Source organism: Cryobacterium sp. Sr3 (assembly GCF_004402835.1).
In the GTDB taxonomy this organism is placed as follows: Bacteria; Actinomycetota; Actinomycetes; order Actinomycetales; family Microbacteriaceae; genus Cryobacterium; species Cryobacterium sandaracinum.
In genome coordinates, this window is the sequence record NZ_SOFA01000033.1 from 57,672 (window position 1) to 167,478 (window position 109,807).

Annotated in this window: 112 protein-coding genes, 3 tRNA genes and 7 pseudogenes (1 of these 122 running past the window's edge); 68 read left to right on the top strand and 54 right to left on the bottom strand. The window is 65.5% G+C overall.

Annotation, left to right across the window (positions count from 1 at the left end; all coding sequences use genetic code 11):
* Nucleotides 1-78, top strand: partial view of a Stk1 family PASTA domain-containing Ser/Thr kinase gene (gene pknB, locus E3N94_RS09250; protein WP_134401973.1) — the final stretch only. Its footprint begins 1,632 nt before the window's first position; 78 of the gene's 1,710 nt are visible here — the last part of the coding sequence; its start codon lies beyond the left edge, outside the window; it ends in the stop codon at nt 76-78.
* A gap of 24 nt (nt 79-102) precedes the next feature.
* On the opposite strand, the gene E3N94_RS09255 is transcribed toward pknB, so the two are convergent.
* Genes E3N94_RS09255 through E3N94_RS09260 form a run of 3 tightly spaced genes read right to left on the bottom strand, consistent with a single transcriptional unit; the run spans nt 103 to nt 1,748 of the window.
* Nucleotides 103-741, bottom strand: a complete 639-nt coding sequence (locus E3N94_RS09255; RefSeq protein WP_104100628.1) for a gamma-glutamyl-gamma-aminobutyrate hydrolase family protein — start codon at nt 739-741, stop codon at nt 103-105.
* The gene (locus tag E3N94_RS16560; protein ID WP_146067669.1) at nt 738-899 is read right to left on the bottom strand and encodes a DUF4175 domain-containing protein; all 162 of its coding nucleotides are present in this window, start codon (nt 897-899) and stop codon (nt 738-740) included. The genes E3N94_RS09255 and E3N94_RS16560 overlap by 4 nt, the downstream gene beginning before the upstream one ends.
* Before the next feature lie 9 nt (nt 900-908).
* On the bottom strand, nt 909-1,748 hold the full coding sequence (locus E3N94_RS09260) for a class E sortase (protein ID WP_134419609.1): 840 nt from the start codon (nt 1,746-1,748) through the stop codon (nt 909-911).
* A gap of 83 nt (nt 1,749-1,831) precedes the next feature.
* Between E3N94_RS09260 and E3N94_RS09265 the strand changes: the two genes are divergently transcribed.
* The 5 genes from E3N94_RS09265 (at nt 1,832) to E3N94_RS09285 (ending at nt 6,087) form a co-directional block, all read left to right on the top strand.
* A complete protein-coding gene (locus E3N94_RS09265) occupies nt 1,832-2,077 on the top strand; it encodes a cell division protein CrgA (RefSeq protein WP_104100630.1) in 246 nt (81 codons plus the stop codon).
* A gap of 267 nt (nt 2,078-2,344) precedes the next feature.
* Nucleotides 2,345-2,839, top strand: a complete 495-nt coding sequence (locus E3N94_RS09270) for a DNA starvation/stationary phase protection protein (protein ID WP_104100631.1) — start codon at nt 2,345-2,347, stop codon at nt 2,837-2,839.
* A gap of 76 nt (nt 2,840-2,915) precedes the next feature.
* Nucleotides 2,916-3,992, top strand: a complete 1,077-nt coding sequence (locus E3N94_RS09275) for an acyl-CoA dehydrogenase family protein (RefSeq protein WP_134570118.1) — start codon at nt 2,916-2,918, stop codon at nt 3,990-3,992.
* A complete protein-coding gene (locus E3N94_RS09280; protein WP_134570119.1) occupies nt 3,986-5,371 on the top strand; it encodes a bifunctional PIG-L family deacetylase/class I SAM-dependent methyltransferase in 1,386 nt (461 codons plus the stop codon). Before E3N94_RS09275 ends, E3N94_RS09280 begins: the two co-directional genes overlap by 7 nt.
* Nucleotides 5,368-6,087, top strand: coding sequence for a glycosyltransferase family A protein (locus E3N94_RS09285; protein WP_134512295.1), 720 nt, complete (start codon nt 5,368-5,370; stop codon nt 6,085-6,087). The genes E3N94_RS09280 and E3N94_RS09285 overlap by 4 nt, the downstream gene beginning before the upstream one ends.
* A gap of 355 nt (nt 6,088-6,442) precedes the next feature.
* Here the strand turns inward: E3N94_RS09285 and E3N94_RS09290 are convergent, their stop codons facing one another.
* Both E3N94_RS09290 and E3N94_RS09295 read right to left on the bottom strand, forming a co-directional pair.
* Complete coding sequence (locus tag E3N94_RS09290; RefSeq protein WP_104100635.1) at nt 6,443-7,273, bottom strand: rhomboid family intramembrane serine protease; 831 nt, start codon at nt 7,271-7,273, stop codon at nt 6,443-6,445.
* 12 nt (nt 7,274-7,285) lie between these two features.
* A complete protein-coding gene (locus tag E3N94_RS09295) occupies nt 7,286-7,825 on the bottom strand; it encodes a peptidylprolyl isomerase (protein WP_104100636.1) in 540 nt (179 codons plus the stop codon).
* Nucleotides 7,826-7,950: 125 nt separating this feature from the next.
* Here E3N94_RS09295 and E3N94_RS09300 point away from each other — a divergent pair, with 125 nt between their 5' ends.
* Complete coding sequence (locus E3N94_RS09300) at nt 7,951-8,490, top strand: hypothetical protein (protein WP_104100637.1); 540 nt, start codon at nt 7,951-7,953, stop codon at nt 8,488-8,490.
* A 77-nt stretch (nt 8,491-8,567) separates the two neighbouring features.
* Here E3N94_RS09300 and E3N94_RS09305 read toward each other — a convergent pair whose 3' ends face one another.
* The 11 genes from E3N94_RS09305 to dnaA form a co-directional block, all read right to left on the bottom strand.
* A complete protein-coding gene (locus E3N94_RS09305) occupies nt 8,568-8,897 on the bottom strand; it encodes a hypothetical protein (protein ID WP_134401969.1) in 330 nt (109 codons plus the stop codon).
* A gap of 106 nt (nt 8,898-9,003) precedes the next feature.
* Nucleotides 9,004-9,076 (bottom strand) — tRNA-Ala (locus E3N94_RS09310).
* A 47-nt stretch (nt 9,077-9,123) separates the two neighbouring features.
* Nucleotides 9,124-9,197, bottom strand: a tRNA-Ile gene (locus tag E3N94_RS09315).
* Between the two features lie 84 nt (nt 9,198-9,281).
* On the bottom strand, nt 9,282-9,689 hold the full coding sequence (locus tag E3N94_RS09320) for a DUF3566 domain-containing protein (protein ID WP_104100639.1): 408 nt from the start codon (nt 9,687-9,689) through the stop codon (nt 9,282-9,284).
* Complete coding sequence (gene gyrA / locus E3N94_RS09325) at nt 9,682-12,240, bottom strand: DNA gyrase subunit A (protein ID WP_134570146.1); 2,559 nt, start codon at nt 12,238-12,240, stop codon at nt 9,682-9,684. Before gyrA ends, E3N94_RS09320 begins: the two co-directional genes overlap by 8 nt.
* A gap of 49 nt (nt 12,241-12,289) precedes the next feature.
* The gene (gyrB, locus tag E3N94_RS09330) at nt 12,290-14,266 is read right to left on the bottom strand and encodes a DNA topoisomerase (ATP-hydrolyzing) subunit B (RefSeq protein WP_134570120.1); all 1,977 of its coding nucleotides are present in this window, start codon (nt 14,264-14,266) and stop codon (nt 12,290-12,292) included.
* A gap of 121 nt (nt 14,267-14,387) precedes the next feature.
* Nucleotides 14,388-14,876, bottom strand: a complete 489-nt coding sequence (locus E3N94_RS09335) for a DciA family protein (RefSeq protein ID WP_233194112.1) — start codon at nt 14,874-14,876, stop codon at nt 14,388-14,390.
* A complete protein-coding gene (recF, locus tag E3N94_RS09340) occupies nt 14,869-16,056 on the bottom strand; it encodes a DNA replication/repair protein RecF (RefSeq protein WP_134342737.1) in 1,188 nt (395 codons plus the stop codon). Before recF ends, E3N94_RS09335 begins: the two co-directional genes overlap by 8 nt.
* A 5-nt stretch (nt 16,057-16,061) precedes the next feature.
* Nucleotides 16,062-16,949 (bottom strand): phosphogluconate dehydrogenase (NAD(+)-dependent, decarboxylating), encoded by an 888-nt coding sequence (gene gnd / locus E3N94_RS09345; RefSeq protein WP_134570121.1) that lies wholly within the window; start codon nt 16,947-16,949, stop codon nt 16,062-16,064.
* 22 nt (nt 16,950-16,971) lie between these two features.
* Nucleotides 16,972-18,120: a DNA polymerase III subunit beta gene (dnaN, locus tag E3N94_RS09350; protein ID WP_104100644.1), complete on the bottom strand. Its 1,149-nt coding sequence runs from the start codon at nt 18,118-18,120 to the stop codon at nt 16,972-16,974.
* Between the two features lie 363 nt (nt 18,121-18,483).
* Nucleotides 18,484-19,902, bottom strand: a complete 1,419-nt coding sequence (gene dnaA / locus E3N94_RS09355; protein WP_104100645.1) for a chromosomal replication initiator protein DnaA — start codon at nt 19,900-19,902, stop codon at nt 18,484-18,486.
* Between the two features lie 400 nt (nt 19,903-20,302).
* Here dnaA and rpmH point away from each other — a divergent pair, with 400 nt between their 5' ends.
* The 8 genes from rpmH (at nt 20,303) to E3N94_RS09395 (ending at nt 25,281) form a co-directional block, all read left to right on the top strand.
* Nucleotides 20,303-20,440: a 50S ribosomal protein L34 gene (gene rpmH / locus E3N94_RS09360; protein WP_104100646.1), complete on the top strand. Its 138-nt coding sequence runs from the start codon at nt 20,303-20,305 to the stop codon at nt 20,438-20,440.
* An 8-nt stretch (nt 20,441-20,448) separates the two neighbouring features.
* Nucleotides 20,449-20,838 carry a ribonuclease P protein component gene (gene rnpA, locus E3N94_RS09365; RefSeq protein ID WP_104100647.1) on the top strand — a complete coding sequence of 130 codons (390 nt, stop codon included), beginning with the start codon at nt 20,449-20,451 and terminating at the stop codon, nt 20,836-20,838.
* 3 nt (nt 20,839-20,841) lie between these two features.
* Complete coding sequence (gene yidD / locus E3N94_RS09370) at nt 20,842-21,153, top strand: membrane protein insertion efficiency factor YidD (protein WP_104170913.1); 312 nt, start codon at nt 20,842-20,844, stop codon at nt 21,151-21,153.
* Nucleotides 21,154-21,160: 7 nt separating this feature from the next.
* Nucleotides 21,161-22,132 carry a membrane protein insertase YidC gene (gene yidC / locus E3N94_RS09375; protein WP_104100649.1) on the top strand — a complete coding sequence of 324 codons (972 nt, stop codon included), beginning with the start codon at nt 21,161-21,163 and terminating at the stop codon, nt 22,130-22,132.
* Nucleotides 22,133-22,163: 31 nt separating this feature from the next.
* A complete protein-coding gene (locus E3N94_RS09380; RefSeq protein WP_241987097.1) occupies nt 22,164-22,661 on the top strand; it encodes a R3H domain-containing nucleic acid-binding protein in 498 nt (165 codons plus the stop codon).
* A gap of 11 nt (nt 22,662-22,672) precedes the next feature.
* Entirely contained in the window at nt 22,673-23,305 is a 633-nt protein-coding gene (rsmG, locus tag E3N94_RS09385; RefSeq protein ID WP_104194723.1) for a 16S rRNA (guanine(527)-N(7))-methyltransferase RsmG, read from the top strand.
* 87 nt (nt 23,306-23,392) lie between these two features.
* Nucleotides 23,393-24,331: a ParA family protein gene (locus E3N94_RS09390; protein ID WP_134570123.1), complete on the top strand. Its 939-nt coding sequence runs from the start codon at nt 23,393-23,395 to the stop codon at nt 24,329-24,331.
* Nucleotides 24,331-25,281, top strand: coding sequence for a ParB/RepB/Spo0J family partition protein (locus E3N94_RS09395; protein ID WP_134342733.1), 951 nt, complete (start codon nt 24,331-24,333; stop codon nt 25,279-25,281). Before E3N94_RS09390 ends, E3N94_RS09395 begins: the two co-directional genes overlap by 1 nt.
* A gap of 2,057 nt (nt 25,282-27,338) precedes the next feature.
* Here E3N94_RS09395 and E3N94_RS09400 read toward each other — a convergent pair.
* The 6 genes from E3N94_RS09400 to E3N94_RS09425 all read right to left on the bottom strand — a co-directional run bounded on the left by E3N94_RS09400 (nt 27,339) and on the right by E3N94_RS09425 (nt 35,220).
* Nucleotides 27,339-28,295, bottom strand: a complete 957-nt coding sequence (locus E3N94_RS09400) for an ATP-grasp domain-containing protein (protein ID WP_134342732.1) — start codon at nt 28,293-28,295, stop codon at nt 27,339-27,341.
* A gap of 50 nt (nt 28,296-28,345) precedes the next feature.
* Nucleotides 28,346-29,665, bottom strand: a complete 1,320-nt coding sequence (locus tag E3N94_RS09405; RefSeq protein WP_134570124.1) for a PLP-dependent aminotransferase family protein — start codon at nt 29,663-29,665, stop codon at nt 28,346-28,348.
* Nucleotides 29,666-29,783: 118 nt separating this feature from the next.
* Complete coding sequence (trxA, locus tag E3N94_RS09410) at nt 29,784-30,107, bottom strand: thioredoxin (protein ID WP_104100656.1); 324 nt, start codon at nt 30,105-30,107, stop codon at nt 29,784-29,786.
* A gap of 43 nt (nt 30,108-30,150) precedes the next feature.
* Nucleotides 30,151-31,113, bottom strand: coding sequence for a thioredoxin-disulfide reductase (gene trxB / locus E3N94_RS09415; protein ID WP_104100657.1), 963 nt, complete (start codon nt 31,111-31,113; stop codon nt 30,151-30,153).
* 101 nt (nt 31,114-31,214) lie between these two features.
* Nucleotides 31,215-32,834 carry a lipid II flippase MurJ gene (locus E3N94_RS09420; RefSeq protein WP_347232697.1) on the bottom strand — a complete coding sequence of 540 codons (1,620 nt, stop codon included), beginning with the start codon at nt 32,832-32,834 and terminating at the stop codon, nt 31,215-31,217.
* Nucleotides 32,827-35,220 carry a DUF6049 family protein gene (locus tag E3N94_RS09425; protein ID WP_134570125.1) on the bottom strand — a complete coding sequence of 798 codons (2,394 nt, stop codon included), beginning with the start codon at nt 35,218-35,220 and terminating at the stop codon, nt 32,827-32,829. Before E3N94_RS09425 ends, E3N94_RS09420 begins: the two co-directional genes overlap by 8 nt.
* An 80-nt stretch (nt 35,221-35,300) precedes the next feature.
* On the opposite strand from E3N94_RS09425, the gene E3N94_RS09430 reads away from it, so the two are divergent.
* Nucleotides 35,301-36,731: a CCA tRNA nucleotidyltransferase gene (locus E3N94_RS09430; RefSeq protein WP_134401963.1), complete on the top strand. Its 1,431-nt coding sequence runs from the start codon at nt 35,301-35,303 to the stop codon at nt 36,729-36,731.
* A 343-nt stretch (nt 36,732-37,074) separates the two neighbouring features.
* Here the strand turns inward: E3N94_RS09430 and E3N94_RS09435 are convergent, their stop codons facing one another.
* A complete protein-coding gene (locus tag E3N94_RS09435; RefSeq protein ID WP_134570126.1) occupies nt 37,075-37,539 on the bottom strand; it encodes a hypothetical protein in 465 nt (154 codons plus the stop codon).
* Nucleotides 37,540-37,658: 119 nt separating this feature from the next.
* On the opposite strand from E3N94_RS09435, the gene E3N94_RS09440 reads away from it, so the two are divergent.
* The 9 genes and pseudogenes from E3N94_RS09440 to E3N94_RS09480 all read left to right on the top strand — a co-directional run bounded on the left by E3N94_RS09440 (nt 37,659) and on the right by E3N94_RS09480 (nt 45,234).
* On the top strand, nt 37,659-37,961 hold the full coding sequence (locus E3N94_RS09440; RefSeq protein WP_206750952.1) for a hypothetical protein: 303 nt from the start codon (nt 37,659-37,661) through the stop codon (nt 37,959-37,961).
* Nucleotides 37,962-38,229: 268 nt separating this feature from the next.
* A pseudogene (gene rpsF / locus E3N94_RS17585) lies at nt 38,230-38,577 on the top strand (30S ribosomal protein S6); the annotation flags it as partial.
* 216 nt (nt 38,578-38,793) lie between these two features.
* A complete protein-coding gene (locus tag E3N94_RS09450; protein ID WP_104100662.1) occupies nt 38,794-39,297 on the top strand; it encodes a single-stranded DNA-binding protein in 504 nt (167 codons plus the stop codon).
* 56 nt (nt 39,298-39,353) lie between these two features.
* The gene (gene rpsR, locus E3N94_RS09455; RefSeq protein ID WP_035835236.1) at nt 39,354-39,617 is read left to right on the top strand and encodes a 30S ribosomal protein S18; all 264 of its coding nucleotides are present in this window, start codon (nt 39,354-39,356) and stop codon (nt 39,615-39,617) included.
* An 8-nt stretch (nt 39,618-39,625) separates the two neighbouring features.
* A complete protein-coding gene (rplI, locus tag E3N94_RS09460) occupies nt 39,626-40,075 on the top strand; it encodes a 50S ribosomal protein L9 (protein WP_104100663.1) in 450 nt (149 codons plus the stop codon).
* A 443-nt stretch (nt 40,076-40,518) separates the two neighbouring features.
* A complete protein-coding gene (gene dnaB / locus E3N94_RS09465) occupies nt 40,519-41,910 on the top strand; it encodes a replicative DNA helicase (RefSeq protein ID WP_104100664.1) in 1,392 nt (463 codons plus the stop codon).
* A gap of 299 nt (nt 41,911-42,209) precedes the next feature.
* Nucleotides 42,210-42,581 carry a hypothetical protein gene (locus tag E3N94_RS09470; RefSeq protein WP_134375293.1) on the top strand — a complete coding sequence of 124 codons (372 nt, stop codon included), beginning with the start codon at nt 42,210-42,212 and terminating at the stop codon, nt 42,579-42,581.
* Nucleotides 42,574-42,900, top strand: coding sequence for an ATP-dependent DNA ligase (locus tag E3N94_RS09475; protein WP_104100666.1), 327 nt, complete (start codon nt 42,574-42,576; stop codon nt 42,898-42,900). Before E3N94_RS09470 ends, E3N94_RS09475 begins: the two co-directional genes overlap by 8 nt.
* Before the next feature lie 249 nt (nt 42,901-43,149).
* The gene (locus E3N94_RS09480) at nt 43,150-45,234 is read left to right on the top strand and encodes a fructose-specific PTS transporter subunit EIIC (protein ID WP_134342726.1); all 2,085 of its coding nucleotides are present in this window, start codon (nt 43,150-43,152) and stop codon (nt 45,232-45,234) included.
* 204 nt (nt 45,235-45,438) lie between these two features.
* Here E3N94_RS09480 and E3N94_RS09485 read toward each other — a convergent pair whose 3' ends face one another.
* The 5 genes and pseudogenes from E3N94_RS09485 to E3N94_RS09500 all read right to left on the bottom strand — a co-directional run bounded on the left by E3N94_RS09485 (nt 45,439) and on the right by E3N94_RS09500 (nt 49,687).
* Nucleotides 45,439-46,125: a hypothetical protein gene (locus E3N94_RS09485; protein ID WP_134342725.1), complete on the bottom strand. Its 687-nt coding sequence runs from the start codon at nt 46,123-46,125 to the stop codon at nt 45,439-45,441.
* A gap of 1,065 nt (nt 46,126-47,190) precedes the next feature.
* Entirely contained in the window at nt 47,191-47,379 is a 189-nt protein-coding gene (locus E3N94_RS17470) for a helix-turn-helix domain-containing protein (RefSeq protein ID WP_255453082.1), read from the bottom strand.
* Nucleotides 47,377-47,760, bottom strand: a pseudogene (locus E3N94_RS17475) (recombinase family protein); the annotation flags it as partial. The pseudogene E3N94_RS17475 and the gene E3N94_RS17470, both read right to left, overlap by 3 nt.
* 275 nt (nt 47,761-48,035) lie before the next feature.
* Complete coding sequence (locus E3N94_RS09495; protein ID WP_134342723.1) at nt 48,036-49,034, bottom strand: acyltransferase; 999 nt, start codon at nt 49,032-49,034, stop codon at nt 48,036-48,038.
* 218 nt (nt 49,035-49,252) lie between these two features.
* Entirely contained in the window at nt 49,253-49,687 is a 435-nt protein-coding gene (locus E3N94_RS09500) for a DUF1232 domain-containing protein (RefSeq protein WP_134570128.1), read from the bottom strand.
* Nucleotides 49,688-50,083: 396 nt separating this feature from the next.
* Here E3N94_RS09500 and E3N94_RS17590 point away from each other — a divergent pair, with 396 nt between their 5' ends.
* The 4 genes from E3N94_RS17590 to E3N94_RS09520 all read left to right on the top strand — a co-directional run bounded on the left by E3N94_RS17590 (nt 50,084) and on the right by E3N94_RS09520 (nt 51,780).
* Complete coding sequence (locus E3N94_RS17590) at nt 50,084-50,158, top strand: hypothetical protein (RefSeq protein ID WP_338145491.1); 75 nt, start codon at nt 50,084-50,086, stop codon at nt 50,156-50,158.
* A gap of 90 nt (nt 50,159-50,248) precedes the next feature.
* The gene (locus tag E3N94_RS09510) at nt 50,249-50,725 is read left to right on the top strand and encodes a glycosyltransferase (RefSeq protein WP_134570129.1); all 477 of its coding nucleotides are present in this window, start codon (nt 50,249-50,251) and stop codon (nt 50,723-50,725) included.
* Nucleotides 50,722-51,294 carry a GtrA family protein gene (locus E3N94_RS09515; RefSeq protein ID WP_134342721.1) on the top strand — a complete coding sequence of 191 codons (573 nt, stop codon included), beginning with the start codon at nt 50,722-50,724 and terminating at the stop codon, nt 51,292-51,294. The genes E3N94_RS09510 and E3N94_RS09515 overlap by 4 nt, the downstream gene beginning before the upstream one ends.
* A gap of 87 nt (nt 51,295-51,381) precedes the next feature.
* Nucleotides 51,382-51,780, top strand: a complete 399-nt coding sequence (locus tag E3N94_RS09520; protein WP_198411506.1) for an ester cyclase — start codon at nt 51,382-51,384, stop codon at nt 51,778-51,780.
* A gap of 271 nt (nt 51,781-52,051) precedes the next feature.
* Here the strand turns inward: E3N94_RS09520 and E3N94_RS09525 are convergent, their stop codons facing one another.
* Entirely contained in the window at nt 52,052-52,264 is a 213-nt protein-coding gene (locus E3N94_RS09525; protein ID WP_134401958.1) for a hypothetical protein, read from the bottom strand.
* Between the two features lie 465 nt (nt 52,265-52,729).
* On the opposite strand from E3N94_RS09525, the pseudogene E3N94_RS09530 reads away from it, so the two are divergent.
* The 11 genes and pseudogenes from E3N94_RS09530 to E3N94_RS09580 form a co-directional block, all read left to right on the top strand.
* Nucleotides 52,730-52,948 (top strand): annotated as a pseudogene (locus E3N94_RS09530) (recombinase family protein); the annotation flags it as partial.
* Between the two features lie 55 nt (nt 52,949-53,003).
* Nucleotides 53,004-53,381: pseudogene (locus E3N94_RS09535) on the top strand (transposase); the annotation flags it as partial.
* A 1,583-nt stretch (nt 53,382-54,964) separates the two neighbouring features.
* Nucleotides 54,965-56,122, top strand: a complete 1,158-nt coding sequence (locus tag E3N94_RS09540) for an NAD(P) transhydrogenase subunit alpha (protein ID WP_134570130.1) — start codon at nt 54,965-54,967, stop codon at nt 56,120-56,122.
* Nucleotides 56,122-56,445, top strand: a complete 324-nt coding sequence (locus tag E3N94_RS09545; protein ID WP_104099771.1) for an NAD(P) transhydrogenase subunit alpha — start codon at nt 56,122-56,124, stop codon at nt 56,443-56,445. The genes E3N94_RS09540 and E3N94_RS09545 overlap by 1 nt, the downstream gene beginning before the upstream one ends.
* A complete protein-coding gene (locus E3N94_RS09550; protein ID WP_104099770.1) occupies nt 56,442-57,815 on the top strand; it encodes an NAD(P)(+) transhydrogenase (Re/Si-specific) subunit beta in 1,374 nt (457 codons plus the stop codon). The genes E3N94_RS09545 and E3N94_RS09550 overlap by 4 nt, the downstream gene beginning before the upstream one ends.
* Before the next feature lie 103 nt (nt 57,816-57,918).
* Nucleotides 57,919-58,530: a hypothetical protein gene (locus E3N94_RS09555; RefSeq protein WP_134342720.1), complete on the top strand. Its 612-nt coding sequence runs from the start codon at nt 57,919-57,921 to the stop codon at nt 58,528-58,530.
* Nucleotides 58,531-58,745: 215 nt separating this feature from the next.
* Nucleotides 58,746-59,339 (top strand): copper resistance protein CopC, encoded by a 594-nt coding sequence (locus E3N94_RS09560; RefSeq protein WP_134342719.1) that lies wholly within the window; start codon nt 58,746-58,748, stop codon nt 59,337-59,339.
* A 97-nt stretch (nt 59,340-59,436) separates the two neighbouring features.
* Complete coding sequence (locus E3N94_RS09565; protein WP_104099767.1) at nt 59,437-59,982, top strand: copper chaperone PCu(A)C; 546 nt, start codon at nt 59,437-59,439, stop codon at nt 59,980-59,982.
* A complete protein-coding gene (locus E3N94_RS09570; protein WP_241987096.1) occupies nt 59,979-61,241 on the top strand; it encodes a Dyp-type peroxidase in 1,263 nt (420 codons plus the stop codon). Before E3N94_RS09565 ends, E3N94_RS09570 begins: the two co-directional genes overlap by 4 nt.
* Nucleotides 61,242-61,328: 87 nt before the next feature.
* The gene (locus E3N94_RS09575; protein WP_104099766.1) at nt 61,329-61,928 is read left to right on the top strand and encodes a DUF308 domain-containing protein; all 600 of its coding nucleotides are present in this window, start codon (nt 61,329-61,331) and stop codon (nt 61,926-61,928) included.
* Nucleotides 61,925-62,179, top strand: coding sequence for a hypothetical protein (locus tag E3N94_RS09580; protein WP_104099765.1), 255 nt, complete (start codon nt 61,925-61,927; stop codon nt 62,177-62,179). Before E3N94_RS09575 ends, E3N94_RS09580 begins: the two co-directional genes overlap by 4 nt.
* A gap of 112 nt (nt 62,180-62,291) precedes the next feature.
* Here the strand turns inward: E3N94_RS09580 and purB are convergent, their stop codons facing one another.
* Together purB and E3N94_RS09590 are read right to left on the bottom strand one after the other, a co-directional pair.
* On the bottom strand, nt 62,292-63,674 hold the full coding sequence (gene purB / locus E3N94_RS09585; protein ID WP_134342718.1) for an adenylosuccinate lyase: 1,383 nt from the start codon (nt 63,672-63,674) through the stop codon (nt 62,292-62,294).
* Nucleotides 63,671-64,198 carry a low molecular weight protein-tyrosine-phosphatase gene (locus tag E3N94_RS09590; RefSeq protein ID WP_104099783.1) on the bottom strand — a complete coding sequence of 176 codons (528 nt, stop codon included), beginning with the start codon at nt 64,196-64,198 and terminating at the stop codon, nt 63,671-63,673. The genes purB and E3N94_RS09590 overlap by 4 nt, the downstream gene beginning before the upstream one ends.
* 180 nt (nt 64,199-64,378) lie before the next feature.
* On the opposite strand from E3N94_RS09590, the gene E3N94_RS09595 reads away from it, so the two are divergent.
* Nucleotides 64,379-64,705 carry a hypothetical protein gene (locus tag E3N94_RS09595; RefSeq protein ID WP_134342717.1) on the top strand — a complete coding sequence of 109 codons (327 nt, stop codon included), beginning with the start codon at nt 64,379-64,381 and terminating at the stop codon, nt 64,703-64,705.
* Entirely contained in the window at nt 64,702-66,204 is a 1,503-nt protein-coding gene (locus E3N94_RS09600; RefSeq protein WP_104099762.1) for a hypothetical protein, read from the top strand. The genes E3N94_RS09595 and E3N94_RS09600 overlap by 4 nt, the downstream gene beginning before the upstream one ends.
* Nucleotides 66,205-66,246: 42 nt before the next feature.
* Here E3N94_RS09600 and E3N94_RS09605 read toward each other — a convergent pair whose 3' ends face one another.
* Complete coding sequence (locus E3N94_RS09605; protein WP_104099761.1) at nt 66,247-66,639, bottom strand: phage holin family protein; 393 nt, start codon at nt 66,637-66,639, stop codon at nt 66,247-66,249.
* Between the two features lie 99 nt (nt 66,640-66,738).
* Here E3N94_RS09605 and E3N94_RS09610 point away from each other — a divergent pair, with 99 nt between their 5' ends.
* From E3N94_RS09610 to E3N94_RS09675, 14 genes are all read left to right on the top strand, one after another.
* Complete coding sequence (locus E3N94_RS09610; protein ID WP_134570131.1) at nt 66,739-67,842, top strand: histidinol-phosphate transaminase; 1,104 nt, start codon at nt 66,739-66,741, stop codon at nt 67,840-67,842.
* Between the two features lie 40 nt (nt 67,843-67,882).
* Nucleotides 67,883-68,974 carry a thiamine pyrophosphate-dependent dehydrogenase E1 component subunit alpha gene (locus E3N94_RS09615; RefSeq protein ID WP_134570148.1) on the top strand — a complete coding sequence of 364 codons (1,092 nt, stop codon included), beginning with the start codon at nt 67,883-67,885 and terminating at the stop codon, nt 68,972-68,974.
* Nucleotides 68,975-69,093: 119 nt separating this feature from the next.
* Nucleotides 69,094-70,053, top strand: coding sequence for an alpha-ketoacid dehydrogenase subunit beta (locus E3N94_RS09620; RefSeq protein ID WP_233191201.1), 960 nt, complete (start codon nt 69,094-69,096; stop codon nt 70,051-70,053).
* Between the two features lie 51 nt (nt 70,054-70,104).
* Complete coding sequence (locus E3N94_RS09625; RefSeq protein WP_104099758.1) at nt 70,105-71,481, top strand: dihydrolipoamide acetyltransferase family protein; 1,377 nt, start codon at nt 70,105-70,107, stop codon at nt 71,479-71,481.
* Nucleotides 71,482-71,555: 74 nt separating this feature from the next.
* Nucleotides 71,556-72,575: a metal ABC transporter substrate-binding protein gene (locus E3N94_RS09630; protein WP_198416273.1), complete on the top strand. Its 1,020-nt coding sequence runs from the start codon at nt 71,556-71,558 to the stop codon at nt 72,573-72,575.
* Between the two features lie 7 nt (nt 72,576-72,582).
* Entirely contained in the window at nt 72,583-73,374 is a 792-nt protein-coding gene (locus tag E3N94_RS09635) for a metal ABC transporter ATP-binding protein (RefSeq protein ID WP_134570132.1), read from the top strand.
* Nucleotide 73,375: 1 nt separating this feature from the next.
* Nucleotides 73,376-74,320 carry a metal ABC transporter permease gene (locus E3N94_RS09640; RefSeq protein ID WP_134570133.1) on the top strand — a complete coding sequence of 315 codons (945 nt, stop codon included), beginning with the start codon at nt 73,376-73,378 and terminating at the stop codon, nt 74,318-74,320.
* The gene (locus tag E3N94_RS09645; protein WP_134570150.1) at nt 74,320-75,126 is read left to right on the top strand and encodes a metal ABC transporter permease; all 807 of its coding nucleotides are present in this window, start codon (nt 74,320-74,322) and stop codon (nt 75,124-75,126) included. The genes E3N94_RS09640 and E3N94_RS09645 overlap by 1 nt, the downstream gene beginning before the upstream one ends.
* Nucleotides 75,123-75,518, top strand: a complete 396-nt coding sequence (locus E3N94_RS09650) for a transcriptional repressor (protein ID WP_134375333.1) — start codon at nt 75,123-75,125, stop codon at nt 75,516-75,518. The genes E3N94_RS09645 and E3N94_RS09650 overlap by 4 nt, the downstream gene beginning before the upstream one ends.
* A gap of 309 nt (nt 75,519-75,827) precedes the next feature.
* Entirely contained in the window at nt 75,828-76,064 is a 237-nt protein-coding gene (gene rpmB, locus E3N94_RS09655; protein WP_104099753.1) for a 50S ribosomal protein L28, read from the top strand.
* Nucleotides 76,064-76,231: a 50S ribosomal protein L33 gene (gene rpmG, locus E3N94_RS09660; RefSeq protein ID WP_104099752.1), complete on the top strand. Its 168-nt coding sequence runs from the start codon at nt 76,064-76,066 to the stop codon at nt 76,229-76,231. The genes rpmB and rpmG overlap by 1 nt, the downstream gene beginning before the upstream one ends.
* A 2-nt stretch (nt 76,232-76,233) precedes the next feature.
* Nucleotides 76,234-76,539 carry a 30S ribosomal protein S14 gene (rpsN, locus tag E3N94_RS09665; protein WP_104099751.1) on the top strand — a complete coding sequence of 102 codons (306 nt, stop codon included), beginning with the start codon at nt 76,234-76,236 and terminating at the stop codon, nt 76,537-76,539.
* Between the two features lie 272 nt (nt 76,540-76,811).
* The gene (locus tag E3N94_RS09670) at nt 76,812-77,099 is read left to right on the top strand and encodes an HU family DNA-binding protein (RefSeq protein WP_104099750.1); all 288 of its coding nucleotides are present in this window, start codon (nt 76,812-76,814) and stop codon (nt 77,097-77,099) included.
* Nucleotides 77,100-77,217: 118 nt separating this feature from the next.
* Nucleotides 77,218-79,224, top strand: coding sequence for a cytochrome c oxidase assembly protein (locus tag E3N94_RS09675; protein WP_174721902.1), 2,007 nt, complete (start codon nt 77,218-77,220; stop codon nt 79,222-79,224).
* Between the two features lie 33 nt (nt 79,225-79,257).
* Here the strand turns inward: E3N94_RS09675 and E3N94_RS09680 are convergent, their stop codons facing one another.
* Nucleotides 79,258-80,301: a hypothetical protein gene (locus E3N94_RS09680; RefSeq protein WP_134570134.1), complete on the bottom strand. Its 1,044-nt coding sequence runs from the start codon at nt 80,299-80,301 to the stop codon at nt 79,258-79,260.
* A 111-nt stretch (nt 80,302-80,412) separates the two neighbouring features.
* Between E3N94_RS09680 and E3N94_RS09685 the strand changes: the two genes are divergently transcribed.
* Both E3N94_RS09685 and E3N94_RS09695 read left to right on the top strand, forming a co-directional pair.
* Nucleotides 80,413-81,726: an AAA family ATPase gene (locus E3N94_RS09685; RefSeq protein ID WP_104099748.1), complete on the top strand. Its 1,314-nt coding sequence runs from the start codon at nt 80,413-80,415 to the stop codon at nt 81,724-81,726.
* Between the two features lie 285 nt (nt 81,727-82,011).
* Nucleotides 82,012-83,361 (top strand): serine hydrolase domain-containing protein, encoded by a 1,350-nt coding sequence (locus E3N94_RS09695; RefSeq protein ID WP_166790087.1) that lies wholly within the window; start codon nt 82,012-82,014, stop codon nt 83,359-83,361.
* Between the two features lie 52 nt (nt 83,362-83,413).
* On the opposite strand, the gene E3N94_RS09700 is transcribed toward E3N94_RS09695, so the two are convergent.
* Entirely contained in the window at nt 83,414-83,995 is a 582-nt protein-coding gene (locus E3N94_RS09700; RefSeq protein WP_134570137.1) for a hypothetical protein, read from the bottom strand.
* A gap of 36 nt (nt 83,996-84,031) precedes the next feature.
* Complete coding sequence (locus E3N94_RS09705; protein ID WP_104099744.1) at nt 84,032-84,442, bottom strand: DUF4383 domain-containing protein; 411 nt, start codon at nt 84,440-84,442, stop codon at nt 84,032-84,034.
* 118 nt (nt 84,443-84,560) lie between these two features.
* On the opposite strand from E3N94_RS09705, the gene E3N94_RS09710 reads away from it, so the two are divergent.
* The gene (locus tag E3N94_RS09710) at nt 84,561-85,082 is read left to right on the top strand and encodes a DinB family protein (protein WP_134570138.1); all 522 of its coding nucleotides are present in this window, start codon (nt 84,561-84,563) and stop codon (nt 85,080-85,082) included.
* 129 nt (nt 85,083-85,211) lie between these two features.
* Here the strand turns inward: E3N94_RS09710 and E3N94_RS09715 are convergent, their stop codons facing one another.
* The 10 genes and pseudogenes from E3N94_RS09715 to E3N94_RS09755 form a co-directional block, all read right to left on the bottom strand.
* Nucleotides 85,212-85,478 (bottom strand): GlsB/YeaQ/YmgE family stress response membrane protein, encoded by a 267-nt coding sequence (locus tag E3N94_RS09715; protein WP_104099742.1) that lies wholly within the window; start codon nt 85,476-85,478, stop codon nt 85,212-85,214.
* 75 nt (nt 85,479-85,553) lie between these two features.
* Nucleotides 85,554-85,994: an Asp23/Gls24 family envelope stress response protein gene (locus tag E3N94_RS09720; RefSeq protein WP_134570139.1), complete on the bottom strand. Its 441-nt coding sequence runs from the start codon at nt 85,992-85,994 to the stop codon at nt 85,554-85,556.
* Between the two features lie 114 nt (nt 85,995-86,108).
* Nucleotides 86,109-87,002, bottom strand: coding sequence for a D-hexose-6-phosphate mutarotase (locus tag E3N94_RS09725; RefSeq protein ID WP_134570140.1), 894 nt, complete (start codon nt 87,000-87,002; stop codon nt 86,109-86,111).
* Nucleotides 87,003-87,198: 196 nt separating this feature from the next.
* On the bottom strand, nt 87,199-88,137 hold the full coding sequence (locus E3N94_RS16820; RefSeq protein WP_104194766.1) for a sigma-70 family RNA polymerase sigma factor: 939 nt from the start codon (nt 88,135-88,137) through the stop codon (nt 87,199-87,201).
* Between the two features lie 105 nt (nt 88,138-88,242).
* On the bottom strand, nt 88,243-88,494 hold the full coding sequence (locus E3N94_RS09735) for an acyl carrier protein (RefSeq protein ID WP_104099739.1): 252 nt from the start codon (nt 88,492-88,494) through the stop codon (nt 88,243-88,245).
* Nucleotides 88,491-89,657: an E3 binding domain-containing protein gene (locus E3N94_RS09740; protein WP_134570141.1), complete on the bottom strand. Its 1,167-nt coding sequence runs from the start codon at nt 89,655-89,657 to the stop codon at nt 88,491-88,493. Before E3N94_RS09740 ends, E3N94_RS09735 begins: the two co-directional genes overlap by 4 nt.
* Nucleotides 89,650-90,447: a transketolase C-terminal domain-containing protein gene (locus tag E3N94_RS09745; RefSeq protein ID WP_134342704.1), complete on the bottom strand. Its 798-nt coding sequence runs from the start codon at nt 90,445-90,447 to the stop codon at nt 89,650-89,652. Before E3N94_RS09745 ends, E3N94_RS09740 begins: the two co-directional genes overlap by 8 nt.
* Before the next feature lie 13 nt (nt 90,448-90,460).
* The gene (locus E3N94_RS09750; protein WP_134570142.1) at nt 90,461-91,144 is read right to left on the bottom strand and encodes a thiamine pyrophosphate-dependent enzyme; all 684 of its coding nucleotides are present in this window, start codon (nt 91,142-91,144) and stop codon (nt 90,461-90,463) included.
* Nucleotides 91,145-91,258: 114 nt separating this feature from the next.
* Nucleotides 91,259-91,372, bottom strand: coding sequence for a hypothetical protein (locus tag E3N94_RS17595; RefSeq protein WP_347232698.1), 114 nt, complete (start codon nt 91,370-91,372; stop codon nt 91,259-91,261).
* A gap of 108 nt (nt 91,373-91,480) precedes the next feature.
* Nucleotides 91,481-92,995, bottom strand: a pseudogene (locus E3N94_RS09755) (AMP-binding protein).
* On the opposite strand from E3N94_RS09755, the gene E3N94_RS09760 reads away from it, so the two are divergent.
* Nucleotides 92,913-93,461 carry a hypothetical protein gene (locus E3N94_RS09760; RefSeq protein ID WP_104099736.1) on the top strand — a complete coding sequence of 183 codons (549 nt, stop codon included), beginning with the start codon at nt 92,913-92,915 and terminating at the stop codon, nt 93,459-93,461. The pseudogene E3N94_RS09755 and the gene E3N94_RS09760 sit on opposite strands and share 83 nt — an antisense overlap.
* Before the next feature lie 8 nt (nt 93,462-93,469).
* Here the strand turns inward: E3N94_RS09760 and E3N94_RS09765 are convergent.
* The 3 genes and pseudogenes from E3N94_RS09765 to alsS form a co-directional block, all read right to left on the bottom strand.
* Nucleotides 93,470-93,631, bottom strand: a pseudogene (locus E3N94_RS09765) (PhnA domain-containing protein); the annotation flags it as partial.
* Nucleotides 93,632-94,035: 404 nt separating this feature from the next.
* On the bottom strand, nt 94,036-94,767 hold the full coding sequence (gene budA, locus E3N94_RS09770) for an acetolactate decarboxylase (RefSeq protein ID WP_104099735.1): 732 nt from the start codon (nt 94,765-94,767) through the stop codon (nt 94,036-94,038).
* Nucleotides 94,764-96,506: an acetolactate synthase AlsS gene (gene alsS, locus E3N94_RS09775; protein ID WP_104099778.1), complete on the bottom strand. Its 1,743-nt coding sequence runs from the start codon at nt 96,504-96,506 to the stop codon at nt 94,764-94,766. The genes budA and alsS overlap by 4 nt, the downstream gene beginning before the upstream one ends.
* A gap of 118 nt (nt 96,507-96,624) precedes the next feature.
* On the opposite strand from alsS, the gene E3N94_RS09780 reads away from it, so the two are divergent.
* Nucleotides 96,625-97,515 carry a LysR family transcriptional regulator gene (locus E3N94_RS09780; RefSeq protein WP_104099734.1) on the top strand — a complete coding sequence of 297 codons (891 nt, stop codon included), beginning with the start codon at nt 96,625-96,627 and terminating at the stop codon, nt 97,513-97,515.
* 25 nt (nt 97,516-97,540) lie between these two features.
* On the opposite strand, the gene E3N94_RS09785 is transcribed toward E3N94_RS09780, so the two are convergent.
* The 5 genes and pseudogenes from E3N94_RS09785 to E3N94_RS09805 all read right to left on the bottom strand — a co-directional run bounded on the left by E3N94_RS09785 (nt 97,541) and on the right by E3N94_RS09805 (nt 101,439).
* Nucleotides 97,541-98,851, bottom strand: coding sequence for an ABC transporter permease (locus E3N94_RS09785; RefSeq protein ID WP_134420792.1), 1,311 nt, complete (start codon nt 98,849-98,851; stop codon nt 97,541-97,543).
* Nucleotides 98,848-99,528: pseudogene (locus E3N94_RS09790) on the bottom strand (ATP-binding cassette domain-containing protein). Before E3N94_RS09790 ends, E3N94_RS09785 begins: the two are co-directional and overlap by 4 nt.
* On the bottom strand, nt 99,525-100,208 hold the full coding sequence (locus E3N94_RS09795; RefSeq protein ID WP_134420790.1) for a hypothetical protein: 684 nt from the start codon (nt 100,206-100,208) through the stop codon (nt 99,525-99,527). Before E3N94_RS09795 ends, E3N94_RS09790 begins: the two are co-directional and overlap by 4 nt.
* Nucleotides 100,209-100,514: 306 nt before the next feature.
* Entirely contained in the window at nt 100,515-101,279 is a 765-nt protein-coding gene (locus tag E3N94_RS09800; protein WP_134342701.1) for a hypothetical protein, read from the bottom strand.
* Nucleotides 101,280-101,368: 89 nt separating this feature from the next.
* A tRNA-Gly gene (locus E3N94_RS09805) sits at nt 101,369-101,439 on the bottom strand.
* A 72-nt stretch (nt 101,440-101,511) separates the two neighbouring features.
* Between E3N94_RS09805 and dcd the strand changes: the two genes are divergently transcribed.
* Complete coding sequence (gene dcd, locus E3N94_RS09810; protein WP_104099730.1) at nt 101,512-102,123, top strand: dCTP deaminase; 612 nt, start codon at nt 101,512-101,514, stop codon at nt 102,121-102,123.
* A gap of 43 nt (nt 102,124-102,166) precedes the next feature.
* Nucleotides 102,167-102,688 carry a hypothetical protein gene (locus E3N94_RS09815; protein WP_104169249.1) on the top strand — a complete coding sequence of 174 codons (522 nt, stop codon included), beginning with the start codon at nt 102,167-102,169 and terminating at the stop codon, nt 102,686-102,688.
* Here the strand turns inward: E3N94_RS09815 and E3N94_RS09820 are convergent.
* Nucleotides 102,685-104,013: an MFS transporter gene (locus E3N94_RS09820; protein ID WP_134342699.1), complete on the bottom strand. Its 1,329-nt coding sequence runs from the start codon at nt 104,011-104,013 to the stop codon at nt 102,685-102,687. The genes E3N94_RS09815 and E3N94_RS09820 overlap by 4 nt on opposite strands.
* Before the next feature lie 187 nt (nt 104,014-104,200).
* Between E3N94_RS09820 and dnaK the strand changes: the two genes are divergently transcribed.
* From dnaK to E3N94_RS09845, 5 genes are read left to right on the top strand one after another with little or no spacing between them, the layout of a single operon-like run.
* Nucleotides 104,201-106,069 carry a molecular chaperone DnaK gene (gene dnaK / locus E3N94_RS09825; RefSeq protein ID WP_104099727.1) on the top strand — a complete coding sequence of 623 codons (1,869 nt, stop codon included), beginning with the start codon at nt 104,201-104,203 and terminating at the stop codon, nt 106,067-106,069.
* Nucleotides 106,069-106,689, top strand: a complete 621-nt coding sequence (locus E3N94_RS09830; RefSeq protein WP_104099726.1) for a nucleotide exchange factor GrpE — start codon at nt 106,069-106,071, stop codon at nt 106,687-106,689. The genes dnaK and E3N94_RS09830 overlap by 1 nt, the downstream gene beginning before the upstream one ends.
* The gene (locus tag E3N94_RS09835) at nt 106,682-107,689 is read left to right on the top strand and encodes a DnaJ C-terminal domain-containing protein (RefSeq protein WP_104099725.1); all 1,008 of its coding nucleotides are present in this window, start codon (nt 106,682-106,684) and stop codon (nt 107,687-107,689) included. Before E3N94_RS09830 ends, E3N94_RS09835 begins: the two co-directional genes overlap by 8 nt.
* 2 nt (nt 107,690-107,691) lie before the next feature.
* A complete protein-coding gene (locus E3N94_RS09840; RefSeq protein WP_104099724.1) occupies nt 107,692-108,126 on the top strand; it encodes a MerR family transcriptional regulator in 435 nt (144 codons plus the stop codon).
* 26 nt (nt 108,127-108,152) lie between these two features.
* Nucleotides 108,153-109,289 (top strand): methyltransferase, encoded by a 1,137-nt coding sequence (locus E3N94_RS09845; protein ID WP_104099723.1) that lies wholly within the window; start codon nt 108,153-108,155, stop codon nt 109,287-109,289.
* Nucleotides 109,290-109,807: the final 518 nt, after the last annotated feature.

A 109,807-nucleotide genomic window follows, 5' to 3' on the forward strand; every position in this document is an offset into this window, starting at 1 on the left:
CAGTCCCTCGCTCCGGGCGACGTGCCCCAGAAGTCCGAGGTTACGCTGGTCTACTGCACTGGCCCGGCTGCCGACTGAGTCCCGGCCCGGCGGCTGACTGCCTCAGCTGAGCTTCAGCAGGGGAGTGAGCCCCTGGGCCGTCTTCCGGGCGCCGGGCAGTCCGGCCAGAGCCAGCCAGTTGGCCACCATCAGGTAGCCGCCCTCGGTCAGCACCGACTCGGGGTGGAACTGCACACCCAAAATGGGGGCGCTCACGTGCCGGAGCCCCATGATCACGCCGCCCTGCGTGCGTGAGGTGACGATCAGGTCGCTCGGCACGGTGCCGTCGACGACGGCGAGCGAGTGATACCGCGTCGCCGAGAACGGCTGCGGCACGCCGGCGTAGAAGTCGCTGCCGTCGTGCGTGATCAGGCTGGTCTTGCCGTGCATGAGTTCTTCGGCGTTGGTGACCGTGGCCCCGAAGGCCTCGGCAATCGCCTGGTGCCCCAGGCAGACGCCGAACAGGGGCTGCCCGGAACCGAGGGCGGCGCGCACGATCGGTACGGAGACGCCGGCGTCGGACGGCTTGCCGGGACCGGGTGAGATGAGCACGCCGTCAAATTCCGCGATGCGGGCCGCGGCCTCCTCCGGCTCGAAGGCATCGTTGCGCAGCACGACCGTTTCGGCTCCGAGCTCCATCAGGTAGCCGTTGAGCGTGTAGACGAAACTGTCGTAGTTATCGATGACGAGGATGCGGGTCATGGGCTTCCTACCGTGACTTCCTGATTGTTGACAATGGAATCCACCCATGGGAACGCCCAGGTGGCAAGCACGAACAACATGGCTGTGAGCAACACGAACACCAGCACGATCCGGAGCCAGACCGGTCCGGGCAGAACCCGCCAGAGAGCAGCGTACATCCGAGCCTCCTAGCCCTGGGCCTGGGCCTGGGCCTGGGCATTGATAACGGTCGCGACTTCGGCCGGCGGGCCGGCAGATGTCGGTTGCCACGCCTCGAGAACACCGTACGCGATGATGCGCTCGGCCGTGGAGAGCAGGGGATTGCAGCTCGTGAGCGTGATGAACCGGTCGACGGGCGCCACATCCGGATTGTGCGGCACCGGCGCGATCACATCGACCGCGGTCGGGGCGACGTACTCGAGGTCGCGGAACCGGTAGGTGTAATAGCCGTCGGCGGTCTGAACGTAGATCGCGTCGCCCAGCTGGAGTTCGTTGATCAGGTGCATGCCACCGCCGTTAGCGCTGCGGTGCGCCGCCAGGGCGAAGTTGCCGACCTCACCGGGCATCTGGGTGTCGGGGTAGTGGCCGATCCCCGACCGGGAGCTGTTGAGCACATTGTTACCGATCCCCTCGGCGATGGACCGGTGATAGTCCGCCCCGAATCGCGGCACGTAGAGCACGGCGAAGGATTGGGCGCTGGGGGGAGCCTCACGGACGACCGGGTCACCGAAGTCGGCCGGGGCCGACTCCCCCGGGTCGGTTGTCTGCGGGGTATCCGCGGCCTGATCGCGACTGGACCGCTCGTCGTCAATCCAGGTCTGGCTGATCTCGGCCGCCGCCTTCGACTGCTGACCGGCCATAATCATGTCATTCCACCAGAGTTGCCAGCCCAGGAATGCGAGCACGAGAACGCCGGCCGTGATGAGCACCTCGCCGATGATCCCCACGGCACTGAGTCGCGGGCGACTCTTGTGGCGGGGGGCGTGGCGGGTCGCCTCTGCGGGAGGCTGATCTGCTCGCTCGGACATGGTCTCAATTCTAATCGGGGAGGTGGGTCCTCTCTGCCGGGCGCCTGCCGGTCGATCCAGCCAAAGACGCTAGAATCGCAGGCATGTCACGCTCGAATCCCCGCAGCAAGCCCGCCCGCACCGAGGTCGCCCGCTCCGGCGAGGCCGGTCCGAACGCCGTGTGGTTCAAGCCGGTGATGTTCGGTTTCATGCTCATCGGGCTGGCCTGGATCATCGTCTTCTACGTGAGCCAGGGAACGCTGCCCGTCGCTGGTTTCGGGTCGTGGAACATTCTGGTCGGTTTCGGGATCGCCTTCGTCGGCTTCCTGATGACCACCCGCTGGCGCTGATCCCGCCCTTATCCGGCCCGGTTGTCACACCTGTCGAGACCCCGTCCCGCACCCCCGCGACGGGATAATGACAACGGTGTAATTATCCCCATGTGGACAAACCTGTGGATAACTTTTCCGGGAGGCGACCGCGGCCGAACCGCTCGCTGAATCCCGGCACTGTGTCTCACATTGTGCACCTGCTAAGGTGCTGTGTGAAACCAAGCGGGGGCACCGGCCGAGACGCGGTCGAGACGTGTTTCCGCTGTGTGAGAAGAGGCGTAACTCATGAAAGCATCAGCAGAACTCGGCTCCAACCTTCAGTCCGTTCTCGTCGACCTGATCGAGCTGCACGTGCAAGGCAAGCAGGCGCACTGGAGCGTCGTGGGCAAGAACTTCCGGGACCTGCACCTCCAGCTCGACGAGATCATCGACGATGCCCGACTATTCACCGACCAGCTGGCCGAGCGGATGCGCGCGCTCGACGCCCTGCCGGACGGCCGAAGCGAGACGGTCACGGCGACCACCCACCTGCCCAAGTTCCCCGCCGGAGAGGTGGACACCTCGGAGACCGTCGGCCTGGTCACCGAACGCCTCGACGCGGCGGTCGACAACATCCGTGCCGTTCACGACGCGGTCGACGAGGAAGACCCGACGAGCGCCGACATCCTGCACGGCTTTATCGAGAAGCTGGAACAGTACGCCTGGATGGTCAGCGCCGAGAACCGCACCCCGCGCAAGGCGCCGGCCAAGGCCCCGACCAGGCCAGCCGGCAGGGCCTGAGACGGAAGCTGCGCCTCCTGTTTCACGCACCTGCACACGGAGCCTGGTGTGGTCGGTACCAAACCAGGAGGTCGGTTTGACGAGGATAGAAAGTCCGGGACCGACCTGGCTGACCGTGCCCGGGAAACGCACGGCGGAGTCCAGCCTGCGCGACGCCGCAACGGCTGCCTTCGCAGTGAACGGAGACGCGGGGCGGGCCCTGGAGCTCTCCCGCGCGCTCGGCGGCTCCGTTCCCCGACCAGGGTCAGGGCGAACGCTGCGCCTGCTTGAAACCCTGGCTTCCCTGGCCGCCGCGGACCTCACGGCCGCGCGGGTAGCCGAGGCGCACCTGGACGCCCTCGCCATCCTCGACCAGGCCGCCCTGCATCCGGCCGGGCTCGTCGCGGGGGGCAGCCCGGAACCGAGCTGGGGCGTCTTCGCCGCCGAGGCCGCGGGGTCTCGTCTCGAGGCGAGACCGGTCGGCGGCGCACGGTGGCGTCTCGACGGCACGAAACCCTGGTGCTCGCTCGCCGGCTCGCTCAGCCACGCCCTGGTCACGGCGAACACCGCGGCCACCACCCAGCGGCTGTTCGTGGTCGACCTGGCCGACCCCGGTATTACCGTCCGCACGGACACCTGGGTGAGCCGAGGGCTCCCCGCCGTGCCGAGCGGACCGGTCGAGTTCCGAGGCACTATGGCCCGGCCGGTCGGCGACGACGGCTGGTACCTCCGCAGACCGGGCTTCGCCTGGGGTGGGATCGGCGTCGCGGCCTGCTGGTGGGGTGGCGCCGTGGGTCTGGCCAGGCGGGTCTGGGAGTCCGTACTCGAGCGAGAGCCCGATCAGATCGCGCTCGCGCACCTGGGCGCCCTCGACCTCGCACTGACCGCCGCCGGGACCTCCCTGGCTGCCGCCGCGGCGGCGATCGACGCCGGGGACGCCGTCGGCGACCAGGGCGCACTCCTGGCAGCGCGGGTGCGCGGCCAGGTCGCGCGAACGGTCGACGAGGTGATCACCCGCACGGGCCACGCGCTCGGCCCCGCGCCGCTCGCCTTCGACGCTCGGCACGCCGGGCGCATCGCCGATCTGCAGCTCTACGTTCGCCAGCACCACGCCGAACGGGACGACGCGGCGCTCGGCCGCCGACTACGGGACGCCGGGGTATCCCCGTGGTGAGCTTCAGTCACACGGATGCTGGCACGGCCGAAACCGTGTGGACGGCGGTGCACGGTGATGCGGCCGGCGTGCAGGCACTGCGCATCGACGGATTGCGCCGACTCGTCGTGGTCGCGTCGCATCCCGACGACGAAACGCTCGGTGCCGGCGGGCTGATCGCCCGGGCCGGGGGAGCCGGAGTTCCGGTGACGGTTGTGGTGCTCACCAATGGTGAGGCCTCCCATCCCCGGTCCCGTACGCACGACCCCGGGCGGCTTGCGGAATTGCGCCGGGTTGAGGTGACGGCTGCCGTCACCGCCCTGGCGCCCACGGCCCTGGTGCGCCTGGTCGAGCTCCCCGACGGATCCCTCGCCGAGCGCCCGGAGGAGGCGTCCCGGGCGATTTCCGTCGAACTCGGGGCCGGCGGGCCGGGAACCTGGTTGGTCGCCCCCTGGAGCCTGGACGGCCATCCTGACCATGCGGCGGCGGCCGAGGCCGCCCGCCACGCGGCCCGCGGCCGAGGTGTCAGCCTCTTCGAATACCCGATTTGGGCCTGGCACTGGTCCACCCCGGGGGACCCGATCTGGTCGGACGGCGTGCTGCGAACCCTTGACCTGGCGCCCGAAGACCGTCGGCGTAAATCTAGGGCAATGGCTCTGCACATCAGTCAGGTGCAGCCGCTGTCCGAGCTGCCCGGCGACGAAGCGATCATCCAGGCGGCCTTCGGTGCGCACTTCGAACGCGAGTATGAGATTTTCATCGAGATCGAAACTGAGAAAGAGTCGGGGAATAGAGCGAGTCTGGCCGGGGATTTCTTCGAGGAGTTCTACGCCGGGAACCGTGACCCGTGGAGTTTCGAAACTCGCTGGTACGAGGAGCGCAAGCGGTCACTGACCCTGTCGGCGCTGCCTCGGAAACGCTACCGAGCGGCGCTGGAACTGGGCTGCTCGATCGGCATGCTGACGGCTGGTCTTGCCGACCGGTGCGACACTGTCGCCGCGGTCGACATCGCCGAGCAGCCGCTCCAAGTCGCCCGCGCCCGGCTGGTATCACGCCCCAGCGTCACTTTCGCACGGCTCACCCTGCCCACCGAGTGGCCGGAGGGCTCCTTCGATCTCATCGTGTTCTCCGAGGTCGGGTACTACTTCTCGGCGGAGGAATTGCGAGCGGTTCTCGGGCGATGCCGCGATAGCCTTGCTGCCGGTGGTGTGCTCGTGGCCTGCCACTGGCGGCATCCGGTGCCGGAATATCCACTGGCCGGCGACCAGGTGCACGCAGAGCTCGGCAGGCTGGCCGGGTTCGAGCGCACGGTTGAGCATCGGGAACGCGACTTCCTGCTCGAGGTGTTCGAAGCCGCGCCGGCTCGCTCGGTCGCACAACATGAAGGCCTGGTTCCGTGAGCGGCCGCGGCGCGATCGACAGAATCATCGTCGTGGTACCGGCCCGCAATGAGGAGGAGCTCCTGCCGAGATGCCTGTCGGCATTGGCCGTGGCCGTCGGAGAGGTCGGCGGGGTGGCCGGTCAGGCGCCGCCGGTCATCGACGTCGTGGTCGTGCTCGACCGGTGCAGCGATGGTACAGCCGACGTCGCCTCGGAGTGGCCGATATTCGCGAGCATCCAGACGAACGGTGGCGCCGTCGGCGTTGCCCGCCGCGCCGGGGTGCGGCACCTTGTGCCGACCTCTGACCGGTTCACCTCGGCGACGTGGATCGCGACGACGGATGCCGACTCCGCTGTGCCGCCGAACTGGCTGACCGTTCAGCTCGCATTCGCCCGCAACTCCATCGATCTCGTCCTCGGAACCGTGGTTCCCGACGAGGGGTTGTCCGACGGAGGCAGGGAACGGTGGGACGCCCAGCACCGCCTGGTCGAGGGCCACACCTATGTGCACGGTGCGAACCTCGGAGTGCGCGCCGACCGGTATTTGCACGCCGGAGAATTCGCGCGCGTCGACGGGCATGAGGACGTGCGGCTGGTCTCCGCCCTGCGTGGTCTCCGGGTGAGCGAGATTCGCACCGAACTGATCCCCGTTGTTACCTCCGGTCGCCTCGCCGGGCGCACTCCAGAAGGATTCGCCGGCTATCTGCGTGATCAGGCGGCCGAAGCCACTTCCTAGGGGAGTGAGTCCTCATCGTTTGGTTGTGTCGCTCCCGGAAGGTCGCGGGCTGACCGCACTGCGGGCACGCGTTCATCCCCGGCGGAGCGCCGTGCCCGGCGTCGAACCAATTCGACGGAGATTCTGGGTCAAACACCTGTTTCTCAGCCCAAACGGGCTGTTTAGCGAAGAATCTCCGTCGAATTCGTTCGGGCAGAGTAGCTGCAGGCCTCGGGCTCGACAGACACGGCGGTTGGGCCGCACGTACCGCCCGTACCGCGGTCCCCTGCGCGCCTGCGTCGGTATCGGGAACAACCTTCTCCGCCACCCTCCGCGAACCCACATTGCCCCGGGCAATCGGGGCTCACTCGGCGAGCTAGGTCAGGAACATCGCACCGCTGACGACCACCAGAAACGCCCCGAAAGTCGTTATCAGCACGGTCTGCAGCCGCTGCTGCTTGATGCGGCGGGTCTGCACGAAGATCAGCCCGACCACCGCACCAGCGATCAGACCGCCCACGTGCGCCTGCCAGGCCACATTCAGCCCCGGTAGGAATCCGATCACCAGGTTGATGCCGACCAAGATCAAAAGCTGGGTCGCGTTGCCGCCCAGGCGTCGCTGGATGATCAGGAACGCGCCCATCAGGCCGAAGATGGCGCCGGAGGCGCCGACAACGGGAATCCGGGGGTCGGACAGGAACAGGACGCCCAGGGATCCGGCGAGGCCGCTCAGCACGTACAGGGCGAGGAAACGGCCACGACCGAGCATTCCCTCAAGGATCTGACCGAAGATCCAGAGCGTGTACATGTTCAGCAGTACGTGGAAGATGGAGCCGTGCACGAGCACGCTCGTCAGCATGCGCCAGGGCTCAAAGCTCCCGGGAGAGGAGTAAACGCCCGCGTACCAGAGGAGGCTGGTGAAACCAGCACCCAGGATGAACTGCAGCAGGTATATCGCCAGTGTGACGCCGATGATCACTGTGGTCACCGGGTGCGAGGTGCTCTTCAGCCGGGTCAGGATGGCCGGCTTGGTGCGCGGGGCATTCCTGCGCTGTTCGTTCATGCACTCGGGGCAGATCACGCCGACGGCGCCCTGAGTCTGGCAGTCAGGGCAGATTGTGCGGCCGCAGCGCTGGCAGAGGATGTAACTCTGCCTGCCCGGATGCCGGTAGCAGAAGTTAGCGGCGGTTCCGGGCAGGCCTGTCATCGTAGGCGGAGCCTAGACCTGCTCGACGGTGACGCTCTCGATGACGACTTCGGTCTGCGGACGGTCGCGGCCGTCGGTGGGCACGGTCGCGAGCTTGGCGACGATCGCACGGGACTCCTCGTCTTCGACGGCACCGAAGATGGTGTGCTTGCCCTGCAGCCAAGTCGTCGGCACGACGGTGATGAAGAACTGCGAACCGTTGGTTCCGCGTCCGCCCTGGATACCGGCGTTCGCCATTGCGAGCACGTACGGCTGTGTGAAGTCGAGGTCCGAGTTGATTTCATCGTCGAACTGGTAGCCCGGTCCACCGGTGCCCTGGCCGAGCGGGTCGCCGGCCTGGATCATGAAGTCCTTGATGATGCGGTGGAAGACCGTACCGTCGTAGAGAGGTGCGTTGGAGGTTTGACCGGTGGCGGGGTGCTTCCACTCGATCTCGCCGGTTGCGAGACCGACGAAGTTCTTGACGGTCTTCGGCGCGTGATTGCCGAAGAGGTTGACCTTGATCGGTCCGAGGGTGGTATTGAGCGTTGCGACGGCGGTGTGCTTAGACATGGAGTCAATTCTTGCACAGCCGGATTAGTGGATTCCGATCAACACCGGCTCCACCCAGAGCCCTCCCAGACGATTGCGTGGCAAGATGGACAGTGTTCGCCACATGACATCGATGGAGGGTCCAGATGAGCCTGTCACGCAAGCGCCGCAAGGAACTTACTCGGCTGCGTAAGAGCGCAGACGAATTATGGAACAACCAGCAGGAAGTGCTCGAGCGTGCCAACGCCATTGCAAGAGAGGCCAGCCGCCAGGCCGGCATCCTCACCCGTGAGGAAGTAGCTCCGCGCGTGCGTGAAAGCTATGAGCACCTTTTGCGCCCTGGAGTGCAGGCCACTCAGGATCTCGCCGAAGGTGTTCGCCACCAGGTCATCGACCGGGTGTTGCCCGGAATCGGCAGCGGAATCGGCACGGCCATCGGCTCGGTGATGAGCGTCGGGGACGTTGCCCGCGACGCCCGCGTTCGTGCGGCACTGAACCGCGTGCGGTTCCAGAAGCCTGTCGTGCTAGAGAACAAGGGTCCTGGCGCCGGCACCTACATCGCACTCGGCGTTGCCCTGGCCGCCGCCGCAGGCGTCGCCTACGCCGTCTGGCAGACCTTCCGCGCCGACGACGAGCTGTGGGTCGCTGAAGATGATCCCGCCGCCGCCACATCAGTCGAAGACTAGACCGCAGCACCGCAACACCAGGGGAGGGCCCGCATCCAGGGGATGCGGGCACTCCCCTTTTTTTTCGGGTTGCCGGCTCAGCCGAGAAGAGTCGTCGAGGCACCCTCGAGTTCTTCGAGCTGCGTCAGAATCGACATGACGACAATCACGTCGATGACCACATTGAACAGCGCAGCGACGATCGAGAGGATCAGCCCGATCTGTGCCAGCTCCCGGCGATTCGAGCGCCGCAGCGCGATAATGCCGAGCACACTCCCTACGATCGCGAGCAACAGGCCGAGAACCGGGAGCCAGCCGCCGGCGAAGGCCACAATGCCCATCCAGAGGGCCGTGATCGCGAGCCTGTCGGCCGTGGGCCGGGAGGGCGGCATTGCGGCGGCTGGTGCGGGGCGGTTACTGGCTGACATGCGCCTCACCGTACCAAATCGCAGGGTAAAGCTGTGCGAAAGTGACTGAGGGCCGATAAATGGAGAACGCCCGGCCCCAAAGAAAGGGGCCGGGCGTTCTTCCTTGTGGAGCCACGGGGAATCGAACCCCGGACCTCCTGCTTGCAAAGCAGGCGCTCTACCAATTGAGCTATGGCCCCGCATGATCACGGGGATTGCATGCCGCGGTGTCAAAACTTTTCTTGCGTGGGGATACCGGGATTTGAACCTGGGACCTCTTCGTTATCAGCGAAGCGCTCTAACCAACTGAGCTATATCCCCCTAATGGGCAGGTTTGAGACTACCCGATTCGGCGGGATTGTCCCAATCGAGCCGCAAAGCGACCCGACCGGCAACATCCGACGACTAGTTGTTGGTGAATCCGACGAGCAAGCCGCCGGTGATTTTCACACTCAGGTTGTACAGAACCGCGTACACGGCTCCCAGCGCAGTGATGACGACCGTGTTCAAGATGGCCACGACGAAGGCGAAGCCCATCACGTTCCCGATGGACAGGATACTGGCCAGATCGGACGAGGCGCCGGCGATATCGGTGTAGAGGTCATCGACCTTGCCGAAGATGCCCGTTCCGTTCAGGATCGTAAAGATCAGGAACGTGGCCACGATCGTGACGATGCCCAGGCACAGAGCGATCAGGAAAGACAGTTTGACAGCCGACCAGAAATCCACGTAGACGAGCTTGAGCCGCACCTGCTTGGTCGCGGCCGGCTTGCGGCTGGATTTCTTGGCGAGCTTTTCGGCGACACTACTCATTTACAGGTTCTTCCTCTCCCAAGGCGTTTTCCGGTTCGGCCGCGAGAATCTCGGCCACCAGATTGCGCTCGGTGTTTTTCGCAATGGCGATGATTCTGTCTTCATCCGCAAACTTAGCGAAAACAACGCCCATTGTGTCCCGTCCCTTGGCCGGGACTTCGGAGACGTCAGAGCGTACCACCTTGCCGCTGGCAAGTACCACGAGCACCTCGTCTTCCTCGTCGACGATCAACGAACCCACCAGGTCGCCACGGTCGTCGTTGAGCTTGGCCACCTTGATGCCCAGGCCGCCTCGGTTCTGGAGGCGGTACTGGTCGGCTGCGGTGCGCTTGGCGTAACCGCCCTCGGTCACGACGAACACATAGCCGTCGCCCGAGACCACGGATGCGTCCAGCAGGCTGTCCTCGCCGCGAAAGTGCATTCCGATGACGCCGGAGGTGCTGCGTCCCATCGGGCGCAACGCCTCATCCGACGCCGTAAACCGGATCGACATTCCTTTTTTGGAGACGAGCAGCAGGTCGGAGTCGTTTTCGACCAGCAGGGCCGAGACAAGTTCATCGCCCTCGCGCAGCTTGATCGCGATGATGCCGCCCGTGCGGTTCGTGTCGTATTCGCGCAGCTCGGTCTTCTTAATCAGGCCGTCGCGGGTCGCAAGCGTCAGGTACTGGGCCACGCCGTAGTCGCGAATGTCCAGGATCTGCGCGATCTCCTCACCCGGCTGCAGCGCGAGCAGGTTGGCGACGTGCTGGCCCTTCGCGTCCCGGCCGGATTCCTGCGCTTCGTAGGCCTTGGCCCGGTAGACGCGTCCGGTGTTCGTGAAGAACAGCAGCCAGTGGTGCGTGGTCGTGACGAAGAAGTGCTCGACCACGTCGTCCGCCCGCAGCTGGGCTCCCTTGACACCCCTGCCGCCGCGGTGCTGATTGCGGTAATTGTCACTGCGCGTGCGCTTGATGTAGCCGCCGCGGGTAACCGTGACCACCATCTCCTCTTCGGGGATGAGGTCCTCGATCGACATGTCACCGTCGAAGCCGAACATGATCTCGGTGCGCCGGTCGTCGCCGAACTTGTCGGTGATCTCGGTGAGCTCATCGCTGATGATGGTGCGCTGACGCTCCGGGCTGGCCAAGATTGACTGGAACTCCACGATCTGCAGTTCCAACTCGGCAGCCTGATCGATGATCTTCTGACGTTCCAGAGCAGCTAGACGTCGCAGCTGCATGGTCAGGATCGCATCGGCCTGGAGCTTGTCCACGTCCAGCAGTTCCATCAGGCCGATACGAGCGTCGTCGACGGTGGGGGAGCGACGGATGAGGGCGATCACCTCGTCGAGCGCGTCGAGGGCCTTGAGATAGCCGCGCAGGATGTGCGCATCCGCTTCGGCTTTCTTCAGGCGGAACTGGGTGCGCCGCACGATGACCTCGACCTGATGGGCGACCCACGCGTTAATGAAGCCGTCGAGGGACAGGGTGCGCGGCACCCCGTCGACGATGGCCAACATGTTCGCGCCGAAGTTCTCCTGCAGCTGGGTGTGCTTGTAGAGGTTGTTCAGCACGACCTTCGCCACCGCGTCGCGCTTGAGAACGATCACAAGGCGCTGGCCCGTGCGGCCACTGGTTTCGTCACGGATGTCGGCGATGCCGCCGATCTTGCCGTCCTTGACCAGGTCGGCGATCTTGATCGCGAGGTTGTCCGGGTTGACCTGGTAGGGCAGCTCGGTGATCACCAGGCAGGTGCGACCCTGGAGCTCCTCGATGCTCACCACGGCACGCATGGTGATGGAACCACGGCCGGTGCGATAGGCATCCTGGATGCCCTTGATGCCGAGGATCTGAGCGCCGGTGGGGAAGTCGGGGCCCTTGATGCGCTGGATCAGCGCTTCGAGCAGTTCATCGCGGGTCGCGTCGGGGTTCTGCAGGTACCACAGGGCGCCGGCCGCCACCTCGCGCAGGTTGTGCGGCGGGATGTTTGTGGCCATACCCACGGCGATGCCGACCGAGCCGTTGACCAGCAGGTTAGGGAAGCGGGAGGGCAACACGGTGGGCTCGAGTGTGCGGCCGTCGTAGTTGTCCTGGAAGTCGACGGTGTCCTCGTCGATGTCGCGCACCATCTCGAGAGCGAGCGGGGCCATCTTCGTTTCGGTGTACCGTGGGGCTGCGGCGCCGTCGTTGCCGGGGGAGCCGAAGTTGCCTTGCCCGAGGGCCAGCGGATAACGAAGGCTCCAAGGCTGCACGAGTCGCACGAGCGCGTCGTAGATCGAGGAGTCACCGTGGGGGTGAAACTGCCCCATCACGTCGCCCACCACGCGAGCACACTTGGAGAACGCCTTGTCCGGACGGTAGCCGCCGTCGAACATGGCGTAGATGACGCGACGGTGCACGGGCTTCATGCCGTCGCGCACGTCGGGCAGCGCGCGCCCGACGATGACGCTCATCGCGTAGTCGAGGTAGGAGCGTTGCATTTCCAGCTGCAGGTCGACCTGATCGATCTTGCCGTGCTGCACGAGGTGCGCAGCCTTGGCCGCGGTGTCTGCTGCCAGGGACGCGGCGTCCATGTCGGTCCCGTCGGGGCCCTCGCCCGAGGTGCCGCCGGTGTCGGAGTGGTCAGATGTCAAGGAAACGCACGTCCTTCGCGTTTTTCTGGATGAAGTTACGGCGGGACTCGACGTCTTCGCCCATCAAAGTGGAGAAGATTTCGTCGGCGGCGGCAGCATCGTCGAGGGTGACCTGCAGCAGGGTGCGGGACTCGGGTGCCATCGTGGTTTCCCACAGCTCCTTGTAGTCCATCTCGCCCAGACCCTTGTAGCGCTGGATCCCGTTGTCCTTCGGAATGCGCTTGCCGGCCGCGGCTCCGTCTTCGAGGAGCGCGTCGCGCTCTCGGTCGGAGTAGACGTACTCGTGTGCCGAGTTCGCCCATTTGAGGCGGTACAACGGCGGCTGGGCCAGGTAGACATATCCGAGATCGATAAGTGGCCGCATATACCGGAAGAGCAATGTGAGCAGCAGGGTCGTGATGTGCTGGCCGTCGACATCGGCGTCGGCCATCAAAACGATCTTGTGGTACCGCACCTTGTCGGGGTTGAACTCTTCGCCCATGCCGGCGCCGAAGGCCGTGATCATAGCCTGAACCTCGGCGTTGCCGAGGGCACGGTCGAGCCGGGCCTTCTCCACGTTCAGGATCTTGCCCCGCAGGGGCAGAATCGCCTGAAACTCGGGGTTGCGGCCCTGCACGGCGGATCCGCCGGCCGAGTCACCCTCCACGATGAAGATCTCGGAAAGCGATGGGTCCTTGCTCTGGCAGTCCTTAAGCTTGCCGGGCATGCCGCCACCCTCGAGGAGTCCCTTGCGCCGGGCGGTCTCTCGCGCTTTGCGGGCGGCCATCCGTGCGTTCGAAGCTTGAAGCGCCTTGCGGATGATTTCCCGCGCCGGGTTGGGGTTGCGGTTGAACCAGTCGGATAGCTGGTCGTTGGCGACCTTCTGCACGAAGGACTTCGCCTCGGTGTTGCCCAGCTTGGTCTTCGTCTGTCCCTCGAACTGCGGTTCGGCGAGCTTGATCGAGACCACGGCGGTCAGGCCCTCGCGCACGTCGTCACCGGTGAGGTTGTCGTCTTTTTCCTTCAGGATGCCCTTTTCCCGGGCGTATTTGTTGACGAGGGTGGTGAGCGCGGCGCGGAAGCCCTCCTCGTGGGTGCCTCCCTCGTGGGTGTTGATCGTGTTCGCGTAGGTGTGCACGCTCTCGGTGTAGGCGGTGGTCCACTGCATGGCCACTTCAAGCGCCATCTTGCGTTCGTGATCTTCCCACTCGAACGAGATGATCTCGTCGTTGACCAGGTCGGCTTTCTTGGCCCGGTTGAGATATTCGACGTAGTCGACAAGGCCGTTCTCGTAGAGGAAGGTCCTGGTGACCGGCGTGCCCTCGTCGTCGAGGTTCTGCGGGCGCTCGTCGGTGAGCGTGAGGCTGAGTCCCTTATTCAGGAAGCCCATCTGCTGGAAGCGGGCTCGCAGAGTCTCAAAGTCGAAGTCCGTGGTCTCAAAGGTCTCCGAACTTGGCCAGAACGTGATGGTGGTGCCGGTTGCATCCGACGACTCGTCCATGGTGAGGGGAGCGTTGGGCACGCCGTCGTGGAAGCTCTGGCGCCAGACGTGACCCTGACGGCGTACCTCCACCTCGAGGCGGCTGGACAGCGCGTTGACAACCGAGCTGCCCACGCCGTGCAGACCGCCGGACACCGCGTACCCTCCGCCGCCGAACTTGCCTCCGGCGTGCAGCACGGTGAGCACGACCTCGACGGTCGAGCGGCCCTCCGCCTTGTGAATGTCGACCGGGATTCCGCGGCCGTTGTCGGCGACGCGAACCGCGCCATCCGACAGGATCTTAATGTCGATGGTGTCGCAATAACCGGCGAGGGCCTCGTCGACTGAGTTGTCCACGATCTCGTAGACGAGGTGATGCAGACCGCGAGGTCCGGTGGACCCGATATACATTCCGGGTCGTTTACGAACGGCTTCAAGTCCCTCGAGAACTTGGATATCGTCTGCGCCGTATCCGTGCTCCGGCTCGATCTGTGGGTCAACTGACATCTGTAATGGGGCTCCTGACCGTCGCGCGGGCGACCCTTTAGCCTACCAAAGACGCCAAGCACTGCGGGCCAAATCGGGCATCTGCGGCGTTTAATGCACCGGGTTGACCTGTTTTGGCCAGTTACCCATAGGTATCGCGTGGACCGCGCCCTGGAATTGATCTGGGACCCTTTTTCCAGGAGGGGGCGTTAGGTCCTTGAAAACGGATCGACTCGATGCCTGCGTCCGGATACTTCACGGCGATATGCGTCATTATCTCCACCCGCATCATGCGCAGCTGCGTCGCCCAGGCCGTCGACTCGCACTGCACCGTCAGAACGCCCTCGTCGATTCCGACCGGGGTCGAGTGTTTCGACGTCTCCTCGCCGGCCAGCAGGGTCCAGGAAGCAAGCAGCTCCGATTGGGCCAGTGGTGAATTCCAACCCAGCTGCAGCGTGAGCGAGTTGATCGTATCGCTCAGTCCCCGAGGATCCCGGCCCGCACCGAACGGAACGCTCGAGCCGATTTCGGCTCCAGGACGCCGTCGGGCGCGGCTGCGCTTGGCGTTTGGGTCACCGAATACATCCTTGAAGCGCAGGTAGACCCGGGAGGCCTCACTCGGCTCAGCCATCGACGACCGCCCCGGCATGGATGTGGATGGTGTGCTCGGTGAGTTCTTCCGGCACGTCTTCGAGTACCGCCGCGGTGATCAGGACCTGTTCGAAACCGGTGACGGCGGCGGCCAGACGTCTCCGGCGGCTCAGATCCAGTTCGGCGAAGACGTCGTCGAGGATCAGGACCGGGTCGCCCGTCGTCGAGTCCCGGCGCAGCAGCTCCGCCGAGGCGAGTTTCAGGGCGAGGGCGAACGACCACGACTCACCATGGCTGGCATAGCCCTTGGCGGGCAGTGCATTGAGCGCGAAGACCAGGTCGTCCCGATGCGGTCCGACCAGGGTCATACCCCGGTCGAGCTCCTTGCGACGAAGGGCGGCCAGTGCCGTGCGAAACGAATCCCCGGTGGTCGATCCTGTCGAAACCGAGGCTGACGAAACCGAACCGGTGGGAACCGAGCCCGTCGAGGCCATCGCCTCCATCGCTGCATCCTCGTCTGCACCCAGGATGCTGAGCGATGGAACCAGCATCGGCCCATGGTCTTCCCCCGCGACCGCCCGGTACGCAGCACCCAGGGGTGGCCCGAGCAGGCGAACGAGTTCGGCCCGCTCGTCGATGATCTCGGAGCCGAGAGCAACGAGGCGATCGTCCCAGATCTCGAGTGTTCCAAGCTGGGTGGTTCGCACCCCCGAGGCCCGCGCCGACTTCAGCAGCGTATTCCGCTGGCGCAGCACCCGGTCGTAGTCGGCCAGAACCCCGCTAAGCCGGGGGGTGCGCAGCACGAGCAATTGGTCGAGGAATCGCCGGCGCCCGGACGGGTCACCCCGAACCAGTGCCAGGTCTTCAGGGGCGAAGAGCACGCTGGAGAAAAAACGTGGGAGTTCTCGAGTCTTGATCACCGACCGGTTGACTTGGGCCCGGTTCAAGCCCGAGCGGTTGATCTGCACCTCGGTCAGGATCTCGCGGCCGTTGAACTCGAGCTTGGCCCGGATGATGCCGGCGTCGCGACCGGCCCTGATCATGGCGGACGTGTTGGAGACCCGGTGCGAACTGAGGGTACTGAGGAATCCCAAGGCCTCGACGAGATTCGTCTTTCCCTGCCCATTCCGGCCCACGATCAGATTGGGTCCCGGCGCGAACGGCACCTCGACCTGCGCATAGTTGCGAAAGTCGGTCAGCGAAAGGTGTTGGACCCGCACTCGGGTCAGTCGGTTGTTCTGACGGCGTGGCCGCCGAACTGATTGCGCAGGGCCGCGACCGCCTTCATCGCGGGGGAGTCGTCCTGCCGGGACACGAACCGCGCGAAGATGGCCGCGCTGATCGTCGGTACGGGTACCGCGTTATTGATGGCCTCTTCGATGGCCCAGCGGCCCTCACCGGAATCCTCGACGAAACCCTCGATGTTTTGAAGTTCCGGGTCGTCGTCCAGGGCTCGCACGAGAAGTTCAAGCAGCCAGGACCGCACCACGGTGCCGCGCTGCCAGGCCTTGAACACGCCGGGAACGTCGGTGATCAGGTCACTGCGCTTCTCCAGCAGTTCATAGCCCTCGGCGTATGACTGCATGAGGGCATATTCGATTCCGTTGTGCACCATCTTCGCGTAATGCCCGGCGCCGACCGCTCCGGCATGCACGAAACTCTCGTCGCGTGGGCCCTCGGGACGCAGAGCGTCGAAGACGGGCATGGCGCGCTCGACCTGCTCGGCGGCGCCACCGACCATCAGCCCGAATCCATTGGTCAGCCCCCACACGCCCCCGGAAACCCCGGCGTCGACGTAATGCACGCCCGATGCCGCCAGAAGGGCGGCATGGGCGAAGTCATCGGTGAAGTGCGAGTTTCCACCGTCGATGACAAGGTCACCGGCGCTAAGCTCATTGGCCAATTCGGCGATCACAGCATCCGTCGCGGCACCGGCCGGGACCATTACCCAAACAAGCCGCGGAGCCGGCAGCGCGGCAATCAGCTCAGCGGTGCCGGCAACGTCCGAAATCTCGGGGTTCCGGTCGAAACCAGTGACCTCGACGCCATTGGCCCGCAGACGGTCGCGCATGTTCGCGCCCATTTTCCCCAGGCCGATGATGCCGATGTGCATGGCTGTTCCTTTCGAGATTGGTCTAGCGCAACAGCAGGTTGGGCTGGAGCAGGTACTTGTAGCTGTCGGCGCCCGGCTGATCCCGAGAGGTCTGGCTGGTGATCAGAACCGGGCCCGGCTTGTTGGGATTCTCGGTCTTCGTGAAAGAGATTCGCACAAATTCCGAGTGCACCGCGCCCAGGCCGTCCAGCAAAAACTGAGGTTTCAACGAAACGATCGTGTCTGTACCGGACAGGATCGCGTCGATCGTCTCCGATGCCTGGGCCTGCTCCGATCCGACCGCCTCGAGGGTGAGACCGTCGGCGGTGAAGGTGAACCTCAGGGCTGCTTCGCGCTCGAGGACGAGCTGCACTCGACGGGTCGCCTCGATCAGGTCCGCCGTGTTCATGACCGCGTAGTTGTCCACGTTATCGGGGAACAGGCGCCGCACGGGTGGATAGTTTCCCTTGATCAGAAGGGAGGTGACGGTTTTCTTATCGGCGGTGAAGGCGATGAGCTCGCGGTCGTCGGTGTGAGTGATCGCGATAGAAATCGTGCCGCTGTGACCGAACGTCTTGCCGACCTCCTGCAGAGTGCGGGCCGGAACCAGGGCCGTGATGGTGTCGGTGGTCGTGGTGCTGCCTTTATCCCAATCGATCTCGCGCACGGCAACACGGTACCGGTCCGTGGCCACGAGGCTGAGGCTGTTTTCCGTGACTTGCAGCTGTACGCCGGTGATCACGGGGGTGACATCGTCACGGGAGGCAGCCACGGCCACCTGGGCGACAGCGGCCGAGAACTCTTCAGCGGGCACGAGACCGGACTGCGCGCTGACCTGCGGGATGCTCGGGTATTCCTCAACCGGCATGGAGAGCAACGTGAAACTCGCACTGCCACAACTGACCGTGATCCGGGATTCGTTGGTCGAGAACCGCACCGGTGCGTTGGGCATCCGACTGGCGATGTCGGCGAGGAGTCGTCCCGAGACGAGAACTTTGCCGACTTCTTCGACGTCGGCGGCGATCTCGGTTTGCGCGGAGACCTCGTAGTCGAACGAGGAGAGGATCAGCCCGGTTGCCGTCGCCTCAATCAGCACACCGCTCAAAATCGGCAGCGTCGTCCGCTGGGGAAGGAGCTTGACAGCGAAAGAGACGGCTTCACTGAAGACGTCCCGGTTGGCCTGAAATCTCACGAAGTCACTCCTGTTCGGTTAGAGACCTGGATACGGCCTCAATGGTAGCCGTGTTTCACGGAGCAAATTTTTGCAACCGTCGAGCACTCAAGGTTGTCGGATGGAGAGAAAGAGAAGTTAATTGTTAATCTTCTTAACCGGTGTGGAAACTGTGGATAACTTGTGGGATGCCGCCACGCGACTGGGAACTACAAACTTGTAACTTGTTGGCAGCCTGTGAGTGCCCAGCACACTTCGGTGTCGTGCCGGTTTGGCAAGGAGGGGAGTTTGCACAACCACGTGCCGAGTTTCTACAGGTTGTGCCCAGTTGTGTAAACAATTTCCACAGGGTTATCCACAGGTGTGAAAACTGAAGAAATACCGCTATTTGTAACGGTGGTTCTGCTTGATGCGGTTCGTGAGCTCGGTCACCTGGTTGTAGATCGACCGGCGTTCCTTCATCAGCTCGCTGATCTTTTTATTCGCGTACATCACCGTGGTGTGGTCGCGGTTACCGAACAATTGGCCGATCTTGGGCAAGGAGAGGTTGGTCAGCTCACGGCACAGGTACATCGCGATCTGGCGCGCCGTGGCGATCGCCTGCGACCGGGATGACCCGTAGAGGTCATCCACGGAGAGCTTGAAGTAGTCGGCGGTGTTGGTGATGATATCGACCGGCGCGATCACGTTGTCCTCATCGAGGGTGATCAGGTCCTTCAACACCGTCTGGACCAGGTCCATGTCGACCGGGGTGCGGTTGAGGCTCGCGAAGGCCGTCACCCGGATTAGGGTTCCCTCGAGTTCACGGATGTTCGAGGAGACCTTCGAGGCCATAAACTCGAGAATATCGTGCGGGACCTGTAGTTTCTCGCTCTGCGCCTTCTTGCGTAGGATCGCAATTCGCGTTTCCAGGTCGGGTGCCTGGACATCCGTGATCAGGCCCCACTCGAAGCGTGACCGCATTCGGTCCTCAAAACCGGTGAGGTGCTTGGGCGGGAGGTCGCTCGTGATGACCACCTGCTTGTTGTGATCGTGCAGGGTGTTGAAGGTGTGGAAGAAGGCTTCTTGCGTTTCCGCCTTGCCCTGCAGAAATTGGATGTCGTCGATCATCAGGATGTCGATATTGCGGTAACGCGACTGGAATGCGGAACCACGGTTGTTGGCGATCGAGTTGATGAAGTCGTTGGTGAATTCCTCTGAGCTGACATAACGCACCCGGATGCCGGGGTACAGGCTCATCGCGTAGTGGCCGATGGCGTGCAGGAGGTGGGTTTTGCCGAGGCCGGACGACCCATAGACGAAGAGAGGGTTGTAGGCCTTCGCCGGCGCCTCCGCTACCGCGACCGCCGCGGCGTGTGCGAAGCGATTGGACTGGCCGATCACGAAGTTGTCGAAGCTGTACTTCGAGTTCAACCGGGTGTCATGGGGCCGCTCGGGCGAGCTGCTCTCGAACACCGATTGCGGTGCGGCTGGGGTTTCCACATCGGGGGGAGAACTCGATTCGTGCACCGGCCGGATGGATTCCTTCTCCAGCTCGGGATTGACGACCACATAGAAGGTGGACACCGCGGACGCCTCATCCAAGTGGCCCATCGCCGTCAGGAGCGGCACTCGCATGCGCTGATTGAGCATGCTGGCCGTGAACTCGTTGGGGACCTCGAGGTAGAACGTGCCGGCGGCGATACCCTTGGGTTCGACCAGGTTGAGAAAGCCGTACAGCATGGGCGTGATGCTGTCGTCGGATTCCAGGCTGGTCAGGACAGACCGCCAGGTCTCCGTGATGGGCTGTTCTTCGGTGGCCATGGTTTCTCCGCTTTTCTCTCATTGTTGCCTTCTACAACGACGGAGATCGAGGATTGGGCTCGTCTCTGAACGCATAATCCAGCCAAAGCATCCACAAGGTTATCCACCGCCTGTGGGCAAATAAGCCCCAATTCACAGGGTTTGTTGAAAACCTGTGGATAACTTGTCCTCACGGTAGTCAATCACCGCCAGTCCGGCCAAATTCGTTCGCATTTCGTGCGCGTGTCGATGCTCGAAATGGGTGCGATTGTGTGTACAACCGATGATTTCGGGAGGTCGAGTTTGACCATCACCGGCCAAAGCCGTAGTTTTAATCAGTTGACCCCAGCCCGAGGGCTACCTCACTCTTTCCCGGCCGCTCAGTTTGGCCTACGGAGATTTAACACGTGGAGACAAAACAATGAGCAAGAGAACGTTTCAGCCGAACAATCGCCGTCGCGCCAAGGTGCACGGCTTCCGCCTTCGCATGAAGACCCGTGCCGGCCGCGCGATTCTGGGTGCTCGCCGTCGCAAGGGTCGCATCGAACTCTCCGCTTAAGTACTCTCGTGCTCGCGGGGGCCAATCGCATCACCGCCGGTGACGACTACAAGTCGGTCGTGCGCCGGGGTGCGCGGATCGTCGGCCCGCACCTGGTGACGTATCTGCGCCGGAATCCGGAGGAGGCTCCGGCACGGTTCGGTTTCATTGTGGCGAAAAACGTGGGTGACGCCGTGCGGCGCAATCGAGTCCGACGTCGTTTGAAGGCGGCGAGCTACGCTGTGCTGATCTCTGCGCGGCCCGGCACGGATGTCGTCATCCGCGCTCTGCCGTCAGCAGCGGATGCGCCGTGGTCGACCCTGCATGCAGAACTGTCCGTGGCGCTGGAGAAGTTTCAGCGCATTTCGGTTACATCCGTTGCCGGTAAGGCCCCGGCAGCGATCCGATCGGATCGCTGACTGATGAACAGGTTCTTGACTACGCTCATACTCCTCCCACGCAATGCGGGGGTTCTCGTACTGCGTGCGTACCGAGCCGTGATTTCCCCGCTCTACGGCGATGTTTGCCGGTACTACCCCTCCTGTTCGGCGTATGCACTCGGCACCGTTCAGGAATACGGACTCGTCGTGGGATCAGCCCGAGCCGCGCTGCGGCTGGGCCGATGCCATCCGTGGGCCGAAGGCGGGATCGATGACGTTCCCCTCAGGCGGAAGCGTCGCGTCATCGTGACGTCGTTTGGTTTTGTTATCGCAGCGAGCCACGGAAAGGGCTGACGCAAAGATGGACCTCCTAGGTACGATTCTCTGGCCGCTGAAATGGGTCGTCGAGGCTCTACTCGTCGCATTCCACTCCCTCTTCTCCGTCATGGGGATGAACTACGACGACGGCCTCACATGGGTGCTCTCGATCGTCGGACTCGTGATTGTCGTCAGGGCCGCCCTGATTCCCATCTTCGTGCGGCAGATCAAGAGCCAGCGCAAGATGCTGGAGGTCGCGCCGCAACTCAAGAAGATTCAGGACAAGTACAAGGGCAAGAAAGACCAGTTTTCGCGCGAGGCCATGTCCCGCGAGACCATGGAGCTCTACAAGCGCACAGGCACCAACCCGCTGAGCTCCTGCCTGCCTCTGTTGCTGCAGATGCCGATCTTCTTCGCCCTGTTCTCCGTATTGAATGACGCGCAACGCAGTCAGGCTGGAGTTGGCCCGCTCAACGACGATCTCGCGAAGAGCTTCGGAAACGCCACCCTCTTCGGCGACGCGCCGCTGCATGACTCGTTCGCGTCTCAGTGGACGAAAATGGTCGCTGGTCAGGACTTCAATGCCGTCGTTATGTGGATCGCGGCCATCATGGTGGTCCTGATGACCGCCTCACAGTTCATCACCCAGCTACAGATCGTCTCCAAGAACATGTCGCCGGAAACCAAGGCAAGCCCCATGTTCAAGCAGCAGCGCATCATGCTCTACCTGCTTCCCCTTGTCTTTGCCTTCTCCGGTGTTGCCTTCCCCCTCGGCGTCATGTTCTACTGGCTCACCTCGAACATCTGGACCATGATCCAGCAGTTCCTGGTCATCCGGAATATGCCCACGCCCGGCAGCGAGGCCGCCAAGGCGCGCGAAGAGCGACTGGCCCGAAAGGGTAAACTCATCGCCACGGATGGTGACGTGATTGTGGTCGAAGAACCCAAGAAGCCTCAGCGTCAGCAGCCGGTCGCAAAGAATCGTGCCAAAAAGCAATCCGGCCCTAAAAAATAAGAAGAGACCCAACGTGACTGAGAACACTGACGTGATCGCCGCACCTGGACCGGCGGACGATTCCCCCACGCTCGGCCAGCTCGAGCAGGAGGGGGACATCGCCGCGGACTACATCGAGGAATTCCTCGATATCTGCGACCTCGACGGGGACATCGACATTGACGCGCGTAATGGGCGGGCATACCTGTCCGTCAATTCCTCGGATGTCGCGAACCTGTGTTTGCTCTCCAAGCCGGAAACCGTCAATGCCTTGCAGGAATTGACGCGACTGGCCGTGCAGAACAAGACCGGAGCTTTCTCGCGGTTGATCCTGGATATCGGCGGCTCGCGCGACGCCCGGCAGGCCGAGCTAGCCTCGCTGGTGTCCCGCGCCGTGGAACGCATCCAGGCGGGTGCCGCCGAGGCATCACTGCCGCCGATGTCCTCCTACGAGCGCAAGCTTGTGCATGACCTGGTGTCGGAGGCGGGTTTCGTCTCTGAGTCCAAAGGCGAGGGCCGGGACCGTCACACGGTCATCTCCGCAGCGTAGTACATCGAAATATTGTGACTCACACTCTCGAGGCGGAGCCAGCCGTTGCCGCGGATCTCTTCGGTGGCCAGATCGAGGGTGCCCGCGCCTTCGTGGCCAGTCTGGCTGCGCAGGGCGAGGAACTGGGCCTGATCGGCCCGGTGGAAGTACCACGGCTATGGAGTCGACATATCCTCAACTGTGCGATCGTGGCGCCGCTGCTCCGACCCGGACTCGTCGGCGATGTCGGTTCCGGGGCCGGGTTACCCGGCTTGGTGCTGGCGATCGCCCGGCCGGACGTGACGTTCGTACTCATCGAGCCCATGGAGCGCCGGGTCGCGTGGTTGACCGGCCAAGTGGCCGCGCTCGGCCTGACCAATGCGACCGTACTCCGGGCTCGGGCGGAAGACGTTCGGCTGCCCGGGCGGCTTGACCAGGTGACCGCCCGTGCGGTCAGTGCCTTCCGCACCCTGATCCCTCTCACGGCCCCCCTTCTGAATCCCGGCGGCGAGTTGGTGCTGATGAAGGGCACGGGCGCCGCGGCGGAGGTCGAAGCCGCGGCGAAGGCCATCCGTAAGTTCCGGCTCAGCAATGTCGAGGTGATCACCCTCGGCGAGGGCGTGCTGCAGGATGTGACTCGAGTCATAAGGGCTACAGTGGATTAGTCCCTGGTGTCTGCTCTTGTCAGTGCTGAGGTACAACCGGAGTCCCTGTGGGGGTGGCTCATCAATCGTCGAACGCGAAGGTTTCACGTGAAACAACCTGGTGAAGACCAGCAATCAAGCAAGGCGGCCGCGGCGTTTGACGATACGACTCCGCTTGCGCGTGAGATTTCTGACCTGACGCGGCGCCGACAGCGGATTGCCTCCGAGACGCTGCCGAGGCCGGCGAAGACGCGCGTCATCACCATCTCGAACCAGAAGGGTGGCGTCGGCAAGACCACGACCGCGGTCAACTTGTCGGCCGCTCTGGCCCGTCAGGGCGCGCGCGTTCTGGTGATCGACTTGGACCCCCAGGGCAACGCGTCTACAGCCTTGGGCGTCGAACATCGCGCGGAAACACCCAGCGTCTATGATGTCATCGTCAACGACGAGGAAATGGCTGCGGTCGTTCAGAACAGCCCGGAGTTCGGCTCGCTGTTCTGTGTGCCGGCCACCATCCACCTCGCGGGTGCAGAAATAGAGCTCGTCTCCCTGGTCGCCCGTGAGCAGCGTCTCAACCGTGCCCTCGAATCGCACCTGAAAACGATGGATGACCCCTACGATTACGTTTTCATCGACTGCCCCCCATCTCTGGGACTCTTGACGATCAACGCGTTTGTCGCGGCCCGCGAGGTGCTGATTCCTATTCAGTGTGAGTACTACGCGCTCGAAGGTCTCAGCCAGCTGCTTAAGAATATCGAATTGATCGAGAAGCACTTGAACCCGGATCTCGGGGTGTCCACGATTCTGCTCACGATGTACGACAGCCGCACCAACCTGGCGAACCACGTGGCCCAGGATGTGCGTGAACACTTCCCCAAGCAGGTTCTGAACACCCTTATACCGCGTTCCGTGCGTGTCTCTGAGGCGCCGAGCTACGGTCAGAGCGTTATCAGTTACGACCTCAACTCTGCCGGATCACTCTCATACCTCGAAGCAGCAGCAGAGATCGCCCATCGGGGCGCCCCCAAGACAGGAGTCGCGCTCTAATGGCTAAAAGGACTGGGCTTGGCCGGGGGATCGGTGCACTCATCCCCATTCAGGACGACCCGACTCAGGCGCGTCCAGTCGATGTGTTCTTCCCCTACGCCAATGCGGTGCGCCCGGACGAGACCGAGGGACTTCTCCCGGTTCCGGGTGCGCGGCTCGCGCACCTCAATCCCAGCGACATCGTGCCGAACCACGTCCAGCCGCGGAGCACCTTCGATGAGTCTGACCTGGCCGAGCTGGTACACAGCATCCAGGAAGTCGGCGTGCTGCAGCCCATCGTGGTTCGTTCCATCGTGGAGCAGCCCGGCAAATACGAACTGGTGATGGGGGAGCGTCGGCTTCGTGCCACGAAGGTGGCCGGACTGACCACCATTCCGGCGATCATCCGTGAAACGGCGGATGCCGACATGTTGCGTGACGCGCTGCTGGAGAACCTGCATCGCGCACAGCTGAACCCGCTCGAGGAGGCGTCCGCCTACCAGCAGTTGCTGGCCGATTTCGGCATCACCCAGGAGGAGCTCGCACAGAAGATCGGTCGGTCGCGGCCGCAGATTACCAACACCATCCGTTTGCTGAAGCTCCCCGAGGCCGTGCAGATGCGCGTTGCCGCCGGTGTTCTGTCCGCCGGGCACGCGCGAGCGATCCTCTCCGTCGGGGATCCGGCGGGCATGGTCAAGCTGGCCGATAAAATCGTCAACGAGGATCTCTCCGTGCGGGCAGCGGAGGCCGCGGCCGCGATGCAGCCACGTGTCGATTCCGCCAAGCCAACGGGCGGACGTCGTCAGGGACACCTCGACGAGATCGCGGAACGCCTCGGTGACCGACTCGACACCCGCGTAAAGATCCATTTAGGCGCAAGAAAAGGCCAGATCATGGTCGATTTTGCCACGATCGGTGATCTCAATCGCATTCTCGACGTCCTCGGTGAACCCGGTTTCGGAGCCAGCTAGCCTCACCCGAGTGTCGAGCGCCCCGCTGATCGACCGCTCGGTGACCGATCACCCCGTGGTCGAGTGGGTCGACACCCGCCCACCCCATTAGTGTTTCACGTGAAACATGAGCATCGGCCTTCACCGTGCGTCGAACCGGGCCGCGGTGTTCGAGCCTGTCCAGACTTCTGTCCCCTCACCTCTTCCGGTGGTGGAGCCTGTCGAGACCCGGGACCCGAGACCCGCGACCCGACACCTTGGCTGCACGTCCATCCAGATACGCTGGTCCTCCCGCGCGTGCGGGCCTGCGATTCGTCAAACCGACCCCCGGTCATCGCCAGCTGAGTCTCCGGGGCGATCAAATCAGCCATGAACTGCACATTAGACGTCCTCAGGAAGCAACCTAAGCGCTCAGTTGGCAACAGAAATCCGTGTTACGGCCCTTATGGGGCCTTAATTCTGCGTTTCAGAGATCGTGCACTCAAGAAGCGTACTGACCAGCCCACCCTGGATTCACGGCTTGAGTCACGGCGCTGATTTCGAGTGAGCAGCCGGCATCCGCGGTCAGATTCTTGCCTGTAGAGAATGGAGCGATCCAGTGCGCGCAGGTTGCGACAGGCTCGACGACCGTCGCCCCCGTCCCGTTCCGGTGGTCGAGCGTGGCGGGACTGGTTCCCGTCGATCCGTTTCGGTGGTCGGGTTCGTCACGTGCCGGGCTCCTGGGGTCCTTCCGCGTGACCGAGCATGACGCGGGTCAACCTGGTAAATCATGAGTGTTGCGCGGGTGAGGTCAATCACTGGAGCCCCCTCGGCCCCCGTCAACTGATGACTTGTTCCCCACGGCTCGTGGGTTTGGTCCTGCCGTTCGTGCAACACGACGGGGAGTCGCCTGCCCCGTGCGCTGCGCAAACCCAGCAGGACCTGGGTGAGGCCGTATCGGCATCCCCTTGTCCCTGATCGACATTGCCGAAATCCAACCGCGTCGAGTGCAAGAACCCCGTCAGGCAGACCTGAAGACACGACGTTCAGATCGGGCGGGTCGCCATGCGAACGGGTTCCAGGGCACTGCGTGGGCGAAGAATATTGTTTCCCCGTCCCGACATGGTCATGTTTCACGTGAAACACACGCCGGGTTCGGATCTGGTTTCTAAAAGTTCGACCCTGGAGCAGTTCCACAGCGTCGACACCTCCGCGCACCTGCGCCGGTCCCCATTCCGGTCTTGACAGGATCGACCGCCGAAATGAGTGTGTTCGTGAGATCGGGGATCGTCAGCGGATGCATCCGCCCGCGGCATGGCATCTGTCACAGTCGCGAGTTCGATCCGCCACCTAGGCCGATATGGTCGATGTTGCCTGTCTGGATTGCGCCTAATCCCGGGCACACGGTGCGGCGGAACGGTGAGAATGTCCTGCCTTGCGCGCGGCGTGCCGACTCCCTGGAGGCACGGCGGTTCGTCTGCGGTCTGGTCTCATTCCGTTAGCTTGCGTCACATCCGTCGAATCCGCGAAGGCGTCACACTGCCAGAGGGGAGGGGTAGGGGAGAGGGCCAGTCAGTCCGAGCTTGCTCACCCGTGGTTGTTCTCGGGCCGGTTCGTACGTGGAGACTCGGTGGTTTAGCGTCTACTGCGGTCAGCGAGTGGATGTGTCGTGAGCGTTTCACGTGAAACGTTGGATCCCGCGGATGACGGTCGGTGAGTGGACGGTGGCAAGTGTGGCCGGGGCTGTCCCTCGCGAGAGCATCGTCGATCAAGTAGTGTTCATCGACGCAGAGGAGCGACACCGAGCGTCGGGTGCGAGTGTACTCGTCACCATTTCCGACGGTGTAATGAAAGAGTCTGCGACCTAACTTCCAGGTGCAGCCAACGACGTCGGTGCCGTCCGGGCATTCGGGCAGGTACGGGGGGCAAGGCGTCCATGCCGGCAGGGCGGGCGGTGTGGGAGCGGGGTGGGTGCTCGATAGCCTTCACCAGCGTGAGGGGGGGGGGGCTGGTCGGCGTGGTCTCGATGAGCTCGTCCACCGACGGGCTCGAGTGGCGACAGAACCATGTTTCACGTGAAACACGGCCCACGGCGCGGACTACGAGCCAGCGATGGCGGCTCGGGCGAGGGCGTCGTAGACGGCGCCGAGAGACTGACCGGAAGCCTCGATGCACTGGGGCACCAGGGACGTCTCGGTCAGACCCGGAAGCACGTTCGCTTCCAGGAACCAGGGAACGCCATCCGAGTCCACGATCAGGTCGATGCGGGAGATGTGGCGCAGGCCGAGCAGTTCATGGATGGCGACCGCGGTTTGTGCCACCAGTTCCGCAATCTCCGCGTGGATCCGGGCCGGTGTGTAGAACAGCGTCTCTCCCGCGTTGTAGCGGGCCTCGAAGCTGTAGACGCCGTCAATGGGCACGATCTCCACGGCGGGCAGTGCAATGGGGCCGTCTCCGATGTCGATGACCGTGACCGCGAGTTCGGTACCCTCGACCTTCTCCTCCACCAGGGCGACCGTGGCGTAGGTGTAGGCGTCGACCATGGCACGCGGCAGTCCGGCGGGGGAGTCGATGATGTTGACCCCCTGGGCCGAGCCACCCTCGGCCGGTTTCACCACGAGCGGCGTGGGCATGGCCGTCAGGAGGTGCTCGAGGACGCTGGCGGCACCGAGATCGCGGAACGTTTCGGTGGACAGAGCGATTGCGTCGGGGGTGGCGTAGCCGGCCCGGCGCACGAGCTCCTTGGCGATCGGCTTCGACCAGGCCAGACGGGCCGGTCCAGCTAGCGAGCCCACGTGGGGTATCCCGGTGGTCTCCAGCAGGGCCAGGAGTGCACCGTCCTCACCGGTGGCGCCGTGCACGACCGGCCAGATCACATCGGGTTTCCGGATGGTCAGATCGGCGAGCAGGCCGGCCTGCGGGTCCAGAACGGTGACGGTATGGCCCAAGCTCGTCAGTGCATCCGCGACCCGGCGACCCGAGCGCAGTGAGATGTCCCGCTCGTGCGAGATCCCGCCCGCGAGAACAACGATGTCAAGTGCCAAAAAATCGCTCATGGTCAGGGTTTTTCCTTGCTTTGGCTGGTGTGGATACCGACGGAGACGAACTACGAAATGTCGGGGGGTGGGGAGTTGAAGCGGCCTTCTGCGCGCAACGGGTTCAGGGAACCGGTGCCGGCGAAGGTTTCGAGCAGGTCGAGCTCATCACGGAGGACGGATGCGAGGCGACGGATTCCGACCCGGATGTGATCCGGCGTCGGGTAGCAGAACGAGAGGCGCATGTTGCGCCGCCCGTCGCCGTCGGCGAAGAAGGCGGTGCCGGGCGTGTACGCCACGAGTTCCTTGACCGCCCGCGGCAGCATGGCCTTGGAGTCCAGTCCCTCTGGAAGAGTGACCCAGACGTAGAACCCTCCGTTCGGATTGGTCCAGGTGAGGCCGGGCAGGTACTCTTCCAGGGCGTCCAGCAGTGCGTTCTTTCGCTCGTGGTAGACCCCGCGGAAGGTGTTGATCTGGCCCTTCCAATCGGACGTCGCCAGGTACTCGGAAATCACCAGCTGGCTGAACGAGCTGGGGGAGAGCACCGCGGCCTCGTTGGCAAGCACCAGTTTCTCCCGGATGGCGTGCGGGGCCAGCGCCCAACCGACCCGGAAGCCCGGGGCGAGGGTCTTGGAAAACGTGCCTAGGTAGACGACTCCGTCCTCTTCGAGCGAGCGCATCGCATCCGGTGCCGGCTGGTCGAAGTAGAGCAGTCCGTAGGGGTTATCTTCCAACACCAGGATGTCGTTCGCCCGGGCGATCTCGAGGATCTCGAGGCGACGGGCCCAGCTCAGGGTCACTCCGGCCGGGTTGTGGAAGTTCGGGATCGTATACAGGAACTTCATGGTCTTGCCGGCGGCCTTGAGGCGCTGGATGTGCTGGCGGAGCGCTTCAGGGATCAGGCCGTGCTCGTCCATGGGCACGTGTTCTACCTCGGCCTGATACGACTTGAAGATGACCATGGCCGTGACGTAGCTGGGGCCCTCCGAGAGCACCACGTCGCCCGGGTCGAGAAAAAGTTTACTGACCAATTCGAGGGCATGTTGCGACCCCGTTGTCACGACGACATCGTCGGCGTGCGCACGGATGCCTTCAAGCCCCATCACCTCGAGTATCTGCTCCCTCAGAGCGGGAACGCCCTGACCAGAGCCGTATTGAAGAGCGACGGGGCCCTGCTGGCGCATGACCCGGTCCATGGCGTTGATAACCAGGTCGGGCGGTAGGGCAGCCACGTAGGGCATGCCGCCGGCCAGTGAGACGACTTCGGGGCGGGAGGCCACCGCGAAGAGAGCCCTGACCTCGGAGGCGCGCAACCCCGCGGCTCGCTCGGCGTAGTGGTGGTACCACGGGTCGAGGTTGTTGCCGGTCTGGGGGGAGCGCTTCGCTGTCACGTCACTTCCGATCTGGTGAGGTTTCAATCGTATGCGGTCGGTACCATCCGGCCCGAATCCCCAAAAACCCGCCCGGCGTGAGCCGGACGGGTCAGGGCCTCGGTAGAGGCAGGGACGGTTAGGCCAGGTAGGCGGCCAAATCTTTCTCAAGGGCGACCTTCGGCTTGGCGCCGATGACAGTCTTGACGACCTCGCCCTTCTGAAACACCTTCATCGCCGGGATGGAGGTGATCTGGTACTTGGCGGCCAGCGCCGGGAAGTCGTCGACGTTCAGCTTGACGATGTCGAGCTTGTCAGCGTTCTCGCTGGCAATCTGGTCGAGGATCGGGCTGACGGCGCGACACGGGCCACACCATTCCGCCCAGAAGTCCACCAGAACGGTTTTTTCGTTGTTGATGACTTCCTGGTCGAAGGTGACGTCGGTGACGGCGCGTGCAGACATGTGGTTACTCCTTGATTGCGGGTTATGTGACTTCGGTGAGGGGTTACGCGAGTGCGGGTTCGCCGGCGCTGGCCAGCAGGTTCTCGGGAAGCGAGGCCAGGTAGTGCTCCGCGTCGAGTGCGGCGACGGTTCCGGATGCCGCTGCGGTCACCGCCTGGCGATAGGTCGGGTCGATCACGTCCCCGGCGGCGAAAACACCGGTCTGGCTGGTTTTCGAGCTGCGACCGGCGACGGCGATGGTGCCCTCCGGGGTCAAATCGAGCTTGGTGTGCACGAGGTGCGTGCGCGGGTCGTTGCCGATGGCCACGAAGATTCCGCCGAGGGGGAGCAAGGTTTCATCACCCGAGACGGTGTTGCGCAGGACCAAGCCGTCGACGGCATCCGTGCCGGTGATGCCGACGACCTGGGAATTCCAGAGGAATTCAATCTTGGGGTTGGCGAACGCACGCTCCTGCATGATTTTGGAGGCCCGCAGGGTGTCCTTGCGGTGCACGACGTAGACCTTGCTGGCGAAGCGGGTGAGGAAGGTGGCCTCTTCCATTGCGGAGTCGCCGCCTCCGATCACGGCGATCGTCTTCTCCTTGAAGAAGAAGCCGTCGCAGGTGGCGCACCAGGACACGCCGCGGCCGGACAGGCGCTCTTCGTCGTCCAGGCCCAGCTTGCGGTAGGCGGAACCCGTGGCAAAAATCACGGAGAGAGCTTCGTGCTTCTCGCCGCTGCCCAGCGTGATGGTTTTGGTGTCGCCGGAAAGCTCGAGCTCGGTGACGTCGTCATAGACGACCTCGGTGCCGAACCGCTCGGCCTGCTCCTGCATCTTGGACATCAGTTCCGGTCCCTGGATGCCGTCGGGGAAGCCCGGGTAGTTCTCCACCTCGGTTGTGTTCATCAGTTCGCCGCCGGCCTCGACCGAACTGGCGATCAGAAGCGGCTTCAGGTTCGCCCGGGCGGCATAGATCGCGGCCGTGAAACCGGCCGGTCCGGAGCCTATGATGATGATCTGACGCACGCGTAGACTCCTTCAGATTGTGGGGGCAGCGATCTCGATTGCCTCGCTTCCGGATACAACACATCCTAATCGGATGCTATTCCACGCCGGCTGGGGACCGGTCAACGACGACGGATGCGGTCGATCACCGGGTCGATGAAGCCGCGCAGCTCAGCGGTGCGCATGAGCAGCAGCAGGCCGAAGTAGACGCCTGACATGGCGAGGCCGATGACGATCATAGTGAGAACGGCCTGGAGCTTCCCGGACAGGGCGAATCCAGCCTCCTGGGTGCCACCAAGCACGAGCAGGAGGAGAACGCCGGCCGTGATCGCGGGCACGGCGGCGACTAAGTACTTCACGAGGCTGCGCAGGATGCGCCGCCCGTCGATGCCGCCGAGGCGCCCACGGAGCAGCCCTGCCGCCAGCAGGGCCTGCGCAATGCCGGACACGGTGACCGTGAGCGCGACGCCCGCGGCGATCCAGGCGCTGGGCAGGAGCGAGCAGGCAAGGACGCCGATGATGACCAGCGTCACCTGGAACAGGGTGAAGTAGAACGGCGTACGGGTGTCGCCGAGCGCGTAGAAGGTGCGTTGTACGACGAACAGGACGCAGAACGCAACGAGGCCGAGCACGTAGGCGACGATGACGTTGCCGATGCTCTGTACCTGTTCGTAGGGGGCGACGAAGACCCGGGCGAACGGGTAGGCGCAGACCGCGATGACGGCGGAGGCGAGCACGATGATCAGGGTGGTGCCGCGGATGGCGGAGGAGGCATCCGTTCTGACCAGGGCCAGCTTGCCCACCGAGGCGTGCTCGCTCATCCGGGTGAAGTAGGCGGTGGTGACTGAGACGGTGATCACCGAATGCGGGAGCATGAAGATGAGCCAGGCCGTGTTGAGTGCGGCGACCGAGGCGTCGGAGTCGCCGGCGAGGGTGACCACCCGGGTTTCGACGACGCCGGCCAGGGTGGTCAGCAGGAGCATCCCGAAGGTCCAGCTCGCCATCCGGCCGGCCACGCCGAGCCCGACGCCGCGGAAGCGGAAGTCGGGGCGGAAGCGCAGACCGATGCGGTGCCAGAAATAGAACAGCACGACGGCCTGCAGCACGACGCCGAGCGTGGCGCTCCCGGCGAGGACGGCGATCATCGCGGGCGTGAACTCGGTGGCCAGCCGGGTCCCGTTCGGGTCGGCTCCGTAGAACGCCGAGAAGGTGAGTAGGCCCGCGATGGCCACGACGTTGTTGATCACGGGAACCCAGGTGAACGGGCCGAAGGACTTGCGGGCGTTCAGAACCTCTCCGAGGACCGTATACAGGCCGTAGAAAAAGATTTGTGGCAGGCACCAGAAGGCGAACGCCGTGGCGAGGGCCAGCGATTCCGGCTTCATGTTGGACCCGTAGAGCAGGGTCAACAGCGGAGCAAGCGCGGTGGCTGCGATGGTGGTCGCGGCGAGGATGACCAGGGCCAGCGTGAGGAGTTTGTTGATGTACGCCGTGCCACCGTCGGCGTGCAGGCTGGCGCGCACGATCTGCGGCACCAGGACGGCCGTCAGCACCCCACCGGCCACGATGACGTAGACCGTGTTCGGAAGCTGATTCGCCACGGCGAACGCGTTGGTGCTCTGACCGACCTGGCCGATCACCCCCGCCAGCACAATCAGCTTCACGAAGCCGAGGATGCGAGAAACAATGGTTCCGGAGGCGAGGAATGCGCTCGCCCGGCCGATGCTGTCGGTCTTAGGCACGGGGCTCCGTCGGGGCATCGGCCGCGCTGGTGGGGGTCAGCGGGCCGGGCGCAGCGCCGGCGGCCCCGGATTCGGGATCTTCTTCTGGGGGTGCTTCGGCTTCAGTGACTGTGGCCGGTTCTGCCTCTGGCTCGGGGGCGTCCGCAGTCTCAGTTTCGGCACGTTCCCGTCGGCGTCGCAGAATGTTGCGCCACACCCCGAACCCGAAGAACAGCACCACGAACGCGGCGAACAGGAGGGATCCGAGGCCTTCCCAGTCTGCGCGCACGTTGATCGGGATGAGGGCGGGCTGCGAGATGACCGTTCCCGCCGGAGTGAGCAGGGTCACGCGCAGGGTGACGGCGCCGTTTCCCACTGCGGCCGTCACCGGGATGGTCACGGTGCGGGCGGATTGGGCTTCGATGGTGGACTCCACCGCCTCGCCGACCAGGAGGCGCCCGTTGGAGGGAACGACCTGCACCATCACCGTCACGGCCTGGCTCAGGGCGTTGTCCAGGGTCACCGGAATGTCGACCTGGCTGCCGACCACGTTGATGGGGCCCTTGGTCGCGACCGTGATGGAGCCCACAAGCGCCGAGGAGTTCGCGAGGCTGGTGCCGACGGCATCCGCCCAACTGGCCTCCTGGGATGCCCAGGAATTGGATAGCAGAGCCATCAGGTCCAGGCGCTGCGTGCCTGTGACGATCGCCGGGTCGGACAGTACGGAGGAAAAGTCGGTGATTGTCTTCTCGGCCTCGAAGAGCTCGGCGGCCAGGGCCACGCGATCCTCCGGCTCGGCCTGGCTGTCAAACTCGACCTCTTCGGCTGGAACGGATGCCCGCACCTCCGGCAGGGTGGACGGCGCGTACCACCGCAACCCGGCCAGCGCGTCGATGGTCTCGGTGAGTCGGTCTGCGTTGGGCGGCCACCCGCGGTCGAAAGTGGCCAGGAGGGTGCGCGCGGTTCCGGGGCGCTCGGCCGAGACGACCGCCAGCTGCGAGCTGACCTGGGACATGGCTTCGCGCCACGCGTCATCCGTTGTCGCGGCCGCGGCGGTGCGCAGGGCGGCGGCCAACGAATCATCGACGACCAGACCCAAACCGTGGCCGGTGCCGAGATCAAGGGATGCATTCGGGGTGAAGTCGCCGGCGGCCCCAGATGCGTTCGATCCGCCCAAAATGGTTGTGTTGAGGCCACTGGCCGCGAATACGTCCAGGTCTGCACTCGCAACGTCACCCTCGGCCGGCCAGCCGATGTCAGTGGCGCTATATTCCCAAGCAAGCAACTTTTCCGTGGTGGGTGGTGTGCCATCGCTGGGGGGTGCGGGCTGGTCCGTTGACGGCGCCGGTGTCTCGGTGCCAGGCGGGAGGGCAGGGTCGGAGTTCGGCGTCGCGGACTGGTCCGTCGCGGCGAACAAGGCAGGGTCGATCGCCTGGCCGAACGTGTTGGGCGTCAGCAGCGGCCCGGCGCCGGCTTGAGCCTGCAGGGCAAGGTCGGCATCGGCATAGCTGAGCGGGAATATATCGTTCGGAGCCTCGTCCAGCCGGTTCAGCCACGCGATTGCGCTGGGCGGTGCCGCCGAACCGAGGATTCGGATGGAAACAATGATCAGCGGGTCGATGGCAATGGTGACCGGGCGGCCGACGACGCCGTCGAGCTGGCGGCTCAGAACACCGGTCGGCGCCGTAAACGTTTCCAGTGCCTTTGACGTAATCAGGCCCGTCGACTGCGCGGGGACGGTGATCGGCATGATCACCGACATGTTGACGGGGGTGACCTCTTCGTCGGAATACCAGACGAAGGTGCCTCTGCCCTCTGCCCGCACCCTGTCGTCTGTACTCAGGGTGGCGGCAATGCCGCGGGCACCCCACGCGTTGCCGCTGGTGAGGCCCACGGAGCCGGCCGGCACGGTCAAGGTGAAGATCTCGGTGCTGTCCGGCTGAATGGACGCCATCGTGGGCTCGCTCAGCATGAGATCGCCGGGTTTGCTGTTCTTCTCCGGATCCAGCCAGCTGTTGAGGGCGTTGCGGTTGATCAGTGCCCGTTCCGCGAGGAAGAGGTTGATGGTGCCCGGTGAGATGGTGTCAAGGGTCGCGTTCTCGACGGTGACAGTGACCGTGAGGTCCTGGCCAGCCTGGAGGGGCGCCAGTGTCGCGGGCGACACGCGCAGGTTCACCGCATTGGCCGTTACGGCGGCGATGGTCTTCGCTGTCGGGGCCGCTGGGGCAGATGCAGATGTGATTTCAGACGCGGTTGCGGATGCGGGCAGACCGGCGGAGGCGACCGGCAGAACCCCGGCCAGTAGGCCGATCAGAACGGCGCCGATCGGCCTCTTCGTGCGTGACCAGAGGCCGCGCATCGCTCCGGGGAGCGCGGGCCGACGCTTGAGAACAGACTCGGCCACCATGTAGGGGATTCTACGGCTTCGACGCGGGGGTAACGCCGCACCGGGGCAGCCGGCGTAGCTCAAGCAACTAACATGGGGTCATGCAAAGCGTTGCGACAGCCCTCAAGCGGCTGGGCGACCTGGCTGCCACCCCGACCGTTTCCCGATTGGCGACCGCGTTCCAGACGGCTGGACACGAACTGGCCCTCGTCGGCGGACCGGTCCGCGACGCCTTCCTCGACCGGCCGTTCAACGACCTCGATTTCACGACGGATGCCACGCCGGACCAAATCCTGCACCTCGTGAAGCCAATCTCGGATGCCCACTGGGATATCGGCCGCGCCTTCGGAACAATCGGCGCCCAAATCGCCGGCGAAAAGGTGGAGATCACGACTTACCGGTCGGAGAGCTACGACGGCCAGACGCGCAAGCCCGAGGTGGTTTTCGGCCACCGCCTGGAGGATGACCTGCTACGCCGCGATTTCACGGTGAACGCACTGGCTCTGCGCCTTCCGGGGCTGACTCTGGTCGACCCCGCGAACGGCATCGACGACCTCCTGGCCGGCGTTCTGCGCACGCCGATTTCCCCGGAGATCTCGTTCGGCGACGACCCGCTGCGCATGATGCGGGCGGCCCGGTTCGCCGCCCAGCTCGGATTCGCCCTCCACGCCGACACCGCGGAAGCGATGGAAGCGATGGCGGACCGCATTCGTAATATCTCGGCCGAACGCATCGGCGACGAGCTCTCGAAGCTGCTGTGTGCGGACAACCCGCATGCCGGGCTCGAGCTGCTGGTGGACTCCGGGCTCTGCAGCCGGGTGCTGCCGGAGATCCCCGCCCTGCGCCTCGAAGTCGACGAGCACCACCACCACAAGGATGTCTACCAGCACACCCTGACGGTGCTGGACCAGGCCATCGGCTACGAGAAGTCCCGCGGCAGCTTCGACGGCCCCGACCTGATCGTGCGCCTGGCGGCGCTGCTGCACGACATCGGCAAGCCCGCGACTCGCAAGCTCGAGCCGGGCGGCGTGGTCAGTTTCCACCACCACGACCTGGTCGGCGCGAAGCTGGCGAAGAAGCGGCTACGAGCCCTCCGTTTCGACAACGACACGACGGCCGCCGTGGCACGCCTGATCGAACTGCACCTGCGTTTTTTCGGCTACACCGAGGGTGCCTGGACGGACTCCGCGGTGCGGCGCTACGTGCGGGACGCGGGGGACCAGCTCGAACGACTGCACATCTTGACTCGTGCGGACGTCACCACCCGTAACCGCCGCAAGGCGGACCGGCTCGGCTTCGCCTACGACGACCTGGAACAGCGCATCGAGGAGCTGAACGAACAGGAAGAGATGGCGGCGGTGCGCCCCGATCTCGACGGTGAGCAGATCATGGCCGTCCTCGGAGTGGGTCCGGGCCGTGACGTCGGCGAGGCCTACCGGTACCTGCTCGAGCAGCGGCTGGATGATGGGCCGCTCGGCGAAGACGAGGCCACCCGCCGCCTTATCGCCTGGTGGGCCGAGCGCGTACAGTAGGCCCTCCCGGCGCCTTCCGGGCCCGTCTATTCGCCGAGGCTCGCCGTTTGTGCCGAGAGTCGCCGCACGGGTGACGACTCTCGGCACAAACGGCGAGCGTCGAGACCCGGTGGCACTTCGCGAGCGGATGTGTCACCATCCCTCCACAGGACCTCCGCCGCCGATCTTGGCCACAGGAGCCGCCCTTGCGATCGGAGCCAGTAGGCCGCACCACCAGCATGGCGCTATGAATCTCTACTCCCCGCATGACTGGCGGCCTTTGTATCTCGGCCGTGACGCTCGGTTTCTCGGCAGCGATGGGCGTCCTGTTCAACGGCCGGTCGGATCCGGTCAAGCCGTTCGCCTACGACGTGGCGTTGCCGTTGACGCGACCGGCTGGGACACCATCAGCGATCGTGATCGGTACTTCTTGCGTTTGCGCGCCGTGGAGGCCACCAGAAAGTCCCAGCCCGTCTACTCTTATGAATCGGCTGCTGTTTTGTGGGGACTGCCCATCGTCGGCAGATTGCCCGACGAGGTCCACCTCATGGCTGCCGGTGAAACCGGCGTGCATTCGAAGAACGGGGTCACCTGGCACCACGACCGATTGCCCGACGAAGACGTCGTGGAGATCGAAGGGATGCTGGTCACGGGTCTGCTGCGTACGCTGATCGATGTTGCACGAACGGCAGGATTCCTGTCGGCAGTCGCCACGCTCGATTACGGAATGAAACCTAAATTCACCCTGCCGAACGGCATGGCTGCGCTCGGGATCGACCGCGACATTCTGCTTGATCGACTCGACTCCGACGGACAACCCGTGGGGCACGAGCCGCTCGGATCGCCATTGTCTTCTGCGACAGTCGATCCGGTTCGGTGGGCGAGTCCCTCAGCCGAGGACAGATTCACCTGTGCGGATTCCCGCCCCCCGAATTACAGGTGTCCTTCGTGCACGAGGACGGGCAGGAAGACATCACGGACTTCCGGTGGGTTCAGAAACAGAAGAACCGCACACTTCGCCTCCTCGGCGAATTCGACGGCAAAGTCAAGTACACGCGGGACGCCTTCATGAATGGGCGTACCAGTGAAGAAGCCGTGTGGTCAGAAAAGCTTCGCGAGGACCGGCTTCGCGGGACGGGGCACGGAATGGCGCGCTGGATCTGGGCGGTAGCGCTGCGCCGGGAGAGCCTGAAACGGCTCCTGCTCGCCGCCGGACTGCGTCCCGAACCAGGGAAATGCCCCAACAGGTGAAGCGACCGTCGCCGTTCGTGCCCAGAATCTCCGATAGCACGGCGATGGTCGGCACAGTCGGCGATACTCGCGACAGCGTTGACGGACTCGGCGGCGACGAGGGCGCCAAACGGGTGAACGGGCGGAGGCGGTGGCGGAGGGCCGCCGTTTCCGGTAGCCTTGGCAGGTTGTCTGTGCGCCGGATTCCCGGCCTCCGCTTACAACACATGCACAACCCTCCTGCTGCAGAGATTCTGCAGCCGTTTAGTCCGAAGGAGGTGGGTTAGTCATGCATCAGTACGAGTTGATGGTTATCCTCGATCCCGAGATAGATGAGCGCACCGTAGCTCCCAGCCTTGACAAGTTCCTCAACGTTGTTCGCAACGATGGTGGAACCATTGACAAGGTTGACGTTTGGGGTCGCCGCCGTCTCGCTTACGAGATCAACAAGAAGTCCGAAGGCATCTACGCCGTTGTCGACTTCACCGCCAACGCTTCTGCCACGGCCGAGCTCGACCGCCAGCTGAAGCTGTCGGAAGCCGTCATGCGCACCAAAGTGCTTCGCGCAGAAGAAGGCATTGCCCAGGTCGCCGTCGCGAGCAAGCTCGCCGCCGAGAAGGCCGCCCGCAAGGCAGCCAACCCGAAGGTAATCGCTGCGAAGGCTGAAGCCGCTGCTGCCGCCCCGACCGCCAAGGTCGCCGCGTCCGTGAAGCCCGCATCGGCAGCTGCTGCCGCCGCGGTCAAGGCTGCTCCGGCTAAGGTCGAAACCCCGGTTGTCGACGCTCCTGCCACGGCAGAAGCTGTTGCTCCCGCGCCGGCCGCGTCCGCCGACAAGGCAAGCGACAAGTAGCCCGTGGCCGGCGAGACCGTAATTACCGTGGTGGGCAACCTGACCAGCGACCCGGAGCTGCGGTACACGCAGAACGGGCTGGCGGTTGCCAACTTCACCATCGCATCCACTCCGCGCAATTTCGATCGCGCGACCAGTGAGTGGAAAGATGGCGAGTCGCTCTTCCTGCGCGCGAGCGTTTGGCGTGAATTCGCCGAGCACGTAGCTGGTTCACTGACCAAGGGTACCCGTGTCATCGCTTCCGGGCGTCTCAAGCAGCGTTCGTATGAGACGAAGGAAGGCGAGAAGCGAACGAGCATGGAGCTCGAGATCGATGAAATCGGTCCTTCGCTGAAATACGCCACCGCTCAGCTCACTCGCGCGCAGTCATCGTCTTCTCCTCGAGGCGGTGGCTCACCTGCCGTTGCCTCGAACGACGAGCCCTGGGCTGCCAGCGCCCCCGCCGCGAACACCGGTGGAGATGTCTGGAACACTCCGGGAAACTTCAGCGACGAGACACCCTTCTAAGCCGAGCCTTACAGGCTGTTGGCTGAAAAACACTTCTTTGAGAAAGTAAGGAAATCATGGCTGGAAAGTCGAGCGGCGACCGCCGCAAGCCGCTCCGCGGTGCTAAGGGTGGCAAGAATGCCGCTCCCGCGAAGTCGATCCGGGTTGGTGTCATCGATTACAAAGATGTCCCCACCCTCCGCAAGTTCATCTCCGAGCGTGGAAAGATCCGCGCCCGTCGTATCACCGGTGTTTCCGTTCAGGAGCAGCGTCTTATCGCCCGCGCCGTCAAGAACGCTCGCGAAATGGCGCTGCTGCCCTACGCCGGTTCAGGCAGGTAGGACACCTCATGTCAAAAATCATTCTGACGCACGAGGTCTCCGGCCTCGGTGCACCCGGTGACATCGTCGAGGTCAAGAACGGGTACGCCCGCAACTACCTCTACCCGCAGGGATTTGCTGTTTCCTGGACTCGCGGTGGCGAGAAGCAGATTCAGCAGATCAAGGCCGCTCGCGTAGCCCGCGAGCACGCCACCCTCGAAGAGGCGCAGGCTCTCAAGGCTGCACTCGAGAACGCCAAGGTCAAGCTGGTCGTCAAGGCCGGCGAAGGCGGACGCCTTTTCGGCTCCGTCAAGACCACGGATGTTGCGGATGCAGTTGCCGCAGCGGGTCTCGGTGCCCTCGACAGGCGCAAAATCGAGCTCAGCCCGATCAAGATGACGGGTGAACACCAGGCAACGGTTCGTCTTCGTGACGAACTGAGTGCGACCATCACACTGCTGGTGGTAGCTGCCAAGTAAGCTCTACAGCTTTACACCCGTGTGGCGGTGGGTTCCGAAAGGAACCCACCGCCACACCTGTTTAAGCGATGTCACACACCCAATCGGGGGTGATTTTAGTCCCAGAACATGAGGCGCTGTACACAGGTTTTCCCACACCTCGACAAGATTCAATACGTACTTTAGATAGGTTTTCCACACCACATTGTGAATAGAATTAATACCCGATCAAGCTGCATTTATGCGATAAAAAACTTAAGTTGTCCACAGTTGATTCCACAGCTTGTGCACAAGACACGCGGCGTTTCGCCCAGATTCTCCACAGGCTTATCCACAGGGCGGTTTGTTCTCTGCCGAGCCGGGTCCGTATGGTGGGCACGCGGCCGCAATCGAGGTGTGCACAGTGCCCGGCAGCGATGTCGGTGGGCCCTGATAGAACTGCACCACGAGTAAAGGAGGCACGAGTGTCGATCTCTCACTTGGGTCTTGCGGACAAGCGCGGGGCAGACTCACGCGGCGGACTGGAAGCCCGGCACACCGAGCGCACGCTCCCGCACGACCTCCTGGCCGAGCAGAGCGCGCTCGGCGGCATGATGCTGAGCAAGGATGCCGTCGCCGACGTCGTCGAGACCGTGCGCGCCGCAGACTTTTACATCCCCAAGCACGAGATCATCTTCGACGCGATTCTGTCGCTCTACGCGCAGGGCGAGCCGACCGACGTTATCGCCGTCACCGACGAGCTCACCAAGCTAGGCGAGCTGTCCCGGGCCGGCGGCGCGGATTACCTGCACACGCTCACGAGCCTCGTGCCGACCGCGGCCAACGCCGGTTTCTACTCTTCGATCGTCGCCGAACGCGCTCTCCTCCGGCGCCTCGTCGAGGTCGGCACCCGCATCGCGCAGATGGGTTACTCCGGTGAGGGCGAGGTGCTGGATCTGGTCAATACCGCCCAGGCCGAGGTCTATGCCGTCACGGGTGGCAGCGAAACCGAAGACTATGTGCCGCTGACCGACGCGGTCACAGCCGCGATCGAGGAGATCGAGGCTGCCAAGCTCAAAGACGGTCAGATGACCGGTGTTCCCACCGGCTTCGCCGATATGGACGAGCTCACCAACGGCTTCCATCCCGGCCAGCTGATCATCGTGGCGGCGCGTCCGGCGCTGGGTAAGTCCACGCTCGCCCTCGACTTCGCCCGGGCAGCCTCCATCAAGCACGACATGCCCAGCATATTCTTCTCCCTGGAAATGGGCCGCAGCGAAATCGCGATGCGTCTGCTCGCGGCCGAAGCATCCGTGCCCTTGCAGAGCATGCGCAAGGGCGCCGTCGACGCGCGCGACTGGACCACCATTGCCGCCACCCGCGGTCGCATCAACGACGCCCCGCTCTACATCGACGACAGCCCCAACATGACCCTGGTCGAGATCCGGGCCAAGTGCCGCCGGCTGAAGCAACGGGTCGGCCTCAAGATGGTCATCATCGACTACCTGCAGCTGATGACGTCGGGCAAGAAAGTCGAGTCGCGCCAGCAGGAGGTCAGTGAGTTCTCCCGCGCGCTCAAGTTGATGGCCAAGGAGCTTCAGGTTCCCGTTATTGCCCTCTCCCAGCTCAACCGTGGTCCCGAGCAGCGCGCGGACAAGATGCCGGCCATCTCAGACCTGCGCGAGTCCGGTTCGCTCGAGCAGGACGCCGACATGGTCATCCTGCTGCACCGCGAGAGCGCGTACGAGAAGGACAATCCGCGCGCCGGCGAGGCGGACCTGATCGTCGCCAAGCACCGTAACGGCCCCACGCGCACCGTCACGGTCGCGTTCCACGGCCACTACTCCCGCTTCGCCGATATGGTGCCGGGCGCCTGACACCCTTTAGGTTCCTGATCTACATGTCATAATCCTGATCTTGTTGTCCATCGCTTGTCAGTGATGACAACTAGCAAACCTCGAAAGTCGAAACAGCTTGGCGTGACTCGCCCACCGCGTCAGTCAGTAGCGGCCCTGTGGATGGACTGGAGCGCCGCACGGCTTCAACCTTCACTCGCGGGAATCGCCAGGGCCCGCCGGCGTCGGGGCAGCCTTTCGCGAGGCCAGCCTTCTCCCGCTGGCCTGCGCCGGTGGACCATCGGCGTGCGCGGGGCACAACAATCAGCTAGCATCACCGCATGAAGCGCATAACATATATCGGCGGCTCCATTGTCACGAGCAACAGCATCACATCAGCGCTTCTCGACTACGTCACCTCAGTGGCCGATAGCGACAATAGTGTGGCTGTGGATGTCACCGTGCTCGACGAGAACGACGAGACATCCGTGCACACGCTAACTCTCAGCCCAACCAGTCAATTCGACGTCGTCGATGTCGACGTCGAAGGGATGACGGAGGAAGATGAGGCGACGCGTTTCCCGTTACCTGAAATGCCGATGATCGGTATTACCGGCACCGTCGAAACCACAGGCGACGCTGGTCGGACGGCCAAGGACTTTAACCTTGTCGCTAACGAAATCGACAACGGACTTGGGAGCATTCATGGGTAAATTTATCTACGGGACTCCGTCGATCACCGTCGATTTCGACGACCGGGTGCTCGCTCACCTCAAGATCGTCATTTTGTCCAAGGTACGCCGAGGGGAAAGTTTCACATTTTCGTGGGAATACTCGGCGGCATCAGGACACGGTCACAGCACCATTTGGATCCACCCAACGATTCCGCTTCAATTCGACTTTTTCGGCAATAGGGAACCACTCCTAAACCGTGCTTGGGTCGAGGAATTGGTGCGTCTGTCAAACACACCAGGCGGCCTGCGGGTAACGCCGGAACCGGCCGAGTTGGAGACGCCCGCACGCGATCGATAATTGCCTGACTACTCCACCCTGGCTCCCGGCGTGAAGCCTGCCAGCGGGGTCAGGGCCAATGGATGCGTGACGTCGTGTCGATGGCCCGGATTGCGACGGACGCACTCGCCCTCAGGGGCTCCATCAGGTCAAAGGGCTAAGGCACGCACCCACTTTCGGGGCAGTGATAAACTTAGCTAAATTTATGAACTTGGGCTGTGGTGTCCGCGGAAGTTCCGGTCGGCCTCGCCCCGGAAGGACGGCTTAGCCATGTCCCAACCTCTCTTCGAAGCGAGCACGGTGCCACCGAGACTCTTGATTCTCGGGATCACCGCCTGCCCCACGGGCATAGCGCACACCTACATGGCGGCCGAGAAGCTCGAGAGCGCAGCGGCTGAGTTGGGCTACGAGATGAAGGTCGAGACGCACGGCTCGGTCGGCGTCGAAGGCACCTTCAGCCAGGACGACATCGACCGTTCGGACGCAATCGTGATCGCGGCCGACACCAAGATCGACGCCTCGCGCTTCGTGGGCAAGCGGATCGTCTCCGTCGGGGTCGCCGACGGCATTCACCGCCCCGCCGCCCTGATCCGGGACGCCCTCGCCGCCGAGCCGTCCACCGTCGGCGACAGTTCCAGCCGGGACGCCACGCCCTCGGGCAGCGGCAAGGCCGACTTCGGAAGCACCCTGTACCGCGCACTGATGAACGGCGTGTCGTACATGATCCCGTTCGTTGTGGTCGGCGGGCTCCTGATCGCCATCTCGCTCTCCTTCGGCGGCGAGGCGACCCCGAATGGGCTCGTCATCCCGGAGGGCAGTTTCTGGCTGACGCTCAACCAGATCGGCGGACTCGGTTTCACCCTGATGGTGCCGATCCTCTCTGGCTTCATCGCCTACGCCATCGCCGACCGGCCCGGGCTCGCACCGGGCATGATCTGTGGCTGGATCGCCACGACCGGGGCCTTCTACAATTCCGAATCAGGCGCCGGCTTTATTGGCGGCATCATCACCGGTTTCCTGGTCGGCTTCGTCGCCCTCGGCATCAAGAAAATTCCCGTACACCGCTTTATCAAGCCGATCATGCCGATCCTCGTGATCCCCGTGCTCACCACCGTGATCGTCGGCGGCGCCTTCGTGCTCGCCCTCGGCCAGCCGATCAGCTGGGTCTTCTCCAGCATGACCACGTTCCTCACCGGCCTGCAGGGTGGCAGCGCGATCGTGCTTGGCCTGATTCTCGGCGCCATGGTCGCCTTCGACATGGGCGGCCCGATCAACAAGACCGCATTCCTCTTTGGTGGAGCATTGATCGCGGAGGGGAACTCAGCCCCGATGGGCATGGTCGCCGCCGCGATCGCCGTCCCGCCGCTCGGGATGGGCTTGGCCACCCTGATCCGCGGCCGCTACTTTTCCAAACCAGAGCGTGAAGCCGGCATCGCCGCACTGTTCCTGGGATTCTTCGGCATCACCGAGGGCGCGATTCCGCTCGCCGCGGCCAAGCCGCTGCAGGTCATCCCGGCGAACATGATCGGTGGCGCCATGGCCGGAGGCATTGCCGCCCTGTTCGGGGTCACCAACTCCGTACCGCACGGTGGCCCAATCGTCGCCGTCTTCGGTGCGGTCTCCGGGGTGCCGATGTACTTCGCGGCCTTGCTCACCGGCGCCGTCGTCACCGCCCTCGTTTCGGTGCTGCTGCTCGGCATTTCCGCGCGCAAGTCGACCCGCCACGCTGCAGCGACGGGTGCGGCCACGGGCACCGCCGCCGGGGCTTCCGGTCCTGTCCCCGCGTTCACGGGCCCATCGGACGCGGATGCCGGCACGGTCGGCTCGGTCGCGTCCGAGTCCGAATCGTCGCCTATGCCCCCGGCGAAGAAGACGGTGCTCGACTATATCGACGAACGCACGATCGTGCTCGACGTCGAAGAGACCGACCGGGATGCGATGATCAGCACCCTCGCCGGCCTGATGAGCAAGACCGGCCGCGTCACCGACGAGACCCTGGTGACCCAGGCCGCCCTCGCCCGCGAGAAGCACGGCACGACGGGCATCGGCGACGGCATCGCGATCCCCCACGCAAAGTCGGACGGTGTAACCGCCCCGGTACTCGCCTTCGCCCGCAGCACGCAAGGCATCGACTGGAACTCAGCCGACGGCTCCAAGGCCACGCTGATCTTCATGATCGCCGTCCCGGAGGCGGAGGCCGGAACCGAGCACCTGAAGGTACTCGCCCAGCTATCCCGCGCCCTGATAAAGCCCACCTTCCGCGACGCCCTCCAGGCCGCCACGACCCCCGCGCACGTACTCGAGGCGCTGGCCCTGCAAGTCGGCGCGAAGACGGTCGCACCCGACGCGTTCTAGGAGCCTGCCGATGGTACGCATCGGCAAACCCGAGCGCTTAGCCTCCAGCAGACCAGAAACGCCGCGGCTTCGGGTCGAAAACTCAACGATTTCGGCCTGCCAGGTTGGGTGTCACGAAGGAACGTCTAGCGGGGCACTGGCTGATGTTTTCGTTTACCGAATTTGTTGTCGGGAACCGCGACTGATTCAGGTCGCTGCGGTCGGTCAGGCGATGCTCGTATAGCGGGAGCAGGCATCGAGCACCTTGTTGGCATCATGAGTTCCTGCGCGATTGATGCCTTGCGGACCGAAAATCGGAAACGGTAGATCTAGCCGGCGCCCATCGACAGTCTGAAAAATGCGGAGGGCCAGAACCGCGACGCTGATATTTCCTATTTCGACCATGTGTCGGCCGGGATGGGCGTAATCAATGTCGTTCCAGGGCAGGGCCATTTGAGGGACATCGGTTCGTCCGCGACCCCAAAGCTCGATTCCTTTCGGTCCGAGCGTGACCACGAAATGCTGGCGCAGTCGCGGTCGGTCGGTCCCAATCGTCTTCAGGGCGTCGATGAGTGCCGGGGTGCGCTGCGTCATGAAGACAAAGGCGTCGGGTCGAACCGCCTTTGCCGCTCGCAACTTGGCGCGCTGGAATACGGCGGTGCCCAAGAAAATCAGGGCGACAAGCACTCCAAGCCCCACCAGCCCGATCCGGCCTGTTTGTTGGAACGACATTCGATCGGCGAACTGGCCATCTGCGCCAACCAACAGGTCGCTGAGGACCACGGCGATGAACCCGATCGCGATGATTGCAAGGCCCCAGATCCCGATCTTCATTGGCAGCGAGGTGGGCACGTCGACGAACCGCACGGCATTGCCGAGCGACGACGTGTTGACTACCGCTCCAGAGGTCATGAGCCGAGCCTACCCATGGGGTGACCCGGAGCGGTAGCAACAACAGGGGTCGGAAATCACACGCCGTTAGGGCTGGTGATGCGGTCATGACGCGGCAGCATTGCTGCTCACCAAGGTGATGAGGGCAGCGGTGAGATTGCGTCCGGCAACCCTTGAGACACTAGGCACCGCCCAATTCGCCAAATGCAGTCAGATTCATGTGTGGGGTGTCTCGTAACCTCGGTGTGTCGAAACACATGAGATGTAAGACGACTCGAAGCCCGATAATGCGACATCGAGCTTCACAGGGCGCCGCCATTTATCTCCAAACTCCACAGAAACCCTGCCAGATAGGGTTCAAGCTCGATCTTCTTGGCACTGACACGCAAGGGTCTCAGACCCTGCTCATTAAAGGATTCGTCACCCCTCCGCCCGGCGTGAGCGCTCCTTGGGTAGTTCGAGGCCGTGTTTGGCAATTACGGCCTCCGCTTGCTCTTTGTAATCAACCCGTATGAAGCGCCTCGAGAAGGCCCATTTGATCCACGGCTCCTGGCTGTCGTGAAAACTCGCGTGTGCCGCGAACTCGCGTCGAACTCGCTGATGTCACTGCCAGCTGCGCGGAGATGATCGCCGTTGAGCAGTTCAGACTCCAGCTCTGACCAAACTAAGCCAGCAAAGTAGGCCACGAAGAAGCTCGCCGCTCCCACCTGCCAGGAATGTCTGGCTATGAACTGCGAGGGTAACCGCGCTGTCGCGTCGAAAAGCGCGTCGACCGCTGGCGCGAGCCTTTCAATTTGGCGTCGTTTCACCGCGCTCGTGTTTGGGTGATGAGTTATGTATTCGTCGGGAAGCAATGCCGGAGCGAGCATCGCTGCCTTCTGAAATGCGAAGATGACCTCATCGATCTGCTGGCGATCACGGATGAGCCGTGATTTTTTGGCCTCCAATCGGGCGTAGCAAAGTACTCTACGACGAGAGTCGTGATGAGAGCGACGAGCACGGGAACGTCGATTTTGCTGAAGGCGTCAGCTATTTCATTCGGGATCATGGGCAAATCTTTTGCATCAGGTTCGTCGATCTTGCGTTCTACTCGTCTGCACCTGGAGCAGGGTCAGCCCGTCGTGGAGGCAGAATGCGGTACAGGCTCGATTTCGTGATGCCGGTCTTAGAAACAATGTCGGGGATTGTGTGCCCCGCGTTGCGCAGGTGATCAGCGTAGGCGAGTTTTGTGGGATCCACGACGCTGGGGCGCCCGATGCGCCGGCCCTTGCTCATCGCAACTGCACGGGCATGGGCGGCACGTTCGAGCGAATAGATGCGCTCCATCTGTTCGAATAAGGCGAGCATGACTACGGCTAGCTGCGACATCGAATCATCCGGATTGGCGGAGTCGACCCGAATCGGATCGGCTAGGTTTCGTTCCCCGACGCCACGTTTGCGCAGGTCGTGGATCATGTTTAGCGTGTCTCGAACAGTTCGGCCGAGACGGTCCAGGGTGTGCACCACGATTACATCGCCGTATCGAGCGACTTTGAGAGCCGCCGTTAGCCCCGGTCGGTTTGTCGTCGAGCCTGATTTCTTGTCGACGTAGACCTGATCGGCGGGGATCCCGACGGCGCCGAGCGCGTCGAGCTGCCGGTCGAGGTCTTGCTTGGCAGTCGAGACGCGAGTTTAGTTAATATCCACAGCGGCCGTACCGGAAGTCGTTTTTGTACGAGAGAAACGAAAGACCTTTTCGAACCTAACTTTTGGAACGAATTTCCACAGCGTGTCGAAATTCTAAACTCCGCCGTAGGAGGCGTTCCACTTTCAAGGATATGGAACGGTTCGGCTTCGAGGCTTTACGTTCAGTTCGGCACTCGGATTGAAAGTCGTTGCGGCGTCCGCGGCGCAGCGTTCCGAGCTCGCATGTTTACGCCATTCTCCTCTGGTCAGTGTGCTGGCTTGAGGCCGGTGATAGCGCGGCTGTGGGGGAGGCGCAGCAACAGCAGTCCCACCGGCCAAGCGATTCCGATCGTGAGCAGGTAGACCACGGGTTTCGATAGACCCAATGAGTGGAGGCCTGTGACCACCGCAGGGTGGATAAAGAGCACCGTTAATGACGCCCGGGCAAGTTGAGTGACCGCTCGCGAGAGCTGGCCAATGCCGCCGACTCGGCTCTTTCGTCTGACACTGGGTTTGGCATCCTCCCCAACAGAATCGCCGCCCAGCAGACCCTCTGTAATGAGAATGAAGCCGAAGGAAAGTGCGACGGCCACCACTATGCTCACGACCGGGGTACCCACATCGAGCCGCTTCAAATCAAGCGGCTGCGACCATCCCAGAACGATGAGGGTAAAGGAAACCGCAAGCAACACGACACCAGTGACAATCGGGTGCCGCACCATACCCCGGGCCCGCCGCATCGAACGCCCGGCAACGATGAAGATGATGCACGCAAGGGCGAGCCCCAGGCTCAACGGCAGGAATCGTGCAGGATGTCCCGGGATGTACGCCGCCGCGATGAAAAGTATCGCGGCGATGGCCCACTGCCCGGGTAGCGGCAACCGTGACACAGGCCAATAGATGACAGCGGCGAAGAACAACGCTGTCACAAACCACATCGCCCAAAAGGGCCCATCGGTCGCGAACTGGCCGCCCCAGAGAAGGTGCGCGAGCCTGATCGGATCGAAGCCGCCCTCCACACTTTCGGTCCCTAAGGTGACCGTTCCAAGCAGCACGAGCCAGACCGCGTAGGGGATGAGGAGGGACCTGACCCGGTTCCTAACCTCCCGGTTGAACGACCGACCGACCTTCCAGAGATAACCGGAGAGCAAAAAAAAGATCGGTACATGCCAACTGTAAAGAAATGGTCGTGCTGGACCGTCTACCCAGATGTGGCCGGCCACGATTGCGAGCATTGCGAACACGCGCACAGCGTCGAGGGACACGGAGCGGCCTCCGTGGAAGCCAGCACGGACGCGCGCTCCCGTCGATAGGAATTTTTTCTCGTTGGTCCCACCGTCGTCTTGCCCGCTACTGCTGATAGATCTTCCTCCCAATATTCACTGGCAAGTCGTCATCGTTCGACCATGGACGAGGACATAGGTGATGTCCAACAAACTGTCCAGCGCAACTATCGGTGCGGATGCATCGTACCTTCGGCGCCTCAAACCCCATGATGATCAGATGCCTCCCCTTGGTGCAGGCCAGCTAGTCGCAGTACCGCGGCTAGTCTTTCTGGCGCACCAGGCCAGTGGCGTTTGATCGCGACGCTACCTGCTTGTTGGGTCGCGAACTGCAGCGCGATCGCGACAATAAGGGCGCCGTCAGCATATCCCAGAACCGGGATGAAGTCAGGGATCACATCAATGGGAAATAGAAGGTGAAAGAGAAGAATGTGGAGCCATATTCGCACGCCCATGGACACTGAATGATCGCTCGCGAGCCGCCGAAGGAGATGCGAAGTATCGGGCACGAGCCGCAACAAATCCTTGAGCGATGCACCTCTTAGGTGACGCGTGGATTCAATCCAGAGGAAAAGCACGAGCGCGAGCCAGAAGAGTGCGAGGCTTCCCAGGGCGCTAGCGCGAACTGCCACCATTCAGTCATCATTCACGCCCCCCGTGACGAAAACCACGAGCGTCTTAGCGTTCGTCGCAGCAAAGTATTCCAACTCCAATCGCATTCCAACCGACTATCACCCACTTCCTCGTCGGCCTTGGCGGTTATTGCTGTGAACCGAGATGGGGTCCACCAGTTGTACCGACTCAAGTGTGTCCCACTCGGCGCTGCTTGGCGTTTGTCGAGCCGACCGCTGGTGAGCCCGCCCTTGACACGGGCGTCGATGGCTCTCTCGGTGAGCGTTGGCTCTCTCACTTTCTTCTCACGGTGGTGTCAATAGCGTCAGTTTTATGACAAAGATGGCAATAACTATCAGGGGCCTGTTGCGGTCCTTCGGTTCCCGGCGGCGTTAGCCGACCTCGCTCTCGAGGTGCCGATGGGAGAAGTATTCGGGTTGCTCGGGCACAACGGGGCGGGCAAGACCACGTCGGACTGGCGTAGCTCGCGATAATCATCACCGCCCACCGGCTCTACCTCGCCTCCCGCTAGCGGCGAACAAGAACGCTCGCCTCGCCCCGGACAGGAAAGGAATGACCCGCTGATGGCCGTTTCGATCGTGATACCCACCTACAATGTGGCACCGAGCATCGCTGAGCTCGCCGCACGGATTAGTGACGCCACAACCAATTACGACGCGGAAATCATCTTCGTCTCTTCGGACGACACACCGCAGGTAATAGTTCACGTCGGCAACACCGCCCGCCTCCCCGTCCGCATCATCCACCGAAGTACACCCACCGGCGGCTTAGCGGGCGCGGTCCTCGAGGGCATTGCCGCCAGCGACGGGAAGGGGTGCATCGTGATGGACGGCGATCTGCGGCACCCTCCCGAGATGATTCCGATTCTGCTAGCCGCAGCTGCTAGCGAACACGAAGATGTGGTTGTCTCCTCCCGGAACCTTGACGACGGTTCATCCGGCGGGCTCGCAGGCGCATCCCGCCATATCGTCTCCACCGCAGCAAACCTCCTGGCACGCGCAATGCTCCCGTCAGGCTGCAGAACTGCACTGACCCGATGACAGGCTTTTTCGCCGCACACCGCGCCACCATAGATATATCAGCGTTGCAGCCACGAGGATTCAAAATACTGCTCGAGATTCTGGCCCGCAATACGGTCACCGTGGTGGAGGAACCGTTCGTTTTCGACGAACGACAAGCCGGTGTATCCAGAGCCGACTTCCAGCAAGGGGTCCGCTTCGTCACGCAACTTGCCGCACTCCGCTTCGGTCACCTTTCCGGCTTCGTCAACATCGGCGCAGCTGGCGCGGTAACGAACCTGCTCATCATGGCAGGACTGCAGGCTCTCGGCGTGTGGTACATCGCTGCTGCAATCATCTCTGCAGCCGTCACAATCGTCGGCAATTTCCTCCTCCAAGAGCGATTCGACTTCCGAGACCTCCGAGGACCTGCCGCATCCGGATGTATCCGATTTGCCCGATCCTTCGCCCTCAACGGCGTCGAGGCGACGGTTCGCACCGCTGTGCTCTGGGCCGTCGTCGAGACAACGACACTGCCAGGAATTGCAATGCAGGCCGTCCTCATCGGCATCGGATTCATGCTCAGATTCTTTCACCACTCCCAACGTTGAACGTCAACGGCGGTATGGTCACCTCGTGGCCCACACAAACCCATCCATGATTAATTCTGGGAAGAGAGCGAACACATGAGTCAAGAAGTGAATATTGCTGCACAGCAGAAGTTTGGTGACGCCGTGAACAGCGGAGAACTCGACCTTCTCAACGACCTCGTGGCCGAAGACGCAGTCGACAACGACCCGGCCCCGGGCCAGGGCCCGGGCCACGCAGGCTACAAAGCGTTCTTTGGCGAGATGATTGCCGCTTTCCCCGACCTGCACATCGAAGTCGAGCGCCTCGTCGCGAACGACACCGACGTCGCATTCGCGTACACTCTCACCGGCACCCACCAGGGCCCTCTCATGGGCCACCCGGCTAGCGGGAAAACGATGTCTGTTCGTGGCATGCAAATCAGCCGGTTCGAGAACGGGAAACTTGTCGAGCGTTGGGGTAGCAGCGACGAACAGGGCATGCTCCAACAACTCGGCCTGGCACCGTAACCTGCGATAACTGGCGTGCCTAATCAGAAGGAGTAGGGCGGAGGACGCTTATTTGACTATGGTTTATGACGCGAGACGGCCTTGATCGCGCACTGGGCACGCAGGCAGAACTGTACTGGTGTGCCTGGTAGCGCCTCCGATCCGTCAACGCTGGCGCGTAGGTAGGGGTGGCTCGTAAATTCGTTGCCGCTACCAACATTGCGCGTATCGTTTCGCCGCGCGTTTTGTTGGTCTTATGAGGACGAGCTGACCTAGCGGATCTCACGGGTAATCAGCTGACGGAGGCTTCTGCGGCGCTGCGAGGTGACGGCCCAGGCAGTGGACACAGCACGATGAATTTTGTTGTACCCGCCTGTTCGTTGAGTGCGGCGGCGTGGCTCCATAGGAAGATCCATATTTTGACCATGGCTGTGTCGGCCGACGACGGCATTGCAAACTTGTACATGCAGATTGCATAGGTTTCGGTGACGGAGGCGTCATACAAGGGGCCGAAGGCGAGTGCGTCACCGGCGGCTACTTGTTCGAGAAGCAAATGGTCGCCGGCACCGTCACGGGGGGACGCGGCTCCGTCTCGGCGGTGGCCATGGTGCGGTCCCGGACGCTCGAATGACGAGTGTAGACAAGGCACTCCCTGGATGTGGTGAGTGAATCCGCTGACAGGGCCTAGAGCAACGCAGAAAATCTATGTGACCCAAATGGGGTGTGTCAAGCCGGTTGATGACTCAGAAATCGGTCACAAATAACTTCCGAAACAACGCCCTTGACCATTGAGACTCACAGGCCTCGGTTTCAGCATCTGCAGGATATTAGTAATTCTCGTCAATTTGGCTTGCGCGCTGATCCTTTGCAACACGTGAAATGCCTGGCGGATTATGTGACAAATTTCGGGTTTCTGGGCGATACGGACGTGATGTCACGTAATCGAACGTTTAGATGACAGGGGTCGAGCATGCACGTCGGATGCATGCGCGTGTCAAAAGCTGATGGTTCGCAGAGCACTGATCTACAACGAGACGCACTCCTGGCTGCCGGCGTCCCTGCAGGGGATCTCTACGAGGACCGGGTATCCGGCAAGAAGGACGGACGGCCACACCTGGCGGCCCGCCTGAAGGCGCTGCGTCATGGTGACACGCTCCTGGTTCGGAAGCTGGACCGGCTCGGCCGAGACCACGATCATCCCGACCTCGGGCCCGGGGCGGCAATCGACACCACCACTGACCGTGCGGGTCGTGGGCTACACGATCGACGACGGACGCGACAACCCTGACGCCGACCGGCTGCTGACCACGATCCTTGATCCGGCCGAGGCCTCCGCGGAAGAACTCGCGACCGTGTATTCCGAACGGTGGGAGATCGAGTCCGTGTTCGACGAGCTGAAGTCTCACCAACGCGGTCCGCGCATGGTGATGCGGTCCAAATTCCCCGACCTGGTCAAGCAGGAAATCTGGGGGCACCTCTGTTGCCACTACGCGATCCGCACCCTCATGGTCGAGGCCGCCCAGCATGCTCACCGCGACCCTGACCGGGTCTCCCTCATCGCCGCACTCCGCATCGCCCGCCGTTCCGTGACTCAGGGCGCTTTTTTCCCCTCCGCGCCCTGACTACGCCAAAGCGGTCTGGCGCCATGCGGTACGCGCCCTGATCCGACGGCTGAACCCCGCGCGACGACGGCGTTCAAACCCTCGCGTCATCAAACGCAAGGTCTCAAAATGGCCCGCCAAACGCTTCCACCACGCGCACTGGCCACAACCCCTCCACGAGCCAGAAATCGCCACTCAACCGCTTTAATGAACGATATTGGGCTTGATAACTCGAACCACCGGCCGTCGGCTTCAAAGATCCGAAATAACGCCCTTCGAATTGGCACCGCAACCTCGCAGCGAGGGAAGTTTTCACGGTGAGTGCTTTCGTCGCAGAGACCGCCGCCGGGAACACTCTTGCCCGGATTGCACAGGACGCCGGATTCGGAAGAACCACGCTTTCTCGGCAATTTAAGGAACATGGAATCCAGCCACCTCCTTGTGGTCGTCGCCCGAAAGACATTTCACGGGAGTTTCCCGTGCGGCACTACGTCGACCAGGGTGAGTCCGCCCGGGAAATTGCAGCGATCCTCGGGATGAGCCCGAGTGCTGTCCTCCGTAGACTCCGTCGGGAAGGCATCCAAACGCGTCCAAGAGGCGGCGCGAGGCTCATACCAGTTCAACTTCGTGCTTCGGACTCACGGGTGGACTCGCCTTCCGCCGAAAAGTTGGTCGTGACACGCCCCACTCTCGATTCTGGCATCGAGAGACGACGCATTTCGTAGCAGGCATGGAGCGTCCAAGCGCTAACGATGCAGCGGGTCTAGCTTCTTACAAGTTTCTGCTGCAGTGGATGTTGCATTAGTCGGTGTGCCGACTGGCGGCTGTGGAACGGTCACGATGGATCGAGTTGTGTGTCCTTCCGGATCCTTCTTGGCGCGAGCTCTCCGACACAACAAGATGATTGAGTTGACAACCACCGTGCCCAGGCCAATGACATAGCCAGGGATCCACCAGGCGCTCGACCGGTCCTCCGATCCCGGTGAAGTTGACGCAGCCGCGATGAAGCTCGCGCCCAGCGAAACGAACATCAGAGTTCCACCGGCCGTTAGCACGCCAACTTGAATCCGGTCAGCAGTTAATGTCCATGAAGAAGATGCTTTGACATAGTTTCTGATCAGCTGCGATCTCACTTCGCTGAGGGCGCTTGGTCTGGACCAGAGAGCTTCTCAATCGCAGACGTGAGTCGTTCAATTCGACCTAGACCGACGTTCGGCATGAAGGCGCCACCGACTGAGACGCCTATCGCGACGGCGGCTGTGATTGAAGCCACGATGCTCGGAATTTCCTCAACTGCTCACATGCCATAAGGGTATTGCCGGGTGATCTCACCCCTTGACCACCTGCAGGACAAGGTTGAGACACGGTCGAGGATAGTGACAGGAAGACGGGGATTGGCGCGGTGACAGGTGCACAGAATTCGCCGTGATTTCGGCAGTAGCCAATGACAACTGAGTCAGGAACCTACACACCCGCCGCAACGCGGTCATATTCTCCGGGCGGCACGCGAATCCCACTACGCTACGAACGGGGACGAAAGTGCCGTGCAAGCGTTCGGATCGGTCCGTTCTCGCTCGTGGCCGTTCGCCACGAAGGAGACGCGCGTGAGAGTCGGCATCGGACGAGAACGCCTGCAGGGTGAGCGCCGCGTCGCGGCGACCCCCGAGACAGTGACCCAGCTCACAACCCTTGGACTCGAGGTCCTGGTTGAGTCTGGTGCGGGCGCCCCTTCCGGTCACGGCGACGCCGCCTACACGGATGCCGGTGCCGCCGTTGTGCCGCACCTCACCCCGGGCGACCTCGATGTCTACTGCCACGTGCGCCCCCTCGCCCCGGAGTTCGCGGCTGCTCTCCGCCCCGGCACGATTACGGTCGGCCTGGCGTCGCCGGCCTCCGAGCTGGCCACGGTCGCCGCCCTGGCCGCGGCCGGCGCGACGGCCTTTGCCCTCGAACTGGTTCCGCGCATCTCGCGCGCCCAGTCGATGGACGCGCTCACTAGCCAATCGCTGGTCTCCGGCTATCGCGTGGTGCTCGAGGCGGCCATCCGATTCCCCCGCTTCTTCCCGCTCTACATGACCGCGGCCGGTACGATTCCGCCGGCTCGAGTGCTCGTGCTCGGGGCCGGCGTGGCCGGACTGCAGGCAATCGCCACGGCCAAGCGCCTTGGTGCCCGGGTCTCGGCCTACGACGTGCGCCCGGCCTCGGCCGATGAGGTCACCTCCATGGGTGGCACCTTCGTCGACCTCGACCTGGACGCCGTCGAGGGTACGGGTGGCTACGCCCGGGAGCTGAGCGTAGACCGTGCCGTGCGCCAGCGCGAACTGCTTGCACCCTACGTGGCCGCAGCCGACGTCATGATCACCACGGCGGCCATCCCCGGTCGCGCGGCCCCGCTTCTCGTCACGCACGAGATGGTGGCCGCGATGCGTCCAGGCTCGGTCGTGATCGACCTGGCCGCCGAGACCGGCGGGAACGTCGAGGGTGTTCTCGCCGGTGTGGACACCCTGGTGCCCACCCAGGTCGGTGACGGCTCCGTCACGCTCGTGGGCATGAAGGACGCCCCCTCCACGATGCCGGCGGACGCCTCGCGGCTTTTCGCCAAGAACGTGGCCAACCTGCTCGCTTTGATGACCGTCGACGGCACGGTGACGCCCGACTTCACGGACGAGGTCGTCGCCGGGGCCTGCCTGACGCATGACGGCACCATCCGGCACGAACCCACGGCCGCCGCCGTGGCCGCCGCCGTGACAGGAGAACACTGATGGATCCAATCACCCTGCTGACCGTCGTCGTGCTGGCGGTCTTCGTCGGCTTCGAGGTCGTCTCGAAGGTCTCGAGCACCCTGCACACCCCACTGATGAGCGGGGCGAACGCCATCCACGGCATCATCCTGATCGGAGCCATCATCGTCGCCGGGCAGACCCTGGAGCCGTGGCTGCTCGCGGTCGCCCTGCTCGCCGTGGTGATGGCCACCGCGAACCTCGTCGGTGGCTTCGTCGTGACCGACCGGATGCTCAAAATGTTCGCCCCCCGCAAACCGGCCGGCGCCGGCCCGAAGACCGATCCGAAGGACGCGACGAAATGAGCCTGCTCAGCCCCGAGTGGACCAGCCTGCTCTACCTGATCGCCGCGGTCTGTTTCATCTTGGCCCTGCGCGGGCTCTCCTCGCCGAAGACCGCCCGCCGCGGCAACCTGATCGGGGCCGCCGGCGCGCTGCTGGCCGTGATCACCGTCTTCCTCTCCGCCCGGATCGAGAACATCCCGGCCATCCTCATCGCCATCGCGGTGGGGTCGGCGATCGCCGCCCCCATCTCGCGGCGCGTGGAGATGACGCAGATGCCCCAGCTCGTCGCGCTGTTCAACGGCGTCGGCGGCGGTGCCGCGGCACTGGTCGCCATGCTGGAGCTCGGCAGCACCGACAGCCCGTGGAGCAAGGTGGCCGTGGTCTTCACGATGCTCATCGGCGCCGTCTCGTTCTCCGGCTCCGCGGTCACCGTCGGCAAGCTGCAGGGTCTGATCAGCTCCAGGCCTCTCATCTTCCCGGGCCTCGCGATCGTGATGGGCGGCATCGTGCTGGCCGCCCTTGTGGCCGGAGGCTTTGTCGTCGCCACCGGTGCGGCCGGTTGGGCTATCGGTCTGCTCGTGCTGGGACTGCTCGTCGGGGCGCTGCTCGTGCTCCCCGTCGGTGGGGCCGACGTGCCGATCGTGATTTCCCTGCTCAACGCCTTCACCGGGCTGGCCGTCGCGGCCTCCGGCATCGTTCTCGGCAACCTGCTCCTTGTGGTGGCCGGCACCCTCGTGGGCGCCAGCGGCACGATCCTGACCCGGGCGATGGCATCCGCCATGGGTCGCGGCGTGAACGGAATCCTGTTCGGGGCGTTCAAGGGCGGTTCCACCGCCGGGTCGACCGCCCAGAGCGACCGGCCCGTGCGCAGCTCCAATGCGGAAGACGTCGCGGTGCTGCTCAACTACGCCCAGCGCGTGGTCATCGTGCCCGGCTACGGCCTCGCCGTGGCGCAGGGCCAGCACACCATCGCCGAACTCGCCACCACCCTCGAGGCGCGCGGTATCGAGGTCGTCTTCGCCATCCACCCGGTGGCCGGGCGCATGCCCGGGCACATGAACGTGCTTCTCGCCGAGGCGAATGTGCCCTATGAGGCGCTCAAGGAGATGGCCGAGGTCAACCCCGAGTTCAAGAACACGGATGTCGCCCTCGTCGTCGGCGCCAACGACGTGGTCAACCCGGCCGCGAAGACGTCGCCCGGCTCGCCGATCTACGGCATGCCGATCCTCGACGTCGGTGATGCCCGGCAGGTGGTGTTCCTCAAACGGTCGATGCGTCCCGGTTTCGCCGGCATCGAGAACGAGCTGCTCTACGACCCGAAGACGACGCTGCTGTTCGGCGACGCCAAGGACTCTCTGACGAAGGTGCTCGGCGCGGTCAACGCGCTCTGAGTTCGGTGCCCGCCCGGCCCCGGCGCACAGGTCAGGGCGGTAGGGTTCAGTCAGGGATCCGACCCTGATCCCGATCGGGGCGGTTCCGGTGCGAGGGAGGGCCATGACGAGCAGGTGGGCGCGATTCGGTCGCGGATGGCTGACCGCATCCGTCGCCGTCTTCGTCGCCGCCCTCTCGCACATCGCCGGCGGCGGCAACGCTCCCGGCTGGCTCAGCGTGGGTCTGGCCCTCGCCTTCGCGGGGATAGCGTCCGTACTGTTGGCCGGCACAAGCTTGTCGCTATTGCGTCTCTCCCTCTCCGTCGGGGTCAGCCAGCTTCTGCTGCACGTTCTGTTCGGCCTCGGCGGGGCCTCGAGCACGACGATGACGAGCACCTCCCATCACGGAGCCGTCACCCTGGCGGACGCGACCCCCCACCTGATGCACGCGGTCGGCGCCCTGCCTGGTGGCTGGATGTGGGTGGCACACGCCTTGGCCGCCCTCGTCACCATCGCCGCCCTGTACCGCGGCGAGAAGACGTTCTGGGCGCTGCTCGAGGAGACGACGATCCGTCTCATCGCGGTCCTGATCGAACGCCTCGCTCCGGCGCAGATCGGAACGAATGCGGCGACGCTGCGCCCTGCTTTCCGCCGGGTCTTCGTTCCTGCCGATCTCGGCGTACTGCTCTCCAGTGCGCTCCGCCGCGGTCCGCCCCCGCGCGCCCTGGCACCGTGAGGCTCTGACCTTCTCACTCGTGCGCTCTGATCCCGATGCGCTGCACCCTGCGCGCGACCCGCTGACCCGCTGACCCGCTGACACCTGGCCCGAGTGATTCCGTTCGACCTCGGTGAGGTCGCCGGCGTCTGCGCACCCGGCCACCGGCACGTCTGTGCCCGGTGAATCTGCCGTCGCACCGCCCCATCTCTTCCCTCCACGAATCGGAGATTTCAATGATTTCTGCCCAACCGCGACGCCCGGCAGCCGCCGTTTTCCTGACCCTGGCCGTGATCGCTCTGTCCATATTCAGCCCGGTGGCTCCGGCGGCCGACGCCCACGACCAGGTGGCGTTGACCGTGCCGGCCGACGGTGTGAACGTCGACCTCGCTCCCGCCGAGATCGCCATCACGTTCACGCAGGACATCCTCGAGGTCGGCGCCATCGTCATGGTTGTCGATACCGAGGAGAAGAACTGGGCAGAGGGCGACATGCGGCTCGACGGGCCGCAGGCCACCCAGCCGGTGGCGGCCGACCTGCCCGACGGTGCCTACGACGTGCGCTGGCGGGTCGTGTCCGCCGACGGTCACCCGGTCTCTGGCGCCTTCGCCTTCACCGTGGGCGCCGCGGCCCAGCCTCGATCACAGTCGACTGCGGGTGCAACCGCGGCGCCGGACCCGTCCGGCGACGCGACATCCGCCGCCTCGGAAGAGACCGCCGACGGAACGGGACTCGCGGTGGTCGCGGTGGGTCTCCTCGGTGCCCTCGGTGGACTGGCCGCCGTCGCCCTGTTCATTGCCTGGCGAGCCAGGCGCCCTGGCAACCCGTGAAAAACCTGAAGCACCTGAAGCACCTGAAGCACCTGAAGCACCTGACACGCCGCATCGTTTCCCGAGCACCCAACGCACCACACCAGGAGAACCCCTCATGAAGCTCAACACCGTTCCCACCCGATTCGTCGTTGCCGCCGCCGCTCTGATGCTGGCCCTCTCGGGCTGCGCCGGCGCGACCGAGGCACCCGCGGCGACGACCGACAGCGCCACCTCGGCCGACACCCTGGCCATGACGGATGCCTGGGTCAAGGCGAGCGAGTCCGGCATGACCGGCGCCTTCGGCCTGCTCGAGAACTCCGGACCCGACGACATCACGGTCGTCTCAGCCGAGACATCCGCAGCCTCGATGATCGAACTTCACGAAACCGTGGCCAACGACGCCGGCGACATGGTCATGCAGGAGAATCCGGATGGCTTCGTGGTGCCGGCCGGCGGCTCCATCGAACTCATCCCTGGCGGCCGCCACATCATGCTGATGGGGCTCACCGGCCCGCTCGCCGCCGGCGATGCGGCCGCCTTCACCCTCGACCTCGCCGACGGGTCGAGCCTGGACTTCTCGGCCCCGGTGAAGGACTACACCGGGGCCAACGAAACATACGAGGGCGACACCGAAATGGACATGGATACCGACAGCCAGTGAGTTCCCTCACAGAGAATGAACGGAGTGGACCGCCCGAATCGTCCGTGCAGTCGGGCCGCCGGCTCAGCCGGCGCCGCCTTCTTCTGGGTGGTGCCGCCGCCGGGATCGGTGCGGCCGGAGCCATGGGCATCGACCTCGTGGCCAAGGCCGGGATCGGCGGCTCTGCGGCTCCATCGGTACCGCTCTTTCGCGGCACCGACGCCGTTCCCTTCTTCGGGGTGCACCAGGCCGGGGTGGACACCGACCCGCAGGCCCGGGTCACGTTCGTGGCGCTCAACCTGCCCGCGCAGATCGACCGGGCCGCGCTGCGGCGGATGATGCGCATCCTGACCGACGATGCCGCCCGGCTCACCCAGGGCGAGGGCGCCCTGGCCGACTCGGAACCCGAGCTGGCCGTCGTGCCGGCCCGGCTGACGGTCACCTTCGGCTTCGGGCCCTGCCTCGTCGCCGTCGCCGGGGGAGAGGCTCCCGGCTGGCTGAGGCCCCTGCCCGCGTTCACGATCGACCGGCTCCAGCCGGAGTGGAACGACGGTGACCTGCTGCTGCAGATCGCCGCCGACGACCCGATGACGGTCGCCCATGCCACCCGGATGCTTCTGAAGGACCTGCGCTCCTTCGCGTCGGTGCGGTGGGTTCAGTCCGGCTTCCGCCGAGCAGCCGGTTCGGAGAAGCCCGGCACCACCATGCGCAACCTGTTCGGCCAGGTGGACGGCACCGCGAACCCGGCCGCCGGAACGGCCGACTTCAATGCCCTGGTCTGGGGCACGGCCTCCGGTCCCGGCTGGCTGGTGGGTGGAACCAGCCTCGTCCTGCGCCGGATCAGCATGAACCTCGACACGTGGGACGGGCTCGACCGCTCGGGCCGCGAGTCCGCGGTCGGACGCACTCTCGCCGTCGGGGCGCCGCTCACGGGCACGAAGGAGCGCGACGAGCCCGACTTCACGGCGACGAACGCGCTCGGGTTCCCGGTCATCCCCGAGTACTCCCACCTGCGTCGCGCCCGGTCGGAGGACCGGTCCCAGCGCATCCACCGCCGCGGCTACAATTATGACGACGCGCCTCAGGGTTCCGGCGTCTCCAACTCCGGACTGCTGTTCGCGTCTTTCCAGGCGGATGTCGACGCGCAGTTCGTGCCCATCCAGCAGCGCCTCGACACCCTCGACCTGCTCAACCAGTGGACCACCCCGATCGGTTGCGCAGTGTTCGCGATTCCGCCGGGATGCGCAACGGACGGCTACATCGGCGACACCCTGTTCTGACCGATCTGCGCACCGGGGCCCAGCGGGCGGCCAGGACCGCCCGCGTAGACTGTATTCGTCTCAACCCGCAATGAAAGAGGTCGTCGCGTGGCGAACGCCCAGGCTCCACACTCCACCACCGGCCGGTACTGGCCGGTGCCGGTGCTGCGGGCCGCCCTCACCCTTGTGCCGGCGGCCGCGATTACCTTCAACGCCGATCATTCGGCGGAATTCGGCCTTCTCGTGTTCGGCGTCTTCGCGCTTCTCAGCGGACTCACGGTGGGTCTGCTCAGCCGGCGCACGCTGGCCGATCCGCGGGAGCGGTCCCTCTTTGTGGTGCAGGGCGCCGTTGGTGTCGCCGCCGGCCTCCTCGCGCTGCTCTTCCACGCGGGCGGGCTCGGTTTCTTCCTCCTCCTGGTCTCGGTCTGGGCGGCGGTGACCGGTTTTCTCGAGCTGTACAGCGGCATCCGTGCGCGTCGGCGCGACCCGGCCGACCGTGACTGGCTGCTGGTCGGCGCCGTCACCGCCCTGCTGGCCGTGATCTTCCTGCTGCTGCCGCCCAACGCAGTGGTGTCGGTCGGCCTGTTCGGCGCCTACCTCGTGATGCTCGGCGTCTACCTCGCCATCGCCGGGTTCTCCCTCAAGTGGTCCGGCACGGATGCCGCCCGCGCCCTCACGGCCTCACCCAACGATTCGGACACCCTGTGACCCAGAACACCCCGCGCACGCCCAGCCGTTCCGAGAAGCTCAAGCCGATCGAACTCGTCGGCTTCTCGGCCGTGATGGCCGTGTTCCTCGGCCTGGTCGTGCTGATGAGCACCCGGGACGTGGTGCTGGCGTTGATCGGCTTCGGCGGCACGTTCATCCTCGTGCTCGTCGTGATCGCGATGCTCGTGCTCGGCATGAAGCCGAACCCGGCCGAGAGGTCCGACCTCGACGAGCAGGACCGCGGCCTCTGAACGGAGGCGCCGTGCGTACTCCGACGCCACGAGCATTCTGACGCCGCGCGTGGGGTGCGCTGCTGCGCACGTGGCACGCCACCAGCGGAACGGCGCAGCACCCGCGCAGCCGCTAGGTCAGGTAGTCGAGAAGCGGGTCCGCGAGACCCACGTAGCTGCCCGGGGTCAGAGCGAGCAGCCGCGCCTTGGCGGCGTCGCCGATCTCCAGTTCGGTGACGAAGGCCACCAGATCGTGCCGGTTGATCCGCTTGCCCCGGGTGAGTTCCTTGAGCAGGGCGTAGGGGTCCTCGATCGTAGAGCGCCCCGCCGACACCTCGGCGCGGATCACGGTCTGGATCGCCTCGCCGAGGATCTCCCAGTTGGCGTCGAGGTCGCGGGCGAGCATGGCGCGGTCGATGTCGATTTCGCCGAGGCCGCGCAGGATGTTGTCGAGGGCGAGCAGGGAGTGTCCGAAGCCCACGCCGATGTTGCGCTGCGTGGTGGAGTCGGTCAGGTCGCGCTGCAGCCGCGAGGTCACCAGTGTCGCCGCGAGCGAGTCGAGGATCGCGCTGGACAGCTCGAGGTTGGCCTCCGCGTTCTCGAAGCGGATGGGGTTGATCTTGTGCGGCATGGTCGATGAGCCGGTGGCCCCGACCTGCGGGATCTGGCGGAAGTAGCCGAGCGAGATGTAGGTCCAGACATCCGTCGCCAGGTTGTGCAGCACCCGGTTCGCGTGGGAGACGCGCGAGTAGAGCTCGGCCTGCCAGTCGTGGGGCTCGATCTGGGTGGTCAGCGGGTTCCAGGTGAGCCCGAGGCCCTCGACGAAGCCGCGCGACACGGCCGGCCAGTCGACGGCGGGATCGGCCGTGACGTGGGCGGCGAAGGTGCCGGTGGCACCGCTGAATTTGCCCAGGTACTCGCTGTCCTCGACCTGCTGGGCCAGGCGCTCGAGCCGGTAGACGAAGACCGCGAGCTCCTTGCCCACCGTGGTGGGTGTCGCCGGCTGGCCGTGTGTGCGGGCCAGCATGGAGTCGGCGCGGTATTCGAGGGCGCGTAGGCGCAGGGCGCCGATGACGGCGCGGAATTTGGGCAGCCAGACCTCGCGCACAGCGTCGCTCACGGTCAGCGCGTAGGACAGGTTGTTTATGTCCTCGCTGGTGGCGGCGAAGTGGGTGAGCTCGTTGATGTGGTCGAGGCCCAGCGTGCTCAGGCGGCGGCGCACGAGGTACTCGACGGCTTTCACGTCGTGCCGGGTGGTGGCTTCCAGCACGGCCAACTCGTCGATCTCGGTCTGGCCGAAGTCGGTGACCAGAGCGCGCAGGCCGAGCTTCTGCTCCGCGTTCAGCGGTACGGAGCCGAACAGGCTGCGGTCGGTGAGGGTGATCAGCCATTCCACCTCGACCTGCACCCGGGCCCGATTGAGGCCTGCCTCGGATAGGTACTCGCCCAGTTCGGTGACGGCGGCGCGGTAGCGGCCATCGAGTGGGCTGAGGACCTGGGGCGGTAACGGACTCATCGGACTCCCTGTCGGATTGCGGGTGCAAGTTGCGCGAAGAGCGCTTCATTTGCGCTTTCAATCATGCCAAGAACCGTGTCAAAGAAAGCATCGTCGGAATAGTAGGGGTCGGGAACGTCCAGCAGGGCAGCCTGGGCCGCATCGAAACTGAGCAGCAGGCGCACCTTGCTGCGGTCACGCTCGGTCGTGGCCCAGTTGCGCAGGATGCGTTCCTGCGCGCGGTCGAGCACCACGACGAGGTCGAGGTCGGCAAACCACTCGGGGTCGAACTGGCGGGCCCGATGATGCCTGCCGTCGTAGCCGCGGGTGGCGAGGGCGGCGATCGTGCGCTGATCCGCCTGCTCGCCGACATGCCAGTCGCCGGTGCCGGCGGAGCTGGTGGTGATCAAACGACCCAGGCCGGAGCGCGTGATCAGATCGCGAAGCATGACTTCGGCCATCGGCGAACGGCAGATGTTCCCGGTGCAGACGAAAATAATGCGGAACGGTGTCGACTCATCGGGTGTGATCGACACAATGTCCATCTCCCCATTGTGTTGCACCCGGCCCCCTCCCCAGCCGCCGTCGTGCGGCATGTTCCGTGAACTCTCGGATTCATAGCGACCACGTCTGCCGGGGGTGGCACGCTCACTGGCAGCGAATCCGCAGCGCGCAGAAGGGCGGAGATGGAGATTCCGGGCGGCACCAGCTCGACTTGCACGATCGTGACTCATTACGCGCTGGAGGCGCGCCTCGACGAACTTCGGCAGCGACGGATGCTGCTGCGCCTGCTGCGCGACGACGTCGACATGGCGGCGGGCCGGCTCACGGCCGGCGACCTGACCGGCTCGTGGCGCTCAGAGGCCCAGCGGAACTACGACCGTCAGCGCAGCGACCTCGCCGGCGAACTCCGCCGAGCCGCCGGGCTCCTCGACGCCGCCCTCACCGAGGTGGTGGCCGCGATCGATCAGGGCGGGGCTGCTCTGGCCGAGGCCCGGGCGCCGGTCCCGACCCTGGCACCCGGCCCGGCTCCAGCCCGGGCGGTGCGATGACGGGGGAGCAGCCTGGCGGCCCCGGCGACACCCTGATCGTGTCCGGCGGCGGGAGCACGCTCGTCGCCACCGACACGCTGCTGGCCGAGGCGGCGCGGCTGCGGCTGCTTCAGGGTGACGCCGAGGACTGGCTGGTGCGGGTGGCGCGCATCCAGGCACTGGATTCCGACCAGCCCCTCGGTCCGGTGATGAGCCTGCCCAACGCCGGGATGAACGTGTTCGCGGCCCGCTCCGCCCTGGAGCGAGTCGCGGAGCGCAGCCAGACCCTCGCCGACGCTCTCATCGCGGCGGCGGAGGGCTACGGCAGGGCCGAGCGCCTGCGGGACTGGGGAGCAAGCCTCTCCGGGGCCTGGCTGGGCTCCACCCTCGGGCTGCTGGCACCTCTTCTGGCCCTGGCGGCCGTGCCCGGCCTCACGGTCGGCGTGGTGGGGTTGGTGCTCGGCGGTCTGCTCACCGGCCGGCGTCCGGGAGACGCGCCCGCCGAGATCGGCGCCTGGGTCCACGCGCATCCGCGGGCCCTGACCAACCCGGTCCTGGTCGAGGCGGTGCGGGTGATCGTCTCCTCGGCCGACGACGCGGCCACCGGTCGTGCCGGGGTGCCGTTCCCGGTGTCACTGGCCCTCGGCGACGAGGGCCTCGGCCTGCTCGGTGTCACGACGACCGCGGCGGGCCTGGTCGGGCTCGCCCGCCCCCTCGGCCTGCTGCGCGAGACTCCCGTGTCGGTGGAGCGGCTCGACGGTGGGACCCGCCCCCTCGGCCCGCCGCCTGCGGGTGCCGCGCGGCCCGGCGCCGCTCTCCCCGGCCGACCCGTCGCTCCGCCGGCCGGCTTCGAGGACCTGGCTGCCCGCATCCCCTCGGTGTCGGAGGACGCCCCGCAGGTGCGCATCGAGCGTTATGGCGGTCCGGACGACGCATCCTGGGTGGTCTACATCGGCGGCACCGCGGCGTGGAGTCCGGTCGCCGGTGAACAACCGTGGGACCTCACCTCCAACCTCGTCGCCCTCGCCGACCAGGGCTCCGGCTCCTATCGGGCGGTCGTCGATGCCCTGCGGGAGGCCGGGGTGGCGCCGGGCGACCCGGTGGTTCCGGTGGGTCACTCGCAGGGCGGGTTGGTCGCGGCGCAGCTCGCGGCGTCCGGGGACTTCAACACCGTCGCGGTGGCGACCTTTGGGGGACTCACCGCCCAAGTGGCCCTGCCCGCAGACGTGGAGGCCGTCATGGTCGAGCACACCGACGACCTTGTCCCTGCCCTGGGGGGAACGGCCACCGGCGACGATGAGCGCCTGGTGGTGCGCCGCGAGGTGTTCGCTGAGACGGAGGTGCCGGTCGACCGGCCGCTGCCGGCTCACGCCCTCACCGCCTACCGGGAGACCGGGCGGCTCATGGACGGCTCCGAGGAACCACGATTACAGGAGTTCCGGGAGACCCTCGGGAAGATCCTCGGCACGGAAGCCGGCGAGTCCTCCCGGTGGCGGGGCTTCCGCCTGGCCGACGGCTGACCCGACGGCTGACCCGACGGCTGACCCGACGGCTGGAGATCGCTACGAGCGGGGGGTGACCGGTCGGATCAGCACGCCGAGAATCCAGCTGATGATGCCCAGCACGAGTGCGCCGAGCACACCCCACCAGAAATCGTCCACCACGAGCCCGAAGCCGACCAGGCCCGAGAACCAGGCCACGATCATCAGCAGGAAACCATTCACGATCAAGGAAATCAGGCCGAGCGTGAGGATGTAGACCGGGAACGCGACAACCCGCACGAAGCCGCCGATCACACTGTTGACGAGGCCGAAGACCAGCGCGACCAACAGATAGGTGGCGATCAGGGCGGTCGTGCCCTCGGCGAACGGATCGACCCGCACCCCGCTGACGAGCAGGGTCGTGAGCCACAGGGCGACGGAGTTGAGGATCAGCTTGATCAGGAATCTGGCCATGACTCCACTATGGCATCGCCGGTGACTGGTCGCACGGATGGGCCAGCCCCGGGCCTAACCATGCGGCCACGTGAATATGCCGCGGCGTAGAATCGCCGAGTGAGCCCATCAGACCCGCCCTCGGTCCGCCTGCGCCCCGAGATTGTCGCCCTCCCGGCCTATCGGCAGGGTCAAGCTGCCGCAGCCAGCGCGTTCAAACTCTCGAGCAACGAGAACCCCTTCGATCCGCTGCCCGGCGTCATCGCCGCCGTGAACGCCGAGACCGCGTACAACCGGTACCCGGATGCCTCGGCGCTGGCCCTGCGCGAAGGGCTGGCCACGCAGTTCGGCCTGAGCGTCGACGAGGTGCACATCGGTGCCGGCTCCGTGGCCCTCCTGGCCCAGCTCATCCTCGCCGCCGCGGGACCGGGTGACGAGGTGCTCTACTCGTGGCGCTCCTTCGAGGCCTACCCCGGTCTGGTCACCGTCGCCGGTGCCACGAGCGTGCAGGTTCCGAACCGGGCCGACCATCGCCACGACCTGCCCGAGATGGCCACCCGCATCACGGACCATACCCGCGTCGTCATCATCTGCAGCCCGAACAATCCGACCGGGACTGCCGTCACGGGCGACGAGTTCGAATCGTTCATGGCCGTCGTCCCGCCGGACCTCCTCGTCATCCTCGATGAGGCCTACTGCGAGTTCGTCACCGACCCCGAGGCGGTCACCGGCCTGCCACTGCTGTCCCGGTTCCCGAACCTGGTCGTGCTGCGCACTTTCTCCAAGGCCTACGGCCTGGCCGGCCTGCGCGTCGGCTACGCCCTCGGTCCCGTCGCCGTGCTCGATGCGGCGAGGTCCACCGCGATCCCGCTCTCGGTCACAGGTGTTGCCGGCGCGGCCGCGATCGCCTCTCTCGACGCCGCCGACCAGCTGCTGCGGCGGGTGCGTGCCCTGACCGAGCGGCGCGACCGGGTCTGGCGCCTGCTGAGCGAGCAGGGCTGGAACATTCCGGTGCCTCAGGGAAACTTCATCTGGCTGCCCACCGCCGAGGACACCGCCGACATCGCCGATGTCCTGTCGGCCGTCGGCCTGATCGTTCGCCCGTTCCCCGAGGGCATCCGAATTTCGATCGGTGAGGAAGAATCCGTGGAGAAGCTCCTGGGTATTTGCGCCGACATTGTTGACGATCTACCAACGGGGCACCCTGCCCGAGGGCTAGGTTAGTACGGTGTCAGCGACCCCGAGTGCCTCTCCCACGGTGCGAATGCTCTCCCCGGAGGGTGTCTTCGCCCCGAGCGATTCCGCGGCCGAGTTCCTGCCCTACCTCGATCGACTGACCGAGGCCGACCATCGGCGGTTCTACCGCGACATGGTGGTGGTGCGCCGGTTCGACACCGAGGCCGCGAACCTGCAGCGGCAGGGCCAGCTGGCCCTCTGGGTGCCCAGCCACGGCCAGGAGGCCGCCCAGGTCGGCTCCGCCTACGCAACCCGGCCGCAGGACCACGTGTTCCCGTCCTATCGCGAGCACGTCGTCGGCATGATCCGCGGACTCGACCCCGTCGATATCCTGCGGATGCTGCGCGGTGTCACCCTCGGCGGCTGGACCCCCGAGGACCACGGCAACTTCCACCTGTACACCCTTGTGCTGGCCTCGCAGACCCTGCACGCCACGGGCTACGCGATGGGCATGCAGCTCGACGGCGCGACCGCGACCGGCAATCCCGAGACCGACCAGGCCGTCATCGTGTACTACGGCGATGGAGCTTCGTCGCAGGGCGACGCCAACGAGGCGCTCGTCTTCGCCGCCAGCTACCAGACCCCGCAGGTCTTCTTCCTGCAGAACAACCACTGGGCCATCTCAGTGCCCGTGACCCGGCAGTCCCGCACTCCGCTCTACCTGCGTGCCGCCGGCTTCGGCATGCCCGGCACCCAGATCGACGGCAACGACGTGCTCGCCAGTTTCGCGGTGACGACCAAGCACCTCGACGACGCCCGCGCCGGCCACGGCCCCGCCCTGATCGAGGCCCTGACCTACCGAGTCGGTGCCCACACCACGGCCGACGACCCCACCAAGTACCGCGACCCGGAACAGCTGGCCTACTGGGTGGCCCGCGACCCGATCGTGCGCTTCCGCAGCTACCTGCAGGGCCTGGGGGTCGAGCCGGAGTTCCTCGACGCCGTCGACGAGGAGGCCGACGACTACGCCGCGGATGTGCGCCGCCGGGCCCTCGACATCCACTCCCCGGAGAAGGCTGTCATCTTCGACAACGTCTACGCCGAACCCCACCCGCTGATCCAGGAACAGAAGGCCTGGCTCGACCACTACGAGGCATCCTTCGAAGGAGGCGACGCGTGAGCGACACGATCGTGACGAGCACCACCGGCCTCGCCACACCGACCACCGCGATGCCGACCCCGGGACACCCGGCCGCCGCCAAGCGGGCCATTCCCGGCACCGGAACGGCGAACCTGCCCATGACGAAGGCCCTCAACGCGGGCCTGCGCCAGGCCATGCGCGACAACCCCCGGGTGCTGATGATGGGCGAGGACATCGGCCCGCTGGGCGGGGTCTTCCGCGTCACCGAGGGTCTGATCGCCGAATTCGGCGACAAGCGCGTGCTCGACACCCCGCTGGCCGAGTCCGGCATCATCGGTACGGCCATCGGCCTGGCCCTGCGCGGCTACCGCCCGGTCTGCGAGATCCAGTTCGACGGGTTCGTCTTCCCCGGCTTTGACCAGATCACCAGCCAGCTGGCGCGGATGCGCAACCGGCACGAGGGTGAGGTCTCCATGCCCGTCGTGATCCGCATCCCCTACGGCGGCCACATCGGGTCGATCGAGCACCACCAGGAGAGCCCGGAGACGTACTTCGCGCACACGCCGGGCCTGCGCGTGGTCAGCCCGTCGAACCCGCACGACGCCTACTGGATGTTGCAGGAGGCCATCGCCTCCGACGACCCGGTCATCTTCTTCGAGCCCAAGAGCCGCTACTGGCCCAAGGGTGAGGTGAACCTTGCCGAGAGCGGCACGCCCCTGCACGCCAGCCGCGTGGTACGCAGCGGCACGGATGCGACGGTCGTCGGCCACGGCGCCATGGTCAGCGTCCTGCTGCAGGCTGCGGATCTCGCGGCGGCGGAGGGAACCAGCGTCGAGGTCATCGACCTGCGTTCAATCTCGCCGATCGACTACGGTCCCATCCTCGCGTCGGTCGAGAAGACCGGGCATCTGGTCGTCGCCCAGGAGGCCCACGGCTTCGTCAGCGTCGGATCGGAGATCGCCGCGACCGTCATGGAGAAGGCCTTCTACCTGCTCGAGGCTCCCGTGCTGCGCGTCTCCGGTTTCGACACCCCGTTCCCGCCGGCCGCCGTCGAGACGCACTTCCTGCCCAGCCCGGACCGCGTGCTCGAGGCCGTCGACCGCGCCCTCTCCTACTGATATGAGTCGCACCAGGGCTTCTCGCCTCACCAATCGCAAGGAGCGTACTCGATGAGCGTGTCGAAATTCACACTGCCCGACGTCGGCGAGGGTCTCACCGAGGCCGAAATCGTGGAGTGGAAGGTGGCGCCCGGCGACACCGTGTCGATCAACCAGGTGCTGGTCGAGATCGAGACCGCGAAGTCGCTCGTCGAGCTGCCGTCGCCGTACGTCGGCGTGGTCGGGGAGATCCTGGTGAAACCCGGCACGACCGTCGACGTCGGAACGGTCATCATCACCATCGTGGCCGAGACCGTCGCCGTCGCGTCTGCGTCGAGCAGTGCGATCGCGAACGGCGCGGGCGAGCTGGCCAGCGCGGCAGCGGATGCCGGCTCCACCATCACGGACGAGCCGGCCGAGACGCCGGGCGCGGTCCTGGTCGGGCGCGGCGCCGCGGCGACCATGCCCACCCGGCGCAAGCGCCACGGGGTCACCCCCGTCGCCCACGAGTCGATCGCGCCGCCGCCCGTGCACCCCACGCGCCCGGCCACTTCGCAGCTCCCGCAGCTGCCGCGCGCGGCATCCGCGGGCCCCGTCGTCGCCAAGCCGCCGATCCGCAAGCTGGCCAAGGACCTCGGTGTGGACTTGTCCCTGGTCGAGGCGACCGGCCCGGTCGGCGACGTCACCCGCGAGGACGTGCTGCGGGAGGCCACCCAGGCCAGCGTGTTCCGCAACATCCAGACGCCGGAATGGCCCAGCGACCGTGAGGAGCGCGTCCCGGTCAAAGGCGTGCGCAAGGCCATCGCCCAGGCCATGGCCTCCAGCGCCTTCACCGCACCGCACGTGAGCCTCTTCGTCGACGTGGACGCCACCCGCACCATGGAGTTCGTCAAGCGGCTCAAGGCGTCCACCGACTTCGCGGGCGTGCGCGTGTCCCCGATGCTGATCATGGCCAAAGCCATGATCTGGGCCGTGCGGCGCAACCCCACGGTCAACTCGGTTTTCACCGACGAGGAAATCGTGATCAAGCACTACGTGAACCTGGGCATCGCCGCGGCCACCCCCCGTGGGCTCATCGTGCCCAATGTGAAGGAAGCGCAGGACATGAGCCTGCTTGAACTGGCCCGCGCCCTTGAGAAGCTCACGCTCACCGCGCGGGACGGCAAGACCTCGCCGGCGGAGATGTCGAACGGCACGATCACGATCACCAATATCGGTGTCTTCGGCATGGATACCGGCACGCCCATCCTCAACTCCGGCGAGGCCGGCATCGTGGCCCTCGGAACGATCAAGCCCAAACCGTGGGTCGTCGACGGCGAGGTGCGGGTGCGTCAGGTGACGACCATCGGCGCGAGCTTCGACCATCGCGTGGTCGATGGGGATGTCGCGAGCCGCTTCCTGGCGGATGTCGCGAGCATCATTGAGGAGCCCGCGCTGCTGCTCGAGTAAGGTCCCGGAGGAGATCCCGGCGGCGGCTCTTATTGGTGTTGACAATCATTATCATTAGGCGTAACGTCGGCCCTGTGATCAACAATCGATTCGTCCTCACCGCCCTGGCCGCCGTTGCCTCGCTGACCATGGTCGGCTGCACTCCGACCGGCGGTTCGGCGGATGGCGCCGCCGCCGGCGACCTCAAGGTGGTCGCGACGACCACCCAGGTGGCGGACCTCACCCGCAACGTCGTCGGCGACACCGCGGGCGTAGTAGTGACCCAGCTCATCCAGCCCAACCAGAGCGCGCACAGCTACGATCCGTCCGTGGCCGACTTGACAGCCCTCGGTGAGGCCGATGTGCTCGTGATCAATGGGGTCGGCCTCGAGGAGTGGCTCGACGACGCAATCAGCGCCAGCGGTTTCGACGGCGTGACGATCGACTCCGACGAGGGCATCGAGATCCAGGACATCGCAGCCGGCGAAGAGGACCACGCCGAAGACAAGGCCGCGACGGATGACGCCGAGCACTCCCACCAGGGCGGCAACCCTCACATCTGGACCGACGTGTCCAATGCCGAGACCATGGCCGTCACCATCGCCACGGGCCTCAGTGATGCCCAGCCGGACCTGGCCCCGGACGTCGAGGCCAACGCGACCGCCTACACCGGCCGGCTGGCCGAGCTCGACGACTGGATCCGTACCAACATCGACGCCGTGCCCGCCGAGCAGCGCCTGCTCGTGAGCAACCACGACGCATTCGGCTACTTCACCGAGGCCTACGGCATCACCTACGTCGGATCCATCATCCCGAGCTTCGACGACAACGCCGAGCCCAGCGCCGCCGCGATCGACGAACTCGTCGACGCCATCACGGCCACCGGGGTCAAGGCGGTCTTCTCCGAGGCCTCGATCAGCCCGAAGGCCGCCGACACCATCGCCGGCGAGGCCGGCGTCAGCGTGTACTCGGGGGAGGACGCGCTCTACAGCGACTCCCTCGGTGCGCGGCACAGTGACGGCGCCACCTACATCAGTTCGCAGCTGCACAACGTCGGCCTGATCCTCGAATCCTGGGGAGCCGAGCCCACCGCGGTGCCCGCAGACCTGCGATAGTTAGTCAGTGATCGAGAACCCTTCTCAAGTACGGCCGAGCGCGCCTGTCGCGCTCAAGGTGGCGGGCGCCTCCTTCTCCTACGGCCAGAGCCCTGCCCTGGCCGACATCGACTTCGAGGTGCACGCCGGCGAGGCCGTGGCGCTGATCGGGCCCAACGGGTCCGGCAAGTCCACGCTGCTCAAGGGCATCCTCGGCCTGATCCAGCGCGTGAGCGGTACCGTCGAGGTGCTGGGAGCGGCAGCGGCCCCGGCCGGATCCATCGGTTACGTGCCGCAGGCCGACGAGATCGACCAGCAGTTCCCGGTCACGCTCGAGCAGGTCGTCATGATGGGGCGCTACCGCTCGCTAGGCTGGCTGCGCCTGCCCGGTAAGCGCGACCGTCAGGCCGTGGCCCGTGCACTCGACGCGGTGGGCCTCGCGCATCGCGCGAAAACCCGCTTCGGGGAACTCTCCGGCGGCCAGCAGCAGCGCGGACTGCTCGCACGGGCCGTGGCCGCGAGGCCCCGCCTGCTGCTGCTCGACGAGCCGTTCAACGGCCTCGACCAGCAGAATCGGGACGCGCTCGTGGGCACCGTCAAGCGTTTGAAGGAGGAGGGGGTGGCCGTGGTCGTCTCCACCCACGACCTCCAGCTCGCCCGCGAGGTCTGCGAACAGGTGTTGCTGCTCAATGGCGCCCAGGTGGCGTTCGGGCCGCGCGAGTCGGTGCTGATCCTGGAGAACGTGCAGCGCACGTTCCGAGAGGTCGGCGTGGAGATCGACGAGCACACCGTGGTTGTGCCCGGGCACACCGGTCACTGAGATGGACTTCCTCAGCCCGCTGATCGACGCCTTTGCCCTGCCGTTCATGACCCGGGCCCTCTTCGTGCTGGGTGCGCTCAGCCTGGTAGCCGGCGTCGTCGGGGTGCTGGTCAATCTGCGGGGCCTCGAGTTCATCAGCGACGGTCTCACCCACGCGGTCTTCCCCGGCATCGCGATCGGCTTCGTCTGGGGTGGGCGCGAGGGGCTGTTCGCCGGCGCGATGGTCGCCGCCCTGTTCGCGGCGGTCATCCTCACCCTGATCGTGCGCCAGTCCGTGTCCTCGGATGCCGCGGTCGCCATCGTCTTCACCGCCATGTTCAGCGTGGGCATCATCCTGGTCTCCCGCGAGACGAACTACGTCGGCCAGCTGGAGCAGCTTCTCTTCGGCCGCCTCCTCACGGTCAGCCCGAATGAGGTCGTGCAGACCGTCGCCATCTGCCTCGTGGCGCTGGTCCTGATCGGGCTCACGCTCAAGGAGGAGGTGTTCCGCGCCTTCGACCGGGTCGGCTTCGCCGCGGCCGGCTACCGCACGCTCGCGCTCGACCTCGTGCTCAACGTGGCCATCGCCCTCGTGGTCGTCGCGGCCTCCAGCGCCGTCGGCAACCTCCTCGTCCTGGCCGTGTTGATCGTGCCCGGCGCCGTGGCCCGGCTCATCACTGACCGGCTCTGGCTGCTGTTCCCGATCGCGGCCTGTTTCGCGGCCCTCGGTGCCTGGCTTGGGCTCGTGCTCGGTTTCCAGGCATCCGTGCAGGCCGGTCTCGACCTGCCCAGCGGCGCGACCGTGGTGCTGGTGCTGGTCGCCGGCTACGCCGTGGTGCTGCTGTTGCGCCTGTCCATCGACGGTCTTCGGCGGCTGGGTTCGCCCCGTCCGCGGTTGCAGCGCACCCCGCCGCCGCGCACCCCGCAGCCGCACACCCCGCCGCCGCACGAACAGCTGGTGACGTGATGGGCTACTTCGAGAAGGCACTCCTCGCGGCCGCCGTCATCGGCGCCCTCAGCGGGCTGGTCGGATCCCTCGTCATATTGCGCCGCCGCACTTTCTTCGCCCAGGCCCTCACCCACGCCACCTTCCCGGGCGCCGTGACCGCCACGATCGTCGGCGTGAGCATCCCACTCGGGGCGGCCCTGGCGAGCATCCTCATCGTCGGCATCATGACCCTGATCGGCCGGGTGAAGCGGCAGGGCACCCAGGTGGCGTCCGGCATCCTGCTCACCGCGGGCTTCGCGCTCGGCGTGCTTCTGCAGGCCCTCAACCCGTCGCTGCCGGTGCAGGTCGACTCCTATTTGGTCGGGTCAATCCTCACCGTCACGACCGGTGACGTCTGGCTGGCCGTCGGCGTGCTCGGGGTGGCCGTGACCGTGATGGTGCTGCTGGGCAAGGAGATCCTGTTCTCTACCTTCGACCCGAGCGGATTCCGCGCCGCCGGATTCCGGGAATGGCCGATCGAGCTGCTCACCCTCGCACTGACCACCGCCACCGTGGTCACCGCAATGCCGGCCGTCGGGGCGATCCTCGCGATCGCGCTGATCGCGGCCCCGGCCGCCGCCGCGCGCCTGGTCACGCGCACCGCCACCCAGATCCTGGTTCTCGCTCCGGTGCTGGGCGCGGCCGCCGGCCTGGTCGGAGTGCTCCTGTCCCGGGCGATCGACGTGGCCGCCGGGCCGGCGATCGCCCTCACCGCGGCCGTCTTCTTCCTGGTGGCCCTGGGCGGTCGCCGGCTGGTCCGGGCGCGGTTACGGTTGAAAGCATGAAGCGAAACACCTGGCAGCGCGAGGCCGTGCGCACCGCACTCAGCGACGCCGAGGGATTTGTCAGCGCCCAGGGTCTGCACGCCAGCCTGCACGCCACCGGTTCGCCCATCGGCCTGGCCACGGTGTACCGGGCCCTGGCCGACCTGGCCGGCGAGGGCGAGGCCGACTCGCTGCAGTCGCCCGATGGTGAGGCGCTCTACCGCGCCTGCAGCACGACCGACCACCACCACCACCTGATCTGCCGCAACTGCGGACTCACCGTCGAGATCGAAGCGGACGCCGTGGAAAACTGGGCCAAGAACGTGGCCGCCGAGCACGGCTTCAGCCAGGCCGCCCACGTGGTCGACGTGTTCGGTCTCTGCGCGGCCTGCTCCGCCGCATCCGTGGACTAGGCCCACCGCCGCGCGCCCACCGCCGCGCGCCCACCGCCGCCCGCCGGACTCGTCCTCGCCCCGAACGAATTCGACGGAGATTCTGCCCCCACAACCCGGTTTTGCCGGTTTTAGGGCCTGAATCGGCAAAATCTCCGTCGAATTGGTTCAGTTTGCGCTGGGGGAGAGCACCGCGTAATGTGACATGTTGCTGCGCATATCTGTGCGTGCACTGCTGGTTCGCTCGCTTCCGCTTCGCGGAAGTGTAGTCATGCCAGCCGACAAGAGATCTTGGGAAGGGCATTCGCCCTTCGGTATTGGAGGAGAACCATGGCAGCTACTTGCCAGGTGACCGGAGCCGTTCCCGGCTTCGGACACAACATTTCGCACTCGCACCGACGCACTAAGCGTCGCTTCGACCCGAACGTTCAGACCAAGAAGTACTACGTACCGTCGCTTCGCCGCAACGTCACGCTGACCTTGTCCGTCAAGGGCATCAAGGTGATCGACGCTCGTGGCATTGAATCGGTCGTCAAGGACCTTCTCGCTCGTGGGGAGAAAATCTAATGGCCAAGCAGCATGACGTCCGCCCGATCATCAAGCTCCGTTCGACGGCCGGCACCGGTTACACCTACGTGACCAAGAAGAACCGTCGCAACGACCCCGACCGTCTCGTACTCAAGAAGTACGACCCCGTAGTGCGCAAGCACGTTGACTTCCGTGAGGAGCGCTAAAAATGGCGAAGAAGAGCATGATTGCCAAGAACAACCAGCGCAAGGTTATCGTCGAGCGCTACGCCGCGAAGCGCCTTGAGCTCAAGAAGGCCCTCGTCAACCCGGCCGGCACCGATGAGTCCCGTGAAGCTGCTCGCCTCGGCCTGCAGAAGCTTCCCCGCAACGCGTCGCCGGTTCGCCTGCGCAACCGCGACGCGGTCGACGGTCGTCCCCGTGGACACCTCAGCAAGTTCGGAATCTCGCGCGTGCGTTTCCGCGACATGGCTCACCGCGGCGAACTGCCCGGCATCACCAAGTCCAGCTGGTAACAACGCACCAAGCCGCTTAGCCGGTCATTCGGAACCTCGGTTCTGAAGCGAGAGGATGTCGACTCCGGTCGGCATCCTCTTTTTTCGCCCACAGCGAAAATGAAGCCGTTACGGCAGCCAAACCGGCTGGAAACGCCGCAAATCCGCGGAATTCCGCGGATGTCTGCTAGATTCAACCCGGTCCAACCGGCCAAACGGAGTCGCTCCTCGGAGCGTCGCCCGCAATACGTGAATCCCTGTTTTTACAGACAAAGGTCCGAGGAGGACACTCAATGGCTGACAAGTCGCTGAACAAGACCGAGCTCGTTGCCAAGGTTGCCGCAGACTCTGGCCAGAGCCAGGCTGCAGTTGACAGCGTTCTGAACGCTTTCTTTGCAACTCTCGCCGACACCGTCGCGAACGACGGCAAGGTCACGATCCCGGGCTGGCTCGGAGTCGAGCGCACCGCTACCGCAGCGCGCACCGGCCGCAACCCGCAGACCGGCGAAGAGATCGCCATCGCCGCGGGCCACCGCGTCAAGCTGACCGCTGGTAGCAAGCTCAAGGCTGCCGCCAAGTAGGTCGCGAACCAAGAAAGCAGGGCGTCGCCTTCGGTCGGCGCCCTGCTTTCGTCTGTGACGTCACACGTCAGCGTGCCTCGTGGAGCGTGCGTCCACCGGGCACGGTTAGGCTGAGTCAGTGCCTCGTCTCGTGCGTATCTCCGGTCCGGCAGTGCTTCTGCTGGTCGCGACGCTGGCGACGCTCGTCGCGCTAGCCTACGGTGGCGGCGCTTCGGCGCAACTGCTGGCCGATCCGGGACCAGTCGTGCGGTGGGGTCTCCCGCTGGCCAAGCTCCTCGTCAACCTCAGCGCCGCCGGCACCATCGGCGCCCTCGTGCTCACCCTTTTCGCCCTGAGCCCTCGGGAACCCGAATACAACGCGGCCCTCGATTTCGCCGCCGGGTCCGCCGCCGTCTTCACCGTGGCATCCGCCCTCACCGGTTTCTTCACCTTCCTGCAGGTGACGACCATTCCGCTCAGCTTCGATGACCGGTTCAGCGCCACCGCCGGGCAGTTCTTCAGCGACATCGAGATCGGCCAGGCCTGGCTGATCACCACCCTGATCGCGGCCTTCGTCACCGTCTTGTGTTTCGCGGTGCGTTCACTGACCGGGCTCGTCTTCGTCACGGTCCTCGCCGTGGGTGCCCTGGTGCCGATTGCACTACAGGGGCACGCGGCCGGCGCCGAGGGGCACGACGTGGCCATCACCGCCCTGGGTCTGCACCTGGTCTTCGCCGCGGTCTGGCTGGGCGGGCTGCTGACCATCATCGTGCTGCGCAAGCAGTTGGCCGGCGGCCGCCTCGATCCGGTCATCGCGCGCTACTCCTCGCTCGCCCTCGTTTCCTTCATCGTCGTCGCTGCGTCCGGCTACGTCGGCGCCGAACTGCGGTTGGGTGCCTGGGACCGGCTGCTCTCGCCCTATGGCATCCTCGTTCTGGTCAAGGTCTTCGCCCTCACCGTGCTCGGCGTGTTCGGCGTGCTGCAACGCCGGTACGTGATCGGGCGGATGTTGCGGAGCACCCCCGCAGACGCCCAGACCCCCGCACCCCGCCGGAACGTCTGGTTTTGGTGGCTCATCGTCACGGAACTGGCGTTCATGGGGCTCGCCTCCGGGGCTGCCGCCGCCCTCGCCAAGACCGCGACGCCGGTCGAGCAGATCACGGCGACCGAGATTCCCACCTCGACGCCCGCCCAGATCCTGACCGGCGAGCTCCTGCCACCGCCGCTCACTTTCAGCCGCTACTTCACCGAGTGGAACTTCGACCTGGCCTGGGTGCTGTTCTGCGCGTTCGGCATCTTCTTCTACGTGGCCGGGGTGCGCCGCCTGGCCCGCCGCGGCGATAAGTGGCCCGTCTTCCGCACCGTGCTCTGGGTGACCGGCATGCTGATCCTGTTCTACATCACCAACGGCGGCGCGAACCTCTACGCGAAGTACCTCTTCTCCTCCCACATGCTCATGCACATGGCCCTGACCATGCTCGTGCCCGTCTTTCTGGTGCCCGGGGCGCCGGTCACTCTCGCCGCCCGGGCCATCCGCAAGCGGCAGGATGGCAGCCGCGGCGCCCGCGAGTGGATCCTGTTGGCCGTGCACTCGGCGTACGCGGGGTTCCTGGCCAATCCGCTGGTCGCAGCCGTGCTCTTCGCCGGTTCACTCTGGGTGTTCTATTACTCCTCGCTATTCAGCTGGGCGACGACCGACCACATCGGCCACGAGTGGATGATCGTGCACTTCCTGATCACCGGCTACCTGTTCGTGCAGTCGCTGATCGGCATCGACCCGGTGCCCTACCGCCTGCCCTACGCCGGCCGCCTGCTGCTTCTTCTGGGCACGATGGCCTTCCACGCCTTCTTCGGTGTCACCATGATGACGGGCACCGGGCTGCTCCTCGCCGACTGGTACGGGGCCATGGGGCGCGATTGGGGGCTCAGCGGCATCGAGGACCAGCAGATGGGCGGTGGCATCGCTTGGAGCGTCGGCGAGATCCCAACGATCGCCCTGGCCATTGCGGTGGCCATCCAATGGAGCCGCAGCGACGAGAAGGAAACCCGCCGCAAGGACCGAAACGCCGCCCGCACGGGCGACGCCGAACTGCTCCAGTACAACGCAGGCCTGGCCCGCCTCGCCGCGCACGACCGCTCGGAGTAGCAAGAAAGCGTTCAGCAGGGCAGCCGCCGCCGGTCAGCGCAGCTGAAGAGCGAGCGACCCGTCCGGGTTCACGGTCACGCTGATCGCGACCGCAAAGGCCACGTCCTCATCCCGCACCTCGACATCGCCGTCGAAAAGCGACTGCACCTCCACCACAATGTGCGCCTGCCCCTCGGTGTCGGGCATCTCGAAGGTGGAGTCGCCGGCCACGAGGGTGACTGGGGGATACTGGGCGATCGACCAGATCGGGTCGTCTCGCACCCGGTCGTTGATCTCGATGCCGAATGGGCAGTTCGTGGGCTGCAACACCTGTTGCGTGGTGCAATCGTCGAGGAAACGGTCCAGCTCGGCCTGGACCTGACCGATGAATTGGGCGTTGGGCTGGGCGTCGACCGTGACATCCGTCACCCCGGACTCGACGACCGGCACCGTCTGCGAGGCCGCGTCGAGCAGGGTGGAGGTGTGCTCGAACGAGTAGAGGGCTGGTGCGAAGGCCAGGTAGGCCGCCTGGTTCGAGAACATTTCCGGCGCGCCATCGGCGGCGTGCGCACGCGTGTCGAGGGTCAGCCTGTTCACCGAGAACGTGGCCTGCTGCAGCACGTTCACTCGCAGCACGGCCAGCGGGCTGGTGGTGAAGCGCCAGCTGTCGAAAACGCCGAAGAACGTGCCGGCGCTCTCCACCTGGAAGGTCATCGCCGCGGGTGTGCCGTTCAGCCGGAACTCGTAGTCGACCGTGTGCCGTCCGTCGGCCGACTCGTCGTCAGCGGTCAGACGGATGTCGGTGAGCTCCCCCAGCACGGAGTTCCGCAGCAGGGTGTCCGGCAGGTCCTTCGGCAGCGCGGCCGCTTCGAGCTCCGCAGCCGCGGGTTTGACCCCGGGAAGCAGCAGCGCACTGGCGGTGTCTTTGCGGGCCAGGGCGTCGAGATACTGCCCCACGAAGCTGCCGGCGCTGTAGAGGTCGCGGTTGAGCGACCCGATCGTCGCGACCAGGCCTGCGCCAAGGAGGGCGGCAACGATGACCACGGCCACGATGGCGCGCCGCTCGTTACGCCGGCGCCTGCCGTCCCGGTTGCTCACCCCCACATCCTACGGGGCCGGTTCTCCGCCAACCCGTAGACCGGGGCCGACTCGTGCAGCCGGGCCGGATACAGTGGTGTGTCCCGTCCGCACCCCATCGAAAGCGCCCCCGTGTCTGAGATTCCGCTGTCGCGCGAGCAGGCCGAAGTGTTCGAGGCCATCGAGGGAACCCGGCAGAACGTGTTCGTGACCGGGCGCGCCGGCACCGGCAAGTCGACGCTACTCAATCACCTCGCCTGGAACACGAGCAAGCAGATCGTGATTGCCGCTCCCACCGGGGTGGCGGCCTTGAACGTGGGCGGCCAGACCATCCACTCCCTGTTCCGCCTGCCGATCGGCGTGATCGCCGACAACGCGATCGACCAGTCCGACCAGGTACGCAAACTGCTCAACACGATCGACACGGTCGTCATCGACGAGGTGTCGATGGTCAACGCCGACCTGATGGATGCGATCGACCGCAGCCTGCGTCAGGCGCGGCAACGGCCGAACGACACGTTCGGCGGCGCGCAGATCGTGCTCTTCGGCGACCCGTACCAGCTGGCCCCGGTGCCGGGGGATTCCGACGAGCGTGCCTACTTCGCGGACACCTACCGGTCGATGTGGTTCTTCGACGCGAAGGTCTGGCAGGTCGCCGACCTGCGCATCTTCGAGCTCACCGAGGTGCACCGGCAGCGCGACGCCGACTTCAAACACATGCTCAACGCGGTGCGGCACGGGCAGGTCACGGCCGAGATCGGCGGCGCGCTCAACGCCGCGGGCGCCCGCACCCCGCCGAGGGAGGGCGTGATCACGCTGGCCACCCGCAACGATTCCGTGAACCGGATCAACGCATCCGCTCTCAAACGCCTCCCCGGCAAGGCGCTGACCGCCAAGGCCGACGTCACCGGCGACTTCGGCGGGCGCACATTCCCCGCCGATGAGGTGCTCGAGCTGAAGGTCGGGGCGCAGGTCATGTTTCTGCGCAACGACTCCAACCAGGACGGCGGCCCGCGCTGGGTGAACGGCAGCATCGGCACCGTCACTCGGGTCGATTCGACGGTGTACGTGGACATCGACGGCGAAACGCACGAGGTCGAACCGGCGGTGTGGGAGAAGTTCAAGTACACCTACAACCCGACCACGAAGAAGCTGCGCAAAGACGTCGTCGCCGAGTTCACGCAGTTCCCGTTGCGGCTGGCGTGGGCGGTCACCATCCACAAATCGCAGGGCGCCACCTATGAACGCGCGGTCGTCGACCTCGGCGCGCGCGTGTTCAGCCCCGGCCAGACCTATGTGGCCCTCAGTCGGCTGACCAGCCTGGACGGCCTTTATCTGACCCGTCCGCTGCGCCCGAGCGACATGATCGTGGACGAGAACGTGCAGCGGTTCATGCGCGGCCCGCACCCTACCGAGACCCCCTGCCCGGTCACCCCCGCCGACTAGCCCCGTGTTTACCGCCGCGGCTGCCCTTCTCGCGGCTGCCTCTCCCGCCGCTGCCCACGAACCAATTCGACGGAGATTTTGCCGAAAACGGTGCAGAACAGCGCAAAACTGAGTCTCTAGCCCAAAATCTCCGTCGAATTCGTTAGGGACGAGGGCGGCAGTAGGGGTAAGAGCGAGAGCCGGGGGGCCGCCGGCAGCAATACGGTGCGGCCGGACGGCGGCGTGGGTACACTCCGTCGTGCAGGGGCGCTCCTGTGTGGGCCGCGACGCGACGGGGGTCAGGCGATGAAGCTCGGACAGGCACCGATCAGCCAGGCCGCAGCCGGCCTTGTACCAGTCGGCTCCGCACCTCGTCACGCGAGCCCCCACACACGCCACCACCGCGTGCCGGCTCTCGTCGTGAGTGCCGCCCTCGTGCTGACGGCGTGCACCGCGGCGACGGATGCGTCCCCGGGGGCTCGCGCGCAGGCGGCGGCCCCGTTCTCGTCCGAGGTCACGTCCCGGCTGGATGACGTGCTCGCCGAAGCGAAGACCCTGTCCGGTTCCTCGGGGGCCATTGCCGGTGTTTGGGCGCCGTGGGCCGGCACCTGGGTCGCGTCGCCCGGGTCCGTCTCGAGGACGACACCCGGTGCCCTCACCCCGGAGATGCGATTCCGGATCGGCACCAACACGACGGCGCTGACCTGCACGGTGCTGCTCCGGCTCGTCGAGGAGGGGCAGGTGCGCTTGGAGGATCCGGTGTCCGACTACGTGCCCCGGGTGGTGGGGCTGGACAAAATCACCCTCGGGCAGCTTTGCCGCAACACGTCCGGCCTGGCCGATCACGCCTCCCTGATGGCTCCGCAGATTATGGCCAACCCCAGTCGCAAATGGTCGACGCGCGAAGTCATCGCGAGCGGCACGGGCGCACCTCGGGTGGCGCTGCCGGGCGGAACCTGGTCCGCGTCGGATACCGGGGTCGTGCTGCTCGGTCTCGCCCTGCAGCAGGCAACCCGACGCGACTGGCCGTGGCTCTACCGGCACTACGTGTTCGAACCGCTGGGCATGACGAACACCAGCCTGCCATCGCCGGGCGAGCTTGCGATCCCGGGGCCGAGTCCCCGCGGCTATGCCGCGGCCCTTGATCCGGTCGGCAGGGCCCGCTGTGGGAGCGTGCTCGATGTAACGCAGCTGTCGCCCTCGGTGGGCGGACTGGCGGCGGGGGCGGTCTCGAACCTCGACGACCTGAAGATCTGGGCGCAGGCGCTGGCCGCGGGGACCCTCCTGTCGAAAACATCGACGGATGCGCAGTGGGCGCCGGTTCTGCCGGGTGCCGGAGCCCTCTCCTGGCATCAACACGGCCTCGGGGTCGAGCGGTTCGGCCCGCTGCTCGGTCAGTCCGGGGAGATCCCCGGTTTCATTTCGGCGGCGATGGCCGACCCGGTCAGCGGACTCACGGTAGTGGTCTCCTTCAATAATTCGACCTCCGGCCGCGGGTTCGCCGAGGCGGTCGCCCGCCGACTTGCCGCGGTCGCCGGCGCTGCGCCCGCGTCCGGAGAGGTGCCGGCACCCCAGCTGAACCTGCCCTGGACCGAAAACCAAGTCGCCGGCGAAATCCGGGCTGTCGCCGTCTGCGGATCGCAGCAGCCGGACTAGAAGGGCTGCCGGGTCCAGCGAGACCCGGGAATTATCTTTGGCCCGCAGCCGGTCAGTGGTGGGAGTGCGGTGCGCCGGGCAGAGCGGCGGGGCCCGAGTGACCGTGGGACCCGTGCGGGACCGCCTGAGTGCCGGCATCCGTCGCGGCCAGGGCCGGAGTGGTCAGGCCGGAAACCAGCAGGCCGCCGAGCGTCAGCGCGGCCAGGAAACGCCAGCCCTGCGGTGCGGGTCCGGTCGTTCCGGTCACCCCGGCAGGAGTGTCGGATACCGCCGTCCGGCATCTGGCACGCCGCCGGGTGAGGGCAAGGGAGACGGCCACGAACACGCCGAACGAGGTGGCGATGGTCATCGGGAAGACCGGCAGCACTGTGGCGTCGGCCGGCACCGCCGAGGTGCTGCGGAGCGCCACCATTGCAGCCCAAACGACGCCCGGGAGAAGGGCGGCGACGAGGGCCTGGTTCGGCCAAAGATGCCTTCCTCGCACGAGCGTCGCCACACCCCAGCAGAGCTCGGCGACGCCGAGCCCGACGAAGGTGACGGCGAGCAGGGCTGGAGCGCCGGCGCCCACGGCCAGGTGAATAATCCCTGCCCCGAGGGCGGCGAAAGCGATCCAGAGGCGCGTGATCTGCGTCATGGGATTCCTGTCCGCGGTGTGGGTGGCGCGCGTGGGCTAGACGGTGACCGTGCGCGGTACCGTCTTGTCGGCTGCGAGACCGGCTCCAAGCAGCACGATGGCGCTGGTCAGATGCAGGAAGTGGTCGGCCGTGTTGAGGGCGAGGATGTTGAGCGCGGTGTCGGCGATGAAGAAACCGACAATTCCGAGGAGCAGGTACACCGCACCGACCGTGGTGTTGACGGCCTTTGCGGCGGGGGCCGTGGCCAGGCCGGCGATCAACAGTGCTGCGCCGATCAGGAGGTGGGCCGTGTTGTGGAGAGGGTTGACCGCGAAGATGCCGAGAAGCAGGCCGCCATCGGTGGCGAAGAAGTCGACGCCGCCGGTCACGAAGAAACCGAGCACGCCGACCAGAACGTAGACGGCACCGAAAACAGTGGCAATGATGCGGTTGGGGGATGTACGCATGAGAAGACCTCCAGTAGATGTCACGGTGCATCCGTGCTCGACCATTGTTCGGAATCAACGACGGTTCGGTTTGGCCGGACACCGGTGCGTAGCCGTGACCACCGGATAGGATCACCGGATGGGAATCAGCGCGGATACAAAAGATTGGACCTGGGTGCTGGAGCGCCCCTGCACGGAGTGCGGTTTCTCCGCCGCCGACGTCGATTTCGCGCACATTCCGCGGCTGGTGCGCGAGAACGCGGCCCGCTGGCAGCCGGTGCTGCAGCGAACGGATGTCGCGTCGCGCCCCGACGAGCAGACCTGGTCTGCCCTGGAATACGCGGCCCATGTTCGCGACGTGTTCCGCATCTTCGACGAGCGTCTCACCCTCATGCTCGCCGAGGACGACCCGGCTTTCCCGAACTGGGACCAGGACGCCACCGCGGTGATGGAGCGCTATAACGAGCAGGAGCCGGCGGTCGTGGCCCGCGAACTCGCCGAAGCCGCGGCATCCGTCGCCGGCTCTTTCGCCGCCGTTTCGCCCGCAGACCACGGCCGAACCGGTCGCCGCAGCGACGGTGCCCGGTTCACCGTCACCACGATGGGGCAATATTTTGTGCACGATCCGGTGCACCACCTGCACGACGTCGCCGGCGGCTGACGCCACCGGCACGCAGAATGCCGGCAATCGGACGCCAGCAGGCACGAATCAACAAAAAATAAGCGCGAACGAACCGGAGCACCCCCTAATAGTGCGCCCGTTCGTTCGCGCTTGTCGCGCTGCCGTGACTTAGGCCCGGCGGCGACGCCCCGTGAGTGCGCCGTAGATCACGAGAACGATGACGGAGCCGGCGATGGCGAGAAGCCAGGTCGAGATGTCGAAGAAGTTCTCCAGACCCGTGCCGAAGATGACCGAGCCGAGGAAACCACCGAGGAACGCGCCGAGCACGCCGAGGATGAGGGTGATGACCCAGCCGCCGCCCTGGTTGCCCGGCAGGATTGCCTTGGCGATTGCGCCGGCGATGAGTCCGAGAATAAGGAATCCGATGAAGCCCATAATTTGTCCTTGCGTCTCTCTGTTGTTTGCGAACTGATGAAGGTCAGTTCTGGTGAAGTGGGGAAAAGAGCCGGACTAGTCCGGGGTGTCTGTCTCGTCGACGTCCGCGACCGTGTCATCTGACGCCTGGTGCACGTCCTTGACGGTCACATCGACCGAGGTGACCTGCATGCCGACGATTGTCTCGATCGCCGTCTCGACCGCGTTGCGCACTGCGCCCGCGACCTTCTGCAGTTCGTGCGGGTACTCGACGACGATGGAGATCGCGATGGATGCCGCGGCGCCCTCGGTGGTGACGCTCACCCCGGGGGAGAGGTCGGCGACGCTGAGGGCTTCCCGGATGGCGCCGAGAGCCCGGGCCGCGCTTCCGCCGAGCGCGTGAACGCCCGGCACCTCGCGTGCGGCGATGCCGGCTACCTTCGCGACGACGCCATCGGCGATGACAGTCGTCCCTGGTCCGGTTGGGGGAACGGCTGGTCGTGCGGAGGTCGTCTGTTCAACGATGGCAAGCTCCAATCTGTCGCGGCGCGTGGCACGAGCCGGGCGACACTAGTATGACGTGGGTCGACGGGAATTCGTCACGCTAGCGCCGAAAGAAAGTTTTTGCGGGGCAGTCCCGAAGGTCGGTTCTCAGGCCGAAACCGCGAACTCGACCGTCGTCGTGTGGCTCTGGCCGGCGTCCAGACGTACCTGGTCCCGGCGTACGTTCGCGGTTTCCACGCAGACCATGCCGGGCCACTCGTCGTCGCCGAAGTCGCTCATTTGGGCGGCCTTGTCGGCCCAGGGGTTCCAGACCACGGTGCTGTCGGATCCGTCGGATTCGATCGTGACGGTGCGGCCGTCCGGGTCGGCGACGGTGGCGCTGCCGCGGCTGCCCAGATAGAGGCGGTCCGTCTCGGTGCCGAAGCCCAGGGGGTTGTTCTCCGCGGGCTCGGTCAGAGCGGTCAGCTGGTTCAGGAACGCGGTGCCCTGCAGCCCCGAGACCGTCGTGCCGCGCACATTGCTCACTCGCAGATAGGTGTGCAGCGCTTCTTCGTAGCTGAGCGCATCCGTCTCCCGGTTGGTCACCCGGAGGGCGAGGGTCAGGCGGGCGCCGACGGTGACCGTGTAGCGGGCCTCGAAACGGTGGGGCCAAGCCGAGGTGCGTGTGGCGGGAGTGTCGGTGAGGCTGAAGGTGAGCACGACGTCGTCGTCGGATTCGTGGGCGTCCACGAGCTCCCACTCGATCAGGCGGGCGAAACCGTGCGACGGCGCGGCCGGATCGAGCGCGTTCGCACCGAACCAAGGGAAGCAGATCGGCACGCCGCCGCGGATCGCGGCGGTGGCCTCGAACCGGCTCAGGTCGCTCAGGAAAAGCACCGGCCGGCCGCCGGCCGGGGTGAAGTCGGTGACGTGCGCGCCGTGCAGGTAGATCTCGGCGGAGCCGGCGCGACCGACCACTCTCACCACGGTGAGGCCACCGCGGCCCTCTCCGATTCGAACGGATGCGGGCAGAGACCTGGGTGCAGCGCTTACGGAGGACATGAGCCCATTTTCGCGCTTCCCGCGACCGAGCGCCTAATGCCGATCGACGCCTCGCTGTGCAGCGTCAGTGACATCGCCTTCGACCGGAACCACTGGGCGCCATGGATGAGCAGGGGGAGTGACCACAGCGGCTGACGTGACTTCTCGAGTCGCGTCGGCCGCTGCGTCAGCCGGTCAGGTCCCCGCCCAGAGGCGGTCAATCGCGCAGGTACTGTTCCAGGCACGGCACCTTCAGCAGGGCCAGTGCGCGCTTCTCGATCTGGCGCACCCGTTCCCGGGTCACGCCCTGAACGACGGCGATCTGGTCCAGCGTCTGGGGCGCGCCCCCGTCGAGACCGAACCGGGACATCAGGATCGACCGCTCCCGCGGCGGCAGGGCACTCATGTAGAAAACGATGTCCGAAGCCCGCATGGTGAGCACGGCATGCTCCTCGGGCTGGGGGAGGTCGTCGTCGATGATCAGCTCGGAGATGTCGCCGAGACCATCGCCCACCGGCGACTGCAGGGACATCGGCTCGTTGTCATAGCGCAGCAGGCGCATCACATCGGCCGGCAGGATCTGCGAGGCCTCGGAGAGCTCCGCCACGGTGGGTTCGCGGTCGAGGGTGCTGGTGAGGTCTCGGCGGATGCGCTTGATCTTGTTGAGCTTCTCCGCGGTGTGCACGGGGATGCGGATCATGCGGGATTTGTCGGCCATGCCGCGGTGGATGGCTTGGCGGATCCACCAGGTGGCGTAGGTGGAGAATTTGTAGCCGGTCATGAAGTCGTATTTTTCGACGGCGCGGACGAGGCCGATGTTGCCGTCCTGCACGAGGTCCATGATGGGCATTCCGCGTCCGGAGTAGTGCTTGGCGATGCTGACCACCAGGCGCAGATTCGCTTCGATGAAGTGGTTCTTCGCGCGGCGGCCGTCATGGGCAAGCCAGGCCAGCTCGCGGAGGAGAGAGGGTTCAATTTCGCCCTGCTCGCTGCGTTGCTCGGCGAACAGGCCGACTTCGATGCGTCTGGCCAGGTCGACCTCGTCCTCGGCGGTGAGGAGCGAAACGCTGCCAATTTTTCTCAGGTAGTCGCCGAACGCGTCCGTCGCTGCACGGTTATACGTGGCAACGGATGATGCATGTGCGGTAATGGTCATGGGTTCCTCCAGTTCGGGCTGGAACATCAGTACATATCCTGGGCGGGACTGCGTCGAGGGCCTTGACTCGGCCGGGAAGAAACCGAATAATGCTCGAGAACTGAATCAACCGTGCAGGGCGACATAGGTGATCAGGACTCGCACCGTTGTGACAACCGCGTAGTCGCGCTCGGGGATGTCAACGCCTGTCGCCTCGTGGATCGTCTTTATCAGCCGCAAGAAGTCCAGCGAGTCGAGTTCCAGATCCTGGCGCAATCGCGCGCCCTCGTCGAGATCGTCGGTGTCGACATCCGGCGCCACCTGGCGGATGGCCGCATACACTGCCGCTCGGGCCTCCTGTTCGGTCTGTTCGGTCATAGCTCCTCCGGGTTCTGCAACAGTTCGTCGATCCGGGCGAGGAATCGCCCGCCGCGCGCCCGGCTCACCAGGTCCCGCAGCTGTTTCATCAGCACCTCCAGCGGCAGGGTGTCCGCGTCGTGCGGCGCGGGGGCAACCAGGCCACCCCGGCGCACTGCCACGGCTACGCTCAGGTGCACTGCGGCGCTCGGTTGGAAGGAACCCTCGGTGAAGAAGCCGTTGACCTCGGGGACGTCCCTGGCGGCCAGCGCGGAGGCCTTCGGGAGCAGGGCGGCCGGCACGAGCCACTCAGCGATCGGGCGGGCGGAGTTGTACTGCTCCATCCAGGCCAGTGCCGCCCGCAAATCCCGGGTGGTGCTCAGGTAGTAGTGCGGGATGGTCTTCCTCGAGCGCGCCATCAGCGACCCGATGGCGCGGAGCAGGCCCGCGGCCCGCTCGGCGGCATCCGTTGGAGCGGCGGTTGGCCCGGCGGTTGGTGCGATCACTGGTGCGGCGGCCGGTTCTGCGACGGGTGGCGCGGTGGTGACGTTGCGCACGTCGGCCTCGGTGACGGCGCCCCCGGCGCCGGTGCCCGGCACGACTGCCAGGTCCACGCCGAGACTCTTGGCGACGCGCCGCACGAGCGGGGAGGACCGCACCCGGCGGACCGTCAGCGGGGTTACTGCCGGGGCAGACGGTTGTTCGGCAGGCGGCCGGTGCCGGGCAGGCGGTTGTTCGGCGGTCGACAGCGCGGCTGCGGCGTGCTCCACGTCGGCCCGGGTGAGGGCGCCGTGCTTCCCGGTTCCGTGCAACGCGTCGGTGTCGATGCCGAGCCGGTGTGCAAGCTGGCGCATAGGGGGAGACACGAAGCCCGGCACCGGGACCGCCCGGGCGAGCGCCGGGGCCGGCGCGGACGTGGTCGGCACCGTGGGCTCGACCTCGGCCGCCGGGGTCTGGGTGATCCGGGCGAGTGGTGCGCCGACCAGAACGGTCGTGCCGACCTCGACGAGCAGCTCGGCGACCACGCCCTCCTCGAACGACTCCACGTCGATGTCCGCCTTCTCGGTGTCGACGACGGCGACCATGTCGCCGCGATGCACGCAGTCGCCCGGCTTGACCAGCCACTCCACCACCCTGCCCTGCTCCGTGTCCGCGCCGAGCGCCGGCATCCGGAACTCACCCACGGGTGCCCACCGCCTCCCGGGCGGCGGCGATGACGCGTGCGGCCGACGGCGGGGCGGCCTGCTCCAGGTGCCGGGCGTAGGGCAGCGGCACCTCGGCGCTGCAGACCCGGCCGACCGGAGAATCCAGGTCGAAGAAGGCTGTTTCGGTGATGCGGGCGCTGATCTCGGCCGAGATGCTGCCGCTGCGCCAACCTTCGTCGATCACGACTGCGGTGTCGATGTCGACCGCGCCGGCGTCATCGTCGAGCTCGCCGGCAGTGTTGTAGAGCGAACCAGGCTCGAAGATCAGCACCGGGTCAGGGTCTTGCAGGGCGCTCCACAGCATCCCGCGGGCGTCGGCCAGGGACGACGGGGTGAGGATACGCAGGCCCGGGATGTGTGCGTACCAGCTCTCGAGGCCGTGCGAGTGTTGGGCGGCCAGCTGGCGCCCGGCGCCGGTGGTCATGCGGATCACCACGGGCACACTGAACTGCCCGCCCGACATGTAGGACAGGGTCGCCGCGTTGTTCATGATCTGGCCGAGGGCGAGCAGACTGGGGTTGACGGTCATGATCTCGACGATCGGGCGCATCCCGCCCAGGGCCGCGCCGATCCCGGCCGCCTCGAACCCGGTTTCCGAAAGCGGGGTGTCCCGGATGCGTTCGGGCCTGAATTCCTCTAGCAGACCCAGGCTCACCGCGAAGCAGCCGCCGTAGGCCCCGACGTCTTCTCCCATCATGAACACCCGGTCATCGCGCGCCATCGCCTCCCGGATGGCCGCCCGCATGGCCTCGCGATAGGTGGTTTTCATCTCGGCATCCGTTTCATGATCGTTCCTGCTCGGTGACGTCTCTCTCGGTATACACGTGGCGGGTGAGGTTTTCGACCGGTTCCGCGGTGCCTGCCTCGGCGAAGTCGACGGCGGCCTGCACCTCGGTGTCCACGGATGCCTGCAGGTCGGCCCACATGCGCTCGGGGAGCTCGCCGGCGGCCTCCAGCGCGGCGCGCAGCAGGTCGATCGGGTCGCGCTCCAGCCCCTGGGCCACCTCGGCCTTCTCGCGGTAGCGCTCGGGGTCGATCATCGAGTGTGCCCGGAAGCGGTACGTGCGGAGCTCGAGGAAGTGCGGTCCGGCGCCGGCTCTCACGGCGGCGACGGCGCGCCGAGTGGCTTCCTCGACGGCGCCCTCGCCGAAGAAGCAGGCGGTGACGCGGGAACGGCCCGCCATCTTGTCGGCCAGAGCCAGACCGATGGCGAGAGGAAGACCGCCGGCGACGATGGCGTTGCCCCCGAAGAACCGGGTGGCCGCGTCGAAAAGGTGCATGGACCCGCTGCGGCCCCGGCAGCATCCCTGTTCGAATCCGTACATCTCGGCCAGGATTGCGCCGGCGGCGACCCCTCGCAGCAGCGCGTGGCCGTGTTCGCGGTTGGTCGCCACGACGGCGTCCTCCGGTTCGAGCGTCACCAGAACGCCGGCTGCCACCGCCTGATCGCCGATGCAGACGTGCATGAACCCGCGGATCTTGGGAAGTGAGGTTGAAGTCCAGTTCCCGCGGCGCCACGGCCGGGCCGAGGCGCCGCGGGCGAAGCCGATGATGTCCAGGCGCAGAACCTCGCTGGGCTCTCACCCTGTCTTTAGTGCCACGAAGGCCTTGACCACCTCGCCGTCAACCGGATCCGGGATGCCGATCACGCCGGCCTCCGCCACCGCCTCGTGCTCCATCAGCGAGCTCTCCATCTCGAAGGGCCCGATCAGGTGCCCGGACGACTTGATGAGGTCGTCTCCGCGGCCGACAAACCAAAAGTACTCGTCGGAATCTTGTCGGGCGAGGTCGCCGGTGAGGTACTAGCCGCCGGCGAAAGTTCGTCGGTAACGTTCCTCCTCGCCCAGATACCCGCGGAACATCGACGGCCAGCCGGGCCGCAGTGCCAGCTCGCTCAGGGCATCCATTTCGGTCACCAGCACGACCTCGCCGCCCCGCATCAGCGGCGCACCCTGCTGGTCGCGGGCGCCCAGCGCTGCCTCGACGCCGGGCAAAGGCCGCCCCATCGAGCCGGGGCGGATGGGCGTGGCCGCGTAGTTCGCGATCATGATCCCGCCGGTCTCGGTCTGCCACCAGTTGTTGTGCACAAGTTGCCCGAACGTCTCCTGGCCCCACACCACGACCTCCGGGTTGAGCGGCTCACCCACGCTGGCCACGAACCTCAGCGCGGACAGGTCGTGGCCGGCGGCCCGGTCTGAGCCGGCTTTCATAAGCATTCGCAGGGCGGTCGGCGCCGTGTACCAGACGGTCACGCGCTGCTCGGCGAGCACCCGGTACCACCGGTCCGCGTCCAGCTCCTCCTCGTCGACGATGGCGGTCACGCCGTGCACCAGAGGAGCGATGATGCCGTGGGAGGTGCCCGTGACCCAGTCGGGGTCGGCGGTACACCAGTAGACATCACCGGGGTGCAGGTCGAGGGCGAACCGGCCGGTCGCGTAGTGCGCGGTCACGGCGTCGTGCACGTGGATGGCACCCTTCGGGGTGCCGGTGGTGCCGCTCGTGAAGCGCAGCAGAGCCATGTCCTAGCTCTGGGTGGCGGCGATCTCGATGTAGGGCGGGGTCTCCCGCAGCTGGGCCGCCAGATCGAGCGTGCCCGGGTCCGGATGGCCGTCGGCGTCGACCAGCAACACGTGCCGCGGGTCCGGCAGCTGGACCCGGATCGGCGCCACCTTCTTGCGGTACAGCGCCCGCGTTGTGACCAGGGCCCGGCCGCCGCCGAGCTGGAGCCGTCGGCGTACCGGCTCCGGCCCGAAGGCGGAGAACAGCGGGCAGAAGACGCTGGCATTCTTGAACGTGCCGAGCACCGCGACGTAGAGCGCGGGAACGCGGCCGAGGAGGGAGAAGACCCGGTCGCCCCGCCCGATGCCTAGGCCCCGCAGCACGCTGGCGAAGCGGCCGGTCTGCTCGGCGAGCTCTGCATAGCTCAGGGAGTGGGTCTTGCCGTCGCCGCGCACGAAGCACAGGGCCTCGTGAGCGGCCCTGGCACCGGCGGCATGCCGGTCAACCGCCTCGTAGGCGATGTTGAGCCCCCGATCGCCGGGCAGCCCCGAAAGAGCGTGGCGGGCCTCGTCCCAGGTGAAGGCGGCGCAGGTCTCGTCATAGTTGACGAGGTTGGGCGGCACCGTGAGGGCGCGAACATTCTTGGGGATGGTGGGCCAGCGTGTCGAGGCTTCGGTTCCTGCCGTCATGCAGCCCATGAGACCCCCGTGGGCACGTGGGGCGTAGGGTATCGCCATGGCCTCCTTTGAGCGGATTGTCGACGAGGGCGTTCTCATCGGGCTCTCCGCGGCGCGCATGGCCGTGAAGAACCACATCATCGTGGGGGCGCTGCGTGAGCACCGCGACTTCGCCGATGCCGATTACACCGCGGCCGTCCGCTCCGAATTGGTCCGGCTGGCGACGCAGAACGAGGAAGATGCCGAGCGTGTCGGCCGGCAGCGGAAAGTCCTGGGCCGGCAGCGGAGCGCATTCGAGATCACCGACGATGACAGGCTCCACGTGCGCCAGCTGGCCTTGCGACGGAGTGTGCACCTGAAGCTCGCCGGTGCCCTACGGGCCGTGGCCGCCGACGACGAGCAGGTCGCCGACCTGCTTAAGCGGGCCCGCACGGACGCCAGCGAGGAAATCGGCGCCGCGCTCGCCGCCCGGCTGGTCGAACAGGTTGTCGACCGCCGGGAGCCCGACTACGCGCAGCGGCGGGCGGAACGGGTGCGGGTTCTGGTGAACACCGATCTGGCGGCGCTGATGTCGAACCGTCGGGCAGGGCTGGATTCCGGACGCTGACGGTCCCCTTAGCGGGCGGTTCGGGGCTGGACCTTCTTCACCACGCTGGACTTCAGCCGCATTGAGCCGAATCCGTCCACCTTGCAGTCGATGTCGTGGTCGCCCACACCATCCAGCAGACGGATACCCCGCACCTTCGCGCTCACCGTGATGGCGGTCGCGCTGCCCTCATGCGTGGGTTAGGCCCGGCCGAGCCGACACATGTGGCCAACTCAGGACATCCGCCAGCCAAGTCCATCGGCCGCCACGGACCAGTGCGGAACCGGGGCGGATGTTCGGCCCGGCCGGACGGATCTCCTGAATTGGCCACAACGCGCGCCGGATGAGCGGCAGCGCGTGCGCGCTTCGCACCTCCATCAGCCGCTCCACCCCGTACCCCGGACGAATTCGACGGAGAGCCGAGATTTTGCCCAAAAATGGCCGTAAATCCTGAGAAGAAGCCGATTCGCACCAGAATCTCCGTCGAATTGGCTGGACGCCGGGCAGGGAGTCACCTGTGATGAGCAGCATTCACTCGGTGCGCTGAGCTGTGATCTTTCGAGAGCGACACAACCAACCGATTCGGATCGCTCGGCTACCGGTGCATTTCGGTCTTCTGGATCTGCCACTCGAGGTCGTCGGGGGACAGGTTGGCGTTCTTGAAGGCATCCGTCAGCGGCAGCTGCAAGCGCAGGTCGGTGCCGAGGCACAGGGCAGCGGTGCCGGAGCGCAGCTTGAAGTCGAGCACGTGGCCGCCGGCCGTGCGGTCGTCGGTCAGGAAATGCGTGTGGCAGCCGGGCACGCCGATCCCCTGCTCGTAGAGCGGGGTGCGGAAGCCAGCCACGACGCCCGAGACGTCGTGCAACTCAATGATCGCGTCCTCGTCGGTTGCCTCCACCATGGGGCGGTAGGGCTTCTCCTGCTTGACGACCGTGCGCATCCGGATCCACTCGAAGTCGCCGTCGATGCGCAGGGCGTACATGTAGTTCTGCGACGCCGTCAGCTTGTCGATGAACGTCGACGCCTCCGCGCGCACGATGTTCTTCGGCAATTGGCTCTCGATATGAGGCACGAAATTCGTGACGACGGCGTAGGGCGTGTGCGCGCCCAGGTCGGCCTTCGACACCCCGCCGTCGGCCCGCAGCTGGTAGCAGATGCCGTCGATGATCAGCATTTCACCGTCCAGTCCGTTGAACGTGCCGAGTCCGAAACTGCCGCGGCCGAGCAGGTCGCGCACGGTCATCTCGTCTTCGTAGACGCCGTCGAGTAGCGCGCTCATCAGGCTCGTCTGGAAAATTTCGTGTCGGGTGACAGTGAATTTGCTCATTGCAGCACATCGCTTTCCAGATCGGCCATCAGGTCATCTCTATTGTTGCGGTAGTCGACGTGCACGTCGATGATGCTCGGGCCGGGTTCGGCAAGGGCCTGCGCCAGGATGCCGGCGAAGTCGTCGAGGTGCGTTACCCGGTGGCCGTGGGCGCCGAATGATTCGGCATAGGCGACGGCGTCGTAATCGCCCAGCTGCACGCCGGAGGTGCGCCCGTATTTGCCCATCTGCTGGAACGCCACCATGTCGTAGGTGCCGTCGTTGAAAATGATGTGGGTGAACGTCGAGCCGAGCCGCACGGCCGTCTCCAGCTCCATGGCGGAGTAGAGAAAACCGCCGTCGCCCGACACGGACACGACTGGTGTGCCCGGGCGCACCAGGGTCGCGGCGATCGCCCAGGGCAGGGCCACGCCCAGGGTCTGCTGGCCGTTCGAGAACAGCAGGGTGCGCGGGTGGTAGGTGCGGAAGTGCCGGGCCATGTAGATGTAGTGGGAGCCCACGTCGCAGAGCACCGTCGTGTCATCCGGGAGCAGTTCGCGCATCATCAGGGTGAGGTCGGCCGGGTGCACGCCCTCGGACTCGTCCCGGCGACCGGTGGGCTGGTCGGCGTGCGCGAGGCGGGCGCGCTGCTCGGCTACCTCGGCCGCGGCGGCGACCGGCATCGACAGCCCGTTGATCTGGCGGGCGAGGGCGTCGAGGGTCTCGGCGACGTCGCCGCGCAGTTCGAGCGTGGGGCGGTAGTAGTCGTCGAGGTCGGCGGAGAGTTCGTCCAGGTGGATGATCACGCGCAGGTGGTCTTTGTTCCACTTCGACGGTTCGTACTCGACGAAGTCGTAGCCGACGGTCAGGATCACGTCGGCCTTGTGCAGAAGGATGTCCCCGGGCTGGTTGCGGAACAGGCCCACGCGTCCGAGGTAATGCTCTTCGAGCTCGTGCGAGATGACTCCCGCGGCCTGGAACGTCTCAACGACGGGCAGTCCGGCGACGCCCAGCAGGCGGTGCAGCGCCGCGACGGCCTGGTCCGAGCCGGACCGCGCGCCGGCAAGGATGACCGGGAACTGCGCATCCTTCAGCAGGGCGGCAGCGCGCTGCACGCTCTTGGAGGGTGCGGCGCCCAGCTGCGGCACCCAGTGCGGATGCGTCATCGACACGGTCGTCGAGTCCGTGAGCACGTCGTAGGGGAGAACAACCGCTGCGGCGCCCTTGGGCTCCTGGGTTGCCTCGCGGAACGCGTTCGCGATTGCTTCCGGCACGTTGTCGGCGACACTCACCTCGCCGGCGGACTTGGTCACGGCGGACAGCATGCCCACGGCATCCATTGTCTGGTGGGTACGCTTCAACCGGTCTGCGCGCGGAACCGCGCCGCAGAGGGCGACCACCGGGTCGCCTTCGGTCGTCGCCGTCAGCAGGCCCGTCGCGAGGTTGGAGGTGCCTGGGCCGCTCGTCACCAGGACGACGCCCGGCTGGCCGCTCAGACGCCCGACGGCCGCGGCCATGAAGGCCGCATTCTGCTCGTGACGCACCACGATCACCTCGGGTCCGTCGTCGATGAGAGCGTCATAGACCGGGTCGATCTTGGCGCCGGGAACGCCGAAGACCCACTGCACGCCGTATGCCTTCAGGCATTCCACCACGCGTTCGGCGGAGCGGGTGGACGGAGCGGGGGTGCCGGCGTCAGAGCGCACGAGCGTGGTCTCGGTTGTGTCGTCGTCGCTCTGGAGCGGTGAAGTAGTGGTCATTGTGATGCCTCCCGGATCGCCGTTCTGAATCGGCCTCCCCTCCATCGTCGCTGCACATTCAATAACAAGCAACGCCGAGTAGCGATGCAAACGATCTGAAAATGAGATGCTTAGGCCCATGGAATTGAGACAGCTCGAATTCTTCAGCGCCGTCGCCGGTGAGTTGAGCTTCACGCGCGCCGGGGACCGGCTCACCATCGCCCAGTCAGCCGTCTCGGCCGGCATTCGATCGCTCGAAAGCGAATTGGGCGTCGAACTGTTCGATCGCAGCCGCCGCCAGATCAGGCTCACTACGACTGGCGAACTGCTGCTTCCGAAGGTGCGCGACGCCCTCGACGCCGTGAACGAGGTGCGCGACGCCGCCCAGGACACCACCCGCGCCATCACCGGGTCCATCGTGATCGGGCTGATGACCTCGGTCACGCTCGTCAATGTGCCTCGGCTGCTCGGTCTCTTCCGCGCCGGCCATCCGGGCGTCGGCGTGCGGCTGCGCGCGGCCCGGCGGGGGTCGGCCGGGCTGGTCGACGAGCTCGTCTCGGGCGAACTCGACCTGGCCTTCCTCGCCCTCAGCGGCCCGGCGCCGACGGCGCTCTCAGCCGTGCCGATCGCTTCGTCGCCGATGGTGCTGGTGGTGCCGAAAGGCCACCGGCTCGCCTCCGCGTCGGCCGTGGGCCTGGGCGACCTCGTGCCGGAGGAGTTCATCGATCTGCCGCCCGGCTACGCCAGCCGTCAGATCGTGGACGATGCCTTCACCGCTGCCGGCCTCGAGCGGCGGGTGATGATCGAGGTCTCCGATATCGGAACGGCCGCCGAATACGTGACCAACGGCCTCGGAGTGGCCCTGTTGCCCGAATTCACCGCCCACGACGCGCTCGACGTGCACCGGCTTCCCGTGGCGAATCTGCCCGATTTCACGGTGTACCTGGCGGCCTCGCGCAAGCGGCGCGCGTCGGCTGCCGTGCGCGCGTTCGTGGAGCTCGCGCTCGTCGCCGACGAGGCGCGCGGCTGATGCGAGGCGGGGCCGACAGGGTGCGTCAGTTGCCCCCGCGCAGGGCGACGATCGGCTCGATATTCGACGCCTTCAGGGCGGGGTAGACCCCGGTGGCAAGGCCGACGACGGCCCCGAGCAGCGCCGACCCGGCTGCGAGCCAGGGGTCGACGACCGGCGCCCACTGCTGAATAGGCGACATGATCACCACCGCGAAGACCCCGAGTGCGGCTCCGATCAGGCCGCCGAGTAGGCCGATGACCACGGATTCGACCATGAACTGGCTCGAGATGTTGCGCTTGGTGGCGCCCAAGGCCCGGCGCAGCCCGATCTCGCCCACCCTTTCCATCACCGACAGCAGAGTGACGTTCGCGATCCCCAGTCCGCCCGCGACGAGTGCGAGCACGCCGAGAATCAGGGAGATGACGTTCACGTCGGCCTGCACGTTCTCGCGCAGGGCGGACCTAGCCGACGGGGCCTGTACCTCGAAGTTCTGCGCAGCGTTGGGGTCCAGGGCGAGCGGAGCCTGTTCCGCGACCACTTTGCCGGCGCCGAGAGCGATCCGGATCTGCAGTTCATCCGGGCCGGTCAGGCCGAAGTCGGCGCGCGCGGTGCCCATCGGCACGACCACCGCGTCGAGCAGGTCGGAGCGTCGCTCCATCCCATCGATGATGCCGATCACGGTATATGAGGAGTCGCCGATGAAGATGGAGGGCTGGCTGTCGACGCGGTTGATGCCCAGGCGATCAGCCGCGCGCGAACCGAGCACCGCCACCCGATCGGCCCTGGCATCGTGGCCGGTGTCGAAGTACCGGCCGGTCACGATGTTGCCGCGAACCGCGTCGAGCAGTCCGGGGAAGGTGGCCATCAGCGATGGGCCCAGGGTTGCCGGTTCCGACGGGTCGTTTACCGGCACCGCGGTAATGGTCACGGCATCGAGGGGCACCTCGCTGACGAGGCCGGCCAGCTCCACCCCGGCCAGGCGGCTGACCCGGTCCGGGGCATCCCAAGGCAGTCGCCCGGTCGCGCGCTCCGAGCCGTTCATCCCGTCGGTGCTCCCCGGCTCGATCACGACCTGGGTGGCCGCGACCGCGTCGAATTGGCGGGCGATCTGGCCGGCTGCCGTCTGGGCGAATCCGATTGTCACCACCAGGGAGGCGATTCTGATCGTGGTCCCGAGCGTGGTCATGATCAGGCGGGTGGGGCGCGCCCCGATGCCATAGCCCGCCTCGACGATGAGGTCCTGCACCGAGAACCGGTCGGCGCGGGTGATGGCCGGCGCGGCCCCGCGGTCACCGTCGCTTACCGGGGCCGGAGCGCTGGTCGCTCGACGGCGGTTCGGCATCCGCAATTTCATGTTGTTTCGCTCACGCGGCCGTCGGTGATGCTGATGGTGCGCCCGGCGCGATCCGCCACGGCCCGGTCGTGGGTGATGACGATGAGCGTGAGGCCGCCGGCGTTCAGCTCCTCTAACAGGTCCATGACCTCCCTGGAGGTGGAGGCGTCGAGGTTGCCGGTCGGCTCGTCGGCCAACGGCAGCTGGGGCGAGGCCACCACGGCCCGCGCGACCGCGACCCGCTGGCGCTCGCCGCCGAAGAGAGTGCCGGGCAGGAAGTCGATCCGGTGGTCCAGGTGCACCCGGTGCAGGGCGGCGCGGGCCCGTCATTCGCGGTCGGCGCGCGGAACTTTGCTGTAGATCGTGGCCAGCAGCACATTGTCGCACACCGAGCGGTGCGGCATGAGGTGGAAGGCCTGGAACACGAAGCCGATCTTGCCGCCCCGCAGCGCCGCGCGTTCCGCCTCGTCGGCCAGACCCGTGAGCGCTCCGTCGAGGTAGTACTCGCCGACGCTCGGTCGGTCGAGCAGGCCGAGGATGTTGAGCATGGTCGACTTGCCCGACCCGCTCGGCCCGACGATCGAGAGGTAGTCCTGCTTCTCTACCCGCAGGTTGATTGATGTGAGCGCCTGGACCTCGGGCGGGCCGGGGAAGGAGCGGGTGACGTCGATGAGCTCCACGACGGCCGGTCGGCTCATCGCCCGGCCACGACGAGGTCCCCTTCCTCGAGGGAACCGTCGACCGCCTGCACCTCGACGTAACCGTCAGCCGCGAGCCCGGCGCTCACCTCGACCAGCACGGTCTTTTTTCCGTATCCGGTCGACACCTCGACCCGGGATTCCCCGCCCGGGCCGGCGGTAAGCGCGGCCAACGGCACAGCGAGCACCTCCCCGTCGGTGGAGCTGACCGGGATGGTGACCCGCAGGTTGCTGCCCTGGATGCTCTGGAGCTGCCCGGGTGTGAGGTCGTCGAGCGTGAGCAGGATGGTGAAGCGTCCGCTCGCCGCATCCGTTCCCTCTTTAGCCTCGGCCACGGCGACGGATGTCACGGTGGCGCCGTGCTCGGAATCGTCCTGCATCGAGAGCACGGCGGCGTTGCCGACCTTCATGAGTTTGGCATCGCTCGCCGAGGCGGAGGCGTTGATCTGGATCGTGGCACCGGAGACGCGCATCACGGAGCCCGTGATCGAGGTGCCGCGGGATACGGTGACCTCGTCGACCCGGCGGGGGAGACCCGGCAGGTACAGGATTTCGCATGCCGGCAGATAGGTCATGGTGGCCTCGTTCGCCGTGGCGAGCGCGTCACGCGCGCTCGTCGCCTGCTGTTCGGCGGACCGCAGGGCGGATGTCTCGGCCGTGGTGTCGCGAGCCGCGAGCACCGAATCGAGCCGGGTTTTTGCGAGGGTGAGGGCGTCCGTGGCATCCGCGATCGCAGCGGGTTCGTCGCGCGTTTTCGCCGCGGCGAGGGCGCGCTCGCTGCCGGCAACGCCGGCCCGAACGAATTCGACCGAGTTTTTGCCCGAAACGGCCCGGAAACCCGAAAAAATGGTCCCATATACGAGAATCTCCGTCGAATTGGTGCGGCGACGGACCCGGCGCTCCGCCGCTGAGAAACAAAGTCCACGGGGGCTGTCGGATCGGAGCTATCGGGAGTCATGCAACCCAACGGGTTGGGACTCACTCAGCTAGCGGTCGAGCCCTGCCATGCGTTCCAGTGCGGCTCGCATGATCATCTGGGCCGGATCGCCGATCACGTGATTGTTCAGGTACAGGCTCTCCGCCCATGACAGGACTTCCGCTTTGGTGAGCCCCACGGCCGACCAGTCCACCCCTGCTTCCGCGCGCGCTGTCGGTTCCCCGGTCTTCGGGTTCAGCCACACCCGTGCGATCGGGATATCCGGATCTTCGTGCTCCGGATTCCAGAGGAGCGCGATCGGGTGGTCAGATCCGTCGAGGTGATCGTCGGCGATGTGGCCGGACCCGAGCCAGGGGAGCATCAGCTGCTCGCCCTCCAACTCCACGTCGATGATTTCGAGCGGGACCGGCCCGTAATCGCGGGAGTACACCGGCAGCCCCACATGGTGCCATTCGGCGGCCTCATCCGAGTCTTCCAGCAGATCCGGGAGGCGCGGTGCAACGTGCAGCACGAAGCCGGTCGCCCAGTCGACGAGGGCCTGGGTGTCGGCGGCCGGCCACGGACTGTCATCGCTCGAAGACCCGTCCGCGTTGTGGAAGTGGTACTCGACTCCTTCTTCCAGGATGTCCAGGTGGAACTCTCCGTCGTCGAAGCCGAGGAAGATGCCGGCGACCTGCTCCTCGTCGTCCCAGTCCGCGTCGAATTCCGGGTGCCGGAAACGCGGGGGCAGCGGGGGGATGTCCAGGGGCAGCACGCCGAGGTCGAGCACCACCCGCAGCACGGTGTTCGGCATACGCAGTGTCGGGTCGGTCATAGTCTCGACGATACCGGAGGCCGCCGACGTGGGGCAGCACAGAGCCGCATCACCGAGCCGCATCACAGGACCGGGAAATATGACAAGTGAGCGGATGACGGGAATCGAACCCGCGCTATCAGCTTGGGAAGCTGAAGTTCTACCATTGAACTACATCCGCATGTCCGTCGCGCAGGCAAGCCCGGAACGGAACCGTGCCAGCATATCAAGTCCGCGCCGTTAGGCTGGAACCGTGCTGCTCTCGGATCGCGAAATCAAGGCTGAAATCAACGCGGAACGAATCCGTCTGGAGCCGTACCAGGCCGACATGATCCAGCCGTCGAGTATCGACGTGCGACTCGACGGCTTCTTCCGCCTCTTCGACAACCACAAGTACCCCTATATCGATCCGGCCGAAGACCAGCCCGATCTGACCCGGTTGATCGAGACCGCCGCGGGAGAACCGTTCATCCTGCACCCCGGTGAGTTCGTGCTCGGGTCCACCTACGAGAAGGTCACCCTGCCCGACGACGTCGCCGCGCGGCTGGAGGGCAAGAGCTCGCTCGGCCGGCTCGGCCTGCTCACCCACTCGACCGCCGGCTTCATCGATCCCGGTTTCACCGGCCACGTGACGCTCGAGTTGAGCAACGTCGCCACCCTGCCGATCAAGCTGTGGCCCGGCATGAAGATCGGTCAGCTCTGCTTCTTCCGGCTGAGTTCGCCCGCCGAACGTCCCTACGGCTCAAGCGAATACAGCTCCCGCTACCAGGGCCAGCGCGGGCCGACCGCGTCGCGGTCGTTCCAGAACTTCCACTGCACGGATGTGCGGGAGGCCTCGATGGGATCGACCACCGGAGCCGAGTAGCCCGGTTCACACGCATGCAACACGCGCCCGGTAAAATCGGCCCATGACCACATCCGTGCCCAGCTTTGCCGAGGCGCTCGTCGCGCCGGGACCGACACCCGACTACCCGGGGCGGATGCGCCGCTTCGGCCAGCTGGTCGGCGCCTGGGCCGCCACCGGGTCCCGCCTCGACGAGACGACCGGCGAATGGACCGGGCGCGAATTCACCTGGATCGTCGACTTCGTGCTCGACGGGCGTGCGGTGCAAGACGTCGAGGTCGTCGTGAGCGACTCGCACCCGACCGGCTTCGAGACCGTCGCCACGGCCGTGCGAGTCTATGATTCCTACGCCGGCGTGTGGCGGGTCAGCTATTTCGCCCCGGCATCCGGCGAGTACTGCCACCTCGTGGCGACCCCCCACCGCAACGGCCTGCGCCAGGACGGCACGGGCACCGACGGCCGCCCGATCCGCTGGAACTTCGTCTCGATCACACCTGACGCCTACGCCTGGGAGGGCTGGGTCTCCAACGACGAGGGTTCCACCTGGGTGCTGGTCGAGCACAACGAGGCCACCCGCATCCGTTAGCCAATCTGGTCCTGGCGGGCCTTCACCGGAAGCAGGAGAAGCAGCCCCACGAGCAAAACCAACATAAGTCCGAGGATGCCCCAATAGGTTTCGCCGAAGATCGTCACCGTCAGGGCGAACATGGTCGGCGCCAGAAAGCTCACCGCGCGGCCCGTCGTGGCGTAGAGCCCGAAGACCTCACCCTCCCGGCCGGCCGGGATCAGGCGTGCCAGGAAGGTGCGGCTGGCCGACTGGGCCGGCCCGACGAAGAGCGTCAAGGCGAGGCCGGCGGTCCAGAACACGATCTGACCGCCGTCGTGCAGCAGGAATACGATGCTGCCGAACACGATCAGGCCGATCAGAGCGGTCACGATGATCGGCTTTGCGCCGACCCGGTCGTCAAGCGCGCCGGCGATGATGGTGGCCACGCCCGCCACGACATTGGCGGCGATAGCGAAGATGATCACCTCGCCGGGTGAGAATCCGAAGACGGATGCCGCGAGCACCCCGCCGAAGGTGAAAACCCCGGCCAGGCCGTCGCGGAAGATCGCGCTCGCGATCAGGAAGTACACCGTCTGGCGGCTGGTCTTCCAGAGCCGAATGATGTCCTGCCCGAGCACGACGTAGGAACGGAGGAAGCTCACCCGGGGCCGGCGCACCGCAACGGGAGAACGGTATTCGGGAACCGAGAACAGCACCGGCAGGGCGAACAGGCCGAACCAGGCGGCCGCGATGAGCATCGTGACCCGCACCGAGAGGCCGTTCTCGCTGGTCACCCCGAACAGACCCACGTCGGGGCTGATGAAACCGAAGTACACGATGAGCAGCAGCACGATGCCGCCGATGTAGCCCATGCCCCAACCGAAACCGCTGACCCTGCCGATGGTGCGCGCGGTCGAGACCTGGGACAACATGGCGTTGTAGTTGACGCTGGCGAACTCGAAGAAGACGTTGCCGGCGGCCACCAGAACGAGGCCGAGCAGCAGGAAGCTCGGTGACGCCTCCACGAAGAACATCGCCGCGGTGAGGCCCACCACGATGAACGTGTTGACGCCGAGCCACAGCTTGCGCCGCCCGGAGGTGTCCGAGCGCTGTCCGGTGATCGGGGCCAGCACCGCTACCAGCAAGCCGGCGATGGCGAGGGCCCAACCGAGCTGGGCGGAAATGACGTCTTTGTCGCCGAACGAGCTGCCCGTGATGTAGACGGTGAAGACGAAGGTGGTGACCACCGCATTAAACGCGGCAGAGCCCCAGTCCCAGAAGCTCCAGGCCACTACGCGGCGTCTGCTCGTTTTGTCTGGCAGCTCCCGGGCATCCGTGCTGCCCTGCTCCGCGATCCCGGTCATGCGCTGAGGCTAGTGGATGTGGGTGGCCGGAGACCATCGATTGCACGAAATCTCAAAGTTGAGTCGTTCACGCTCAACTCTCAGGTGCGTGGCTTGACTTTCGATTTGGGACACTGGCACACTTGAGCCAGCACCACTCAACTCTGTGAAATCGAGCTGAGAACATACTTTAAAGGAGAACGCACACATGGCCCGTGCAGTAGGCATCGACCTCGGAACCACCAACTCTGTGGTGGCCGTCCTCGAAGGTGGAGAACCCACCGTCATCGCAAACGCCGAAGGCTTCCGGACCACGCCGTCCGTCGTCGCCTTCACCAAAGACGGCGAGGTGCTGGTCGGCGAGACCGCCAAGCGCCAGGCCGTCACCAACGTCGACCGCACCATCGCGTCGGTCAAGCGCCACATGGGCACCGACTGGAATGTCGCCATCGACGACAAGAAGTTCACCCCGCAGGAAGTTTCGGCCCGCATCCTGGCCAAGCTCAAGCGCGATGCCGAGGCGTACCTGGGCGACAAGGTGACGGATGCCGTCATCACCGTTCCCGCGTACTTCAATGATGCCGAGCGGCAGGCCACCAAGGAGGCCGGCGAGATCTCCGGCCTTAACGTGCTGCGTATTATCAACGAGCCGACCGCGGCCGCACTCGCCTACGGCCTCGACCGTGGCAAAGAAGACGAGCTCATCCTGGTCTTCGACCTCGGCGGCGGAACCTTCGACGTCTCCCTCCTCGAGGTAGGCAAGGACGACGACTTCTCCACCATTCAGGTGCGGTCGACTGCCGGTGACAACCGCCTCGGCGGCGACGACTGGGATCAGCGCATCGTCGATCACCTGATCAAGAAGTTCAAGGAAACCACCGGCGTCGACGTCTCCAAGGACAAGATCGCCAAGCAGCGCCTCAAGGAAGCCGCCGAGCAGGCCAAGAAGGAACTCTCGAGCAGCATGTCGACGAGCATCCAGCTGCCGTACCTCTCCCTGACCGAGAATGGCCCGGCCAACCTCGACGAGACGCTCACCCGCGCCCAGTTCGAGAAGATGACCGAAGACCTGCTCGACCGCACGAAGAAGCCGTTTCAGGACGTCATCCGTGAAGCCGGGGTCAAGGTGGAAGATATCGCCCACGTCGTTCTCGTCGGTGGCTCCACCCGCATGCCCGCCGTGTACGAGCTCGTCAAGGCCGAGACCGGTGGCAAGGACCCGAACAAGGGCGTCAACCCGGACGAGGTCGTCGCCGTTGGCGCCGCACTGCAGGCCGGCGTGCTGAAGGGTGAGCGCAAAGATGTCCTGCTCATCGACGTCACCCCGCTGAGCCTCGGCATCGAGACCAAGGGCGGCATCATGACGCGCCTGATCGAGCGCAACACGGCCATCCCGACCAAGCGCAGCGAGACCTTCACCACAGCCGACGACAACCAGCCGTCCGTCGCGATCCAGGTCTTCCAAGGCGAGCGCGAGTTCACCCGCGACAACAAGAACCTCGGTACGTTCGAGCTGACCGGCATCGCGCCGGCTCCGCGCGGCATCCCGCAGGTTGAGGTTACCTTCGATCTCGACGCCAACGGCATCGTGCACGTGTCTGCCAAAGACAAGGGCACCGGCAAGGAACAGTCGATGACCATCACGGGCGGATCTTCGCTCGCGAAGGAAGACATCGAGCGCATGGTGCGCGAGGGCGAAGAGCACGCCGCCGAGGACAAGCGCCGTCGCGAGGCAGCCGAGACCCGCAACACGGCGGAGCAGCTCGCTTACTCGATCGAGAAGCTGATCAAGGAGAACGACGAGAAGCTGCCCGAGGACGTGAAGTCCGAGGTTCAGGCCGACGTCGACGCCCTCAAGGCCGCTCTCGTCGGCGACGACGATGCGGCCGTGAAGACGGCCTTCGACAAGCTCAACGAGAGCCAGGGCAAGCTCGGCGAGGCCATCTACAAGACCAGCCAGGCGGATGCCGCGGCCGGTGCCCCAACCGACTCCGAGCCGACCGCCGACGCGGCCGGCTCCGACGAAGACGTGGTTGACGCCGAGGTCGTCGACGACGAAGACGAGGCCAAGAAGTAATGGCAGACGACAACAAGCGTCCTGGCGACGAGCCGTTTGACGAGGGGGCATCCACTGAGGGTGCCCCCGGGACCGACGCCGAGGCGGAAGCCGAAGGTGTGAGTGTCGAGGACATCGACGAGGCGTCCGCCGAGGGTATCGAAGAGGACGAGCTGACGGTCCAAGACATCCTGGACGCCGCCACGCGGGAAGTCGACGAGCCCACGAGCGAGCACCTCGCCGACCTCAAGCGGGTCACCGCGGAGTACGCCAACTACCGTCGCCGCACCGAGGCCAACCGCGAGGTCGAGCGTGAGCGCGTCACCGTGGATGTCGTAAAGGGCCTGATTCCCGTGCTCGACGATCTCGACCGCGCTGAGAAGCACGGCGACCTGGTCGAAGACTCGGCGTTCAGCACGATCGCCGCGAAACTGCGGGGGAGCGTCGAGCGCCTGGGCGTGAAGTCCTTCGGCACGGTCGGCGAACCGTTCGATCCGACCATCCACGAGGCGATCTTCCAGCTGCCCACCGCGGGCATCGAGTCGGAGACCGTCGGTGACGTGATCGAGACCGGCTACTTCCTCGGCTCGTCGCTCCTGCGCGTGGCCAAGGTCGTCGTGCAGGTACCGAGCGATGGCTAGCCAGGACTGGTTCGATAAGGACTTTTACAAGGTCCTGGGTGTGTCAAAGGACGTCACCCCGGCCGAGCTGAAGAAGGCCTATCGCAAGCTCGCCCGCACGTATCACCCGGACTCCAATCCGGGCAACCCTGCGGCCGAGGCGACGTTCAAGGAGATCAGCGAGGCACACTCGGTGATCGGTGACCCTGCCCAACGCAAGGAATACGATGCTGTGCGCGCGATGGGCGGTGGGGCCCGCTTCACCGCCCCGCGCCCCGGTGGCGGGCAGGCCGGAGGCTTCGATGATGTCTTCGGAGGCATGTTCGGTGGGGGCGCGCGGCAACAACAGCCCGGCTACTCCTATGAGCAGGGCGGTTTCGACGACCTCCTCGGCGGCATGTTCGGCCGCGGTCAGGGTGGCGGCGGTTTCGGCACCTCGAGCGGCGGGTTCCGCGGCTACGGCGGGCCGACTCGCGGCCGCGACGTGATCGCGTCGACAACGGTCGACTTCATCACGGCCACGCACGGTGACCAGATCACCCTGCAAACGCAGGATGGCCGCGCCATCAAGGTGAAGATCCCGGCCGGGGTGGCCGACGGGCAGAAGATCAAGCTCCGCGGCCAGGGGCAGCACAGCCCTGACGGCGGCGAGTCCGGCGACATCGTACTCACGGTGAACGTGCGCAAGCACCCGGTCTTCGAACGCGATGGGCTGAACCTGCGGGTCTCCGTTCCGGTCACGTTCGTCGAGGCCGCGCTCGGCGCCACTATCGAGGTGCCGACGTTGGGCGGAGCGCCGGTCAAACTGCGCATCGCCCCGGGCACCCCGAGCGGGCGCGTGCTGCGCGTCAAGGGGCGTGGCGTCGTGACGCCCAAGGGCACCGGGGACCTGCTGGCGGAGGTTCAGGTTGCCGTTCCGTCTCATCTGTCGAAGGACGCCGAAGAGAAACTCGCGGCCTTCGCGGAAGCACTGCCGAAGGAGAATCCGCGCGACGAACTCCTCGCGAAGGCGAGAGACTGACGGTGGACGAGAACACCCGGGTTTTCGTAATCTCGATGGCCGCCGAGCTTGCGGGCATGCACCCGCAAACGCTGCGCCAATACGATCGCCTGGGGCTGGTGAGTCCCGACCGCACCCCCGGTCGGTCTCGCCGGTACTCGATGCGGGATGTGGCCAAGCTCCGCGAGATCGCGGAGCTCGGTGCCGAGGGTGTGAGCCTGGAAGGGATCCGTCGCATCATTGACCTCGAGGACCACGTGCGCACGCTCGAATCGCGGCTGCGCGAATTGGAGTCTGCGCTGGCCGATGAACTGCTCAACCGTCCGGGCCGCCGCGTCTTCGCGGCCGGCTCGGCCGGTGAGGTCATCTCGATGCGGGCCGGTACGCGCACGCGCCGGTCCAACCAGATCGTGATCTGGCGCCCCCTGGGTTCCCGCCCGATCGGCGACGAGAAGTAGCCGCACCTGCGGGCTAGCCTGAGGCAATGCCTGATTTTTCCTTTGACCGCCTGAGGCGTTTCCCCGACGTGGAAGCGGACAATCTCTTCGCCGTGGATGCGAGCGACCGCCTGATCCTCGACGAGGCGGCCGGCGTGCTGGCCGAGGCAGGATCCGGCGAGGTCGTGGTGATCGAGGACCGCTATGGCGCTCTCACCCTGGGCGCGGCCGCACTGGCCGGGGCCCGGGGAATCCGGGTGCACCAGGATGTCCTCTCTGGGGAGTTGGCCCTCACCCTGAATGCGGCCGACGCCGGACTCGCCGATTCCTACCGCTCCCTCATCCTGGGCGAAGAACTGCTGACGAACGCGCGGGTGGTACTGATCCAGCTGCCGCGCAGTCTGACGGCGCTCGATGAGTTCGCCGACGCCATCCGTCGTTTCGCGGCACCGGATGTGGTGGTGATCGCCGGCGGACGCATCAAGCACATGACGCCGACCATGAACGCGGTGCTCCGCCGGCACTTCGGCGAGCTGCAGGTCTCGTCGGCCCGGCAAAAGTCGCGGGTACTCAGGGCAGCGGCTCCGACTGCCTCCGCAACTCAGCCGACGGTGTCCACCTGGCCGAATTCTGTGGAGCACGCCGACCTGGGACTCACGATCTGCGCCCACGGGGCTGCGTTTGCCGGCGCGACCGTCGATATCGGAACGCGCTACCTGCTTGAGTTCCTTGATCGGATGAAAACGGATGCTCGGAGCGCCATCGACCTCGGCTGCGGCACCGGGGTGCTCGCCGCCACCCTCGCCCGACGCCGTCCCGCCCTGCGGGTGACCGCCACCGACCAGTCGGCCGCGGCCGTCGCCTCCGCGCGGGCCACCATGGTGGCCAATGCGCTCGCCGACCGGGTCACGGTCGTGCGGGATGACGCGCTCCAGAGCCAACCGGATGCCTCGGCCGAACTGATTGTGCTGAACCCGCCCTTTCACATCGGCTCGTCGGTCCATGCCGGCATAGCCCTGAAACTGTTCGAGGATGCCGGACGAGTGTTGCAGCCCGGTGGTGAACTGTGGAGTGTGTGGAACACCCACCTCGGTTATCGCCCCGCGCTGACGCGATTGGTCGGGCCGACACACCAGGTCGGTCGGAACGCCAAGTTCACCGTCACGGTCTCGACCGGACGCTGAGACGCGCCGGACCGCCGTGAGGCCCGCACCTGGGGGCTTCCGCCAGGGCGCCGGAGCCGACACGCCCGGGATGCGGGAGGGAGTTGCGCACCCCCAAAATTCACCGTAATGTCTCTCTAGTCACCCCACAGGTGCGGAAAGCCGCAGAGCTTCCCGGCCTCAAGTGGGACGAAGATTTAGTTTCTTCTCGAATATCCTCCCGACTAGGGAGTGTTCGGGTTTAAACCAAAATAATATCTCTCTTCGGCTGGTCGTCAGGTCGCGTATGTAGATGATTTCGAGTCGCTCTGGCGCACTCGGAATCGGCTGCTTTCCGTGATTTGACAGAGATTAGTCGGGTGGGTACGTTTTACAGGTTGCCTCGAAGCGACAGCCCCTGTGGGGTTTGAAGTCGAGTGCGTCCGATCCTTGAGAACTCAACAGCGTGCACAATGTCAAATGCCAAAAACCTCGGTCGTAGGGCTCCTTTCTAGGGGGTACCGCGGAAGAGATTCCTTTGGAAAACATTTAAACAACAA

What these genes read in the sequence shown, in the direction of transcription:
- rpmG (WP_104099752.1), top strand. Translation starts at nt 76,064, where the DNA reads ATGGCCAAGCAGCATGACGTCCGCCCGATCATCAAGCTCCGTTCGACG.
- dnaA (WP_104100645.1), bottom strand. Translation starts at nt 19,902, where the DNA reads ATGGCCACCGAAGAACAGCCCATCACGGAGACCTGGCGGTCTGTCCTG.
- yidD (WP_104170913.1), top strand. Translation starts at nt 20,842, where the DNA reads ATGAACAGGTTCTTGACTACGCTCATACTCCTCCCACGCAATGCGGGG.
- E3N94_RS09555 (WP_134342720.1), top strand. Translation starts at nt 57,919, where the DNA reads ATGACGAGCAGGTGGGCGCGATTCGGTCGCGGATGGCTGACCGCATCC.
- trxA (WP_104100656.1), bottom strand. Translation starts at nt 30,107, where the DNA reads ATGTCTGCACGCGCCGTCACCGACGTCACCTTCGACCAGGAAGTCATC.
- E3N94_RS09605 (WP_104099761.1), bottom strand. Translation starts at nt 66,639, where the DNA reads ATGGCCAGATTCCTGATCAAGCTGATCCTCAACTCCGTCGCCCTGTGG.
- E3N94_RS09620 (WP_233191201.1), top strand. Translation starts at nt 69,094, where the DNA reads ATGACGAAGGCCCTCAACGCGGGCCTGCGCCAGGCCATGCGCGACAAC.
- E3N94_RS09815 (WP_104169249.1), top strand. Translation starts at nt 102,167, where the DNA reads ATGACCACATCCGTGCCCAGCTTTGCCGAGGCGCTCGTCGCGCCGGGA.
- E3N94_RS17470 (WP_255453082.1), bottom strand. Translation starts at nt 47,379, where the DNA reads ATGAGCAAGGGCCGGCGCATCGGGCGCCCCAGCGTCGTGGATCCCACA.
- E3N94_RS09645 (WP_134570150.1), top strand. Translation starts at nt 74,320, where the DNA reads ATGGGCTACTTCGAGAAGGCACTCCTCGCGGCCGCCGTCATCGGCGCC.
- E3N94_RS09800 (WP_134342701.1), bottom strand. Translation starts at nt 101,279, where the DNA reads ATGACCGACCCGACACTGCGTATGCCGAACACCGTGCTGCGGGTGGTG.
- alsS (WP_104099778.1), bottom strand. Translation starts at nt 96,506, where the DNA reads ATGACCACTACTTCACCGCTCCAGAGCGACGACGACACAACCGAGACC.
- E3N94_RS09705 (WP_104099744.1), bottom strand. Translation starts at nt 84,442, where the DNA reads ATGCGTACATCCCCCAACCGCATCATTGCCACTGTTTTCGGTGCCGTC.
- gyrB (WP_134570120.1), bottom strand. Translation starts at nt 14,266, where the DNA reads ATGTCAGTTGACCCACAGATCGAGCCGGAGCACGGATACGGCGCAGAC.
- E3N94_RS09735 (WP_104099739.1), bottom strand. Translation starts at nt 88,494, where the DNA reads ATGACCGAACAGACCGAACAGGAGGCCCGAGCGGCAGTGTATGCGGCC.
- rpmB (WP_104099753.1), top strand. Translation starts at nt 75,828, where the DNA reads ATGGCAGCTACTTGCCAGGTGACCGGAGCCGTTCCCGGCTTCGGACAC.
- E3N94_RS09750 (WP_134570142.1), bottom strand. Translation starts at nt 91,144, where the DNA reads ATGCACGTCTGCATCGGCGATCAGGCGGTGGCAGCCGGCGTTCTGGTG.
- E3N94_RS09470 (WP_134375293.1), top strand. Translation starts at nt 42,210, where the DNA reads ATGAAGCGCATAACATATATCGGCGGCTCCATTGTCACGAGCAACAGC.
- rplI (WP_104100663.1), top strand. Translation starts at nt 39,626, where the DNA reads ATGTCAAAAATCATTCTGACGCACGAGGTCTCCGGCCTCGGTGCACCC.
- E3N94_RS09500 (WP_134570128.1), bottom strand. Translation starts at nt 49,687, where the DNA reads ATGGTGGCAGTTCGCGCTAGCGCCCTGGGAAGCCTCGCACTCTTCTGG.
- E3N94_RS09820 (WP_134342699.1), bottom strand. Translation starts at nt 104,013, where the DNA reads ATGACCGGGATCGCGGAGCAGGGCAGCACGGATGCCCGGGAGCTGCCA.
- E3N94_RS09625 (WP_104099758.1), top strand. Translation starts at nt 70,105, where the DNA reads ATGAGCGTGTCGAAATTCACACTGCCCGACGTCGGCGAGGGTCTCACC.
- E3N94_RS09320 (WP_104100639.1), bottom strand. Translation starts at nt 9,689, where the DNA reads ATGAGTAGTGTCGCCGAAAAGCTCGCCAAGAAATCCAGCCGCAAGCCG.
- rpsR (WP_035835236.1), top strand. Translation starts at nt 39,354, where the DNA reads ATGGCTGGAAAGTCGAGCGGCGACCGCCGCAAGCCGCTCCGCGGTGCT.
- E3N94_RS09710 (WP_134570138.1), top strand. Translation starts at nt 84,561, where the DNA reads ATGGGAATCAGCGCGGATACAAAAGATTGGACCTGGGTGCTGGAGCGC.
- E3N94_RS09565 (WP_104099767.1), top strand. Translation starts at nt 59,437, where the DNA reads ATGAAGCTCAACACCGTTCCCACCCGATTCGTCGTTGCCGCCGCCGCT.
- E3N94_RS16820 (WP_104194766.1), bottom strand. Translation starts at nt 88,137, where the DNA reads ATGACCATTACCGCACATGCATCATCCGTTGCCACGTATAACCGTGCA.
- E3N94_RS09300 (WP_104100637.1), top strand. Translation starts at nt 7,951, where the DNA reads ATGAGCCTGTCACGCAAGCGCCGCAAGGAACTTACTCGGCTGCGTAAG.
- E3N94_RS09550 (WP_104099770.1), top strand. Translation starts at nt 56,442, where the DNA reads ATGAGCCTGCTCAGCCCCGAGTGGACCAGCCTGCTCTACCTGATCGCC.
- purB (WP_134342718.1), bottom strand. Translation starts at nt 63,674, where the DNA reads ATGAGTCCGTTACCGCCCCAGGTCCTCAGCCCACTCGATGGCCGCTAC.
- E3N94_RS09715 (WP_104099742.1), bottom strand. Translation starts at nt 85,478, where the DNA reads ATGGGCTTCATCGGATTCCTTATTCTCGGACTCATCGCCGGCGCAATC.
- E3N94_RS09430 (WP_134401963.1), top strand. Translation starts at nt 35,301, where the DNA reads ATGCAAAGCGTTGCGACAGCCCTCAAGCGGCTGGGCGACCTGGCTGCC.
- E3N94_RS09510 (WP_134570129.1), top strand. Translation starts at nt 50,249, where the DNA reads ATGGCCGTTTCGATCGTGATACCCACCTACAATGTGGCACCGAGCATC.
- E3N94_RS09560 (WP_134342719.1), top strand. Translation starts at nt 58,746, where the DNA reads ATGATTTCTGCCCAACCGCGACGCCCGGCAGCCGCCGTTTTCCTGACC.
- rpmH (WP_104100646.1), top strand. Translation starts at nt 20,303, where the DNA reads ATGAGCAAGAGAACGTTTCAGCCGAACAATCGCCGTCGCGCCAAGGTG.
- E3N94_RS16560 (WP_146067669.1), bottom strand. Translation starts at nt 899, where the DNA reads ATGTACGCTGCTCTCTGGCGGGTTCTGCCCGGACCGGTCTGGCTCCGG.
- E3N94_RS09845 (WP_104099723.1), top strand. Translation starts at nt 108,153, where the DNA reads ATGCCTGATTTTTCCTTTGACCGCCTGAGGCGTTTCCCCGACGTGGAA.
- E3N94_RS09830 (WP_104099726.1), top strand. Translation starts at nt 106,069, where the DNA reads ATGGCAGACGACAACAAGCGTCCTGGCGACGAGCCGTTTGACGAGGGG.
- E3N94_RS09695 (WP_166790087.1), top strand. Translation starts at nt 82,012, where the DNA reads ATGAAGCTCGGACAGGCACCGATCAGCCAGGCCGCAGCCGGCCTTGTA.
- rpsN (WP_104099751.1), top strand. Translation starts at nt 76,234, where the DNA reads ATGGCGAAGAAGAGCATGATTGCCAAGAACAACCAGCGCAAGGTTATC.
- E3N94_RS09335 (WP_233194112.1), bottom strand. Translation starts at nt 14,876, where the DNA reads ATGGCTGAGCCGAGTGAGGCCTCCCGGGTCTACCTGCGCTTCAAGGAT.
- E3N94_RS09670 (WP_104099750.1), top strand. Translation starts at nt 76,812, where the DNA reads ATGGCTGACAAGTCGCTGAACAAGACCGAGCTCGTTGCCAAGGTTGCC.
- E3N94_RS09785 (WP_134420792.1), bottom strand. Translation starts at nt 98,851, where the DNA reads ATGAAATTGCGGATGCCGAACCGCCGTCGAGCGACCAGCGCTCCGGCC.
- E3N94_RS09260 (WP_134419609.1), bottom strand. Translation starts at nt 1,748, where the DNA reads ATGTCCGAGCGAGCAGATCAGCCTCCCGCAGAGGCGACCCGCCACGCC.
- gyrA (WP_134570146.1), bottom strand. Translation starts at nt 12,240, where the DNA reads ATGGACGCCGCGTCCCTGGCAGCAGACACCGCGGCCAAGGCTGCGCAC.
- E3N94_RS09395 (WP_134342733.1), top strand. Translation starts at nt 24,331, where the DNA reads ATGGCTAAAAGGACTGGGCTTGGCCGGGGGATCGGTGCACTCATCCCC.
- E3N94_RS09615 (WP_134570148.1), top strand. Translation starts at nt 67,883, where the DNA reads ATGCTCTCCCCGGAGGGTGTCTTCGCCCCGAGCGATTCCGCGGCCGAG.
- E3N94_RS09835 (WP_104099725.1), top strand. Translation starts at nt 106,682, where the DNA reads ATGGCTAGCCAGGACTGGTTCGATAAGGACTTTTACAAGGTCCTGGGT.
- E3N94_RS09650 (WP_134375333.1), top strand. Translation starts at nt 75,123, where the DNA reads ATGAAGCGAAACACCTGGCAGCGCGAGGCCGTGCGCACCGCACTCAGC.
- E3N94_RS09485 (WP_134342725.1), bottom strand. Translation starts at nt 46,125, where the DNA reads ATGACCTCTGGAGCGGTAGTCAACACGTCGTCGCTCGGCAATGCCGTG.
- E3N94_RS09475 (WP_104100666.1), top strand. Translation starts at nt 42,574, where the DNA reads ATGGGTAAATTTATCTACGGGACTCCGTCGATCACCGTCGATTTCGAC.
- E3N94_RS09295 (WP_104100636.1), bottom strand. Translation starts at nt 7,825, where the DNA reads ATGTCTAAGCACACCGCCGTCGCAACGCTCAATACCACCCTCGGACCG.
- E3N94_RS09700 (WP_134570137.1), bottom strand. Translation starts at nt 83,995, where the DNA reads ATGACGCAGATCACGCGCCTCTGGATCGCTTTCGCCGCCCTCGGGGCA.
- E3N94_RS09400 (WP_134342732.1), bottom strand. Translation starts at nt 28,295, where the DNA reads ATGAGCGATTTTTTGGCACTTGACATCGTTGTTCTCGCGGGCGGGATC.
- gnd (WP_134570121.1), bottom strand. Translation starts at nt 16,949, where the DNA reads ATGCACATCGGCATCATCGGCCTGGGGAAAATGGGCGCGAACATGCGC.
- E3N94_RS09640 (WP_134570133.1), top strand. Translation starts at nt 73,376, where the DNA reads ATGGACTTCCTCAGCCCGCTGATCGACGCCTTTGCCCTGCCGTTCATG.
- E3N94_RS09270 (WP_104100631.1), top strand. Translation starts at nt 2,345, where the DNA reads ATGAAAGCATCAGCAGAACTCGGCTCCAACCTTCAGTCCGTTCTCGTC.
- E3N94_RS09305 (WP_134401969.1), bottom strand. Translation starts at nt 8,897, where the DNA reads ATGTCAGCCAGTAACCGCCCCGCACCAGCCGCCGCAATGCCGCCCTCC.
- E3N94_RS09600 (WP_104099762.1), top strand. Translation starts at nt 64,702, where the DNA reads ATGACGGGGGAGCAGCCTGGCGGCCCCGGCGACACCCTGATCGTGTCC.
- E3N94_RS17595 (WP_347232698.1), bottom strand. Translation starts at nt 91,372, where the DNA reads ATGGAGAGCTCGCTGATGGAGCACGAGGCGGTGGCGGAGGCCGGCGTG.
- E3N94_RS09480 (WP_134342726.1), top strand. Translation starts at nt 43,150, where the DNA reads ATGTCCCAACCTCTCTTCGAAGCGAGCACGGTGCCACCGAGACTCTTG.
- dnaK (WP_104099727.1), top strand. Translation starts at nt 104,201, where the DNA reads ATGGCCCGTGCAGTAGGCATCGACCTCGGAACCACCAACTCTGTGGTG.
- E3N94_RS09780 (WP_104099734.1), top strand. Translation starts at nt 96,625, where the DNA reads ATGGAATTGAGACAGCTCGAATTCTTCAGCGCCGTCGCCGGTGAGTTG.
- E3N94_RS09515 (WP_134342721.1), top strand. Translation starts at nt 50,722, where the DNA reads ATGACAGGCTTTTTCGCCGCACACCGCGCCACCATAGATATATCAGCG.
- E3N94_RS09290 (WP_104100635.1), bottom strand. Translation starts at nt 7,273, where the DNA reads ATGACAGGCCTGCCCGGAACCGCCGCTAACTTCTGCTACCGGCATCCG.
- E3N94_RS09265 (WP_104100630.1), top strand. Translation starts at nt 1,832, where the DNA reads ATGTCACGCTCGAATCCCCGCAGCAAGCCCGCCCGCACCGAGGTCGCC.
- E3N94_RS09725 (WP_134570140.1), bottom strand. Translation starts at nt 87,002, where the DNA reads ATGTCCTCCGTAAGCGCTGCACCCAGGTCTCTGCCCGCATCCGTTCGA.
- E3N94_RS09425 (WP_134570125.1), bottom strand. Translation starts at nt 35,220, where the DNA reads ATGGTGGCCGAGTCTGTTCTCAAGCGTCGGCCCGCGCTCCCCGGAGCG.
- E3N94_RS09255 (WP_104100628.1), bottom strand. Translation starts at nt 741, where the DNA reads ATGACCCGCATCCTCGTCATCGATAACTACGACAGTTTCGTCTACACG.
- E3N94_RS09760 (WP_104099736.1), top strand. Translation starts at nt 92,913, where the DNA reads ATGGCCTCCTTTGAGCGGATTGTCGACGAGGGCGTTCTCATCGGGCTC.
- E3N94_RS09545 (WP_104099771.1), top strand. Translation starts at nt 56,122, where the DNA reads ATGGATCCAATCACCCTGCTGACCGTCGTCGTGCTGGCGGTCTTCGTC.
- budA (WP_104099735.1), bottom strand. Translation starts at nt 94,767, where the DNA reads ATGAGCAAATTCACTGTCACCCGACACGAAATTTTCCAGACGAGCCTG.
- yidC (WP_104100649.1), top strand. Translation starts at nt 21,161, where the DNA reads ATGGACCTCCTAGGTACGATTCTCTGGCCGCTGAAATGGGTCGTCGAG.
- E3N94_RS09745 (WP_134342704.1), bottom strand. Translation starts at nt 90,447, where the DNA reads ATGAAAACCACCTATCGCGAGGCCATGCGGGCGGCCATCCGGGAGGCG.
- E3N94_RS09590 (WP_104099783.1), bottom strand. Translation starts at nt 64,198, where the DNA reads ATGGACATTGTGTCGATCACACCCGATGAGTCGACACCGTTCCGCATT.